The 85,425-nt window shown below is 71.7% G+C and carries 85 protein-coding genes; 45 read left to right on the top strand and 40 right to left on the bottom strand.

The annotated features are described in order from the left end of the window. Positions 1 to 27 precede the first annotated feature (27 nt). The 8 genes from BIU91_RS14165 to BIU91_RS14130 all read right to left on the bottom strand — a co-directional run bounded on the left by BIU91_RS14165 (position 28) and on the right by BIU91_RS14130 (position 8,725). Complete coding sequence (locus tag BIU91_RS14165; RefSeq protein WP_216099673.1) at positions 28 to 732, bottom strand: DUF4396 domain-containing protein; 705 nt, start codon at positions 730 to 732, stop codon at positions 28 to 30. 1 nt (position 733) lies between these two features. Next, positions 734 to 1,474 carry a ZIP family metal transporter gene (locus tag BIU91_RS14160; RefSeq protein WP_071405968.1) on the bottom strand — a complete coding sequence of 247 codons (741 nt, stop codon included), beginning with the start codon at positions 1,472 to 1,474 and terminating at the stop codon, positions 734 to 736. Positions 1,475 to 1,607: 133 nt separating this feature from the next. Further along, complete coding sequence (locus tag BIU91_RS14155) at positions 1,608 to 3,065, bottom strand: sugar porter family MFS transporter (protein WP_071405967.1); 1,458 nt, start codon at positions 3,063 to 3,065, stop codon at positions 1,608 to 1,610. Between the two features lie 155 nt (positions 3,066 to 3,220). After that, the gene (locus BIU91_RS14150) at positions 3,221 to 3,757 is read right to left on the bottom strand and encodes a hypothetical protein (RefSeq protein WP_071405966.1); all 537 of its coding nucleotides are present in this window, start codon (positions 3,755 to 3,757) and stop codon (positions 3,221 to 3,223) included. 237 nt (positions 3,758 to 3,994) lie between these two features. Then, the gene (pgi, locus tag BIU91_RS14145; protein ID WP_071405965.1) at positions 3,995 to 5,716 is read right to left on the bottom strand and encodes a glucose-6-phosphate isomerase; all 1,722 of its coding nucleotides are present in this window, start codon (positions 5,714 to 5,716) and stop codon (positions 3,995 to 3,997) included. A 239-nt stretch (positions 5,717 to 5,955) separates the two neighbouring features. Next, entirely contained in the window at positions 5,956 to 8,187 is a 2,232-nt protein-coding gene (locus BIU91_RS14140; RefSeq protein WP_071405964.1) for a heavy metal translocating P-type ATPase, read from the bottom strand. After that, entirely contained in the window at positions 8,184 to 8,402 is a 219-nt protein-coding gene (locus BIU91_RS14135; RefSeq protein ID WP_171907845.1) for a heavy-metal-associated domain-containing protein, read from the bottom strand. Before BIU91_RS14135 ends, BIU91_RS14140 begins: the two co-directional genes overlap by 4 nt. A gap of 32 nt (positions 8,403 to 8,434) precedes the next feature. Beyond that, positions 8,435 to 8,725: a metal-sensitive transcriptional regulator gene (locus tag BIU91_RS14130; protein ID WP_027466001.1), complete on the bottom strand. Its 291-nt coding sequence runs from the start codon at positions 8,723 to 8,725 to the stop codon at positions 8,435 to 8,437. A gap of 82 nt (positions 8,726 to 8,807) precedes the next feature. On the opposite strand from BIU91_RS14130, the gene BIU91_RS14125 reads away from it, so the two are divergent. From BIU91_RS14125 to BIU91_RS14080, 10 genes are all read left to right on the top strand, one after another. Beyond that, positions 8,808 to 10,025, top strand: a complete 1,218-nt coding sequence (locus BIU91_RS14125) for a helix-turn-helix domain-containing protein (RefSeq protein ID WP_071405962.1) — start codon at positions 8,808 to 8,810, stop codon at positions 10,023 to 10,025. Positions 10,026 to 10,194: 169 nt separating this feature from the next. Next, positions 10,195 to 10,653: an Asp23/Gls24 family envelope stress response protein gene (locus BIU91_RS14120; RefSeq protein WP_071405961.1), complete on the top strand. Its 459-nt coding sequence runs from the start codon at positions 10,195 to 10,197 to the stop codon at positions 10,651 to 10,653. Beyond that, positions 10,650 to 10,841, top strand: a complete 192-nt coding sequence (locus BIU91_RS14115; RefSeq protein WP_017885412.1) for a DUF2273 domain-containing protein — start codon at positions 10,650 to 10,652, stop codon at positions 10,839 to 10,841. Before BIU91_RS14120 ends, BIU91_RS14115 begins: the two co-directional genes overlap by 4 nt. Beyond that, positions 10,838 to 11,152 carry a hypothetical protein gene (locus tag BIU91_RS14110; RefSeq protein WP_017885411.1) on the top strand — a complete coding sequence of 105 codons (315 nt, stop codon included), beginning with the start codon at positions 10,838 to 10,840 and terminating at the stop codon, positions 11,150 to 11,152. Before BIU91_RS14115 ends, BIU91_RS14110 begins: the two co-directional genes overlap by 4 nt. 9 nt (positions 11,153 to 11,161) lie before the next feature. Next, complete coding sequence (locus BIU91_RS14105; protein WP_027465998.1) at positions 11,162 to 11,737, top strand: DUF6286 domain-containing protein; 576 nt, start codon at positions 11,162 to 11,164, stop codon at positions 11,735 to 11,737. Next, positions 11,734 to 12,297 (top strand): hypothetical protein, encoded by a 564-nt coding sequence (locus BIU91_RS14100; protein WP_071405960.1) that lies wholly within the window; start codon positions 11,734 to 11,736, stop codon positions 12,295 to 12,297. Before BIU91_RS14105 ends, BIU91_RS14100 begins: the two co-directional genes overlap by 4 nt. 82 nt (positions 12,298 to 12,379) lie before the next feature. Further along, the gene (locus BIU91_RS14095; RefSeq protein ID WP_071246087.1) at positions 12,380 to 12,553 is read left to right on the top strand and encodes a CsbD family protein; all 174 of its coding nucleotides are present in this window, start codon (positions 12,380 to 12,382) and stop codon (positions 12,551 to 12,553) included. A 78-nt stretch (positions 12,554 to 12,631) separates the two neighbouring features. Next, positions 12,632 to 13,663, top strand: a complete 1,032-nt coding sequence (locus tag BIU91_RS14090; RefSeq protein WP_071405959.1) for an Asp23/Gls24 family envelope stress response protein — start codon at positions 12,632 to 12,634, stop codon at positions 13,661 to 13,663. Next, the gene (locus BIU91_RS14085; protein ID WP_071405958.1) at positions 13,660 to 14,076 is read left to right on the top strand and encodes an MFS transporter permease; all 417 of its coding nucleotides are present in this window, start codon (positions 13,660 to 13,662) and stop codon (positions 14,074 to 14,076) included. The genes BIU91_RS14090 and BIU91_RS14085 overlap by 4 nt, the downstream gene beginning before the upstream one ends. A gap of 100 nt (positions 14,077 to 14,176) precedes the next feature. Then, positions 14,177 to 14,752, top strand: coding sequence for a gamma-glutamylcyclotransferase family protein (locus BIU91_RS14080; protein WP_253183770.1), 576 nt, complete (start codon positions 14,177 to 14,179; stop codon positions 14,750 to 14,752). On the opposite strand, the gene BIU91_RS14075 is transcribed toward BIU91_RS14080, so the two are convergent. The 3 genes from BIU91_RS14075 to BIU91_RS14065 all read right to left on the bottom strand — a co-directional run bounded on the left by BIU91_RS14075 (position 14,728) and on the right by BIU91_RS14065 (position 19,629). Beyond that, positions 14,728 to 15,717 (bottom strand): NAD-dependent epimerase/dehydratase family protein, encoded by a 990-nt coding sequence (locus tag BIU91_RS14075; RefSeq protein WP_071405957.1) that lies wholly within the window; start codon positions 15,715 to 15,717, stop codon positions 14,728 to 14,730. The two genes, BIU91_RS14080 and BIU91_RS14075, sit on opposite strands and share 25 nt — an antisense overlap. 124 nt (positions 15,718 to 15,841) lie before the next feature. Further along, on the bottom strand, positions 15,842 to 18,559 hold the full coding sequence (locus tag BIU91_RS14070; RefSeq protein ID WP_253183769.1) for an alpha/beta fold hydrolase: 2,718 nt from the start codon (positions 18,557 to 18,559) through the stop codon (positions 15,842 to 15,844). Next, the gene (locus tag BIU91_RS14065; protein WP_042537701.1) at positions 18,556 to 19,629 is read right to left on the bottom strand and encodes a 3-oxoacyl-ACP synthase III; all 1,074 of its coding nucleotides are present in this window, start codon (positions 19,627 to 19,629) and stop codon (positions 18,556 to 18,558) included. The genes BIU91_RS14070 and BIU91_RS14065 overlap by 4 nt, the downstream gene beginning before the upstream one ends. Positions 19,630 to 19,770: 141 nt before the next feature. Between BIU91_RS14065 and BIU91_RS14060 the strand changes: the two genes are divergently transcribed. Beyond that, positions 19,771 to 23,823: an Ig-like domain-containing protein gene (locus tag BIU91_RS14060; protein ID WP_071405956.1), complete on the top strand. Its 4,053-nt coding sequence runs from the start codon at positions 19,771 to 19,773 to the stop codon at positions 23,821 to 23,823. Between the two features lie 95 nt (positions 23,824 to 23,918). On the opposite strand, the gene BIU91_RS14055 is transcribed toward BIU91_RS14060, so the two are convergent. Continuing rightward, the gene (locus BIU91_RS14055) at positions 23,919 to 25,112 is read right to left on the bottom strand and encodes a RimK family alpha-L-glutamate ligase (protein WP_027465990.1); all 1,194 of its coding nucleotides are present in this window, start codon (positions 25,110 to 25,112) and stop codon (positions 23,919 to 23,921) included. A gap of 87 nt (positions 25,113 to 25,199) precedes the next feature. Here BIU91_RS14055 and BIU91_RS14050 point away from each other — a divergent pair, with 87 nt between their 5' ends. Continuing rightward, entirely contained in the window at positions 25,200 to 25,682 is a 483-nt protein-coding gene (locus BIU91_RS14050; protein ID WP_027465989.1) for a RimK/LysX family protein, read from the top strand. 140 nt (positions 25,683 to 25,822) lie between these two features. On the opposite strand, the gene BIU91_RS14045 is transcribed toward BIU91_RS14050, so the two are convergent. Beyond that, a complete protein-coding gene (locus BIU91_RS14045; protein ID WP_071405955.1) occupies positions 25,823 to 26,716 on the bottom strand; it encodes an alpha/beta hydrolase-fold protein in 894 nt (297 codons plus the stop codon). Beyond that, complete coding sequence (locus BIU91_RS14040) at positions 26,713 to 27,300, bottom strand: TetR/AcrR family transcriptional regulator (RefSeq protein ID WP_071405954.1); 588 nt, start codon at positions 27,298 to 27,300, stop codon at positions 26,713 to 26,715. The genes BIU91_RS14045 and BIU91_RS14040 overlap by 4 nt, the downstream gene beginning before the upstream one ends. A gap of 62 nt (positions 27,301 to 27,362) precedes the next feature. Between BIU91_RS14040 and BIU91_RS14035 the strand changes: the two genes are divergently transcribed. Beyond that, complete coding sequence (locus BIU91_RS14035; RefSeq protein ID WP_071405953.1) at positions 27,363 to 28,565, top strand: MFS transporter; 1,203 nt, start codon at positions 27,363 to 27,365, stop codon at positions 28,563 to 28,565. Here the strand turns inward: BIU91_RS14035 and BIU91_RS14030 are convergent. Then, the gene (locus tag BIU91_RS14030) at positions 28,471 to 28,836 is read right to left on the bottom strand and encodes a YciI family protein (RefSeq protein WP_071405952.1); all 366 of its coding nucleotides are present in this window, start codon (positions 28,834 to 28,836) and stop codon (positions 28,471 to 28,473) included. The two genes, BIU91_RS14035 and BIU91_RS14030, sit on opposite strands and share 95 nt — an antisense overlap. A gap of 126 nt (positions 28,837 to 28,962) precedes the next feature. On the opposite strand from BIU91_RS14030, the gene BIU91_RS14025 reads away from it, so the two are divergent. The 6 genes from BIU91_RS14025 (at position 28,963) to BIU91_RS14000 (ending at position 34,148) form a co-directional block, all read left to right on the top strand. Continuing rightward, the gene (locus BIU91_RS14025; protein WP_139196622.1) at positions 28,963 to 29,373 is read left to right on the top strand and encodes a hypothetical protein; all 411 of its coding nucleotides are present in this window, start codon (positions 28,963 to 28,965) and stop codon (positions 29,371 to 29,373) included. Continuing rightward, positions 29,370 to 29,678 (top strand): transcriptional regulator, encoded by a 309-nt coding sequence (locus tag BIU91_RS14020; RefSeq protein ID WP_071405950.1) that lies wholly within the window; start codon positions 29,370 to 29,372, stop codon positions 29,676 to 29,678. Before BIU91_RS14025 ends, BIU91_RS14020 begins: the two co-directional genes overlap by 4 nt. Before the next feature lie 81 nt (positions 29,679 to 29,759). Continuing rightward, the gene (locus tag BIU91_RS14015) at positions 29,760 to 31,034 is read left to right on the top strand and encodes a sensor histidine kinase (RefSeq protein ID WP_253183768.1); all 1,275 of its coding nucleotides are present in this window, start codon (positions 29,760 to 29,762) and stop codon (positions 31,032 to 31,034) included. Then, positions 31,016 to 31,714, top strand: coding sequence for a response regulator transcription factor (locus BIU91_RS14010; RefSeq protein ID WP_071405949.1), 699 nt, complete (start codon positions 31,016 to 31,018; stop codon positions 31,712 to 31,714). The genes BIU91_RS14015 and BIU91_RS14010 overlap by 19 nt, the downstream gene beginning before the upstream one ends. Before the next feature lie 479 nt (positions 31,715 to 32,193). After that, positions 32,194 to 33,075 carry an ATP-binding cassette domain-containing protein gene (locus BIU91_RS14005; RefSeq protein WP_027465984.1) on the top strand — a complete coding sequence of 294 codons (882 nt, stop codon included), beginning with the start codon at positions 32,194 to 32,196 and terminating at the stop codon, positions 33,073 to 33,075. Continuing rightward, complete coding sequence (locus BIU91_RS14000) at positions 33,072 to 34,148, top strand: ABC transporter permease (RefSeq protein WP_071405948.1); 1,077 nt, start codon at positions 33,072 to 33,074, stop codon at positions 34,146 to 34,148. Before BIU91_RS14005 ends, BIU91_RS14000 begins: the two co-directional genes overlap by 4 nt. A gap of 109 nt (positions 34,149 to 34,257) precedes the next feature. Here the strand turns inward: BIU91_RS14000 and BIU91_RS13995 are convergent, their stop codons facing one another. Both BIU91_RS13995 and BIU91_RS13990 read right to left on the bottom strand, forming a co-directional pair. After that, the gene (locus BIU91_RS13995; RefSeq protein WP_071405947.1) at positions 34,258 to 34,761 is read right to left on the bottom strand and encodes a flavin reductase family protein; all 504 of its coding nucleotides are present in this window, start codon (positions 34,759 to 34,761) and stop codon (positions 34,258 to 34,260) included. Then, positions 34,758 to 35,273, bottom strand: a complete 516-nt coding sequence (locus BIU91_RS13990; RefSeq protein WP_071405946.1) for an NAD(P)H-dependent oxidoreductase — start codon at positions 35,271 to 35,273, stop codon at positions 34,758 to 34,760. Before BIU91_RS13990 ends, BIU91_RS13995 begins: the two co-directional genes overlap by 4 nt. Before the next feature lie 677 nt (positions 35,274 to 35,950). On the opposite strand from BIU91_RS13990, the gene BIU91_RS13985 reads away from it, so the two are divergent. From BIU91_RS13985 to BIU91_RS13940, 10 genes are read left to right on the top strand one after another with little or no spacing between them, the layout of a single operon-like run. Continuing rightward, the gene (locus BIU91_RS13985) at positions 35,951 to 37,132 is read left to right on the top strand and encodes a sugar ABC transporter substrate-binding protein (protein ID WP_071405945.1); all 1,182 of its coding nucleotides are present in this window, start codon (positions 35,951 to 35,953) and stop codon (positions 37,130 to 37,132) included. Further along, positions 37,129 to 38,853 (top strand): sugar ABC transporter ATP-binding protein, encoded by a 1,725-nt coding sequence (locus BIU91_RS13980; protein ID WP_071405944.1) that lies wholly within the window; start codon positions 37,129 to 37,131, stop codon positions 38,851 to 38,853. Before BIU91_RS13985 ends, BIU91_RS13980 begins: the two co-directional genes overlap by 4 nt. Continuing rightward, positions 38,853 to 39,890: an ABC transporter permease gene (locus tag BIU91_RS13975; RefSeq protein ID WP_071405943.1), complete on the top strand. Its 1,038-nt coding sequence runs from the start codon at positions 38,853 to 38,855 to the stop codon at positions 39,888 to 39,890. The genes BIU91_RS13980 and BIU91_RS13975 overlap by 1 nt, the downstream gene beginning before the upstream one ends. 54 nt (positions 39,891 to 39,944) lie before the next feature. Then, positions 39,945 to 41,045: a pyrimidine utilization protein A gene (rutA, locus tag BIU91_RS13970; protein ID WP_071405942.1), complete on the top strand. Its 1,101-nt coding sequence runs from the start codon at positions 39,945 to 39,947 to the stop codon at positions 41,043 to 41,045. After that, positions 41,042 to 41,953, top strand: coding sequence for a carbon-nitrogen hydrolase family protein (locus tag BIU91_RS13965; protein ID WP_071405941.1), 912 nt, complete (start codon positions 41,042 to 41,044; stop codon positions 41,951 to 41,953). Before rutA ends, BIU91_RS13965 begins: the two co-directional genes overlap by 4 nt. Next, on the top strand, positions 41,950 to 43,590 hold the full coding sequence (locus BIU91_RS13960; RefSeq protein ID WP_071405940.1) for an amidase: 1,641 nt from the start codon (positions 41,950 to 41,952) through the stop codon (positions 43,588 to 43,590). Before BIU91_RS13965 ends, BIU91_RS13960 begins: the two co-directional genes overlap by 4 nt. Before the next feature lie 43 nt (positions 43,591 to 43,633). Beyond that, on the top strand, positions 43,634 to 45,091 hold the full coding sequence (locus BIU91_RS13955; protein ID WP_071405939.1) for an MFS transporter: 1,458 nt from the start codon (positions 43,634 to 43,636) through the stop codon (positions 45,089 to 45,091). Between the two features lie 46 nt (positions 45,092 to 45,137). Next, complete coding sequence (locus tag BIU91_RS13950) at positions 45,138 to 45,761, top strand: isochorismatase family protein (protein ID WP_071405938.1); 624 nt, start codon at positions 45,138 to 45,140, stop codon at positions 45,759 to 45,761. After that, complete coding sequence (locus BIU91_RS13945; protein ID WP_071405937.1) at positions 45,758 to 46,390, top strand: TetR-like C-terminal domain-containing protein; 633 nt, start codon at positions 45,758 to 45,760, stop codon at positions 46,388 to 46,390. The genes BIU91_RS13950 and BIU91_RS13945 overlap by 4 nt, the downstream gene beginning before the upstream one ends. Continuing rightward, positions 46,387 to 47,205, top strand: coding sequence for a GntR family transcriptional regulator (locus tag BIU91_RS13940; RefSeq protein ID WP_071405936.1), 819 nt, complete (start codon positions 46,387 to 46,389; stop codon positions 47,203 to 47,205). Before BIU91_RS13945 ends, BIU91_RS13940 begins: the two co-directional genes overlap by 4 nt. 17 nt (positions 47,206 to 47,222) lie before the next feature. Here the strand turns inward: BIU91_RS13940 and BIU91_RS13935 are convergent, their stop codons facing one another. Both BIU91_RS13935 and BIU91_RS13930 read right to left on the bottom strand, forming a co-directional pair. Further along, a complete protein-coding gene (locus tag BIU91_RS13935) occupies positions 47,223 to 47,453 on the bottom strand; it encodes a helix-turn-helix transcriptional regulator (RefSeq protein WP_071245067.1) in 231 nt (76 codons plus the stop codon). Beyond that, entirely contained in the window at positions 47,453 to 48,064 is a 612-nt protein-coding gene (locus BIU91_RS13930; RefSeq protein ID WP_071405935.1) for a hypothetical protein, read from the bottom strand. The genes BIU91_RS13935 and BIU91_RS13930 overlap by 1 nt, the downstream gene beginning before the upstream one ends. Before the next feature lie 55 nt (positions 48,065 to 48,119). Here BIU91_RS13930 and BIU91_RS13925 point away from each other — a divergent pair, with 55 nt between their 5' ends. Further along, entirely contained in the window at positions 48,120 to 48,752 is a 633-nt protein-coding gene (locus tag BIU91_RS13925) for a hypothetical protein (RefSeq protein WP_071405934.1), read from the top strand. Between the two features lie 41 nt (positions 48,753 to 48,793). Here BIU91_RS13925 and BIU91_RS13920 read toward each other — a convergent pair whose 3' ends face one another. Further along, positions 48,794 to 49,825 carry a putative sulfate exporter family transporter gene (locus BIU91_RS13920; protein WP_071405933.1) on the bottom strand — a complete coding sequence of 344 codons (1,032 nt, stop codon included), beginning with the start codon at positions 49,823 to 49,825 and terminating at the stop codon, positions 48,794 to 48,796. A 9-nt stretch (positions 49,826 to 49,834) separates the two neighbouring features. Here BIU91_RS13920 and BIU91_RS13915 point away from each other — a divergent pair, with 9 nt between their 5' ends. Both BIU91_RS13915 and BIU91_RS13910 read left to right on the top strand, forming a co-directional pair. After that, positions 49,835 to 50,566 carry a hypothetical protein gene (locus BIU91_RS13915; protein ID WP_071405932.1) on the top strand — a complete coding sequence of 244 codons (732 nt, stop codon included), beginning with the start codon at positions 49,835 to 49,837 and terminating at the stop codon, positions 50,564 to 50,566. Then, on the top strand, positions 50,563 to 51,228 hold the full coding sequence (locus BIU91_RS13910; RefSeq protein WP_071405931.1) for a hypothetical protein: 666 nt from the start codon (positions 50,563 to 50,565) through the stop codon (positions 51,226 to 51,228). Before BIU91_RS13915 ends, BIU91_RS13910 begins: the two co-directional genes overlap by 4 nt. On the opposite strand, the gene BIU91_RS13905 is transcribed toward BIU91_RS13910, so the two are convergent. Then, the gene (locus BIU91_RS13905) at positions 51,222 to 51,833 is read right to left on the bottom strand and encodes an LppP/LprE family lipoprotein (protein ID WP_171907844.1); all 612 of its coding nucleotides are present in this window, start codon (positions 51,831 to 51,833) and stop codon (positions 51,222 to 51,224) included. The genes BIU91_RS13910 and BIU91_RS13905 overlap by 7 nt on opposite strands. Before the next feature lie 142 nt (positions 51,834 to 51,975). On the opposite strand from BIU91_RS13905, the gene BIU91_RS13900 reads away from it, so the two are divergent. Together BIU91_RS13900 and BIU91_RS13895 are read left to right on the top strand one after the other, a co-directional pair. Beyond that, positions 51,976 to 52,797, top strand: coding sequence for an alpha/beta hydrolase fold domain-containing protein (locus BIU91_RS13900; RefSeq protein ID WP_071405929.1), 822 nt, complete (start codon positions 51,976 to 51,978; stop codon positions 52,795 to 52,797). Between the two features lie 146 nt (positions 52,798 to 52,943). Next, a complete protein-coding gene (locus tag BIU91_RS13895; RefSeq protein ID WP_071405928.1) occupies positions 52,944 to 53,288 on the top strand; it encodes a hypothetical protein in 345 nt (114 codons plus the stop codon). Positions 53,289 to 53,407: 119 nt separating this feature from the next. On the opposite strand, the gene BIU91_RS13890 is transcribed toward BIU91_RS13895, so the two are convergent. Then, on the bottom strand, positions 53,408 to 54,772 hold the full coding sequence (locus BIU91_RS13890) for an MFS transporter (protein ID WP_071405927.1): 1,365 nt from the start codon (positions 54,770 to 54,772) through the stop codon (positions 53,408 to 53,410). A gap of 217 nt (positions 54,773 to 54,989) precedes the next feature. Further along, positions 54,990 to 55,160: a hypothetical protein gene (locus BIU91_RS18980; RefSeq protein WP_164941189.1), complete on the bottom strand. Its 171-nt coding sequence runs from the start codon at positions 55,158 to 55,160 to the stop codon at positions 54,990 to 54,992. A gap of 168 nt (positions 55,161 to 55,328) precedes the next feature. Here BIU91_RS18980 and BIU91_RS13885 point away from each other — a divergent pair, with 168 nt between their 5' ends. The 4 genes from BIU91_RS13885 (at position 55,329) to BIU91_RS13870 (ending at position 57,966) form a co-directional block, all read left to right on the top strand. After that, the gene (locus tag BIU91_RS13885) at positions 55,329 to 56,090 is read left to right on the top strand and encodes a 5-oxoprolinase subunit PxpA (protein WP_027465977.1); all 762 of its coding nucleotides are present in this window, start codon (positions 55,329 to 55,331) and stop codon (positions 56,088 to 56,090) included. Then, a complete protein-coding gene (locus BIU91_RS13880; RefSeq protein WP_084741282.1) occupies positions 56,087 to 56,719 on the top strand; it encodes an allophanate hydrolase subunit 1 in 633 nt (210 codons plus the stop codon). The genes BIU91_RS13885 and BIU91_RS13880 overlap by 4 nt, the downstream gene beginning before the upstream one ends. Next, on the top strand, positions 56,716 to 57,600 hold the full coding sequence (locus BIU91_RS13875) for a biotin-dependent carboxyltransferase family protein (protein ID WP_071405926.1): 885 nt from the start codon (positions 56,716 to 56,718) through the stop codon (positions 57,598 to 57,600). The genes BIU91_RS13880 and BIU91_RS13875 overlap by 4 nt, the downstream gene beginning before the upstream one ends. A 63-nt stretch (positions 57,601 to 57,663) precedes the next feature. After that, entirely contained in the window at positions 57,664 to 57,966 is a 303-nt protein-coding gene (locus BIU91_RS13870; protein WP_071405925.1) for an antibiotic biosynthesis monooxygenase, read from the top strand. A gap of 38 nt (positions 57,967 to 58,004) precedes the next feature. On the opposite strand, the gene BIU91_RS13865 is transcribed toward BIU91_RS13870, so the two are convergent. From BIU91_RS13865 to BIU91_RS13850, 4 genes are all read right to left on the bottom strand, one after another. Continuing rightward, on the bottom strand, positions 58,005 to 58,187 hold the full coding sequence (locus BIU91_RS13865) for a hypothetical protein (protein WP_071405924.1): 183 nt from the start codon (positions 58,185 to 58,187) through the stop codon (positions 58,005 to 58,007). Between the two features lie 63 nt (positions 58,188 to 58,250). Next, complete coding sequence (locus BIU91_RS13860; RefSeq protein ID WP_253183767.1) at positions 58,251 to 59,312, bottom strand: DUF2891 family protein; 1,062 nt, start codon at positions 59,310 to 59,312, stop codon at positions 58,251 to 58,253. Then, positions 59,299 to 60,381 carry a DUF979 domain-containing protein gene (locus tag BIU91_RS13855; protein WP_071405923.1) on the bottom strand — a complete coding sequence of 361 codons (1,083 nt, stop codon included), beginning with the start codon at positions 60,379 to 60,381 and terminating at the stop codon, positions 59,299 to 59,301. The genes BIU91_RS13860 and BIU91_RS13855 overlap by 14 nt, the downstream gene beginning before the upstream one ends. After that, positions 60,378 to 61,085, bottom strand: a complete 708-nt coding sequence (locus tag BIU91_RS13850; protein WP_027465970.1) for a DUF969 domain-containing protein — start codon at positions 61,083 to 61,085, stop codon at positions 60,378 to 60,380. Before BIU91_RS13850 ends, BIU91_RS13855 begins: the two co-directional genes overlap by 4 nt. 97 nt (positions 61,086 to 61,182) lie before the next feature. On the opposite strand from BIU91_RS13850, the gene BIU91_RS13845 reads away from it, so the two are divergent. After that, positions 61,183 to 61,827, top strand: coding sequence for a GntR family transcriptional regulator (locus BIU91_RS13845; protein WP_071405922.1), 645 nt, complete (start codon positions 61,183 to 61,185; stop codon positions 61,825 to 61,827). An 82-nt stretch (positions 61,828 to 61,909) separates the two neighbouring features. Here the strand turns inward: BIU91_RS13845 and BIU91_RS13840 are convergent, their stop codons facing one another. The 9 genes from BIU91_RS13840 to pstC form a co-directional block, all read right to left on the bottom strand. Continuing rightward, positions 61,910 to 62,488: a TetR family transcriptional regulator gene (locus tag BIU91_RS13840; protein WP_071405921.1), complete on the bottom strand. Its 579-nt coding sequence runs from the start codon at positions 62,486 to 62,488 to the stop codon at positions 61,910 to 61,912. A gap of 55 nt (positions 62,489 to 62,543) precedes the next feature. Then, positions 62,544 to 63,083 (bottom strand): hypothetical protein, encoded by a 540-nt coding sequence (locus BIU91_RS13835; RefSeq protein WP_139196736.1) that lies wholly within the window; start codon positions 63,081 to 63,083, stop codon positions 62,544 to 62,546. Between the two features lie 111 nt (positions 63,084 to 63,194). Beyond that, on the bottom strand, positions 63,195 to 63,971 hold the full coding sequence (locus BIU91_RS13830) for a phosphate ABC transporter ATP-binding protein (RefSeq protein ID WP_228513776.1): 777 nt from the start codon (positions 63,969 to 63,971) through the stop codon (positions 63,195 to 63,197). 98 nt (positions 63,972 to 64,069) lie between these two features. Beyond that, entirely contained in the window at positions 64,070 to 65,116 is a 1,047-nt protein-coding gene (locus tag BIU91_RS13825; RefSeq protein WP_084741281.1) for a sortase, read from the bottom strand. Between the two features lie 130 nt (positions 65,117 to 65,246). Continuing rightward, positions 65,247 to 67,313 (bottom strand): Ig-like domain repeat protein, encoded by a 2,067-nt coding sequence (locus BIU91_RS13820; RefSeq protein WP_071405919.1) that lies wholly within the window; start codon positions 67,311 to 67,313, stop codon positions 65,247 to 65,249. A gap of 64 nt (positions 67,314 to 67,377) precedes the next feature. After that, positions 67,378 to 69,981: a hypothetical protein gene (locus BIU91_RS13815; protein ID WP_071405918.1), complete on the bottom strand. Its 2,604-nt coding sequence runs from the start codon at positions 69,979 to 69,981 to the stop codon at positions 67,378 to 67,380. Further along, positions 69,978 to 71,714: a phosphate ABC transporter substrate-binding protein PstS gene (gene pstS / locus BIU91_RS13810; protein WP_253183766.1), complete on the bottom strand. Its 1,737-nt coding sequence runs from the start codon at positions 71,712 to 71,714 to the stop codon at positions 69,978 to 69,980. Before pstS ends, BIU91_RS13815 begins: the two co-directional genes overlap by 4 nt. Then, a complete protein-coding gene (gene pstA, locus BIU91_RS13805; RefSeq protein WP_071405916.1) occupies positions 71,711 to 73,075 on the bottom strand; it encodes a phosphate ABC transporter permease PstA in 1,365 nt (454 codons plus the stop codon). The genes pstS and pstA overlap by 4 nt, the downstream gene beginning before the upstream one ends. Positions 73,076 to 73,077: 2 nt before the next feature. Next, positions 73,078 to 74,055, bottom strand: coding sequence for a phosphate ABC transporter permease subunit PstC (gene pstC, locus BIU91_RS13800; RefSeq protein WP_253183765.1), 978 nt, complete (start codon positions 74,053 to 74,055; stop codon positions 73,078 to 73,080). Positions 74,056 to 74,640: 585 nt separating this feature from the next. On the opposite strand from pstC, the gene BIU91_RS13795 reads away from it, so the two are divergent. Genes BIU91_RS13795 through BIU91_RS13785 form a run of 3 tightly spaced genes read left to right on the top strand, consistent with a single transcriptional unit; the run spans position 74,641 to position 77,865 of the window. Next, positions 74,641 to 76,107, top strand: a complete 1,467-nt coding sequence (locus BIU91_RS13795) for a DUF6421 family protein (protein ID WP_071405914.1) — start codon at positions 74,641 to 74,643, stop codon at positions 76,105 to 76,107. Continuing rightward, positions 76,104 to 76,787 carry an SDR family NAD(P)-dependent oxidoreductase gene (locus BIU91_RS13790; protein ID WP_071405913.1) on the top strand — a complete coding sequence of 228 codons (684 nt, stop codon included), beginning with the start codon at positions 76,104 to 76,106 and terminating at the stop codon, positions 76,785 to 76,787. Before BIU91_RS13795 ends, BIU91_RS13790 begins: the two co-directional genes overlap by 4 nt. A 4-nt stretch (positions 76,788 to 76,791) precedes the next feature. Further along, on the top strand, positions 76,792 to 77,865 hold the full coding sequence (locus BIU91_RS13785; protein ID WP_071245082.1) for a low specificity L-threonine aldolase: 1,074 nt from the start codon (positions 76,792 to 76,794) through the stop codon (positions 77,863 to 77,865). A 64-nt stretch (positions 77,866 to 77,929) separates the two neighbouring features. On the opposite strand, the gene BIU91_RS13780 is transcribed toward BIU91_RS13785, so the two are convergent. Then, positions 77,930 to 79,426 (bottom strand): CitMHS family transporter, encoded by a 1,497-nt coding sequence (locus BIU91_RS13780; RefSeq protein WP_071405912.1) that lies wholly within the window; start codon positions 79,424 to 79,426, stop codon positions 77,930 to 77,932. A gap of 153 nt (positions 79,427 to 79,579) precedes the next feature. Between BIU91_RS13780 and BIU91_RS13775 the strand changes: the two genes are divergently transcribed. The 3 genes from BIU91_RS13775 to BIU91_RS13765 all read left to right on the top strand — a co-directional run bounded on the left by BIU91_RS13775 (position 79,580) and on the right by BIU91_RS13765 (position 82,370). Then, positions 79,580 to 81,289 (top strand): sensor histidine kinase, encoded by a 1,710-nt coding sequence (locus tag BIU91_RS13775; protein WP_071405911.1) that lies wholly within the window; start codon positions 79,580 to 79,582, stop codon positions 81,287 to 81,289. Further along, positions 81,286 to 81,942, top strand: coding sequence for a response regulator (locus BIU91_RS13770; RefSeq protein ID WP_071405910.1), 657 nt, complete (start codon positions 81,286 to 81,288; stop codon positions 81,940 to 81,942). The genes BIU91_RS13775 and BIU91_RS13770 overlap by 4 nt, the downstream gene beginning before the upstream one ends. Before the next feature lie 113 nt (positions 81,943 to 82,055). Beyond that, positions 82,056 to 82,370, top strand: a complete 315-nt coding sequence (locus BIU91_RS13765; RefSeq protein ID WP_171907843.1) for an SdpI family protein — start codon at positions 82,056 to 82,058, stop codon at positions 82,368 to 82,370. 146 nt (positions 82,371 to 82,516) lie between these two features. Here BIU91_RS13765 and BIU91_RS13760 read toward each other — a convergent pair whose 3' ends face one another. The 3 genes from BIU91_RS13760 to BIU91_RS13750 form a co-directional block, all read right to left on the bottom strand. Continuing rightward, on the bottom strand, positions 82,517 to 82,954 hold the full coding sequence (locus tag BIU91_RS13760) for a hypothetical protein (protein WP_139196732.1): 438 nt from the start codon (positions 82,952 to 82,954) through the stop codon (positions 82,517 to 82,519). 158 nt (positions 82,955 to 83,112) lie between these two features. Next, positions 83,113 to 84,408, bottom strand: coding sequence for an endo-1,4-beta-xylanase (locus tag BIU91_RS13755; protein WP_071405908.1), 1,296 nt, complete (start codon positions 84,406 to 84,408; stop codon positions 83,113 to 83,115). A gap of 78 nt (positions 84,409 to 84,486) precedes the next feature. Continuing rightward, positions 84,487 to 85,425 (bottom strand): carbohydrate kinase (locus BIU91_RS13750; RefSeq protein ID WP_253183764.1); only part of this gene is annotated, 939 nt, incomplete at its 5' end.

Raw genomic sequence — 85,425 nt, 5'->3', positions numbered from 1 at the left:
CGGGCCTCCCGTCCGTCCGCTGGTCCGTCACATGGCCTCCTTGATGCCCCGACGCACCAGCCACACGTTCACGGGGTAGGAGCAGACGAAGCCGGCCACCATCGCCAGCTGCATCGCCACCCAGAACTCCGGCGAGAAGACGCTCGCGCGCCCGCCGACGAGTGCCGGGAACACGACCAGCTGCCACACCGCCATCAGGCCGTACATGCCCACCTGCCACGCGATGATCGACAGTGTGTCGGCCTTGAGCGCGGCGACGAGCCCGGCCCGGACGCCCAGGCCCCGCATCGGCGCGATGGCGAAGTACTGGAACGCGACGCCGAGCACGAACGCGATGACGAAGTCGACGATCCACCCGGCGAACATCCGATCCTGGTAGAGCGTGCCCAGTCCGACGGCCACCCCGAGCGCCGGGAACGCCGCGAGCCCGAACTCGCCGATCAGGTCGCCGAGGGCGCAGCCGGCCCCGCAGTGGCTCGTGTCGATCGCGGTGCCCGCCCACCGTCCGTGTCCGGGCGCCGAGGCCCGCCCCCGACGCAGGTAGAAGACGAGCCACACGACGCTGCCGAACAGCATCGTGAGCGGCCACACGAACGCCATGACGCGCATGTGCGGCGGCCGACGCACCACGTCGACCGCCACGAACGCCGCACACCCGACGGCGACCACGAGCAGCGCGGAGCACACCACGGTGACCGGCGCCGGGAACGCAGCGGCAGGCAGCTCGTCCACGTCAGCCGCCGATCACGTGGATGCCGTAAGCGGCGAAGAACCCGACGACCGCGATGAGGCCCGTCCACGGGCCGGTCTTCCGGAACGCCTCCGGCAGCATGGTGTCGGCGAGCATCGCCAGGATCGCTCCGGCGGCAACCGCGGTCACGGCGCTCTGCACGCCGGCGGGTGCCTGCCCGAGGATGGCGTACCCGCCGAGCGCCGACAGGGCGCAGGCCAGGGCGATGCCACCCCAGACGGAGAACACGTACCGTGCTCCCCGGCCGTTCTCCTTCATGTCCGACGTACTGGAGAGTCCCTCCGGCAGGTTCGAGATGACGACCGCCGCGAGGACCGCGATCGAGAGCGATCCGCCCGCGGCGAGCCCGACTCCCTGCACCGCCGTCTCCGGGATGCCGTCCAGCAACGCGCCGAGGGCGATGCCGAGCCCGGTGCCGGAGCCGGGCGACCCGGCCCCGCTGCGCTTCTTCCGCGCACCACGCCGTTCCAGCAGGACGTCGAGGCCGACGTAGACGACCGCGCCGCCCAGGAACCCGGCCATCGCCGTCCAGAACGTGCCGGACCGGGTGGCCTCGGCGACGAGGTCGAAGGAGAGCGCGGAGATGAGGACGCCGGCGCCGAAGGCGGTGATCGTGGCAACCACGGTCCGTGGCACGCGGACGAACCAGGCGATCGCGGCGCCGACGACGAGGGCGAGACCCGAGGCCAGGCCGGCCCCGGTCGCCAGGAGGAGGGGATGCACGGGTCGAGTGTAGGAACCGGACGGTGCGGACGCGCCAAGGTCGCCCGGACACGATTGCGCGCCCATGGTGCGCAGAAGACGTCGGGTGCCCTGGGGCGACCCGACGTCTTCTGCGCACTCGGTGCGGTGCGGACTAGCGGCGCGACGCCTTCACGGGGACGGTGAAGATGTTGCCGGTGGTGACGCCCTCCTCGACCTCTTCGAGGGTGCGACCGCGGCTCTCCGGCACGAACTTCCAGATGAAGAGCAGCGCCAGCAGCCCGACGACCCCGAAGCCGAAGAAGGTCCCGGTGATGCCGGTCGCGGCGACGATCGTCGGGAAGTACAGCCCGAGGAACGCGTTCGCGATCCAGAGGCAGAACACCGAGATGCCCATGCCGAGCGCACGGATCTGCGTCGGGAAGATCTCGGACAGGACGACCCACACGGCGATGTTGAGGAAGGTCTGCATCGAGCCGACGAACGCGACGACCAGGAACAGGATGACCCACGGGCGGGCCGGGTTGCCCTCGGGCAGCGCCACCGACGCGATGCCGATGAGGAAGTGGCAGATCGTCGTCAGCGTGAACCCGAGGATCAGCGTCGTGCGGCGGTTGATCTTCTCCATGTTGTACAGCGCGATGACGCCACCGACCACGGCGATCACGCCGGGGGCGATGTTCGCGATGAGGGCGGCCGACGCCTGGAACCCGGACTCGATGAGCACGGTCTGGCCGTAGTACATGATCGAGTTGATGCCGGTGAGCTGCTGCGCGACGCCGAGCCCGGCACCGATGAGCACGATGCGGATGAGCCACTTGTTCCCGCGCAGCGTGTGCCAGCCACTGACACGCTCGACCTTCGCTTCGAGGTCGTTGCTCCGCTTGATGTCGTCGAGCTCGGCGCGGGCCCGATCGGTGGTCCGGACCTGCTCGAGGACGGACAGGGCCTCGTCGTAGCGGTCCTTCGACGCGAGCCAGCGCGGCGACTCCGGCACCCGGAGCATGCCGACGAACAGCGCGATCGCGGGGAGCGCGCAGACGGCCAGCATGACGCGCCACACCCCGTTGCCCTCACCCCAGATGTTGCCGATGAAGGCGTTGACCACGAAGGCGGCGAGCTGACCGATCACGATCATGAGCTCGTTGCGGCCGGACAGGGACCCGCGGATCTCGTACGGCGCGAGTTCGGCGAGGAACACCGGCACCACCGTGGATGCGCCGCCCACCGCGAGGCCGAGGAGCACACGACCGATGACGATGACCTCGAACGTCGGCGCGAACACGCAGATCAGCGTGCCGACGAAGAACGTGACGGCCAGCAGGATGATCGTCTTGCGGCGACCCCAGCCGTCGGCGATGCGGCCGCCGAGCATGGCGCCGATCGCGGCACCGAAGAGCAGCGAGCTGGTGACCACGCCCTCGGTGAAGTTCGTGAGGCCGAGCTCCGCCTTCATCGGGTTCAGGGCACCGTTGATGACACCGGTGTCGTACCCGAAGAGCAACCCGCCGAACGTTGCGACGAGGGCCAGCACGCCGAGTCGTCGGCGGTGCGGCCCGGTCCCCAACGGGGGCAGTGCGACAGTCGGGGCTGTCGGTTTGATGTCGACCATTCGGTGACTCCTTCGTCGGTGATCGCGCGTCAGTGCGTGGACCGATCGTAACCCGAATCCATGTCCTGTCAATTGGACATTCTGTCGTCAGGTCGTTTGGATCGGTCCACAGAAGGCCTGATGAGGACGGGAGCGGTCCAATCCGCGGATCGGGCTCAGCGCTCGTCGTCGACGGGGCCGTCGCCCAGGACGTCCCCCAACGAAGCCATGTCGGCACCGTGGTCGGTGTAGCGGCGCACGGTCCGTCGGGCGGCGGCACTCGCGGCGCCGGACAGGGCGGGGTTGCGTCGGGCGGCGTCGGCGACGCGTCCGGCGTGCCCCGCGGTGGAGAGCAGCACGTTGGCCAGGGCTCGGGCGTCGCCGCGCTCGGGGACCCCGGTCACGGTCCACGCCGTGCGGACCTGGGCGTCGGGGGTGACGCCACGACGGGTGCCCATCCGGTGCCAGTCCGACAGCACGCCCTCGGTGCGCGAGGCGGCGCGGTCTGCCTCTCCCGCCCGACGGCGTGCGGCGTCACGGGCATCGGACTCGGTGTCCGAGCCCTCGACCGTGTCGTACCGGTCGGTGAGCCCATCGGCCCGGCGCCGGACGCTGTCGGCACGTTCACGCGCTGCGACGTCGTCACCACCGGCCGCTGCGATGCGGGCGGCGTGCGCGGCGGCAGCCGCGGCGAGGATCTCCGAACGCTCCATGCCCTCGACCGTAGCCGCTCCGACCGACACCGGCGGACCGTCCAGCGCGGTGACGGGGCGCGGGCGGCAGGCGGCGTTTCGCGCTGGGCGACACCTCACGGGCCGCGGCGCGCGTGAGGTGTCGCTGACCGCGAAACCGGCCCGGCGTCCGCCCCGCGGCCAGCGCACGCACACGACGGACGGGAGGCCCATGGCGGATCCGCCACGGGCCTCCCGTCCGTCAGGTGGGGACGTGCGTTACTTCCGCAGCTCCAGGTACTTCGCGATGAGCGCCTTGGTCGACGGGTCCTGCGCGTCGAGCGCGGCCTGGTCGCCCTCGACGGCCGGCGTGACCTGCAGCGCCAGCTGCTTGCCGAGCTCCACACCCCACTGGTCGAACGAGTCGATGCCCCAGATCGTGCCCTCGGTGAACACGATGTGCTCGTACAGGGCGATGAGCTGGCCGAGGACGCTCGGGGTGAGCTCCGGCGCGATGATCGACGTGGTCGGCTTGTTGCCGGGGAACGTGCGCGCCGCGACGATGCCCTCGTCCGTGGTGCCCTCGGCGCGGACCTCGTCGGCGCTCTTGCCGAACGCGAGCGCCTTGGTCTGCGCGAAGAAGTTCGCCAGGAACAGCGTGTGCACGTCGGTGCCGGGCGCGACGCCCTTGCCGTCGCCGGTCTCGTCCTTGAGCGGACGGGCCGGGTTGGCGACCGTGATGAAGTCGGCCGGGATCAGGCGGGTGCCCTGGTGGATGAGCTGGTAGAACGCGTGCTGGCCGTTCGTGCCGGGCTCACCCCAGAAGACCTCGCCGGTCTCGGTGGTGACGGGCGAGCCGTCCCAGCGGACGCGCTTGCCGTTCGACTCCATGGTGAGCTGCTGCAGGTACGCGGCGAAGCGGTGCAGGTACTGCGTGTACGGCAGGACCGCGTGGCTCTGCGCACCGAGGAAGTTCGTGTACCAGACGTTGAGCAGGCCCATCAGGACGGGGACGTTCTGCTCGAGCGGCGTGGTGCGGACGTGCTCGTCGATGGCGTGGAAGCCGGCGAGGAACTGCTCCCAGTTCTCCTTGCCGATCGCGATGACGACGCTCGTGCCGATGGCCGAGTCGACCGAGTAGCGGCCACCCACCCAGTCCCAGAAGCCGAAGGCGTTCTCGGGGTCGATGCCGAAGGCCTCGACCTTGTCGAGCGCGGTGGAGACGGCGACGAAGTGCTTGGCGACGGCGCTCTTCTTCTCGTCGTCGGCGGCGTCGGTCAGTCCGAGCTTCTCCCACAGCCACTGGCGGGCGAGGCGCGCGTTCGTCAGGGTCTCGAGCGTGCCGAAGGTCTTCGACGCGACGATGAAGAGCGTGGTCTCGGGGTCCAGGTCCGCGGTCTTCTCGTAGATGTCCGCCGGGTCGATGTTCGACACGAAGCGGGCCTCGAGGCCGGGCTGGACGTAGGGCTTGAGTGCCTCGTAGACCATGACCGGGCCCAGGTCGGAGCCACCGATGCCGATGTTGACGACGGTCTCGATGCGCTTGCCGGTGACACCGGTCCAGGCGCCGCTGCGGACCTGCTCGGCGAAGCCGTAGACCTTGTCGAGCGTGGCGTGCACGTCGGCGTCGACGTCCTGGCCGTCGACGGTCAGGGGCGCCGCCGGCACGAGGCCCTCGGTCGCCTTCGGGCGGCGGAGCGCGGTGTGCAGCACGGCGCGGTCCTCGGTGACGTTGATGTGCTCACCGGCGAGCATCGCCTGGAAGCGTTCGGCGACGCCGGTGTCCTTCGCGACCTGCAGCAGCGCGGCGAGGATCTCGTCGGTCACCAGGCCCTTGGAGAGGTCGACGGTCAGGTCTGCCGCCTGGAAGGTGTACTGCTCGGCACGACCGGGGTCGCTGTCGAACCACCCTCGCAGGTCCGGGGTGAAGCCGGCAGCGATGCTGTCGAGCTTCTTCCAGCCTTCGGTCGATGTGGGGTCGACGGGAGCGGATTCGGTCACTTCGGTCCTCCTGGGGATCACGTTCAAGACGTACAGCCCGCGGGTCACGCAGCGCTGCGTCGCGGACCGTCTTCGAGCGTAGTGCGCTCCGGCGGGTGGTGCGCACAGTCGGCCGGGAGGCGCGGCTCGCGTTCGCTGCGCGCGTCACGCCTCCCCGCCGGTCGCGTTCCGTGCCGCGGTCGGCTCGCCGGGTTCAGGGCCGCGGGCTTTCCGGGTTCAGGGCCGCGGGCTTTCCGGGTTCACGGCTGCGCGGCGAAGCGACGCAGCCGCAGGCTGTTCGTCACGACGAAGACCGACGAGAACGCCATCGCCGCCCCCGCGAGCACCGGGTTCAGCAGCCCCGCCATCGCGAGCGGGATCGCCGCGACGTTGTACGCGAACGCCCAGAACAGGTTGCCCTTGATGACGCCGAGCGTCGCGCGCGACAGCCGGATGGCGTCGGCCACCACCGTGAGTCGACCGCTCACCACCGTGATGTCGCTCGCCGCGATGGCCGAATCGGTGCCGGCCCCCATGGCGATGCCGAGATCGGCCGCGGCCAGTGCGGCGGCGTCGTTCACGCCGTCGCCGACCATCGCGACGCTCCGTCCCTCGGACTGCAGCCGGCGGACGGTCTCGAGCTTCGACGCCGGGGTCGCGCGGGCATGCACCTCGTCGATGCCGACGCTCGCGGCGACCGCACGTGCGGCACCGTCGTTGTCGCCGGTGAGCAGGACCGGGTGCAGGCCGAGCGCCCGGAAGCGGGCGATCGCGTCGGCAGCCTCGGGCTTCACCGTGTCGCCGACGACGACCACGCCCAGGGCCGTGCCGTTCCGGGCGACGACGACCGCCGTGCCCCCGTCGACCTCGGCACGGTCGACGGCGTCGGACAGCACCGGTGGCAGGGTGATCGACCACGAGTCGGCGAGCCAGCGGGTCGTGCCGACCAGGACGACGTCGCCGTCCACGACGGCCTGCACACCGGCGCCGGCGGTGGCGGTGAACTGCTCGGCCTGGGGCAGGTCAGCGCCCCGGGCACGGGCCGCGGTGGTCACGGCGCGGGCGACGGGGTGTTCGGAGCCGTCCTCGACCGCTGCGGCGAGGCGCAGGACGACGTCCTCGGTCTCGTCGAGGGCGGTGACCGACCGCAGGGTCATCGACCCCGTGGTGACGGTGCCGGTCTTGTCGAGCACGACGGTGTCGACGCCGCGGGTGCGCTCGAGCACCTGCGGACCGCCGATCAGGATGCCGAGCTGGGAGCCGCGACCGGTGCCGACCAGCAGCGCGGTGGGTGTGGCGAGCCCGAGGGCGCACGGGCAGGCGATGATCAGGGTGGCGACGGCAGCGGTGAAGGCCGCGGTGACCGACCCGCCGAACACGAGCCAGCCGACGAAGGCCAGCACGGCGAGCGCGATGACGATCGGCACGAAGACGCCGGAGACGCGGTCGGCCAGGCGCTGCACCTCGGCCTTGCCGGTCTGAGCGTCCTCCACCAGGCGACCCATCCGGGCGAGCTCGGTGTCGGCACCGACGCGCGTGATCGCGACGACGAGCCGCCCGCCGACGTTGATCGTGGCACCGGTGACCCGGTCGCCCGGGCTGACCTCGACCGGCACGGACTCGCCGGTGAGCATGCTGAGGTCGACGGCCGAGGAGCCGTCCTGCACCAGGCCGTCACTCGGGATCCGCTCGCCGGGTCGCACCACGACGACGTCGCCCACGACCAGGGAGGAGGCGGGCACGAGGTGTTCGGCACCGTCGCGCAGGACGGTGGCGTCCTTCGCACCGAGTTCGAGCAGTGCCCGGAGTGCGGCACCAGACTGTGTCTTCGCGCGGGCCTCCATGTACCGGCCGGCGAGGATGAACACCGTCACGGCGGTCGCGACCTCGAGGTACAGGTCGGTGGCCTCGGGGTCCGTGGCGAACCACGAGAACGTCATGTGCATGCCGGTCGTGCCGGCGTCGCCGAAGAACAGGGCGTACAGCGACCACGCGAAGGCAGCGAGGACACCGACGCTCACCAGGGTGTCCATGGTGGCGGCACCGTGCCGGGCGTTGACCCACGCGGCACGGTGGAACGGGAGCGCACCCCAGACGGCGACGGGTGCCGCGAGCGTCAGGGCGAGCCACTGCCAGTTTGGGAACTGCAGGGCCGGCACCATCGAGAGCACCACGACGGGCACCGCGAGCACGGCGGACACGATCAAACGCCGGCGCAGCGGGCCGGTCGGGTCCTCGTCCACCGCGGGGTCGGCGTCAGCGGCGGCGGGCGGGGCGGGCACCGTGGCGCCGTAGCCGGCCGACTCCACCGCGGCAATGAGCGCCTCGGGGTCGGCGGTGCCGTCCGCGGCGACCTGCACCTGCGCCTTCTCGGTGGCGTAGTTGACGGTGGCGGTGACCCCGGGCAGCTTGCCGAGCTTCCGCTCGATGCGGTTCGCGCACGAGGCGCAGGTCATCCCGGTGATGTCGAGTTCGACGGTGCGGTCGGTCACGAGCGCACGACCTCGTACCCCGCCTCGGCGACGGCGGTGCGGAGGGCATCCGCGTCGACGGGTGCCGTCGAGCTGACGGTGACCTCGGACGATCCGCCGGGGACGAGTCGGACGTCGACGCCCGACACCCCGTCGACCTCGGTGAGTTCCTCGGTGACGCTCATCACGCAGTGGTCACAGGTCATGCCCTCGACGAGCAGCGTTTCGGTGGTCATGGTGTCTCCTTCTCGGTGGTCGATCGTCAGGGTCATGAGCGGACGAGCCGAGCGATCGCCTGGCTGGCCTCGCGCACCTTCTCGTCGGCGGCGTCCCCGCCCTCGGCGACGGCCTCGGCGACGCAGTGCGCCAGGTGATCCTCGAGCAGCGACAGCGCGACGCGTTCGAGGGCTCGGTTCGCCGCCGAGATCTGGGTCAGGACGTCGATGCAGTACGTCTCGTCCTCGACCATCCGCGCGATGCCGCGCACCTGCCCCTCTGCGCGACGAAGTCGCTTGAGCAGGTCGTCCTTGTCGCCGATGTACCCGACGTGTTCGTGCATGTCCGCCTCCACCGTTCTCAATACGGTACCCCCCTAGGGTATTCCTTTCCTTGTCCGGTGCAACTGATGGCATGATCGGCGCATGGACCCCTCGACGACGAACGGATTCCGCCGGCTGCGGTTCTCCGACGGCGAGGGTTCCGACTACTCCGAGATCTTCGCGGCCGAGTACGGCGGCTCGGACTTCGCCTCCGAGACCTTCGCCACCGACGACACCCGGTACGAGTACACGGTCGTGGGCGACGACGACCTGTCGCTGCGCACCATGCGGGCCGAGGGCGGTCGGCGGGGCGGGGTTATCGGCGTGCGGGACGACCACGTGGTGTTCTGGCTGACCAAGGGCCGGCTCGAGATGCACTTCGCCGACCGCACCCGCGTCGTCGAGCCGGGCAGCCCGTACATCGCGTCGGCGTCCGAGGCCTACCGGTTCGAGTCCGACGGCACCGTCTACAACGGCGTGCACGTGTCCGACCGGTTCCTGCGCAGTGTCGGCCGCGACCTCGGCTACCGCCTGCCCGACGGCCCACTGTTGTTCGACCAGCAGGACGAGGTCGTCGCCCGGCGCGAACCCCTGCGGCACCTGATCCGTGAACTCGGGCCGGCCCTGGTCGACGAGCGCGTGCTCGGGCCGATGCGGACCGCGCTGAACCGCCGGCTGGCCGTCGTCATCCTCGACACGTTCCCGATCCGGAACCGCGGTGACGACGTCCCCGTGGCGAACCGGCTCCGCGACGCGATCCGCTTCATCGAGCTGCACGCCGCCGAACGCCCCTCGGTCCCCACCATCGCCGCGGCCTGCGGACTGAGCCAGCGCGGGCTGCAGGACGTCTTCGCCCGGACGCTCGACACCACCCCGCACCGGTTCCTCCGCGACCACCGCCTGGACCGGGTGCGGGAAGAGCTCCTGCGTGCGGACCGCGGGGGCACGACGGCCGCGGACTGCCCACTCGTGTCGTCGGGGATCGCCGCGATCGCCCGCCGCTGGGGCTTCACCAACCCCGGCCGGTTCGCCGAGACCTACCGCGAACGCTTCGGCGAGGACCCGGCAACCACGAAGCGCGCAGCACTCGCGGCGCAGCCGGAGGCCGGCAAGGCGTCGTGGCGTGTCCGTCGTGCGGTGTCGTACATCGAGCAGCACCTCGACGACCCGCTCACGCTCGACGACATCGCGGCCGCCGCAGGGGTGCTCCCCCGACGGCTGCAACAGCTCTTCCGCGAGGAGCGCGGCGAGTCCCCGATGGCCTGTGTCCGTGCCATGCGGGCCGCTGCAGAGCGCAACGGCGCGGCCGGAAACGGCTGAACGGCCGGACGGAAGACCCCGGGGGTACACGCACATCCCCGGATTTCCGGGGTTCCCTGGAAAGCAGCCGAATCCGAGAAGTCGTGTGTGACGAATCTCTTCCACAGCCCGTCTCATCCGTGAACAGCAACCGCTGGGAACGCCCGGCGGGTCAACGGAAGGAACGAACATGGCTGACACCACCACCCCCACCCCGGCCACCACGGCGACCCGTGCCACCTCGCACGCCGGCACCAGCGGCGTCACCGGCAAGACCGTCATCGACGACACCGTCGTGTCGAAGGTCGCCGGCATCGCCGCCCGCGAGGTCAACGGCGTGCACTCCCTCGGCAACGGCGCAGCCCGTGCCATCGGCGCGATCCGCGACGCCATCGGCCAGCGCGACTTCGGTCAGGGCGTCAAGGTCGAGGTCGGCGAGAAGCAGGTCGCCGCGGACATCGTGATCGTCGCCGAGTACCCGGTGTCGCTCCAGCAGGTCGCCGACGGCGTCCGTGCCGGTGTCGCCCGTGCCCTCGAGCAGATCGTCGGCATGGAGGTCGCCGAGGTCAACGTGACCGTCCAGGACGTCTACATCCCGGGCGACGACGACGACAACGAGGACGAGAAGAAGGAAGCCCGAGTCGCATGAGCAACACGCTGATCGGCGCCCTCATCGGCGCAGTCCTCGCCGTCGTGGCACTGCAGTTCGGGTTCTGGGGCTTCGTGCTCGTCATCGTCTTCGGTGCGATCGGGGCCCTCGTGGCCGCACTCGCCACCGGGCGCATCGACCGCGGTGCCCTGACCGACGTGCTGACCGGACGCCGGAGCTCCCGGTGAACGCCGGCCCGGACGTCCCGGGCCGCGTCGAGATCACCGCACGCGCGCTCACCTCGCTGGCGCGGGCCGTCGCAGCCGAAGGGCTCGGCGCCCCCGCCAAGCGGGTGCGCGTCGGACTCGGCGACGCGTCGGGAGCACTGTCGCTCGACATCACCGGGCCGATCGCCGCGAGCGACGACATCGTCTCCGGGTCGATCCGGATCGCGGACCAGGTCAAGGGCCGCGTGAGCGACCTGACCGGGCGTCGCGTCGGCAGTGCCCACATCGAACTCACCGGGATCGTGCGCGAGCACGAGTCCCGTGCCCGCTAGGAGGCCATCATGAGCAACGGTTCCGTCGAACGACGCATCCGTCGTCGGAGCGTGCACCGCTCCCGCTCCACAGCAGTGGCGGTGGCACTCGTGGTGCTCGCCCTGGTGGCCGCCTGGATCGGCACCGAGGCGGTGCTCAGCGCCATCGGACGCCCGCCGCTGGTCGCCGACCCCCAGACCGTGGTCGACACGGCGCTCCGTCCGGACGCCGCGTTCGTCACCATCGTCGAGGTCATCGCGGGTGTGCTCGTCGTCCTCGGCGTCGTGCTGGTCGTCCTGGCGCTCAAGCCCGGCCGCCAGCACCGATCGGTCGTCGAGCACGAGCGTGGTGCGGTCGTCATCGACGCCCGCATCGTCGCCTCCACCGCGGCGAACGCTGCAGGCATGGCGGCCGGTGTCCCCGAGGGGAACGCCTCCGCCACCGCCCGTGGCCGTTCCACCGAGGTCCGCATCGTCCCCGTCACCGGTGTGCCGGTCGACGAGGCGAGCGTGCGCGCCGCCGTCGTGGAGCGTCTGAGCGGTCTCGACGAGCGCTTCGGCCGACGCGTCCGCGTCCGGGTCGAGGAGAAGGGAACCCTCGCATGACCAAGAGCAACCGGACCCTCAACCGGATCATCCTGTTCGTCCTCGGCCTCGTCGCCGTGGTCGTCGGGATCGCGATGGGCGCGGGTGTGCTGCCCGCCGTCCAGGACGCCGTCAAGCCGTACGTCGACCTCCCCCGCAGCCTCGACGTCCCCGCGTCCGCGCTGTGGATCGTCGCCGGGGTCGCGGCCCTCGTGATCGTCCTGTCGCTCGTGTGGGTGTTCACCCGCGGTGGTGGCGGCACGTCCGTCGCCGTCCGGGAGCACTCGGGCGACGATGCGGTCACCGTCAACGTCGCACTCGTCCGGGACGTCCTCGAGCACGAACTCGCGGGTGTCCGCGACGTGGTCGGGTCCCGTGTCGACACCTACCTCGTCCGCCGGCAGCGCGCCGCCCGGATCCGTGTCGCGGTCCGCCGCGGCGGGGACGCCGTCAGTGTGCTCGACGCCGTCGACCGAGCCGTCGCGGTCCTCGACCGCACCCTCGGCCGTCCGGTCCCGGTGCTCGTGCACCTGACCGGCGGTACCCGCTCCGCGCTCGCGAAGTCGACCCGCGTCCACTGACACCCGTCAGCCGGACGCACCCCGGGCCTCCCGGCCCACCACCACACCACCGGGCGCACGCCCACCCACGAAAGGACCCGTCATGGGACTCGACGACAAGATCAAGAACGCCGCTCAGGACCTCGCCGGCAAGGCGAAGGAAGCCGTCGGCAACCTGACCAACGACGACTCGAAGGTCGCCGAAGGCAAGAAGGACCAGGCCGCTGCGAGCGCGAAGCAGACCGGCGAGGACGTCAAGGACGTCTTCAAGAAGTAGGTCGCACGACCGCATCGGGGCACCCGTCGAACGGGTGCCCCGATGCGTCCCCGCGCAGATCCCGAACGAGGAGGAACCATGCAGCACGACCCCCATGCGAACACGCAGGTCACCGAGGTGGCCCTGCCCGCAGCACTGACGGCGCCGCTGCCCGACGACGCGAGCACCGCGACGATCGTTGCGCGCACCGCGGCGGAGACCGCGCTCGGCGTGCCCGGCGTGCACCACCTCGGCGGGATCGCCGCCCGTGCCGCCGACCAGCTGCGGAAGCAGCTCGGCCGTTCGGCGGGCACCACCGGCGTGCAGGTCGACGAACAGGACGGCGTGCTCACCGTGCAGGTCGCCGTCGTCGTCAGCTACCCGCACCCGGTGCTGGACGTCGCCGCCGAGGTCCGGCAGCAGGTCACCGCAGCGACGCGGCAGCTGTCCGACCTCCGCACCTCGGTCGACGTACGCGTCCTCGACGTGCACGGACCGTTCGACGACGAGCAGTCCCCGCTCGGCCGGGCCGCCGAGCAGGCGACCGGTGCTGTCAAGCAAGCGGCCGAGTCGACCGGCGACGCCGTCAAGCGGGCCGCCGAGACCACCGCGGACGCGACCAAGCGCGCCGCGTCGGCCACGGCCGACGCGACGAAGCAGGCTGCCGACGCCACGGCCGACGTGGCGAAGCAGGCAGCGTCGGCCACCGCGGACGCCACCAAGCAGGCAGCGTCCGCCACCGCGGACGCCACCAAGCAGGCCGCGTCCGCCACAGCCGACGCCACCAAGCAGGCCGCCGACGCGACAGCCGACGCCACCAAGCGCGCTGCCGACGCCACCGCCGACACCACCAAGCGTGCCGTCGACGCCGCCGCCGCGACGGGCGAGCGTCTGCATGACGCCGCCTCGGAGTCGCTCGCCCGGGCATCCGAGCAGGCCGCCGACGCGGCATCGTCCGCGAAGGACGCCGCCGAGCAGGCCCGCGACGTCGTCGTCGACGCGGCCGGCACGACCCGCGACCGGGCCGCCGACGCTGCCGATGCCGCGGCCGACGCTGCCGACGACGCAGCCGTCGCCGCCGATGCGGCAGCGGATGCCGCAGTGGCTCCCCGTCACCGGGACCAGCCGTGACCACCGCCTGGTCCGGAGGGCGCCGGTCCCGCGACCGGCGTCCCCGACCCCGCGGCGTCTGGATCGCCGGCGGCATCGGGGTCTTCCTCGTGCTCGCCGTCGCGGTCGGCGGCTTCCTGCCGCTGGTCGGGTTCCTCGGCGGGGTCACCGCCACCACCGCCGGCCTCGTACCGTTCCCGTTCGTCCGCGTCACCCTGATCGCCCTGCTCGGTGCGGTCGTGGTGCTCGCCCTGCTCCTGCTCGCCCTGACCCGTCGGCACACCGCGACCGCGACGACCGCCGTGGTGCTCGCCGTCCTGGTGAGCGTGGCGGTCACCCTGGTCCCCGTCGTCCTGGTCGCCGTCGGCTCCGCCGACCGCGCGGGCGACGTCTGGCCGATCGTCACCGAGCTCTGGACCCGTTTCACCGGCTGACGTCGTGCACACGGTCCCGGCCTGGAGGCCCGCCCCACCCGACCCGGTCGGCCCACCCGGGTGGTCCCGGAGCCCACTGCCCGTCCGCTAGCCTCGCGACGTGAAGCGTCTCTCCCCCGGCCAGCGCTGGGTCATCGGTCTCGGCGCGTTCGCGCTCGTCTGTCTCGTCGTCGGCGTCATCGGGCTCGCGGTCGGCTTCCGTTGGGGCAGCGCCCTCGGCGTCATCGGGCTGCTGCACCTCGGCCTGACCGGCCTGGCCGGTGCACTCGTCTGGACCTCGACCCCGGCGGTCGCTCCGCGTCCCGTCGAGCGTCCGACGCCGCGCCCCGGCGAGACGCACCGGGTCTTCTCGTACGGCACGCTCCAGCAGCCGCTCGTGCAGGAGTCGCTGTTCGGCGACCACGTCCCGACCACCCCGGACTCCCTGCCCGGCTGGCGGCTCGACTGGGTGACGATCACCGACCCGGACGTCATCCGGACGAGCGGCTCCGACCGGCACCCGATCCTCCGCCGCGGCTCCGCCGGCGACGTCGTCGAGGGTGTGGCCCTGACGCTCGGGTACGAGTGGCAGCTCCGCGCGGTCGACGGCTACGAGGTCGCCGACTACCAGCGCATCCGGGTCACGCTGGCCTCGGGCTCGACGGCCTGGGTCTACGTGGCGGCCGACGAGGCCTGAGCCGCGGCGCGCAGCCGTTCGAGCCCCTGGTCGATCGACACCGACGGGGTCCACCGCAGGTCGCTCCGGGTCCGTCGCTGGTCGAACCAGTGCGCCGTCGAGAGCTGTTCGGCCAGGAACCGGGTCATCGGCGGCTCGTCCTCGCCCGGTCTGACGCGCCAGACGGCCTCGACCACGGAGCCCGCGGCCCGCGCAACCGCGGCCGGCACGTGCCACTGCGGCGGTCGGACGCCCGACGCCGTGCAGATGCCGGCGAGCAGGTCGGCGACCGGGCGGGGCTCACCGTTCGTGACGACGTAGGCGTTGCCGTGCACACCGTCGTCCGTGACGCGTTCGAGTGCCGCGACCATGGCCGTCGCGGCGTTGTCGACGTAGAGCGTGTCGATGAGCGCGGCGCCGGAGTCGAGCAGCGGGAGCCGTCCGGCGCGGGCACGCTCGACGATCCGTCCGACGAGTTGTGTGTCGCCCGGACCCCACACCAGGTGCGGCCGGACCGCCACGACGGCGAAGTCCGGGGTGTCGGCGTCGAGTGCCAGCAGCTCCGCCGCGGCCTTGGTGCGGGCGTAGTCGCCTCGGGCACCGGACGGCTCGGCCGGACCGGCGTCGGCCCCGACGAGCGACGACCCGGTGTGCGCGACCGACGGCGACGACACGAAGACGAAGCGCCCGACGCCGGCTGCACGGGCGGCCGCCAGCAGTGAGCGGGTTCCCTCGATGTTGACCCGGGCGAAGTCGGCCGGGTCCCCGGCGAGCGAGACCTTGGCGGCCAGGTGCACGACGGCCTCGACCCCGTCGACCGCGCGGGCGATCGCGGCGTCGTCGGTCATCGTCCCGGCGACGTCATGCACCCCGGGCACTCCCGAAGGACGGCGCTGGAACGTCCGGACCTCGTGGCCTGCGTCCCGCACGGCGGCGGCGGTGGCCTGCCCGAGGAACCCGCTGGCCCCGGTGACCAGGACCTTCACGGCCGGACCATCCCGCCGCGGTCTCGAACCGCGACGGGCCGGCGATTCGTGCTCACCGACACCTCACGCCCCCGACAGCCCGTGAGGTGTCGGTGAGCGCGTGAGAACGCGCCGAACGCGCCGATCACGGCCGGACCATCCGTCCGCCGGACAGCACCGAACCGGCCCAGCGGGACAGCCGGGTGCGGTCGACCTTGGAGTTGTGGCGGATGTCGGTCGGCAGCACGGGCACGACGAGCACCGCGGCGAGCGGCACTCCGGCGGCGGCACGGACCGCGCTGGAGAGCTGCGGCGACGCCAGCCCGGGGCGCCGCACGGCGGGGACGGTCTCGACGACGGCCACCACCTGCTGGGTGCCGATCGGCCCGATGCCCGCGACCCCGGCACGTCCGACACCGTCGACGCCCTCGATCCGCTGCTCCGGCCCCACCGGCGTGACGACCCCGTCCGGAGTCACCAGCACGTGCTGCAGCCGGCCCTCGACCCAGATCCGTCCCGCGGTGTCCAGATGTCCGACGTCCCCGGTGCGGTGCCCGCGCGGGTCGTCGACGCCGAGGCGCGAGACCCGATCGGTGCGCCAGAGCCGGTCGTAGTGGTCGCGCACATGGGGTGCCGCGACGACGATCTCCCCGGTGATCTCGGGCTCGTCCGTCAGGGCTCCGGTCGAGCGCCCGGAACCGTCGAGCGGTGCGATGCGGACGCGGACGTTCGCTGCCGGCACCCCGACGCAGATCCCCTCGTCGTCGGACCGGCCGGCGGCACGGACCCCGTCCAGGTCGACGTCGGTCATGAGGAGCCCCTCGGTCATGCCGTAGGGGGTGTGGGCGCTGGCGTTCGGCATCAGCTCGGTCGCCGCGGTGAGCAGCGCAGCCGAGACGGGAGCCCCGGCCGACAGGAACAGCCGCACGCCCATCAGCGCCTGCCGGTCGGCGTCGGTGAGCTCCGACGCAGTCGCGACGACGTTCGCCAGGGCCGCGGGCGACAGGAACACCACGGTGGCGTCGGCCGCGGCGACCGAGGCCGCGACCGCCTTCGCCGTCAGGGTGCGCGGCGCGGTGACGTCCATGTCGGGCGCGACCGACCGTGCCCCGAGGGCCGGGCCGAGCAGCGCGAACGGCGCGAACCCGGCGACGAGGCCGGTGCCGACCCCGACGTCGTACTGGGTGGCCAGGGCGTCCCGGACGGCGCTGAGCTGCCCGTGCGTGTACACGACGCCCTTCGCCGGGCCAGTCGATCCCGAGGTGAAGAGCACGGCCGCGGGCGCGTCCGGCGACGGAGCCGTGGGCAGCGCGGTGCCGTGGGCGAGACGGCGGGCGCCCCGTCGGGCGACGTCGACGAGCGTGTGCTCCACCCGCAGTGCCTTCCGGGCCGGCGCGGGTAGCGAGACCGTCGCGATGCGTCGCCCCGGCCAGCCGAGGGCACGCGCGGCACCGAGCCCGGGCAGCGCGCCGATGATCCAGTCCGGTCGGGCTCCGCGGACGGCCCGGGTCAGGCCGCCGAGTCCGAGTCCGGCGTCCGCGACGACGACGACCGCCCCGATCCGCACGCAGGCGTACAGGACGGCGGTCAGGTCGGCACCGGGGGTCACCAGGAGCGAGACACGGTCGCCGCTGCGGACGCCCAGGTCGTCGAGTCCGGCGGCGATCTCGTCGACCCGTCGGGCGAGCAGCCGCCACGTGATCGTGCGGGGGCCACCGGCTGCGGCCATCTCGACCAGCGCGGGTTCGTCACTGGCACGCAGTTCGTCGAGCCGCGCCCAGAGCGGCGGGGTCGCCGGTGCGGGCTCGCCCGGGTCCGCGGCGTCGGCCTGGAGGCCCGTGGCAGCCCGGGCAGGACGGCCACCGTCCGGCAGGCGGTCGCCGAGCCAGTCGAACACCGCGCCCGCCACGTCGGCGTCATCGGGCAGCAGGTGCCCGGCGCCCTCGAACCGGTGGACGTCGGCGTGCGGCACGCGTTCGGTCAGGTCGTCCAGGTAGCGCTCGAGGAACACCGGGTCGCGCGGACCCCAGAGCAGGAGCACCGGCACGTCGAGCGCGGCGACCCCGGCGGCGATGCGGTCGAGTTCGGGGGCGCTCCGGTGCCGGGCGTCGACGGGGATGTCCGCGACGAAGCCGCCGATGCCACCGCGACGGGCGGCACCGCGGTAGGGCGCCCGGTAGCCGTCGGCTGTGGCACGGTCGAGCTTCGGGTGCGCGATGGCCAGGGTGGTCTCGAGGAACGCCGGGGTCACGACCGTCGCGCGGCCGAGCATCCCCGGGCCGAGGGCGAGCCGCAGCGGTGCGGGGATCGGGGCGTCGTCGGGCTGGTGCACGGCGGTGTTGCACGTCATCGCGGCGGCCAGGACGTCCGGGTGGTCGACGGCCCAACCGAGCGACACGACACCGCCCCAGTCGTGGCCGAGGGTGACGACCGGTCCGGTCAGCCCGAGTTCGTCGGTCAGGGCTCCGAGGTCCGCGACGCGCTGCGCCAGTCCCCGCTCGACGCCGGTGCGCTCCGAGAAGCCCATGTCGAGCTGGTCGATGGCGACCACACGCCAGGCCGGGCCGCCGGCGCGGGCGACCTCGAGCGAGGTGCGGAGCACCGACCGCCACAGGTACGACCACGTCGGGTTGCCGTGCACGCAGAGGATCGTGCCGACCGGTTCCACGCCGAGCGCGGCCAGGGACCCGGCCGTGTCGAGGAGGTGCCAGGTGCGCGCGGCGCGATCCGTTCCTCCCGTCCGCTCTCCGGACCACGCGGGAACCGTGACCAGACGCGACCAGGCCGGGTCGAGGCCGGGCAGGGAGGGCGGCTGCGTCGCCGGAGCCGTGCTCGCGGCGACGCGGGGCAGCCGGGACGTCACCAGTGGAGTTCCATCATCGCCGTGTTGATGCCCGAACCGACGCCACCCAGGAACACGCGGTCACCGCGACGGATGCCGCCGGAGGCGACCTCGTCGGCGAGCGTGATCGGGATCGACGCGGGGCCGACGTTGCCGAAGCGCTGGTACGTGGTGGGGACCTTGTCGCGCGGGATGCCGATCGCCTCGACGAAGGCGTTGGTGTGCACGTCGGAGACCTGGTGCAGCACGTAGCGGTCCATGTCGGCCCAGTCGAAGTGGGCGCGGGCCTCGGTCCAGGCGGCGACGACGAGTTCCATGCCGCCCTTGAGCAGCATCTTCGCGTCCGTGAACATGCCGTCGACGCTGCCGACGCAGAGGTCGTACCACTGGGTCGCCGCGCGGGTGACGCCGCCGACGATCCGGTGTCCTTCGGGGTGCAGGTCCGCCGGGCCGAGCACGGCCGCCGCGGCACCGGACCCGAGGGTCAGGCTGGCGAACTCGCTCATGAAGTCCTTGCGGTTCCGGCCGCCCTGGTTCAGGCGGTCGATGGTGTTGAGCTGCACCTGGTCGGCGTCCTCGCCGTCGACGACGAGCGCGTACTTGATCTGCCCGGAGTCGATCATCCCCGCGGCGACGCTCATGGCGTTGACGAACCCCAGGCAGGCGTTCGCGATGTCGAAGTTGATGGCGGACGACGGCAGCCCGAGGCCGTGGTGCAGGCGGACGGCCACCGACGGCTCGAGGTGCGGACGGGTCACCGAGGTGTTGATGAGCAGCCCGATCTCGTCCGGACGGACACCGGCTTCGGCCATGGCACGGCGGCCGGCGTCGATCGCGGCGTCCTGGAAGGTCTGGCCCTCGCCCCAGTTGCGACGCTCGATGACACCGGCGACGCGCTCGAGGAGTCCCATCGGCAGACGGAGTCGACGGAGGACCCCGCGGAGCTTGGCCTCGATGTCGGCCGAGGTCGTCACACGCTCCGCCGTGGTGGTCGCCACGGAGAGCAGTGAGACGTTCCGGTGCTTCGCCGTGGCGTTGCCGGGCTGCTCCGGTTCACTGCTCGATGCCTGGTCGACCGGCCGTTCCGTCATGATCGTCACCGACACATACTTCCGCATCTGGCCTGTGTGCGCGATCCGGATGCGCTGGACGGCCCTGAATCCGTCCAATGCATTGCATGTGAAATACATATTGCATACGATGGCTACCGACCCCTTCGATCGGAGCCCCGAATGCCCCCGCTCAGCAAGTCCACCTCTGCCGCAGCCCTCCTGCTGGCGTTCGCGCCGTTGGCGGTGCCGGACCTGGCCGCCGCGACGACCGTCACGACGGCACCCGCGCGGACCGAGGAGCGAGCCGACGCGTCCGTGGAGCCGGAGGCGCCGGGCGAGGGCGAGACACCTGTCGACAGTGGCTCACCTGTTGAGCCCGAGGCGCCCGTGGACACCGCGGCCCCGGTCGACGCCGACCCCGCCACGGAGCCGGAGCCGGACCCGGCGCCGAGCACCGCGCCCGCCCCGACCCGCACCCCCGAGGCGCAGCCCACGACCGACGAGGTCACGCCGAACGAGACGCCGATCAACGTCTACGTCATCGGCGACCAGGACACGACCGGCCAGCCGGGACAGCTGTTCGAGACGTCCATCTTCAACATCAAGAACGCCAGCGGCTTCACGATCCCCGCGCGCTCGTTCGACTTCCACTGGACCATCACCGGTCCCGCGACCTTCCCGCGGTCGCGGCCTCCGTACTCGGTGGCGAACTCCGGCAGGGCCAACGTCGCGGGCTGCACGTTCACGGCCACGACCCAGACCGACTGTCTCGCCGGGAACCCCCAGCCGCTCTACACCGGCAGCACCAACAACTACAACCACATCCGCGTCCCGATCGTCGTCGACGCCTCGGCCCTGCCGGGTGACGTCATCACGGTGCACGGCTCGTTCGCCCCGAACGCCGCCACCGACTACGTGAACTCGAGCGAGCAGACGACATCGACGTGGAAGGTCACCATCCCGCTGACCGCCGCCGTCATCGACGAGCCGACCGCAGCCGTGGGGCCGAAGCCGACCATCACCGGCCAGGGCGTCCCCGGCGGCACCGTCGACGTGACCGTCGGTGACCGGGCACCGGTGAACGTCCCCGTCGGAGACGACGGCACCTGGTCGCTCCCCGTCACCGAGGCGCTGTCAGACGGGTCGGTCACCGTCACCGCCGTGCAGCACCGCAACGGCTTGACCGCCGAACCCACCACGGCGACCCTCGACGTCGACGCCACCGCCCCCGACGTCCCGATCGTCGACGACCCCGGCACCGTCGCCGACCCGACCGGCCCGATCACCGGCACCGCCGAGCCGGGCTCCATCGTCATCGTCCGCGACGAGGCCGGCAACGAACTCGGCCGCGACCGCGCGAACGAGGACGGTGACTTCTCCGTCCGTCTCGACGCACCGCTGCCCGAGGGCGCGACCGACCTCGTGGTGGTCGCCGCCGACGCGGTCGGCAACGAGTCCGGCCCCGCGACCGCGACCGCGGTCGTCCCGGACACCACCGCGCCCGATGCTCCGGTCGTCGAGCGCCAGGACCTCGCGACCTCGACCGGCCCGGTGGTCGGCACCGCCGAGCCCGGCTCCATCGTGATCATCCGTGACCGGGACGGCGACGAGATCGGGCGCGGCGAAGCCAACGACGACGGCGACTTCTCGGTCGAGCTGGACGAGCCGCTGACCGAGGGCGACCACGGTCTGGAGGTCGTCGCGCAGGACAACGCCGGCAACGAGTCGGCTCCCTCGCCCGTGACCGTCACCGCACCCGACGTCACCGCACCCGACGCACCGATCAGCACGACCCCCGAGTTCCTCGCCGACGGCACCGGCCCCTTCACCGGGTCGGCCGAACCGGGTTCGACAGTGATCGTGCGTGACGCCGACGGCAACGAACTCGGCCGCGCCGAGGCCCGCGACGACGGGCAGTTCACCGTCGTGCTCGACGAGCCGCTCGACGACGGCGCGCACGACCTCGAGATCGTCGCGCAGGACGAGACCGGCAACGTCTCGTCCCCGACGCCGGTCACGGTGGACGTGGACGACGACGCTCCGAGCGCACCGATCGTGACCGGTCCGACCGACCTGGCTGACGGCACGGGTCCGATCACCGGGACCGCGGAGCCGGGCTCCACCGTGATCATCCGCGATGAAGACGGCAACGAGATCGGCCGCGGCGATGCCAACGACGACGGCGACTTCAGCATCGAGCTGGACGAGCCCCTCGACGACGGCGACCACCACCTCGAACTCATCGCCCAGGACGACGCCGGCAACGTCTCGACGCCGAACCCGGTCACCGTCGACGTCGACACCGAAGCACCCGACGCACCGTTCGTGACCAGCCCGTCCGACCTGAGCGACGGCAAGGGCCCCATCACCGGGACCGCCGAGGCCGGCTCCACCGTGATCATCCGCGACGAGGACGGCACTGAACTCGGCCGCGGCGAGGCCAACGATGACGGGGACTTCAGCATCGAGCTGGAAGAGCCGCTCGACGATGGCGACCACCACCTCGAACTCATCGCCCAGGACAAGGCTGGCAACCAGTCAGAGGAAACGAAGACCACGGTCGACGTCGACACCAAGGCGCCGACGGCACCAATCGTCACCAGCCCGTCCGACCTCGCTGACGGGACCGGCCCCATCACCGGAACCGCCGAACCGGGCGCCACCGTGATCATCCGTGACGAAGACGGCAACGAACTCGGCCGCGGCGAAGCCAACGATGACGGGAACTTCAGCATCGAGCTGGACGAACCGCTCAACGATGGCGACCACCACCTCGAACTCATCGCCCAGGACAAGGCTGGCAACGAATCCGACCCGACCGACACCACGGTCGACGTCGACACCGAAGCCCCCGACGCACCAGTCGTCACCAGCCCCAAGGACCTCGACAACGGCAAGGGCCCCATCACCGGGACCGCCGAACCGGGCTCGACGGTGATCATCCGCGACGAGGACGGCAACGAGATCGGCCGCGGCGAAGCCAACGACGACGGCGACTTCTCCATCGAACTCGATGAGCCCCTCGACGACGGCGACCACCACCTCGAGCTGATCGCCCAGGACGACGCCGGCAACGAATCCAACCCGACCGACACCACCGTCGACGTCGACACCGAAGCCCCCGACGCACCCGTCGTCACCAGTCCGTCCGACCTCGCTGACGGGACCGGCCCCATCACCGGAACCGCCGAGCCGGGCGCCACCGTGATCATCCGCGATGAAGACGGCAACGAGCTCGGCCGCGGCGATGCCAACGACGACGGCGACTTCTCCATCGAGCTGGACGAGCCCCTCGACGACGGCGACCACAAGCTCGAACTCGTCGCCCAGGACAAGGCCGGCAACACCTCCGAAGAGACGACGACCACCGTCGACGTCGACACGAAGGCACCGACCGCACCGGTCGTCACCAGCCCCTCCGACCTCGCTGACGGCAAGGGCCCCATCACCGGCACCGCCGAGCCCGGCTCCACCGTGATCATCCGCGACGAGGACGGCAACGAGCTCGGCCGCGACACCGCGGACGAGAACGGCGACTTCGAGATCGCCCTCGACGAGCCGCTCACGGACGGTGGGCACGACCTCGAGCTCATCGCGCAGGACAAGGCCGGCAACGAGTCCGACCCGACGAAGACCACCGTCGACGTCGACACCGAGGCCCCGGCGGCACCCGTCCTCGAGGCGTTCGATGACATCGTCGGCGGCACCGGCATCGTCCGGGGCTCCGCCGAGCCCGGCTCGACGGTCGTGATCCGCGACGCCGACGGCCGCGAGATCGGCCGTGGGACCGCCGACTCCGACGGGCGGTTCGCCTTCCGGACGACGGTTCCCCTGGAGCCGGGAGCGCACCTGCTGTCGGTCGTCGCCGTGGACCGCTTCGGTCACGTCTCACCGGGCTCGAGCATGCTCGTCACCCTCGTCCCCGAGAGCGAAGAGGGCGAGAACGACGAGAACGACAACGGGGCCGGAACGGGAATCGCGTTCCCGGGGATCGTGGCCCCGGGCACCGGCACCGGCACCGGCACGCAGCTCGGCTCGACCGACGATCGCACCGCACCCGCTCCGAAGACCGACGGAGCCAGCACCACCGGCACCGTGACCGCCAACCGTGAGCTCGCGTTCACCGGTGTCGAGCTCGGCGGCTGGCTCGCCGCCGCGCTGACCGCACTCGGGCTCGGCGCCGTCCTGCGCCTGCTCGCGCGCCGACGCCAAGGCGACGTGCGCGGCGACTGAGCCCCGGACTGCGGACTGGAGGCCCGGATCACGTCCCCGACGAGGGGACGCGATCCGGGCCTCCCGGCTGTCACGGCGCTGCAGCGCCCGAGCGCTCAGCCCTCGGTCTGCAACGGCTCCTTCGGCAGCTTCCGCACCTTCGCGCGCCGCTTGCGGCGCTCCGGGATCATCGACCGCATCTCCTCGAGCTTGCCGAAGCAGAGCAGCCGGTCGCCCGGCTCGAGGGCGACGCCACTGCGCGGGTTCGGGATGACGTTCGAGCCGCGGTGCAGCGTGAGGACCGTGATGTCGCGGTCCCAGAGCCCGGACTCCTTGATCGTCTTGCCGACCAGGTCGGCGTTCGTGTGCACGAGGAGCTCGGCGACGCCGTAGCCGGTCGAGACGGACAGCCGCTGCCGGACGTCGATCTCGGGGAACGCGACCTGGTTCGCGATGAAGTCGACGATCGCACCGGCGATGTCGAGGCCGGTGGCGCGCTCGACGCCCTCGAGCCCTGGCGAGGAGTTGACCTCCATCACGAGCGGCCCGTCGTTGCCCTCGAGCATGTCGACGCCGGCGACCTTGAGGCCCATGATCTGCGCCGAGCGGACGGCCACGGCCTCGTACTCGGGCGAGAGCGTGACCTTCTCGACGGTGCCGCCGCGGTGCACGTTGGAGCGGAACTCGTCGCCCGAAGCGGTCCGACGCATCGCCGCCACGACCCGGTCACCGACGACGAGGGCCCGGATGTCACGCCCGCGGCTCTCGGCGATGAACCGTTGGATCAGGACGTTCTGCTTCGTGGAGTGGAGGGTCTCGACGATCGACTCGGCCACCTTCGCCTCGGGTGCCAGGATCACGCCGATGCCCTGCGTGCCCTCGAGGAGCTTGATGACGACGGGCGCGCCGCCGACCCGTTCGATCGCGCCGCGCACGTCGTTGCGGCCGGCCACGAACGTCGTCGCCGGCATGCCGATGTCGTGCCGCGACAGGATCTGGTTCGCCCGGAGCTTGTCGCGCGAGTTCGTGATGCCGTTCGCCGTGTTCGGCGTGTACACGTCCATCTGCTCGAACTGGCGCACCACGGCGGTGCCGTAGTAGGTGATCGAGTTGCCGATGCGCGGCAGCACGGCGTCGTAGTCGCTCAGCAGCTTGCCGCGGTAGAGCAGGTCCGGGTCGTCACCGGACAGGTCGATCGCGAAGCGCAGGGTGTTGAGCACCTTGACCTCGTGACCGCGGTCGAGTGCCGCTGCGCGGAGGCGCTGGGTCGAGTACGCCTGGGGCGCGCGCGACAGGATGGCGAGTTTCATCGAGGGGTTCTCCGCTGGGTCGGATCGACGGCGACGCTCCATCAAAGCATGCGGACGTGGCCACGGAGCATGCGACAGGATGGGCACATGGCCCGAGCTCCGAAGTCCTCCGACAGCGGGCTCGTCGTCGCCGGGTGGCGGGAGTGGGCGGGACTGCCGGACCTCGGCGTGCCGTGGATCAAGGTGAAGCTCGACACCGGCGCCCGGAGCTCCGCGTTGCACGCCTTCGACCTCGAGGAACTGCCCGGCGAGCGGGTCCGGTTCTCGCTGCACCCCTGGCAGGACACCGATGCCGACGCCTCCACCATCGAGTGCGACGTGCACGACCGGCGCATCGTCCGCAGCTCGACCGGGCACACCCAGGAGCGCATCGTCGTCCGCACGCGGATCGCGTTGGCCGGGCAGGTCGTCGAGTCCGAGGTCACCTTGAGCAACCGTGACCAGATGGGCTTCCGGATGCTCGTCGGTCGCGAGGCACTCCGGCAGGGCTTCCTCGTCGATCCTGCACGGTCCTTCATGGCCGGGCGGGCTCCGAAGGAGATCCGGCGCCGCAACCGCGGTCGCGCCTGAGCGCTCCTGGGCGCTCCTGGTCACGCAGCACGGGCCGTTGCGGTGACCGGTCGACGGCCTGGAGGCGCGGTGCGGGGCCGCCACGGGCCTCCCGTCCGCCTCGACGCGCGTCCCGGGCGCTGGTCGGGACGCTGGTCGGCTCAGCGACCCAGGTGGCGGCCGAGGAAGGCGAGCTGCTGCGGCGCCAGGCGGCGCCAGTAGCCGTGCGTGTGGGCGCCGGGTGCGAAGCCCCCGGCCGGAGGCGTGTCGAAGCCGTCGACGTAGGTGTGCACCGCCGGCGCGAACCCGTCACCGTTGCCGCAGTCGACGCGGACGGCGACACCGTCCAGGGCGCGCTGCCGCCCGAGGACCGTGTTCGCGCGGAAGTCGGCGGCGTCGTCGAAGGCGCCGCGGGCGGTGTCGGCGGCCGACTTCCAGAGCGCGGGGCTGATGGCCGAGACGGCCCGGACGCGCGAGGCGCCGAGCACTCCGCCGAGCCGGAGGGCGCCGAAGCCACCCATCGAGTAGCCGGTCAGGGCGAGGCGGTCCGTGTCGAAGCCGCGGCGGGCGATCAGGGGCAGGAACTCCTCGACGACCATCGCGGCGGGGTCGTCGCCGTCGGCACGCCGGTGCCAGTAGCGGTTGCCGCCGTCGATCGAGGCGATCGCGAACGGTGCTCCTCCGTCGGCGACGTGCGCTGCGAGGAACCGGTCGTAGCCCAGGCTCCGCCCGAAGAACGAGGTGTGGTCGTCGCCGTAGCCGTGCAGGGCGACCGCCACCGGCAAGGGGGTGTCGGATGCCGGGGCCGCGATCGTCCATCCGACGGTGCGGCCGTTCCGAGCGGTCGAGACGAAGGTGCCGGAGGTGGTGGGGACCGGCTGGACGTCGGGGACCGTGCCGTCGGTGCCGTCCAGACCGAGGACCCGGTACAGGGTCGAGCGCCCGGGCAGCAGGCCGAGGTTGATCCCCTCGGCCACGGCTCCCGCGGCGACGATGCCCGTGCCACCGATGAGCAGGGAACGCCGCGTGATCGTGGCAGCACGCGATCGGGTCATGTGGTGGGCGCCGTTCCGTCTGGGGTGTGTTCCCGGATGAGGGACGCGGCGACGGATCGTGCCGTCGTCGTGTCGAGCGCGGGGTCGCGCAGTCGCATCGCAAGGTAACCGGAGACGATGAGGAGCAGCTGGTCGGCGAGGGCCCCGGCACGGGGACCGACCACCGGCACCGCCCGTGCCACGAGCCGCCGGCGCAGGGTGGTGGTCTCGAGGTCCAGGACCTGTCGGACCTCGGCGGGGGCGTCGGCGTACTCGGCGGCGGTGCCGAGGAAGGCGCACCAGCGGGAGCCCGTGGGCGTCGAGCGGTAGTCGTCGAGGGCGTCGAACACCGCCAGGAGTCGGCCCAGGTCGTCCCGTTCGGCGGCGACCGCACGGTCCCACGTGGCGATCCAGTCCTCGTGGCGACGGGTGAGGGCCGCGGCGACGAGCGACTCCTTGCTCGCGTAGCCGCGGTACAGGGTGGCCGTCGAGACCCCGGCCCGTTCGAGGACCGCGTCGATCGGGGTGGCGGCGATGCCCTGTGAGAAGAAGAGCTCCTCGGCGGCGTCGAGCAGCCGTTGCTCGGTCCCTGGGCGCATCACCATGAGAGCACCCTAGGCTCTGAAAAGTGAAACGATCGTTTTCGTTACGACATCGTCTGCTCCTGGTGAGCGGACTTGGCCTGATCGCCGCCACCTACGGCCTGGTGCGCCTGGCGTACGGGCTGTTCCTGCCCGACGTGCAGCGCGACCTGGGGCTCCGGTCCGACGCCGCCGGGTGGGTATCGTCGGGTGCCTCGGCGCTGTACTGCGTCGGCGCGGTGGCCGGGTTCGTGCTCGCCGCACGGATGCCCCGGGTGCTCGTCACGGTCGCCACCCTGGTGGCCGGGATCGGTGCGATCGCCATGGCGACGGCCGGCGGCTCGCTGGCGTTCGGCATCAGCGCCGTGGCCGCGTCGGCGGGGGCCGGACTCGCGTCGCCCGCCCTCGTGCGGATCGTCGCGGCGCAGGTGCCCCAGGCGCTGCAGGGCCGCGCGCAGGCGATCGTCAACGCCGGTACCGGCCCCGGGCTCGTGGGCGCCGGAGTGCTCGCCCTCGTGCTGCTGCCCGACTGGCGGACGGCCTGGGCGGTGTCCGGGGTGTTCGCCCTGGTGGTCGGAGTGCTGCTGCTCGTGGTGTCCCGCGGCGGGACTGCTGCCTCCCGGTCACCGCTGCCCGGCACCCCGTGGTTCGCGGCGCACCGAGGGGTCCTCGTGCTGGCGCTGCTGTTCGGGGCGGGCTCCGCCGTGGTCTGGACCTACGGACGTTCGGCGCTGGTGGAGGCTGGCGCGTCGGTCGTCGTCTCGGTGTCGGCCTGGATCGCGCTCGGGATCGGCGGAGCGGCCGTCGTGGTCACCGCGCGGTGGACGAACGGACTGCGCGCCCGGAGGCTCTGGGCGGTCACGGCGGGGTCGGTCGCCGTCGCCGTCGTGGTGCTGGGGGCAGCGCCGCAGTCGACGGTCGCGGCGCTGCTGGCGTGTGCCGTGTTCGGCTGGGGCTACACGGCGGCGACCGGGGCACTGATCGCGTGGACGACCGAGATCGATGCCGAGCGGTCGTCGGCGGGCACATCGATGTTGTTCGTCGCACTCGTGCTCGGGCAGGCAGTCGGCGCTGCGGGTGCCGGAGCGCTCGTCGGTGCGATCGGGTTCGTGGTGACGTTCGTGGTCGGGGCGGGTGTGACCGCGGCGAGCGCCTTCCCCGCGGTGGTCCGCCGGCCGGGTTGGGTCCGTGCCGTCAGAGCAGCGGGCGGAGCTCGATCTTCCGGTTGCACGCCTGCGACGCCTGGTGCGCCACCCGGGCAGCCGTCTCGGCGTCGGGGAGGTCCATGACCCAGAACCCGGCGACGTACTCGTCGGTGCTCGTCGCGGGCCCGGTCGTGGCGGGCCCGGTCGTCGTGTCGGCCGTCGTGTCGGTCGCGCCCTCGCGGGCGTCGACCACGGTGGCGTCAGCGGGTGCGGAGACCCCGGCGGCGAACACGATCGCGTCGCCCATCCGTTCGTTGAAGGCGTCGACCGCGGCGGCTTCGGCGTCGGTCGCGGAGTACGTGTTGCCGACGGCGGCAGCCTGGCCGTCGTCGATGACGTTGACGAGGAACTGCATGGCGTCTCCCCTGCTCGTTGGCGGGAGGCTACTCCTGCCGCGCACCGACCGACGCGTTCGGCGCGAAGCTGCTGTTCCGCTGGGACATCCGCGGACGCGGCAGTTTCACGTTTACCATCTGTGAACATGAACACTTCCACTCGAGGAGCTGCAGCCGGGACTCGTCTCCGGCACGGGCGCGGCTGGCAGACACCGGTGTTCCTCTGCAGTGCCGCCGTGGTCGCGTCCTTCGTGTTCGTGGTCGAGGGGCTGGATGCCCCGCGGCTGCCGATCCTCGCGGTCGCCGCGGTCGTCGTCGTCGCGCTCTGGCTCGTCGCGAGTACCCGGCGGGTCGTCCCCCGCGGCGGCAACCGACTGATGACCGTCGCCTGGGTCGCAACCGGTGTCCTGTACGTCCTCGCCGTCGCTCCCCTCGATGCCGCGCTGCTCCGAGGACTCGACGGGTCGACTTCGGTGCTGGGGTGGGGAGTGACCTCGCTCGTCGTCGCAGCGCCCCTCGTCGTGGCGGCGGTGCAGGCTCGGCCGAGGCGTCGATGACGAGCGGCTCCCACCCTCGGCACGAACTCGACGACCGGATCCACTCGCCGGTGCGGTTCTCACTGCTCGCTCTGCTCAGGACGGTGGACGAAGCGGAGTTCGGCATCGTCCGGGACGCACTCGAGGTCAGCGACTCAACGCTGTCCCAAGCAGCGGCGACCCTGGGAGAGGCGGGGTTCCTCCGCATCCGAAGACTTCGCGTCGGGCGGAGCACGAGGAGCTGGCTCGCCCTCACCGACGCAGGACGAGATGCGTTCGAGCGGCACTTCGCCGTCATCCGGGCGATCGCCGAGCCCGCTGGGTGACAGAGCACCGTGACGCGAGCGGATGCCGAGCAGTCCAGCCTGGTGGCGACATCGCACGGGGATTCCGCTAGCGTTTCGCGAGTGGGGACGACGGCGGAGTGGTCGCGACTGCCGGTGGGGCGGCACGAGTACCGGCAGGACACGGTGCTCGCAGTTGTGCTGGCCGGTGGGCTCGCGGTCACGACGTTCCTGTACGGGTCGGCCGGTACCTACGGCGACGACCAGGCCGCCTGGTGGGTCTCGGCGCTGATGATCGTCGCGAACGCGGCCCCGATCGCGTTCCGCCGACGGTTCCCGATGTCGGTGGCCCTCGTGTCGGCGGTGGCGTTCGCCGCGACGCAGCTGCTCCAGGTGCCCGAGGTCTTCCTCGTCAACTTCACGCTCTTCATCGCGCTGTACACGGTGGGTGCGTGGTGCTCCGACCGGGTGCGGGCCGAAGCAGTGCGCTGGGTCGTCATCGGCGGCATGTTCGCGTGGCTGTTCGTCGCGATCTCGTTCGGGTGGGCGTCGCCGAACGCACTGCCGAACGACACGGACTCCCCGGTGGCTCCCTACGTGGCGATCTCGCTCCTCAACATCGTCATCAACGTGATTTACTTCGGCGCTGCCTGGTACGCCGGCAACCGGGCCTGGGCCTCCGCGGTCGCACGACACGAGCTCGCGGAACGCACCGCCGAACTCGCCGCCGAACGGGAGCGGTCCGCGGCACAGGCCGTCACGATCGAGCGGGTGCGGATCGCCCGCGAGCTGCACGACGTGGTCGCCCACCACGTCTCGCTGATGGGCGTGCAGGCGGGTGCTGCACGGCGCGTGATCGGCCGCGACCCCGCGCAGGCCACCGCCTCGCTCGGGGTGGTCGAGGAGAGCGCCCGCACCGCGGTGGAGGAACTCCGGCGCATGCTCGGCACCCTGCGCTCCGACGACGACGCGTCCGGCCTCGGGGCGGCCGGTGGCGACGGCCCGAGCACCGAGGGCCTCACGCGGATCGCCGAGCTGGCCGAGTCCGCCCGGGTGGCCGGCCACCCCGCCGAGTACGTCGTCGTGGGTGACGAGCGCCCGGTGCCGCCGACGGTGGCCGCGGTGGCGTACCGGATCGTGCAGGAAGCGGTGACGAACATCCTCAAGCACGCCGGCCCGACCGCCCGCGCCGACGTCCGGCTGCGGTACCTGGACGACGGCGTCGAGGTGGAGGTCACGGACGACGGGCTCGGTGCCCGTGCTGCCCGGAGCACCTCCGGCAGCGGCCTCGGACACGTCGGGATGCGGGAACGCGTCGCCGCCGTGGACGGACGGATCGAGATCGGGCCACGAGCCCGGGGAGGCTACCTGGTGCGGGCATGGCTGCCGACGACCTGACCATCGTGCTGGCCGACGACCAGGAACTCGTCCGCGCCGGGTTCCGCGTGATCCTGGAGTCCGAGCCCGGGTTCCGGGTCGTGGGCGAAGCCGCGGACGGCGCCGGGGCGGTCGAGGCCGTGCAGCAGCTCCGTCCGGACGTGGTCTGCCTCGACGTGCAGATGCCGGGCGTCGACGGGCTCGAGGCCGCGCGACGGATCGCGGCACTGCCGGACCCGCCGGCGGTGCTCATCCTCACGACGTTCGACAGCGACGACGCGCTGTTCCAGGCGCTCGAGGCGGGGGCGAGCGGGTTCCTGTTGAAGAACGCCTCCCCCGAGCGGCTGATCGACGCCGTGCGGACCGTCGCCGCCGGGGACGCCCTGCTCGCGCCGGACGTCACGCGCCGGGTGATCAGCCGGGCGACGGCGTCGGCTGCGGTGCAGCCCTCGGCGACCACCACGACCGCGACGCCTTCGACGACGGGCGACGATGCACTCGCCGTGGCCGGGCTCACCGAGCGGGAGACCGAGGTGCTGCGGCTCCTCGCCCGGGGCCTGAGCAACGCGGAGATCGCCGCCGAGCTCTACGTCGGGGACGCCACCGTGAAGACCCACGTGTCGAACGTGCTGCAGAAACTCGCACTGCGCGACCGCATCCAGGCCGTCGTCTGGGCGTTCGAGCACGGCGTCGCCGGCTGACCGAGCCGCGCCGAACTCGCACGAGCCGAACAAGCCCGCACGGTGCCGAGTTCGCAGACATGGCCGCACCGTGCGCCTTCGTTCAACCCGTGCAGCGTTGACCGCACCGTGCCGCGCCACCACAACGCACCGTGCAACCAAACCCGCACCAGCCCAACAAGCCCGCACCGTGCCCACCACCGCACCCCACGCCCGCACCGTGCGCCTTCGTTCAACCCGTGCCGCGTTGACCGCACCGTGCGCCGCCAGAACGACGCACCGTGCAACCAAACCCGCACGAGCCGAACAAGGCCGCACCGTGCCGACCCGCACCCAGCGCGCGCCGCGCCGCCCGGCCCGCCGGACCGACGCGCGGTCCTCCCCCACGCGGTGGAGCCGACCACCCACCCAAGTCCCGCCTGGCGGCGGAGGCGGGGCGTGCCTCCCGGCCAATAGCGTCGGACGCAGCGACGACCAGCGTCGCGACGAAGGGGAACGACATGCTCACCATCGAAGGGGTGACCAAGCACTTCGGCGACCGCCGGGTGCTCGACGACGTGGGGTTCACGGTCGGCAGCGGCCGCCTCACCGGCTTCGTCGGCGGCAACGGTGCCGGCAAGACCACCACCATGCGCATCATGCTCGGCGTGCTCCAGGCCGACGCCGGCTCGGTCTCGATCGACGGCACGGCGGTCCGCCCCGCCGACCGCCGCCGCTTCGGCTACATGCCCGAGGAACGCGGCCTGTACCCGAAGATGCCGGTGGCCGAGCAGATCACCTACCTGGCCCGGCTGCACGGGGTCGACAAGCGCGCCGCGACGACCCGCACCGGCGAGCTGCTCGAACGCCTCGAACTCACCGCACACGCCGGCGACCCCGTCGAGAAGCTTTCCCTCGGCAACCAGCAGCGCGTGCAGATCGCGGCGGCGCTGGCACACGACCCCGAGGTGCTCGTGCTCGACGAGCCGTTCTCGGGCCTCGACCCGATGGCCGTCGACACAGTGCTCGGCGTCCTGCGCGAGACCGCGGCCCGGGGCGTCCCGGTGCTGTTCTCGAGCCACCAGCTCGACGTGGTCGAGCGGCTCTGCGACGACGTCGTCGTCATCGCCGGTGGCACGATCCGCGCCGCCGGTCCGCAGGAGGAACTCCGCAAGCAGGCCGGCCCGGCCGCGTGGGAGCTGCTGGTCGACGGGGACGTCGCCTGGCTCCGCGACGAGCCGGGTGTGGCCGTCCGGGAGTTCGACGGCGGGTACGCGGTCTTCGAGGCCGACGCCGCCACCGCCCAGCGTGTCCTGCAGCGCGCCGTGCAGCACGGCACCGTCGGGTCGTTCTCGCCGCGGGTGCCGCGGCTCAGCGAGGTCTTCCGGGAGGTCGTCCGATGAACAACTCCTTCGTGCAGGCCGTGCGGCTCGTCTCCGCACGTGAGATCCAGGCACGCATCCGCAGCAAGGCCTTCGTGGTCTCGGCGCTCATCCTGATCGGCATGGTCGTCGCATCGATCGTCGTCGGCGGGATCGTGAGCAAGGCCACCGCCGACGACACCACCCCGGTCGCGGTCGTCGACGGCGTCTCGCTGCCGACCACGAGCGGGCTCGACGTCACGAAGTCGGCATCGGTCGACGACGCCGAACGGCTCGTGACGAAGGGCGACGTCGACGCGGCGATCGTGCCGTCGGACGACCCGCTCGGCTACAAGGTCGTCGGGCTCGACGAGGCACCGTCCGAGGTCGTCTCGGCGTTGAGCGTGACACCGCGCATCGAGCTGCTCGACCCGGATGCACTGCCGGGTGGGCTGGTGTACCTCATCGCCATCGCGTTCGGCGTCGTGTACTTCGCGTCGGCGGTGACGTTCGGCCAGTCGATCGCGCAGAGCGTCGTCGAGGAGAAGTCGACACGGGTGGTCGAGATCCTGATGTCCGCGATCCCGGCCCGGGCGCTGCTCGCCGGCAAGGTCCTCGGCAACAGCATCATGGCCTTCGCGCAGATCGTCGCGGTGGCCGTCGCCGCCATCGTCACGTTGGCGGTGACCGGGCAGGACAACATGTTCGCGATGCTCGGCCCGAGCATCCTGTGGTTCATCGGCTTCTTCGCGATCGGGTTCGTGCTCCTGGCATCGCTGTTCGCCGCGGCGGCCGTGCTGGTGTCCCGCCAGGAGGACGTCGGCAGCGTCACCACCCCGGTGATGATGCTCGTGATGATCCCGTACTTCCTGATCATCGTCGCGTACGACAACCCGACGATCCTCGGCATCATGTCGTACGTGCCGTTCAGCGCCCCGATCGGCATGCCCATGCGGATCTTCCTGGGGACCGCCGAGTGGTGGGAGCCGATCCTGTCGCTCGTCATCGTCGCCGCTTCGGTGGTCGCGGTCGTGGTCATCGGTGCCCGCGTCTACGAGAACGCACTGCTCCGCACCGGCAGTCGCGTGAAGCTGTCCGAGGCGCTGCGCGGCTGACGCCGCCAGCCGGACGGGCCCGGCAGAGGCAGTCCCGGACTGGAGGCCCGCCCCACGTGAGCAGATCTGCTCACGCGGGGCGGGCCTCCAGTCCGTTGCCCGGCGCCGGTCAGGCGGTCAGGGTCGCGAAGGCGGACCGGTGCCAGACCAGCGGGTTGTGCGCGAAGTCGGACATGAGCCCGAGCACCCGGAGCACCACGATGTCGTGGTCGCCGGCCGGGTAGGTGTGCTCGACCGAGCACTCCAGCCAGATCGGGGCCCCCTGCAGGAACACCGCACCCGTCTCGGCGACCGTCGTGTCGACACCGACGAAGCGGATCGACTTGTCACGCGAGGCGAGCTGCCGGGTGACCTGCGCGTGCCCCTCACCGAGGATCGAGACACCGATCGTGCCGGCGTCCCGGAGCACCGGCCACGTGGTCGACGTGTGCTGCACCGCGAACATCACGAGCGGCGGGTCCTGCGAGACGCCGACCGTGAACGAGGACGCCACGAGCACGGTCGGTTCGCCGTCCACGACGGCGGAGAGCGCGGCGACGCCGCACGGGAACCCGGAGAACGCCTGCTTGAGCGCGGACAGGTCCGGGGCTTCGGTGGAGTAGGGGCTGATCATGACGCGGTTCCTTCCTGGTGGACGGCGGCCGCGCCGAGGACGACGTCCTGCCAGCGGGCGAGCCACACGTCGGTCGATGCGGGGTCCGAGTACTGCTTGTCGTTGAGGTACAGGGCGGGTGCGACGACGGTCGCGCCGAGTTCGACCAGCACCGGTTTGAGGAAGACCTCGGGGGCGAGGGCATGGGCCGGGCCGGCGCCGAGCATGAGCGGCACCGCGACGACGCCGGCGAGTCCGTCGCCGGTTCCGAACTGGTCGAGGAACAGCTTGAGCACGCCGGTGTACGTCGCCTTGAACGTCGGCGACGCGACGACGACGAGGTCCGAACCGGCGACGGTCCGGACGGCGTCCGACACGGCGGCGTCACCCCAGCCGAGCAGGCCGGCACCCAGGTCGATGACGTCGACGACGTGGTCGGGGGCGCGGCCGGTGAGCCGTTCGAGCACGACCGTCGCGGCGTCGAGCGTCCGTGAGGCCGGCTTGGGGTTGCCGGCGACGACGGTGGTGATCATCGGGGTGCTCCTGTCGGTGGGCGGGTGATGGGTGCGGGGGTGTTCGTGGAGCGTGTGGTTCGTGCAGCGGGTCGTTGGTGCAGTCCACCGCTCGTTCGTTTCGCCGCCGTGCCGCGTCCGTATCGGGTGGGTTACGCCAGCTGCGCCTGCTCCGTGGCACCCGAATGTCCCGGTCAGCGGGGCTGCGCGTCCGGGTCTCCCGGCCATTCCGCCAGGCACGGTCCTCGCTGACCGCACCGAATTGTGAGAGCGCCGTTTCCGGAAGTCGCCTCGGATGGGTCCGGCGTGTTTCGCCCCGCCGTCGCCGGCCCGTCACCGCCCGGATCCGCCCCTGCTCGCGGGTCGGTGGCGCAGTCGTCCGCCCCGGATCGGCGGGGCGGACGCCCCTCGGCGTCGGGCGTCGCAGGTGGCCTAACACCAGCGAAACAAACGCCTAACAGGACCGTTACCGGGCGACCGCCTGCCGATGCCCCGCGGCCGTTACATTCGCATCAGCCCCACTGCAGCGGCCGGCGTCACCGGCGATCCGCCGCCCCGCCGCCGCCCGGTCCGGCTCCCTGCACGTCCTGCCCCGCTCCGCGGGGCCTTCGTCGTACCCGCCGCAGCTCCCCCGTCCCCGCTCCGGTTCCCCGTCCCCGCACCTTCCCTGCTCCACCCGTCCAGGAGGTCCCCGACCGATGTCGTCCCCCGCACCGTCCCGAACGCGTCCGTCGCGTCCCGCGCTCCTCGCCGCCGCACTCGCCGGCGTGCTGTTGCTGTCCGCCTGCTCCGCCACCTCGACCGCGTCGACGAGTTCCGGTGACGACACCGCCGGTGTCGAGCACGCCACGAGCCAGATCAAGGCCGCCAGCGTCGACCCCGAGTTCACCTTCGAGGGCGCTCGCTTCGACATGTCGGGCATCGCCGGCAAGACGATCTTCAACATCCCGAACTCGTCCGCCGTCCCCTTCATCACCGCGGTCGACGAGGCCGGCGAGAAGGTCGCCGAGCAGTACGGCGCGAAGTGGATCGAGTACACCAACCAGGGCACGCCCACCGAGCACTCCGCCGGCATCGACCAGGCGATCAGCCGCGGAGCCGACATCATCGTGCTGGCGCAGGGCGTCAACGGCGAACTGATCGTCCCGGCGCTGAAGCGTGCGAAGGCAGCGGGGATCCCCGTGCTGATCAGTCACACCTACCAGACCGGGCAGGCGCTGCCGGACCAGCTGCAGGACCTCGTCGCCGCGCAGGTGACCGCCCCGTTCCACGAAGCCGCGAAGCTCAACGCCGACTGGGCCATCAAGGAGACCAAGGGCCAGGGCGACGTCCTCATCATCACGTCGTCCGAGGTGCCGCCGTCCGACGGGATCGTCAAGGCGATGCAGGACGAGTTCGAGGCGCAGTGCGACGGCTGCAAGGTGAAGGTGACGAACGTCCCCGTCGCCGACTGGGCGACGAAGATCTCGTCGACCGTGCAGTCGGCGGTGCAGTCCGACCCGAACCTCGACTACGTCCTGCCGGTCTACGACTCGATGACGCTGTACGTCGAGGCCGGCGTGACCGCTGCCGGCAAGACCGGCCAGGTCTTCACCTCCTCGTACAACGGCACCCCCGCGGTGCTGAAGATCCTGCAGGAGGGCAGCGTCCTCACGATGGACATCGGCGAGAACATGGAGTGGCTCGCCTACGCGACGCTCGACCAGGCCGGCCGTGTCCTCACCGGCACGCCGATCATCGAGGACGGTGACGAGAAGACCCCGCTGAAGGTCTTCACGAAGGACAACGTCGACGAGACCGGCACGCCGCCGGCGCCGAGCAAGGGCTACGGCGACGCGTACAAGACCGGGTACGAAGCGATCTGGGGCGCGGCCGAGTGACCGCCACCCGGGAGGCACGGCTCGGCTCCGCATCGTCGGCTGCGGTCGTCGGGTCGGGTGCGGACACCGCGTCCGGCGCGGTCGTCGGGTCCGGTGCGGCCGTCGGGTCCGGTGCGGACACCGGGCCGGTCCTGCGGATCAGCGGGCTCACGAAGCGCTTCGGCGGGCTGACCGCGCTCGACGACGTCGACCTCGAGGTCCTGCCGGGCCAGGTGCACGCACTGCTCGGCGAGAACGGCTCCGGCAAGTCGACCCTCATCAAGATCCTGTCCGGCACGTACGCGCCGGAACCGGGCGCGACGATCGAGGTCCGAGGCGCCCGACTGCCCCTGCCGGTGCCTCCCGGGTACTTCCGCCGCGTCGGGATCAGCTTCGTCCACCAGGACCTCGCACTCGTGCCGTCGCTCGGCGTGACCGAGAACCTCCGGCTCGCGACCGTGGTGGCCGGGCGCGGACCCTTCGTCCGCTGGGGCGCCGAGCACCGTGCCGCGGCCGAGCTGTTCGCGCGGTACGGGGTGGACATCGACCCGCGAGCACGGATCGACGACCTCACCGACACCCAGAAGGCCCTCGTCGCGATCCTGCGGGCCGTTGCCGAGCTGGGCGACGACCGGGCGCTCATCGTGCTCGACGAGCCGACGGTCTTCCTGCCGAAGGAGGACGCCGACCTGCTGTTCCGCGTCGTGAAGGACCTCGTCGCGGACGGCCGCACCTCGGCACTGCTCGTGTCGCACGACATGTCCGAGGTCCTCCAGCACGCCGACCGGGTCACCGTCCTGCGGGCCGGCCGGGTCCAGGCGCACCGGGACACCACCTCTACGACGGCGGACGAGCTCGTCTCCCTCATCGTCGGACGCGGACTGGACGGTCCCGCCGCCAGGACTCCGCGCCCGGCGACCACCGGCGACGCCGTCGTGACGGTGCGGGACCTCCGGGTCGGTGTCGTCGACGGTCTGTCGTTCGACGTCGCGGACGGCGAGGTCGTCGGCATCACCGGACTCGCCGGCTCCGGTGTCGAGGACGTGCTGCCCGGCCTGTACGGCGCACGGCCCGCGACCGGCTCGCTCGCCGTGCGGCACGACGGGGCGACGCCCGCGCCGGTCGACCTGGCACGGGTGACGCCCGGCTCCTCGATCGCCCGCGGCGTCGTGTACGTCCCCGCGGACCGCAAGCGCGAGGGCGGGGCGCTCACCCTGTCCGTCGAGCAGAACGTCACGCTCCCCGTCCTCGGGAAGCTCCGCGGGCTGCTCGGCCTGTCGCCCGCGCGGGAACGCGCCCACGTCGCGGGACTCGTCCGCGACTACGACGTCCGGCCCGCGGACCCGGCCGCCCTGTTCGGAACCCTGTCCGGCGGCAACCAGCAGAAAGCCGTCCTGGCCAAGTGGATGCAGGACGACCCGAGGCTCGTGCTGCTGCAGGAACCGACCCAGGGCATCGACGTCGGGGCCCGCGCCGCGATCTTCTCGATGCTCCGCCGGAGTGCGGAGCAGGGCGTCACGATCGTCTGCGCCTCCACCGACTACGACCAGCTCGCGCAGGTGTGCGACCGCGTCGTCGTGCTCGCCCACGGCCGCGTACACGACGTGCTGACCGACGACCGGATCGACCGCGACGTCATCGCGGCTGCCGTCGTGGCGAGCCTCGTCGACGACGACGCCCCGGCGTCCCCCGCCGTGCCCTCCTCCCCCGATGCCTCCTCCGCAGTCAAGGAGAACGCCTGATGTCCACCACCGCCGACCCCGTCCTCGAGACCTCGATCGTCCGTCCGACCCGCCCGCGCTTCTCGTGGGGGCACACCGAGCGGTACGCGCTGCTCGGCGCCTGGCTCGTCATCGTCATCGCGTTCAGCATCGCGCTGCCCGACACCTACCCGACCCTCGGCAACCTGCAGAACATCCTCGGATCACAGTCGGTGCTGCTCATCCTGGCGCTCGGGTTCCTGTTCCCGCTCACCGCGGGTGAGTTCGACCTCTCCGGCGCTTCGACGATGTCGCTCTCCGCCATGACCATCGCCGTGCTCAACGCGAAGATGGACATCCCGCTCGTGCCCGCGATCGCCGCCGGCCTGGTCATCGGCGTCGTCGTGGGTCTGGTCAACGGCCTGCTCACCGTCGGGTTCCGCATCGACTCGTTCATCGTCACCCTCGGCACGTCGACGTTCATGATCGGGATCATCCAGTGGATGAGCGCGTCGTCGTCGGTGACGGGCATCGACCCGGCGCTCGTGCAGGCCACCGTCGGGTGGCGCGGCCTGGCGGGCCTGCCGCTCGCGTTCGTCTACGGGCTGGTCGCCACCGTCGTCGTCCTGGTCGTGCTGAGCGCCACCCCGGTCGGCCGGCGGCTCCTGTTCGTCGGCACCGGCCGCACCGTCGCCGAACTCTCCGGGCTGAACGTGCGACGGCTGCGGGTCGGCGCGTTCGTCGGCGCGGGGCTCACCGCCGCGGTCGCCGGGGTCGTCTACGCCGGCACCCTCGGCGGCGCCGACCCGTCGAGCGGACAGTCGTTCCTGCTCCCCGCGTTCGCCGCCTGCTACCTCGGCGCGACCGCGATCGTCCCCGGCCGCTTCAACGCGATCGGCACCTTCATCGCCGTGTACTTCCTGTTCTCCGGAGTCGTCGGCCTGCAGATGCTCGGCGCCGACAACTTCGTGCAGCAGCTGTTCTACGGCGGCGCCCTCATCGTCGCCGTCGCCGTGTCGCAGACCATCCGGCGGCACTCCGTCGCGACCGCCGCCAAGGCCGCCGCGAAGCGTTCCTGAACCCGCTCCCCGTTCGTCCCTCCCTCGACACCCACCACAGAAAGCGAGTCCCCCATGGACATCGGAGTCTTCATCCCGATCGGCAGCAACGGCTGGCTCATCTCCACCACCTCGCCCCAGTACAAGCCGTCGTTCGACCTGAACCTCGAGATCGTGCAGAAGGCCGAGGCGTACGGCTTCGACTTCGCCCTCTCGATGATCAAGCTGCGCGGCTTCGGCGGCCCGAGCGGCTTCTGGGACGAGAACCTCGAGTCCTTCACCCTGATGGCCGGTCTCGCTGCCCGCACCGAGCGGATCCGCCTGTTCGCGACGACCGCCGTCCTGACCATCCCGCCGGCGATCGCGGCACGCATGGCGGCGACCGTCGACTCGATCTCGCACGGCCGCTTCGGGCTCAACCTGGTCGCAGGGTGGCAGAAAGCGGAGTACGACCAGATGGGCCTCTGGCCGGGCGACGAGGTGCACTTCAAGCGCCGCTACGCCTACCAGACCGAGTACATGCAGGTGATGAAGGAGCTGTGGGAGACCGGCCGGAGCGACTTCCACGGCGAGTACTTCCAGATGGACGACTGCCGGATGCTCCCGCGGCCGACGTCGCACATCCCGATCGTCTCGGCCGGCCAGTCGTCGCAGGGCATGGCGTTCGCTGCGGAGCACTCCGACTACAACTTCTCGATGGGCGTCGGCGTGAACACCCCGACGGCCTACGCCGAGCAGAACCAGGCCCTGCTCGAGGCCCGCGAGAAGACCGGCCGCGACGTGGGGTCCTACGTGCTCTTCATGGTCATCGCCGACGAGACCGACGAGGCCGCCCAGGCGAAGTGGGAGCGGTACAGCGACGGGGTCGACGTCGAGGCCATCGCCTGGATGACCGGCCAGGCGCTCACCGACGCCGAGGGCGAGGAGGGCAACACGGCGAAGCGGATCTCGCTGCCCGAGGGCGCCGTGAACATGAACATGGGCACGCTCGTCGGCTCCTACGAGCACGTCGCGGCGATGCTCGACGAGGCCGCGGCGGTCGAGGGCACGAAGGGCATCATGCTGGTCTTCGACGACTTCCTGCAGGGGATGGACGACTTCGGCACCCGCATCCAGCCGCTGATGCGCACCCGCGAGGGCGTCGCTTCCGCTGCTCCGAGCGCGGTCACCGCATGAGCGCCGCAGCGAGCCGCCCGGTCATCGAGGTCGCGGTCGTCCAGGCCGGCGAGGTCCCCGCCGACCACGACGTCGCCCTCGACCAGCTCATCGCCCTGTTCGAGGAAGCCGCCGTCGGCGCCGACCTCGTCGTCTTCCCCGAGCTCTGCACCACGCCCTACTTCTGCGGTGTGGTCAACGACAGCCGGAAGTCCTGGGCACAGCCCGTCCCCGGTCCGGCGACCGCCCGCTTCGCGAGTGCGGCGAAGCGTCTGGGCACCGCCGTCGCCTTCGGTCTCTACGAGGACGCGGGCGATGCGCAGTACAACAGCGCGGTGCTCATCGACGCCGACGGGACGCTCGTGCAGGGCACCGACGTGCACGGCGACCGTGTGGCGTCGTACCGCAAGACCTCGATCCCGACGAACGCGATCTCCGACGTCGACGAGAAGCACTACTTCGAAGCCGGGTCCGGACCGGTCGTGTTCGACGCGCTCGGCACCCGATTCGGCATGCTCATCTGCTACGACCGGAGCTTCCCGGAGTACTGGCTCGCGTCACGGGCCGCCGGCGCCGAGGTGATGCTCGTGCTCGTGTCCTCGATGGGCTTCCGCGAGACCCTGTTCACCCAGGAACTCCAGGTCCGCGCGCTCGAGACCCAGACGTGGGTCCTCGCCCCGAACCGCGGCGGCGAAGAGACCGTCGACGGCAAGACCGTCAGCTACTTCGGTCGGTCCTCGGTCGTCTCACCACGGGGTGCCCTGGTCGTCTCGGCCCCCGCCCACCAGGCGGGGCCGATCATCCGGGCCACCATCGACGTCGGCGAGGTCGCGGCAGCCCGCCGGGACTTCCCGCTCGGACGTGACCGGCAGCCCGGGGTGTTCCGGTACCTCGCCGACGCCCACGCAGCGGCGGCGGTCCCCGCGTGACGGACGTCGCCGCCCTGGTCCGCGGCACCATCGCACCGCAGCTCGACCGCGCGCTGGCCGCCAGCCGCGCGAACCCGTTGCCCGCCGCCCCGTCGGCGCTGCCCGCGGAACCGGCGCACAGCGCGCAGCTGTTCGGCCGGCTCCTCGACGCAGCGGTCGACGGGGCCCCGGCGCCGACCGCTGCCGGGCCGGACGACCTGGCGGCGTCCCGGGCTGCCACCGACCCCGCCGCCGCCTCGGTCGTCGAGCTCCTCGCCGCGTACCGGTCCGGCACCACGACCCCGTCCGAGGTCCTCGCCGCACTCGCCCCGCACTGGACGAGCGACGACGTCTGGTCCGACGCCGTCCTGCGCCTGGTGCACGGGGCCGAGGAAGCCGCCGCCGAGTCCACCCGCCGCTGGGCGGACGACGACGCCCGGCCGCTCGAGGGGATCCCGTTCGCCGTGAAGGACATCATCGACGTCGCGGGGACGATCGTCACGAGCGGCTCGCTCCAGACCGGTGACCGTGTGGCCCCGGCCGACGCCACCGTCGTGGCCCGGCTCCGCTCCGCCGGCGCGATCCCGGTGTTCACGGCGGCCACCACCGAGTTCGCCTGCGGCGGGCCGCACAACGCCCGGTACGGCGCCGTGCGGAACCCCTGGGACCCCGAGCGCTGGACCGGTGGCTCCTCGACCGGGTCGGGTTCGGCGCTCGCCGCCCGGATCGTCCCGCTCGCGCTCGGGTCGGACACCGGCGGGTCGATCCGCGTGCCGTCCGCCCTCTGCGGGACCACCGGGATCAAGCCGACGTACGGGCTCGTGCCGCGCACCGGGGTCGCGAGCCTGTCGTGGACCCTCGACCACGTCGGACCGATGGCACGCTCCGCGGAGGACCTCGCGCTCGTCCTGCGGGTCATCGCCGGCTCCGACGGCCAGGACCCGACGACGTTCCCCACCGTCCCGCTCATCGAGGCCGCGCCGGAACGGGTCGAGGGGCTCCGGATCGGGGTCCCGCTCGGCTGGTTCACCGAACGCGTCGACCGTGCGGTGCTCGATGCACACGCCGCGGCGGTCGAGCGGTTCCACGAGCTCGGTGCGACCCTCGTACCGATCGAGTTCGACGACCTGGAGTCGATCGACTCGGAGTGCTGGACGGTGTTCTACGGTGAGCTCGCCGCGAACCAGGAGGCCAACGCCGGCACGGCCGACCTGTTCGACGCCGGGACCCGCGCCCGGTTCGACGTGTCGTTCCTGCCGACCGCTGCCGACTACCTCCGGGCACTCCGCCGTCGCCCGCTCGTGCAGGCCGCGATGGTCACCCGGATGGACGAGGCCGGCGTCGACGTGGTGCTCACTCCCGGGATCGGTGCCACCGCCCCGCGGCTCGACGACCTGACGATGTCGGTCGACGGCGAGCGCTTCAACCTGCACGACGTCATCCCCCGGAACACCCGGCTGTTCGACTACGTGGGGTTCCCCGCGCTGATGATGCCGGCGGGCACCGCGCCGGACGGTCTGCCCGTCGGCGTGCAGCTCGTCGCGCGGCCGTGGGACGACCGCCTCGTGCTGTCCGCAGCGGCCGCCTTCCAGCGGATCACGACGCACCACCGCGCGGTGCCGTCGTCGTCCGCCGTGCGAGGGCCGAGCGATCGGTAGCCGCCCCGTCGACGAGGGCGCCGCCCGGCGACGCGCCTGGCAGGTGCTCTGCGCGTCGAGCCTCAGCGTCGTCCTCGTCTTCATCTCCTCGAGCGCACTCCTCATCGCGCTCCCCGACGTCAGCCGTGACCTCGACGCCAGCGCCGTGCAGTCCAGCTGGGTGCTCCTCAGTTACATGCTCACCACGACCACCCTCATCCTGGTCTTCGGGCGCATCGCCGACCTGGTCGGTCGTCGTCGTCTCTACATCGCCGGGATCCTCGTCTTCCTGCTCGCCTCACTCGCGTGCGGCTTCGCTCCCGACGCGGCGGTGCTGCTCGGCGCCCGACTCGTGCAGGGCGTGGGCGCGGCGGCGATCGTCACCAACACGACCGCGCTGCTCACCGATGTCTTCCCGGAGTCGATCCTGTCGCTCGGCCTCGGTCTGAACGCCACGGTCGCCGCGGTGGGGCAGGTCATCGGTCCGGTCGTGGGTGGGCTCGTCGCCGAGTCGTTCGGGTGGCGCTGGATCTTCCTCGCCGGTGTGCCGATCTCACTGGCCGGACTCATCTGGTCACTCCGGTTGATCCCCCACAGCACGCGCCCCCGTTCCGGCGAGCGCCTCGACGTGCCGGGGTCGGTCCTGTCCGTCGCCGCCGTCGGACTGCTCGTCGGTGCGGTCTCGACCGGCGGCTCGGTCGGCTGGTCGGCCGTGCCCGTCGTCGCGATGACCGCCGGCGCGGTCGTGCTCGGCGGTGTGTTCGTGTGGACCCAACGCCGGGTCGCGCACCCCCTGGTCGACCCGGCGATCTTCCGCGACCGCACCACCATCACCCTGTTCTCCGCCGCCGGGCTGTGCGCCCTGTCCAGCTACGCACTGGTCCTGCTGGCTTCCCTGTCGTTCCAGGCGGTCGACGGCAAGGACGCCGTCGACGCCGCCCTCTGGGTGCTGCCCACGCCGATCGGCACGACGGTCGCGGCGGTGAGCGCCGGGTTCCTCGCCCGCCGGGTCGCCGCACGGACGCTGTCGACCATCGGCATGCTCCTCATCGCGCTCGGCGCCGCGGTGCTCGCGGTGTCCCTCGCCGACGGCGACGCCTACGCCGTCACCGCCACCGGCCTCGGCGCGGTCGGGGTCGGCACCGGCGTGTTCATGACGCCGAGCACGTCGGCACTGATGACCCGCGTCCCGGAGCACCGCCGCGGCATCGCGAACGCCATCCGTTCGGCCCTGCAGAACGCCGGTTTCCTGTTCTCGACGGCGCTCGGCCTCGCGATCGCGACGGGCGGCCTGTCCGCGGCCCAGGCGGCTGCGGCCTACGACGGCAGCCTGCTCAGCCTGCCGTCCGGCGACGTCCAGGTGTTCGTCGACGGCGTCCGCGCCGCGGCGCTGACGTTCGCCGGCTGCGCGGCCCTGGGGGCGCTCATCGTCGCGTTCGGTCCGTTCGGGCCTCCCGACCGGGAGGCGCCACTCCGGCCCGACAGGTCGGGGCCGATCCCCGAGCCGGGGGCGTCCACATGACCGTCCCCACCCTGGCAACGACCACCCACGACGGAAGCAGGACGCCATGACCGACGACCACCAGGACTACGCGGCAGCCGGCTTCACCGGCACGCTCCGCCCAGGACGACGCGCTGCGCTCGTCGTGGTCGATCCGGTCCGCGCCTACGTCGACCCCGGCTGCGGGCTCTACGCCGGCGTCGAGGAACCCGTCGAGCGGATGCGGGAGCTCACCACCGCTGCCCGCGCCGCCGGGGTGCACGTGGCGATCACGACGATGGCGCTCTCCGCCGACGGGTCCAACGCCGGCGTGTTCTTCCGCAAGGTGCCGGCACTCGCCGCGTACCTGCCCGGCGCGTCCACCGGAGCGTTCATCGACGGGCTCGAACCCCTCGACGGCGACACCCTGGTCCCCAAGCAGTACCCGAGCGCGTTCTTCGGCACGTCGCTGGCCGCCGACCTCGTCGCCCGCGGCGTCGACACGCTCTTCATCGCGGGACTGTCGACGAGCGGGTGCATCCGCGCGACGGCCACGGACGCCATGCAGCACGGGTTCGTCCCGATCGTCGTGCGCGAAGCCGTCGGCGACCGGTTGCCGAGCGTGCACGAGGCCAACCTGTTCGACATCGCCGCCAAGATCGGCGAGGTCTGGCCCATGGACCAGGTCCTCGAGCACTGGGACGCGGCATGAGCACCACGGCGCGCATCGAGGCGCCGGTCCGGGGCCGGCCGCGGAGCGCTGCCGTCGGCGAGTCCGTGTACACCGCGTGCGTCGAGATCCTGGCCGAGGGCGACCCCCGCGCGTTCACGATCCGTGCCGTCGCCGACGCGGCCGGCGTGGGTGCGGCGACGATCTACCGGCGGTGGTCGAGCAAGGAGGTCCTGCTCACCGAGACCGTGATCCGGCTGATGGAGGAGCACATCCCGACGGTGCAGGACGCCCCGATCGCCGAGGGTGTCCTCGGGCTCACCCGGGGATGGGTGCACGCCCTCGTCGCGACGCCGGTCGGTCGGGCGCTCCCGCTCATCGTGGAGACCGCGTCGCACGAGCCGCGGGTCGCCGAGGCCGTCGCCGAGTGGCACCTGGACCGGCGGCTGCGGGTCAACGCGATGCTGCAGCGGGCGATGGACGCGGGCGACCTGCGACCGGACGTCGACCTCGGCATCGCCGTGGACCTGCTCGGCGGGCCGACGTTCTACCGACGCGTGTTCGTCTCGCTCGACATCCAGGCGCCGGACTACCCGGTGCGGCTGGCCCGGGAGTTCCTGCGGTGGGCCGGTTGGACCGGCGACCTGTCGACGGTGGGGGTGACCTCGTGACCGGGACCGTGCCGGAGGGGTTCGCCCCGTCCGCTGCCTGGACCGACATGGGGGTCGGAACGACACCGTCGGCACCGGGTCACTGGATCGGGTTCAACCGACGATCCGACGCGGCCCGCCAGGTGTCCGACCTGATCCGGGCCGACATCGTCGCGGGGCGGTTCACCGGGCCGCTGCCGTACGAGTGGGAGCTGCTCGACCTGTACGGCACGACGCGGAACGTCCTGCGGGCTGCCCTCGCGTTGCTCAAGGAACAGCGGCTGCTCACCCGTGCGCCGCGATCGGGCACGTTCGGTGTGCGGCCCGTCGCCTCGGTGAGCCTGGCACGCACGTCCGACGAGGTCACGATCTACGGCGAGACGGCCGGCGGCAGCGTGTTCGAGTCGCCCCGGCTCAGCATCGTGCACCTGTGCGTGCAGCAGGTGACCGCGCCGGAGACCGTCCGGCGCAACCTGCAGATGACCGGCAGCAGCGCGTTCTTCGTCGAGAGCCTCATCTCGTTCGACGGCGAACCGAGCCGGGTCCGGACGAGCTGGGTCCCGCACGAGCGGTTCCCCGACCTGGTCGCCGAACCGCTCACCGAGTACGTGCCGGACGTGCTCGTTAGGAAGGCCGGCGCGCGGCCGGAGGCACGACGGTTGCTCCTGAGCACCGTGAACGCCGACCAGTGGACGGCCGACCTGCTCGACATCGATCCCGGCCAGGCGATCTTCCACATCGAACGGCTGATGTGCCTGGCCGACGGGACACCCGTCGAGTACGGGTTCTCGCGGTACCGCGGCGACCGGGCGGTGATCGACTCCCGGATCACGTGAGGCCCGGGCTGGGATCGTCAGTCCGTGCGCACCGAGAAGACGTCGCCCGGCTGGCAGCCGAGCACCTCGCACAGTCGGGTGAGGGTGGAGAACCGGATCGCGCGAGCCCGGTTGTTCTTGAGCACCGAGAGGTTGACGACGGTCACGCCGACGCGGTCGGCGAGCTCGGTCAGGGTCATCCCCCGCTCGGCCAGCAGGTCGTCGAGGTGGCAGACGACCGCGTGGCCGTCCTCCTGTTCCGGGGGCATCAGACCAGCCCGGCCTGGTCCCGCACCATCCGCTGCGAGGCGGTGAGCGCGAACCGGAAGCAGACGACGACGAGCAGGCCGAGGTACACGGGCAGGAACTGGTGGTCGGCCACCGGCGTGGGCAGGTACCCGTCCCATCCGAGCCCGGACACCACCCAGTTCCACCCCATCCGGCGGACGAACGACGGCAGGAACCCGGCGGCCAGCACCGCGCCGCCGAGCCAGTCGAGGATCCGGGTGGTCGAGCGGTCGAAGAGCCCGCCGCGTGAGATCTTCCAGGCCACCGCCGCGACCAGGGCGATGAGGGCGCTGACGAGCAGGACCTCCAGCGCGTCGCCGACGCGGATGTACCCGATCGCACCACCCGGCACGTCGGCGATCGGTGCCCGGAGCACGAGTTGGTCGGACGTCACCGTCGCGCCCCCCGGAGGCTGCGGGACGGCACTGGTCTCGCGGATCCGGACCGGCACCGCCACCGTGCCCGAGGCGATCGAGTGGACGAGCAGGTCGACGTACCGCCACACCACGATCGCGATGCCGATCGCACACGAGACGACGTAGGCCAGGTAGGAGTTCCGCCCGCGGGGCGGTTCGTAGACGGGCGTGGTCATGGCTGCTTCCCCTGTCGATCATCGATACCATCGAATATCGATGCAACGATAAACGATGGGTTTGCTCCAGGGCAACTCCAGAGAGCCCTCAGACGCGATCAGCGCCTCGCGCACCTCGAACAGGCTCTGCCATGATGAGTTCGTGTCGTTTTCAGTTGCAGGCGAGCTCGATCTCGCAGTGCTCGCACCAGCCCTCTCCGCGTTCGCGGCTGGCGCCTCCGCAATCGTTGCTCTCTTGAGCTTCCGGATGGCGCGGGAGAACAAGAAGCGTGACGAGAAGCTCCTCCAAGGTCAGCACGACCGCGGGCGCCGGACCGCCATGACCGACGCGCACCTCCGGATGACATCAGGCGAGGTCGCCGCCGCACGGCACCTGGCGGGCACACTCGAAGCAAGCTCCCACGATGAGCGGCAGCCGTTCGTGCACGATCGCCGGGACGAGCTGACCAAGGCGTTCTACACGCTCTGCTGGACGATCGAGTACGTGGCGAACGTTCGCGAGATGTGGCTGACGGGCGAGAGGGGCAAGGGCCCGAGCAAGTTCCTCAAGTGGAACGAAGAGGCGATCTACCTCGGCGTGAAGAGCATCCGGACCGCGATCATCGGTATAGACAGCAGCTTCGAACAGAGCACCCAGACCGTATGGCGTTCGGTACACGACATCGCCCGGTCACGCGGCTTCGCCTGAACCGGCGGAATCAGTCTGGACTCGGCTGCTGCTAGCGAGGGTCAGAGGAGACCGAAGGCCGCCTGCATGCCCAGGCTCGTCCCCGCCACCAGGAGCCACAGCGCGATGCCGAGCAGCATCGGCCGGAACCCGGCACGGCGGAGCGCGGCGAAGTCCGTCGAGCAGCCGATCGCGGCGAGCGCCACCGTGATGAGGAACGAGGCGGCCGTCGCGAACCCCGGCGCCACGGACGCGGGCAGGACCCCGACCGTCCGGAGCAGCACCACCACGAGGAACCCGATCAGGAACCACGGCACCAACCGGAACACCCGGAACCCGCGACCCGGCCCCGAGGCGGGGGCGAGCTGCTCGCGGGAGGCGCGGCGGGCCTCCAGTCCGGCCAGCCCGATGACGATCGGGATGATCATCAGGGTGCGCACCAGCTTCACGACAACCGCAGTGTCGGTCGCCTGGCGGCCGTAGACGGTCGCCGTGGCGACGACGGACGACGTGTCGTTCACGGCGGTGCCCGCGAAGACGCCGAAGGCGTGCTGGCTGAGGCCCAGGGCGTGCCCGAGCAGCGGGAAGGCGAAGACGGCCGCGATGTTGCAGAGGAAGATCGTCGACATCGCGTAGGCGACGTCCGCACTGACCGCACCGATGACGGGCGTCACGGCGGCGATCGCCGAGGCACCGCAGATGCCGGTCCCGACGCCGATCAGGGTGCGGAGTGCGCCCGAGACCCGGAGCAGCCGACCGATCCCCCACGCGGCCACCAGGCAGACGACGAGCGTCGCGAGCATCACCGGCAGGGTCTCACCGCCGATGCGCAGGACCTCGCCGATGGACAGCTGCGCGCCGAGCAGGACCACGGCGAACTGCAGGACCCGGCTGGACGAGAACTTCACGCCGGGAGCCAGCGCGGCGAGTGTGCCACCGGTGCGACGCCGGACGAGCCACCCCACGACGGCACCGATCAGGACGGCGGGGACGGGACCGCCGACCACCGGGACGACCCGGCCGACGAGGGTGGCGACGATGCCGATCGCCACGGCGAGGGCGACACCGGGTGCGGCGGCACGGACGGACTGCATGGGAACAGCATGTCGCGCTCGCGGACGATCGGTGGCCGTGACGGGCAGGATGGCACGGTGGAGTACTCGGGGGAACGGTGGGTGCAACGGCTGCGCGACGGGGAGATGCCGAAGCGGTGGCCGTTCTTGCTCGGGTTGGCGATCGTGACCGTGGCCGGTGGCACCGGGGTCGTGTTCTCGATCACGCACCTCGACGCCCTCCTGCACTCGGAGGCACGCCGTCCGTTCGCCGTGCCGCTGTTCTCCGTGATCCTGCTCGTGCTCGGCCCCGTCGCAGCCGTCCTCTCGCGGATGCGCGGCCGAAGTGACCGACGGATCCTCGCGAGCATCCGTCGGCACGGTACGACGCCGCGCTTCCACCTGCCGGTCGTGCGGAGGGGCGAGTACACCCTCGACGACTTCCCCGAGCCGAGACCCGAGATGTGGACGGTCGACGCCGCTGGGCTGCACGCGTGGTCGCCGGAGCGGGAGACTCCGGTGTTCGACCTGGCGTGGAGTGCAGTCCACTCGCTCGAACTCGCCTCGGCAGAGGTCCGCGGGCAGCGGGTGGACACCGGCATCTGGATCATCACCGAGGACGTCGGGCGCTTCACCGTGCAGCCGCGGCCAGCGATCGGACGGCCCTTCGGTGCCAGCGCGACGAAGATCCACATCGTGATGCAGGTGCTCCGGTCGCTGCGCCGGGAACTCGGGTCCCAGCCGGACGCCGGGCGTCCTGGTCGGACACGGACCGAGCGATGACCCCGGCGGACGCGCCGTGGGTGCAGCGGCTGCGCGACGGGGAGATGCCGAAGCGGGGGCCGGTGCTGCTCGCGGCGGTCGTCACCACGGCAGTGGGGGTCGCCGCGCTCGTCGCCGAGTTCGCGTTCCCGGACTTCCTGCGGGGCATCGACAGTGCCCGGACGCAGGGGTCGTTCGTGCTGTGGCCGATCGTGGTCGCGGGGTTCGGGGTGCTGCTGGCCGTGTCGACGCTGTCCGCCGGGCGAGGCGACCGCCGGACGCTCGCGCGCATCGGAGCGGGGCGGGCACCCCGGTTCCACCTGCCCGTGCTGACGTCCGGCCTGCGCACCTCCGACGACTTCCCGAAGCCCCGCCCCGAGGTCTGGACCGTCGACGAGTTCGGTCTGCACGCGTGGGCACCATCACGGGACGCGCCGGTGTTCGACCTGCCGTGGGCGCGCATCCGACGGTTCTCCGTCGCGACGAGGGAGTCCCGCGGCCAGCGTGCCGACTTCGGCGTCTGGATCAGCACGACCGACGGTGACGACGTGGTCGTGCAGCCGCGGTCCGCCCTCGGACGTGGGTTCGAGGCCGGACCGGACAAGCTCGACACCCTCGTGCGGGTCCTCCGCACGCTGCAGCGGGAGCTCCGCGTGGCTTCGGCGTCAGCCGACCGTCACTGAGCGGGCGGGGTGTCTCCCGTCATCTCGACGCGGCCGGTCTCGTCGTTCCAGGTGAAGGTGGCGGTGGTGCGGCCCGAGGGCGCTGCGTTCGGCTCGCCGGCCTTGGCGAACCGGTAGGTCACCGTGACGGCCGAGTCGCTCTGTCGTTCGACGGTCGGCTCGAAGGCGTACTGCTGGGCAGTGGCCGTGCCGAGGTACCGGCCTTCGTGGAACAGCAGGATCGCGTACGGGGATCCTGCCGTGCCGAACTCGGGCGCGACCACGGACCAGGACAGCGGCGCGCAGGCGTCGTAGCCGGAGTAGTCGGCGTTCGCGGCGTCCCACTTCGCATCCTCGAGGCCGGCGGGCAGCGGCAGGGCCGCGATGCCCTCGGCCGCAGCCGCGGCACCGCTCGACGGGCCACACGTCGGGGTGGGGGTGGGCGTCGGCGCCGGCGTCGGGGTCGGGGTCGGCGTGCTCGCGGGGTCGGAGGGCGGGGCAGTGACGGTCTCGGTCACGGTCGGGGTCGCCGCACCACCGTCCGCTCCGTCCGCGCCGGAACACCCCGTCAGCAGCGCGGCCAGGGTCGCAGTGGTCAGGATCAGGGCGGCTCTCGTCAGGCGCATGCCTCCACGCTGCCTGCCCGGCTGGGCGGTCGCCCGCATCGTTACCGGGCCGTGTCCCTCGCGACGCTACAAAAGTATGCCTATTCAAGCGCCGCTAGCCCGGCTCCCGCCCGCGTCCTGCGACACTGCTCCCATGCGGGGGATGCACCAGGACACGATCGAGGTCGCGGACGACCGGATCGACGGACCGCACGGACCGGTCCCCGTCCGGCGGTACCGACCGCTGGACCGGAGCGCCGCCACGGGCTCCCCGACCCTGGTCTGGGTGCACGGCGGCGGGTTCTTCCGGGGCGACCTCGACCTGCCGGAGTCCGACGCCGTCGCACGCGCACTCGCCGAGCGCGGGCTGCCGGTCGTGACCGTCGACTACCGCCTCGGACCGCTGCCCGGGCTGCCGTGGCTCGGCCGGGGTGGACCACGTGGGCGACGACGGGCACCCCACGCGCGGGACGAGATCGTCGCCGTGCTCCGCCACCTGCACCACGAGGCACCGTCCGGCCTGCTGCTCGGCGGGGCGAGCGCCGGTGCCTGCCTGGCGGCATCCGCGGTCGCGACCGCGCCGCCGCTGGTCGGCCTCGTGCTGACCTACGGGTTCTTCCACGCCCGGCTCCCCCGTGACCGGGCGGTGCAGCGACTCGTCCGAGGGCACCGACGACTCACGCACGCGCCGCTGCTGCTCGACCTGAGCAACCGGGCCTACGCGGGCGGCCGCCCCACTGCGGTCTACCCGGCACCCGCCGACCGCGGCAGGTTCCCCCGCACCCTGTTGATCGACGCCGAGCGGGACGTGATGCGCGCCTCGGGCGAGCGCTTCGCGGACGAGGTCGAGGCCGCGGGCATCGAGGTCGAACGACACGTCCTGCCGGACAGCCGTCACGCGTTCCTCAACCGACCCGGCACGCGGGACTTCGACGACGCCATCGGTCACATCGTGGACTGGGTCGACCGGACCCCCATCCACTGAACGCTCATCCGGCTGCGAACGGCGGACATCCGGGGACGGCACGCCCGCGGCGGACGTACTCTGGAAACGGAAGCAACGGCGGTTCCGAATCCCCTTCGCCACGCTCCCTGCCGTGGCGTCTCACCACCGTGACGAAGAGTTCCATCGTGACCGAACACCTCATCGAGTACGTCGCCCGCGACCGCACGGGCATCACCGCCGTCGTGACACCGACCGGTGTCATCGACGTGGACACCGTGATCCAGCACATCCGCGCCGGCCACGCGGGGTACTACGTGGCTGCCGACTCGTGGAAGCGCACGCCGGTCCGGAGCATGTCCTTCATCGGCGGGACCTACCTGTTCGCGAACTGGGACGGGTCGAAGCGGAACATGCTGCACGACCTGGCCTTCCGCTCACCGACCCGTTCGATCGAGACGCCCCACGAGCCGGAGTCGCGGTTCTCGCGGTTCCTCGACGCCTTGTTCGGCAGGCGCTCACCGCAGCTCTGACCCAGGCCACCCCGCCCGTCACGGCGCCTGCGCAGACGGGCCACGTGCGGTGCAGGTGACCGCCTGGAGGCGCGGCGTGCGTCGCGGACGCGGGTCGCGCCTCCAGGCGGTCGCGTCGGTCAGCGGACCGACTTGATGGGCAGGATCACGAGGGCACCGAGGATGACGGCGACGCCGGCACCCCAGAGCATGAGCGTGTAGTTCTGGCCGCCTCCGATGCCGAGCAGGAACAGACCGACGGCGGGGGCGAGTGACTGCGGCAGGGCGTTGGCGATGTTGATGACACCGAGGTCCTTGCCGGGGCGCTCCGGGTCGGGCAGCACGTCGACGACCAGGGCGGTGTCGATGGCGGCGTAGATGCCGAAGGCGAAACCGAGGACGATCTCGGCGAAGTAGAACCCGCCGACGCTGTCGACGTGGGCCAGGATCACCAGGCCGACGGCGGTCATGGCCGTCGAACCCCAGACGAAGACCTTGCGACGCTGGATCCGGTCGGACACCCAGCCGGAGACGGCCGCACTGACGAGCAGGGCGATCGTGTACAGGAGCACGCCGAACGCGACGACCCCGACCGCTTCGCCCTGCGGGAGCCCGATGCGGTCCTGCATGTAGAGGAGTCGGTACGTCGTGAACATGAACGTGCCGAAGGTGATGAGGAACCGGCCCCACCAGGCGAGCCCGAAGTCGCGGTGCTTGATGGGGTTCGTCCAGAACGAGCTGATGAGGTTGACCCAGCTGAAGGGCTTGACGGGCGTCGTCGGCAGGTCGTCACGGGCGACGAACGAGTACACGAGGACCGCGACGATCGCCAGGACGCCCGGTGCGATGAACAGGACCGGCAGGTTGCCGACCAGGTACACGGCCAGGTAGAGCCCGGCCAGGATCGCGATGTTCTGTGCCAGGGCGATGACGCTCGAGGCCTTGCCGCGCTGGAACTCCGGCACGTTGTCGGCGAAGCTCGCCGTCAGCGTGGAGAGGACGGCGTTGGCGGAGACCTGCGCCAGCACCCAGGCCAGGGTGAGCTGCAGTACGTCGGGCGAGAACGCGAGCCAGGCGAGGGAACCGACGAATACGACGACACCGCCGACCATCCAGGGGCGGCGACGGCCCCACCGCGTGCGGGTGCGGTCGGAGAGCGCGCCGAACAGGGGATTGGCGAACAGTGCGCCGAGCGCTCCGAACGGCAGGACCGAGCCGACGACGGTCTCGGGGCTCGTCGGGTTCAGCTCCGTCGCCTTGATCGACATGCTCACGAAGACCGGGGTGAGCAGGGCGACGAACAGGCCGAACTGGGCGAAGCTGAGGCCCCAGAGGTAGCCGCGGCCCACCCGGACGGTGCTGACGGACTGCGTGATGCCCTCGACCGAGAACGCTCGGGACGCCGCGGCGTCCGTGGCGGTGGCTCCGGCGGCTGCGGTGACCGCTGGGGACGCGGTCCCGGCGATGCCCCGCGTGGGTTCTTCCTTCGACGTCGGTGTCGACATGACTCCTCCTTGAGTCACAGGGGGCTTCGGCGCCCGCTGAATCCCTAGTGCTGCTAGGTGATCGGGACTGTAGCACCGGAAACCTCGTGCCGGAAGGTTTTGTGACGCATGTTTCGTCGGGTGCGGACGGATGCGTGCCGACGCAGAACGACACCGCCGTTGTCGGAGGACAACGACGGTGTCGTTCTGCATCGACCCGCAGGCCGGAAAGGAGCCGCTAGTGCTCGCCGTCCTCTTCCGGGTTGAAGTGCGAGTCGTCACCCGTGTGGCCCGCGGCCAGGCCGTCGGGGTTGTTCGGGATGGTGTTGTCGTCGCCGAGGCCGCCCGGCTTCTCGGTGCCCTCGGAGTCGTTCTTCGGGGCGTCGTGCGTGTTGTCACTGTCGGTCATGAGCTGCTCCAGTGCAGAGATCGATCCGGCAGCACTGCCGCCGGTGGTACTGAGGACTCGGACAGTACGTGGCGCACCTCGGAAACCGCCGTCCGACCGGGGAAGCGGATGACAGGGACCGGGGCGATCGGTAGATTGTTCAACAACCCGCGAGGACAGGGAGCACCCGTGACGACGATCGACCTGAACAGCGACCTGGGCGAGGGCTTCGGTGCCTGGGCCATGGGCGACGACGCCGCGATGCTCGACGTCGTCTCGAGCGCCAACGTCGCCTGCGGGTTCCACGCCGGCGACCCGACGATCATGCTCACCACCGCCCGCGCCGCCGCCGAGCGTGGTGTGGCGGTCGGGGCGCACGTGGCCTACCGCGACCTGATCGGCTTCGGCCGCCGGCCCGTGCACGTCACCCCCGATGAGCTGTACGCCGACGTCGTCCACCAGCTCGGTGCGATGGCCGCCACCGCGCACGTCGCCGGCACGGCCGTCACCTACGTCAAGCCGCACGGTGCCCTGTACAACACCGCCTGCGCCGACCCGGTGCAGGCCGAGGCCGTCGTCCGTGCCGTGGCCGACGTCGACCCGTCGCTCGCCGTGCTCGCGCTGCCCGGGTCGGAACTGCTGCTGGCAGCCGAGCGGCACGGGCTCCGCGCGGTGAGCGAGTCCTTCGCCGACCGTGCCTACGAACCCGACGGCTCGCTGGTGTCACGGAAGCAGCCGGGGTCGGTGCTGCACGACCCGGACGAGGTCGCAGCCCGGGTGCTCCGCATGGTCACCGACGGGGTCGCGACCGCTGTCGACGGGTCCGAGATCGCCGTGCGTGCCGACTCGGTCTGCGTCCACGGTGACTCCCCCGACGCCGTCGCGATGGCCCGTGCCATCCGAGCGCTCCTGACCGAGCACGGCGTGACGATCGCGCCCTTCGCACCGTGACTGGTCCGGAGGTCCGCTCCGCGGGCGGCACCGCACTCCTGGCCACGTTCGGGTCTCTCGCCGACGTCGTCGCCTTCCGCGCCGGGCTCGCACAGGCCACCCTGCCGGGGCTGACCGAGGTCGTCTCCGGCGCCCGGACGCTGCTGCTCCGGTTCGACCCGTCCACGACGGACGCCGGGCGGCTCCGCTCCGAGCTCGCGCAGGTCGCCCCGGTCAGCGCAGCGCTCGAAGCGCAGGACACCGAGCCGCTCGTCATCCCCGTCACCTACGACGGTGAGGACCTCGACACCGTCACCGGACTGACCGGCATGCGGCGCGACGAGCTCGTGGCGTGGCACACCGGGCAGCTCTGGACGAGCGCGTTCTGCGGCTTCGCCCCCGGCTTCAGCTACCTCACCGGCAGCGATCGACCGCTCGACCTGCCCCGCCGCAGCACCGCCCGCACGGCCGTCCCCAGCGGAGCCGTCGCGTTGGCCGGCGAGTTCAGCGCCGTCTACCCGCGGACATCGCCCGGCGGCTGGCAGCTCATCGGCCGCACCGACGTGCCGATGTGGTCGCTCGAGCGCACGCCTCCGGCACTCGCGCCCGCCGGCACGCTCGTCCGGTTCGTCGTGGCGGGTGCGGCATGACCGCGCTGACCGTCGTGCAGGTCGGCTACGGCACGACCACGCAGGACCTCGGGCGCCCGGGCTTCAGCGACATGGGCCTCGGCGCGGCCGGAGCCGCCGACCGTGGCTCCGCGGCACTCGCCAACAGACTGGTCGGCAACCGTCCCGACGCGGCTGTCCTGGAGGCCCTGCTCGGCTCCGTCACGCTCCGCGCCGACGCGTACGTGGTCGCGGCCACCACCGGCGCGGCCTGCCCCGTCGAGGTCGAGCGGGCGGACGGATCGGTCCGCGGTGCCGCCTCGCACGAGGTGCTGCTGCTGGCCCCGGGCGACACGCTCCGGATCGGCACCGCGACCGTGGGCCTGCGCACCTACGTCGCGGTCCTCGGGGGCTTCGCGGTCGACCCGGTGCTCGGCAGCCGCTCGTGGGACTCCCTCGCGCGCCTCGGACCGCCGCCACTGTCGGCCGGTGACGTCCTGCCCGTCGGTGACGCCCGGGTGTCGTGGCCGATCGTCGACGCGGTGCCGCAGCCCGAGCCGCGGTGGCCCGACGAGCCGGTCGTGCTCGACGTGGTGCCCGGACCGCGCGACGACTGGTTCACCCCGGAGTGGCGCACGACCCTGACCGGCCAGGACTTCTCCGTCAGTGCGGACAGCGACCGCGTCGGGGTCCGCACCACGGCCGAGACGCCGCTCGCCCGCTCCGTGGCACGCGAACTGCCGAGCGAGGGTGTCGAGACCGGGTCACTGCAGGTGCCGCCCGAGGGCTTCCCCGTGCTGTTCCTCGCCGACCACCCGGTGACCGGCGGCTACCCGGTCGTCGCGGTCCTGACACCGTCGTCGATCGACCTCGCCGCGCAGCTCCGTCCGGGCGATCCGCTCCGGTTCCGCATCGTCGGCTGACCGACCCGGAACAAGCGCAGGGGGTCAGGAGTTGGCTTGGACACCGCTGACGAAAGGTTCCCCATGTCGATGACCGTCCTGCTCGAGGTCCAGTTCCAGAGCGACGCCCCCGAAGACGCACTCCAGGGTGCTATCCGCGAGACGCTCGAACAGACCGCGTCGTTCCACGGCCTGGAGTCGCTCGAGGTCCTGGTCGACGACGAGGACCCGGCACGCATGGTCGTCGTCGAGTCGTGGACGACCCCCGAGGACCACGACACCTACGTGGCCTGGCGTGCGACGCCGGAGGGCGCTCCGGCGATGGCACCGTTCCTCGCCGCGACTCCGGTCACCCGCACCTTCGCGCGGACTCTCCCCCTCGACTGAGCGCACGCCGACGCCGAAGCTGACGGCGGCGCGATCGCTCAGATCGTGTCGTCGTCGGTGTCGAGCGGCACCGGTCGGTCGTCGTCGGGGAGCAGTTCGTCGTCCGCGTCGTCGACCACTGGCAGGTCGTCGGGGTCGAGCACGGTCGGCTCCGGTTCGTAGTCGGTCTCCTGCGCCTCGCGGAAGTCGTCGAGGTTCTCGTCGTCCTTCGGATCGCTCATGGCCCCGAAGCTACCTCCGGATCCTCGACGTGTCCGCAGACGATCAGCGCTCCCGTCGAACGATCAGCGGGCGGCGTGCTCCCGGGCCTCCATGGCGTCCCAGGCGAAGCTCGCCAGCCAGTGAGTGGAGTAGTACTCCTCGCCCACGCTCGCCGCGAGACCCGAGGCGAGCAGCCGGTCGGCCGCATCGTCGAGCAGGTCGGCGATGCCGGTGCCGGAGTCGTCCGGGCCGCCGGCGCGGAGTGCGTCCGCGATGCGCCGGGCCGAGCCTGCCCGCGACAGGTCGAGCCCGAACAGGTGCACCTGCTGCGGGTCGTTCTCGTCCCGGACCACCGTCGACCGCAGGATCGCGTCACCCGGCTGCACCGCGGCGAAGAAGCCGCGCGCCCACGTGGCGAACTCCGGGGCGGGCAGCACCGCCCGCATCAGGTCGGCTTCGGCCAGGCCCGCGGACAGGAAGTCGTGCCCGCTCCGCTCCCAGGCGAACGGCCACCCGGCGTCCGCGCCGAACCAGTCCTTCGCAGCCCCCTCGACCGCTGCCGCCAGGGCCGGACTGTCGAGCGACCGGGCGGCCTCGAGCACGAGCAGCAGTCCGAACGCCGAGTTCGAGTGCACGCCGTGCCGGACCGGGTGCGCGGCGCCGTCGATCCACCGGACGACCAGGTCTTCTAGGACGTCGACGACGGGTGCGAACCCCGGTGCCAGTGCACGGACAGCGGGTGCCTCGGATGCCGACACCTCGGCGGCGAGCCGGGCGAGCCAGGCCCAGCCGTAGGGGCGCTCGTAGTGCGGCGTCTCGCGCAGGTAAGCCGCCTCGGTCGCCAGGTGATCCGTCGTGAGGTGCGCCTGCAGGATCGAGGTGAGCCGGGCCTCCAGGTCGGTGGGCAGGCCGTGCGCGACCAGGCGCGCCGCGAGCCAGTGCATGTGCACCGACGAGTGCCAGTCGTACGACGTGGCGAAGGCGGGGTGGAGCTCGACGGGCAGGGCCCGGTCGTCCGGTCCGGACGTCGCGTGGTGCGCTGCGTACGGGTACTCGCGGGTCGTGTTGTCCGCGGCGACGGCCGCGAAGCGGTCGGCCCAGGCGGCCCGGGTCAGGTCGATCGGGGCGGCATCAGAATGCGACAAGGTACATGACTCCCATGTTGACGACGAGCAGGATGGCGGCGGTGGGGATCTGCGCCTTGATCGGGCCGTACTTGTCCCGCATCTCGAGCAGGGCAGCCGGCACCAGGTTGAAGTTCGCGGCCATCGGGGTGACGAGCGTGCCGCAGAAGCCGGCGAGCATGCCGATCGCGAAGATCGCGGCGGGGTTGCCATCGAAGCCCTGCACCAGGACGGGCCAGCCGATCGCGGCCGTCATGATCGGGAACGCGGCGAACGCGTTGCCCATGATGATCGTGAACAGGGCCATGCCGAGGCAGTAGATGACCACGGCGGCGAGCAGCGAGCCGTCGGGCAGGACCGACTTGATGATGGTGCCGACGGCGTCACCGACCCCCGCCTGGGTGAAGACGATGCCGAGCGTCGAGAGCATCTGCGGCAGCAGCGCCGCCCAGCCGATCGCCTGCAGCAGGCGACCGCCCTCGCGGATCGGGGTGGCGATCCTCGGCGGGCGCAGGACGAACACGGCCACGACGACGGCGAGCACCGAACCGATGCCCAGACCGGTCAGTGTCGCACTGCCCTCGGCGAGGAGCGGTTCGCCGCCGAACGAGACGAGCGGGCCGAGCGTCGCGACCAGCACGGCGACCACCGGCACCACGAGGGCCGGGATGAAGAGCCGGTTGCCGTACTTCGTCGCGAAGGCGGCGCGCTCGTCCGGACTGGTGGTGGCGAGCACACTCGTGCTGCCGCTGCCGGCGTCCGTGATCTTCTGCGTCACGCCGGTGGGTTCGGCGGGGCCGGTCTCGGCACCCGTGCCGGCGCCGGGGATGCTCGCGACCCGGGTACGGCTCGTCGTGCCGGTGAAGCCGAGCCCGGCGAGCGCGACCATCACGAGGACGGCGATCCCGAGTGTCCAGGCCGGCACGGTGCCGGCGGCGACGAAGGTGCCGGTGAAGAACGACAGGCCGAGGATGCCCCAGAACGCCGCGTTGCCCAGGCGCTTCGCGTGCGCGGTGTCGGTGACGATCAGGACGGCGACGGCGATGAAGAACGCGCCGATGAGCCAGTAGAGCCATTCGCTGGTGATCACGCTGCTGCCCCCAGGGTCGGGGCGTCGGCACGGGCGTCCGCCGCCATCTTGTCGAGTCGGCGGTCGAACAGCAGCAGGCGTCCGCCGTGCACGATGAGTGCCGCGATGCCCGTGGGGATCGCCCACAGGGCCAGGTCGATCGGTTCGAGCGACAGCCCGTAGGTCGAGTCGACGAACGTCGTGATGAGCAGGATCGAGCCGACCGCGACGAAGACGTCCTCGCCGAAGAACACGCCGACCGTGTCGGACGACGCCGAGTAACCCTTGATCTTCTCGCGCATGCGGTCGTCGATCCGCCCGTACTTCTTGGTCGCCGCACCCTCGGCCATCGGGTAGACCAGCGGGCGCACGGTCTGCGCCGGGCCACCGATGCTGGTCAGACCGACCGCAGCGGTGACCTGCCGGATCACCAGGTAGCCGGCGAGCAGACGACCCGTCGTCAGCTTGTCGAGCTTCGCGATCAGGCGCTTCGCCTGGTCCTGCAGGCCGTAGCGCTCGATCAGACCGATGACGGGCAGGACGAGCGCGAAGGTCGTGACGGACCGGCTCGAGGCGAACCCGTTGCCGAACGCGTCGAGGATGCCGACGGGACCGATCCCGCCGATGGCCGCGGTCACGATGCCCGCGACCGTGACGACGAGGAGCGCATTGATGCGCAATGCGAAGCCGACGATGACGACGGCGACGCCGATGAGGACGAACATGCGGGACAGTCTGGACCGCATTGTTCAACAATCGCAAGAGCCGGTTCTGCTCTGTAACACGCCCTTCACAAACGCCACCCGTGCCAGGATCGGTGCCATGACCCGAACCGTCGGCGGCGCTGACTCCACGGCCACGCGGTTGCGCACCATGATCGCGTCGGGTGGGTTCGCCCCCGGGGCGCAGCTGTCCGAGGAGCGATTGAGCGACCAGCTCGGGGTCTCGCGGAACACCCTGCGCGAGGCCTTCCGGCTGCTCGCCCGCGACCGTCTGGTCGAGCACGTGTTCAACCGCGGGGTGTTCGTCCGCCGGCTCTCCGCCGCCGACGTCACCGATCTCTACGCGGCTCGGCGGGTGCTCGAAGAGGCAGCCGTCCGTGCCTGCACCCCCGACGCACCGGCACTCGCCGAGGCCGCCGCAGCGGTCAGCGACGCCCGGGCAGCCGCGTCCGCGGGCGACTGGGGTGCGGTCGGCACGGCCGACATCCGGTTCCACGCCGAGCTCGTGCGCGCAGTGCCGAGCGAGCGGATCCACGCCCTGATGGACGGCCTGCTCGCCGAGATGCGGCTCGCCTTCCTGACCACCGCAGACCCGGCCTCGTTCCATGCCGACTTCGTCGAACGCAACGACGCGATCGTGTCCGCGTTGCGCGGTGGTGACCAGGACGCGGCCTCGGCGCTGCTCGCCGACTACCTCGACGACGCGGAGCGGACGCTGCGGGTCGCCGCCGGCGCAGCCGACTGAGGGACGGCCAGGAGGTCCGGTGCGGCTCCGCCCCGCACGCGCAGTCCGAGCGCGCTCACGCTGGCGCCCGCGGATCGCTCGGTCAGGGCTTCCCGCCGAGCAGGGCCGTGACCGCGTCGACCACGACCTGGCGACGCCGCGGCGGCGTCACGGCCTGCACCAGCGGCTCGTACTCCGCAGCGGTCGCGCTCCAGAACGCCGCGGCGTGCAGGACGAGCCCGAGGAGCACCGCCGGACGGAACGCCCGCGGCAGGCCCCCGGCGCGCTGGGCGTGCTCGACCTCGGCCACCGCGTCGGCGTAGGTCGTCGCGACGGACTCGAGCGGGACGTCGGCGCGCTCGAGCCGGTGCCAGGTCGCGAGCCGCTGGGCCCAGGGACGACGGACGTAGGAGTCGTGCACCCGGCCGGCCCAGGCGGCGAGGTCGGCGGTGTCGAGCGGGGCCTCGGCGAACGTCTCGGTCACGGTGCCCGCGACGAGGGCGTCGAACAGCCCCTCCTTGCTGCCGAAGTAGTGGAAGACCTGCGCCTTGTTGCTCGACGCCGCGGCACCGATCCGTTCGACCCTGCCGGCGGCCAGTCCGACCGCGGAGAACTCGTCCCGCGCGGCGAGCAGGAGCCGGGCGCGCATCGCGTCAGCGGCTGGGGGCGTGAATCGGGCCATGGCGACCACCGTACCGATCACGCGGCCCGCAGAGCTGGAGTGCACGGCAGCAGCTTCAGGCCCGCTGTCTCCGCACAGCACTCCAGAGGACCAGCGCAAGCGTCAACAGGACGCCGGCGACCACGGCCCCCTGGACGAGGTCCGCGAAGCCGCGCTGCAGATCGTCACCCGTGACGAGGATCGCGCCGACCAACGCCGCCGTCACCGCGAGCACGATCAACCGGGCTCGCAAGCTTCCGTCGGAGCGACTCACGGCGGCGTGGATCGCCACGAACGGGACCGGGAAGAGCGCGGCGAAGGCAGCCGAGCCGTCGAAGAAGAGGAGTCCGACGAGCAGCCCTGCCCCGAGACCGGTCGACAGCGCCACGCAGTCCGACGTGGAGATCCCGGCCCGCACGGTGCCTCTGCGCCGATGCCGTCCCAGCAAGAGCGGCAGGGCGCAGACGGCGCCACCGACGAGCAGGAACGCCCCCGGATTCCACGACGCCTCGTTCGGAGCGCTCAGCATCGAGGCCCCGAGCGCCATGCTGGCGAACAGGATCGCCCGGACCCCAATCCGCCTCACACGCCCAACCGCCCGCCGCTGATGTTTCACATCCCCGACCGTACTGCCCGGACAGGCGTGACGGGCGCGCGCAGGTGCCGGTGGTCGCGACCACCGCTGGACAGGAGGCGCGGTGCGGGCCCGCACCGCGCCTCCAGTCCGTCATCCGAAGCGACCGTTGACGTAGTCGGCGGTGCGCGGATCCTGCGGTGTCTGGAACATCGCGTCGGTCGGGCCGTGCTCGACGATCGCACCGGGTGTCCCGGCCTCGGCCAGGAAGAACGCGCAGCGGTCGGAGACGCGCTGCGCCTGCTGCATGTTGTGCGTGACGATGACGATCGTCACGTCGGTGGCGAGCTCCGTGATCGTCTGTTCGATGCGCCGGGTCGACGTGGGGTCGAGGGCGGAGCACGGCTCGTCCATCAGGAGCACCCGCGGACGGACGGCGAGCGAACGGGCGATGCAGAGCCGCTGCTGCTGCCCACCGGACAGACCGCCGCCGGGTTGCCGAAGGCGGTCCTTGACCTCGTTCCACAGGCCCGCCTTGGTCAGGGTCTCCTCGACGAGCGCGGCCTTCGCGGCCTTGTCGAGCCGCACGCCCGTCAGGGCGAGTCCTGCGAGCACGTTGTCCTGGATGCTCATCGCGGGGAACGGGTTCGGCTTCTGGAACACCATGCCGATCTGCCGCCGGGCCTCGGTGATGCGTCGGGACGCGTCGTAGATGTCGACGTCGTCGAGGAGCACCTCGCCCGCGAGCGACGCCGTGGGGACGAGCTCGTGCATGCGGTTGAGCGTGCGGAGGAACGTGCTCTTGCCGCAGCCGGACGGTCCGATCAGGGCGGTGACCTGGCCGGCCGGCATGGTCAGCGAGACACGGTCGAGCACCTTGTGGTCGCCGAACCAGGCGGAGACGGATCGGGCGTCGAGCGTCGCGGGCAGGGTCGACGGATCCGGTGCCGGCGGCACGCGGTCGAACCAGCTGTCGAACTCGGCGAGGAGGGTTTCGGTTTCTGTTCCGGGCATCGTGGTCTCTTCGGTCACATCAGGTTGGGCAGGAGGACGGTGAGCTGGGACGCCGCGGAGAGCCCGACGGCGAGCACCACCGGGACGGCGACGACGAGTGTCTGCCGACGGCCCCAGAAGCGCATGCCGACCGCGAACAGCGCGACCATGCCGGCCAGGACGATCAGGCCGAGCACCAGGAACGGCCACACCGAGCCGTCACCGGCCATCGTCAGTTCGGCGGGGGCGAGTGCGGCGTAGCCGAACGAGGGCGTCGGGGTCGGAGCGGCCTTCGAGACGAGTTCGGCGTCGACGCGGACGACGGAGTCGGGCAGGAACGGCAGCCCTGCGGCGGAGACCAGGGTGAGCCGACCGTCGTCGGCCTCGAGCGGTGCGGGGACGTGGTCGCCGGTGCGGCGGACGTCGACGACCCGGTACTTCGCGGTCCCCTGCCCGGTCGTCGCGGTGATGACGGCACCCTTGTCGAGCTGGTCGATGCGACCGAAGGGGCCGCCGTAGGCGGTCTGGCGGCCGTAGACGACGCTCGCGCCGACCTGACCGGGCAGCGGGGTGTCGCGACGGTGGCCGGGGCCGGAACGGGTGGTCTCCGACGTGGTGCCCTGCAGCACGACCGTGTCGAGGCCGAGCGCCGGCACCCGGACGATCGCGACGGGGGTGCCCTCGGGGACCAGGCGGCCGTCCGTGCCGGTCTGGCCGACGGGGGCGGTGGCGTTGGCGAGCTGGTAGCGGAACGCGTCACGGGCGAGCTGCTGGTCGCGCGAGTACGTGACCTGCGACACGGCCGTGAACTGCAGCGCGAAGCCGACGAGCAACAGCCCGACGACGACGATCGCCGACCCGCTGAACCGCCAGCGGTCGGGGGCGCCGAGGACCGGGATCGCCCGGGCGGCGGGGCCGGCGGACTCGTGGGACCAGCCGCTGGCCGGGCGGGTCGGACGCCGGGTGCGGGACGGACGGAGCGCCCGGATCGGCCGCCACGTCCGGACGGCGCGACGGCGGCCGCTCGCGTCCGGTTCGCCGGTGGGTCGCCGGCCCGGCAACCAGGAGGTGAAGCTCGTCATCGATCCGTCCGTCGGGGTGTTCGCGGTGTTCGGGGTGTTCGGGGTGTTCGGGGTGGGGTGTCTTCGGGGGTGGGGTCTTCGGGGTGGGGCACCCGGCCGGTCCTCGCGGACCGGCCGGGCTGGGGGGGGACTAGCGGGTGATCTTCACCGAGGACGAGGTCCGCGCGGTGTTCCAGAGGGAGTCGCCGCCGTAGACGACGGTCAGCTTGTGCGTGCCGGCCTTGAGACGCGGGAGCGAGACGGTGCCGCGCCCGGTCTTCGACAGCGACACCGAGGCGAGCGTCTTGCTGCCCTCCTTGACGGTGACCTTGCCGGTCGGGGTCACGCCGGTGCCGCTCACGGCAACGGTGACCTTGGCGTGGGACTTGGCGGAGACCGACTTGACCTTGCCGGCCTTCACGGTCGGCGCACCCTTGGCGACCTTCACCGTCGACACGGCGCTCGTGGCGACCGTCCCGCCGGCCGTGGCCGGGGTGTAGGTGGCGACGAGGCTGTACGAGGCGCGCTTCGGGACGAACGAGACCGAGGCGGTGGTGGCCCCGGCGGCGACCTTGGCGGTGCCGACGGTCTCCGTGCCGTTCCCGATCGTGACGGTGCCGCCCGTGGCGTTCCCGCCCGTGATCGTCGTGGTGACCTTGGCGGTCTTGCCGACCGTCAGACGCGGAACCGTCATCGTGACGCCGGTCGCGGCCGAGACGGTGACCGCGGACGCCGCCGAGGTGCTCGACGCGACGCCGGCGAGCGCCGGGATGAACAGCGCGTTGACCGAGGCCGTGCCGCTGGGCAGGGTCACCGGGGCGGTGACGCTCTTCGCGCCCTTGGCGATGGTGCCGGTCCCGACGACGGTGGAGCCGTTCAGGAACCGGACCGTGCCGCCGCCGGTGCCGAACGAGTCGACGGAGACGGTGGCGCTGACGGGCTTGCCCGCGACGGCCTTCGCGGGGATCGACAGGGCGGTGGTGCTCAGCGACGCGGGGAAGGCGCGCAGCTGGGCGTAGCCGCAGGTGGTGGCGGCGTTGGTCGCCGGCTCCGGCAGGAACCCGTAGGCGGCGATGGTCGCGGTCTGCTTGCAGACGAGCGAGTCCTTGCCGACGAACGCCTTCGCGATCGCGCTGGACGGGTCGTCCGCCAGGCGCGACGGGACGATGTTGTAGACGTCACGGACGAAGCCGGCGTACGCCGGGTTGGTCGCGTAGGCCTTGCCGCTGCCGGTGGTCGCCGCGGTCTGGCTGCCGGCGGTCTTGCCGAGGTCGGCGAGCGTCACGCCGTGGCGACGGTCGGTGACCCCGCCGACGCCGTTGGCCTGCGCCACCCACTGGCTGACCGAGAACGGGGCGATCGCGAGCGTCGAGCCGGTGTCGGCCGCGACGACTGCGGTGCCGTCGTGCTCCTCGATCGGCTTGCCGGCCGAGGTGTCGGAGACGAAGGAGTTCGTGCTCGTGAAGCCCGAGGCGTCGGTCAGACCGAGCTGGCCGAGGAAGTAGCTGCGGGTGCCCGAACCGAACTTGGGCAGGAGCGGCTGGATCTTGGACGCCTTGGTGCCGTCCGGACCCGTCGCGCTGCCGCCCACGGAGTTGTAGGTGCCGTCCGCGTTGAAGTACACGTAGGACACGTCACCGCGGTAGACGTTCCAGAGCGTCGGGGCCGTCTTGGCCTGCGTCCCGTCCCCGATGGAGAAGGGCACCTTCGCCAGCGGGCTGCCCGGCGCGTAGGCGACGTCGACCGCGTCGCGGGCGAACGGCACGTACGCCAGGACGCCGTCGGCCGACTGGTCCTTGGCGGCGGGGCCGCCCGACGAACGGGCGAAGTCGAGCTGGCCGACGACGGACTCGTCGATCGTCGTGCTCGTGCCGTCGGCCAGGGCGACGCCCGACTTGTTGGCGACCGCACCGACGGAGACGAGCAGCTCGTCACGGCCGGCACCGGAGCCGGAGACGCGCGGGATGGCCGCTCCGCCGGATCGCGTGACGACGGTGGGGCCGGCGTTCGTCGCGTCGTACGAGGCGATCTGGTTCCCCCCGACCGCTGCGGCGACGCCGTTCATGACGTCCTGGGTCGTGTCCGAGCCGAGGCCGACGAGCTTGCCGAACGCGTTCCCCGCGGGGTCGGCCTGGGCCGCCGGCACGGAGAGGGCACCGACGATCAGCGCGGCTGCACCGAACGTGACTGCCGACTTGCAGAAGGTGTTGACCTTCATGGCTGGTGTTTCCTTTCGTGGGTTCGACGCTGCCCAGGTGGCAGCGGTCGTGGGTGGAACTCGGTCACACGTGGGCGGCAGCCAGCATCGCCAGCCTCCGGCCACGGCGGATCAGGAACGGCCCCACGCCGAGCGCCGGCAGGCCGGCTCCGAGCGCCGCGGCGAGACCCAGGCGGGTCGCCGCGAGCGGCTGGTCGTGGGTGCGTTGGGTGGGTCCGGACGCCTCGTCGACGTCGTTGGTCGACACGGGAGGCGCGGCGTCGGCCACCGGGTCGACGGTCGCGTCCGGCAGGGTGTCGGTCGACGTCCCCGGGTCGGTGACGGGATCGGTGACGGTCTCCGTCGTGTCGGTGGGCGGTGGGACGGCCCCGTCGGTGCCGGACGCCGTCGGCTCGGTCGGCGCCGACGCCGCCGGCGGCTTCGGGCACGCCGCGGCGACCGTCCGGGCGTCGGTCAGCCCGGCGGCGACCTGCCCGGCCGCTGCCCGCATGCTGCTCGACAGCGGGACGTAGCCGGCGGGGAGCTCGCCCTGCTTCTCCCCCGGTACCTGACCGGCACCGCTCGCGTACCGGATGAAGGTGGCGTAGTCCGAACGCTCCGCCGGGCTCGAGGCGCAGACGTTCACGGCCGCGTAGCTGAGCATGGCCAGCGGGTAGGCCGCCGCGTCACGGTTCGCGGGGTCGGCCACGACGACGCCCGGCACGGTCGACGGCCGCATGGTCGCGATGCCCTTCGTGATCGCCTCGGTGGTCGGAGCGACGGCCTCGCCGGCGGCGTTCACGAGCTTCGCGGTGGGGAGCGCGTACCGGGCGGCCGAGGCCGTGTCGGTGATCGACAGCAGGAACCGGCTCCCCGGCACCTGGGCGCCGAGCGAGGTGTAGCCCTTCGGCTGCCCGAACGGGTTCCAGGAGTCCTTCTGGTTGGGGTCCGCCTTGAGCGTCCGGTAAGCGCCCTCGTGCATGTCGTTCATGTACGGGCGCATGTCGAGGGTGCCGTAGCCGGTCTCGTCCGGGTCGCCGCCCTTCGCGATGGTCAGGTCGGCCTTCGGGAAGCTGTCGATCGTCGTGTCGGTCGCCAGTGACAGCGGGCGGTAGGCGGGGTTGATCCGCATCCCCCACTCGTCCGGGCGCCCGTCGAGGAACGCCGCCGCGACCGGGTCCGCCCGCAGCCACGCCCAGACCCGGGCGTTCGCGTTCGTGTCCCCGAGCGCGACCATCAGTCCGGCCGGGGCGGTGTCGCTCTTCGAGCCGACGAAGGTCGGGTTGAGCGCGAGGAACTCCGGGTCCGTCACGATGCTCGAGGCGTTCGCCGCCACGGTGGGGTCGCCCTTGCCGCGGCCGGGCACGTCCGCCTGGTACGACTGCGTGAGCAGCTTCGCGACGAGCCGTGCGTCGAGGGTGAGCTCCTGCGCCTGCAGCCCGTTCCGCGCCTTGGCGGGGGCGTCCGGGTACAGCCGGTAGTCGATCGAGAAACCGATCACGATCGCCGACTGCGCCACGGGGGCGTACCGGATGGTCGTGTCCGGGGCGGTCGCGGGGTCGAGCGGCGTGTTCACCAGAGCGAGCCGCGATGCCCCGCCGGTCGTCGAGACGATCTGGTGCTGTGCCTCCTCGTCGCCGATCTGCGAGTAGCCGTAGGTCGTGCCGAGTCCGCACAGTGCGGGCTGCCAGGCGGTGACCGCCTCGGTGGCTGGCTCCGAGCCGACCAGACGCTGCTCCGCGTTGCCGATCGGGCAGGCCTGGGCCACGGACTGGAACCCGAGGGGGAACACGACGCGGTTGCGCCAGGCCGATGCCGACAGGGGCGAGCCGGTGACACGGCCGGCGGCGGTCGACCCCGCGGTGCCGCCGTCGAGGTTGTGGCTGCCACGCGGCACGATCACGAGCCAGCAGTCCCGCGGCGTCGTCCTCCCGGCAGCCACCCGGTCCTGCCCGCAGCCGAGCTGCGGCGCCTCGAGCCCCGACTGGGTCTCGAAGGTGACCTGACCGGTGCCGTCGCTCGCGGTGCGCGCGGCCGTGACCTCGTTCGTGGTCGTCGCGTCGAACTGCTTCGACAGCTCCGTCGTGCTCTTCGACAGGGTCCCGTCGACCGACCGGAAGGGCACGCGGTAGGCGCGGAGGAACGGGTTCTCGACGGGCGGGTCGAGCAGCAGGTCGGGGTTCGCGTCCGGTCCGGTCAGGGTCGGGTCCTGCAGCGGGTCGTCCCCGTTCACCAGGTCGCGCTTGGCGGCGCCGACGCCGGTCAGGGCCGCGATGGTCGACGACGGCGCGCCCCACTGGCACTGTTCGGGGGACGGCCCGGCCGCCTCGTCGCCCCAGCACTGCATGACCTGGACGTAGTCGGTGGCGTACTCACTCGGCGAGGTCGGCTTCGCACCGGTCCAGCTCACCGTGACGCCCTGGTCGGTGAGTTCGCGGGTCTGGCTGACCGTGAACGACATCTTCGAGAAGTCGGCCGCGTCGGGGTCGGGCGTGGTGGTCGATCCCCCCGGACCGAGGGCGGCCTGCGCGTCGACCCACGACTTCGTCACCGCGGACGAGGGTGTGGCCGAGGGCGCGGTGGCCGACGCCGGGATCGTGGCGACGAGCAACGACCCGGCGATGGTCGAGGTGACGGCACCGAAGACGAGGGCCGCGGAACCGAGTCGGACGAGGTGCTGGTTCTTCACTTCTGGGTCCTCCGTCGGGACACGAGCACGCCGATCAGCGGGGGCAGCAGGACCACGCCCAGCAGTGCGGCCACGGCGCAGAGCATCAGGGTGCGGGTCGGCGTCCAACCGTCGGCCGCGTCGACCTCGACCGGCAGGGCGGCCACGTTCTGGCACACACCGCTGTCGGCGTCGCACTGCACGGGCGAGCCGTTGTTCAGTGCGGGCACCGCGCCGGTGCCACCGCTGCCGGTGCTGCCGCCGGAGAGCTCGGTCGAACCGCTCCCGGATCCCGAACCGGATCCGCTCGAGCCGCCGGAACCGGAACCCCCGGACCCGCCGCCCTTCGCACCGGACCCCGAACCGCCGCCGGAGCCCGAACCCCCGGCCGCCCCGGTACCGCCACCGGAACCGCCCGCGCCACCACCGGCCGCGCCACCGCTCTGGGTCGGCGTCGTGGTGCCCTTCGCCCCGCCGGTGCCCGTGTTGCACTGGGTCGCGCCGAGTTTGTCGCACGCGGGCGGCTGCGGCGCCTTGACGGCGAGGGTGTTCTTGCCGTCGGCGGAGAACGTCGGGTTGTTGCACTTCCGGATGTCGATCTTCTTCGCCTCGACACCGGGGATGCGCCGCACCTGGTCGAGTCCGGCCTGCACCAGGTTGATCGGCAGTGGCGAGTAGCCGAGCACCTCGGCCTGCTGCTGCCCCTCGCACAGGAAGTAGTAGTCGAACGCCCCGAGGGTCTTGCCCTTCGCCGGGGTCAGGCTCGCGTCCGTGGTCGTCGGCACCACCATGTAGGAGTACGACGACAGCGGGTAGGTGCGAGCGTCGGGGTTGTCGTAGACGCCGTCGAGGATCTGCGTCAGGTACGACGACGACCGCTTGTCCTGGTTGATCTTCGCGCCGAGCAGGCCCACCGCGACGTTCGAGGCGGTCGGTTCGACGTAGTAACCGGCCTTGTTCAGCACCTTCGCCACCGGGTAGCCGGTCTTCAACGCGTAGGAGTACTCGACGTACGTGATCGTGCCGACGTTGGCCTTCTGGGCGACGTAGCCGGACACGCCCTGCGAGTTCGGCTGGGCGATGAACCCCTTGCCGGCGACCGTCGGGTAGTTCGACGTGATGCCGCACGGCAGCGGCCGGCCCGCCTGCTTGCAGTACGCGTTCCACTCGGACGGGTACTTCTTGCTCATCCAGGTGGTGAACTGCGCGGTCGACCCGGACCCGTCGGACCGGACGACCGGCACGACGCGGCGCTTCGGCAGGTCGAGCCCGGGGTTGTCGGCCTTGACCTTCGGGTCGTCCCAGCTCGTGATCTTGCCGGTGAAGATGCCCGCGAGCACCGGGCCGGACAGCCGCAGGTTGGTGATCTGCTTGCCACCGGCGCTGAGGTTGTACATGAACGACGTGCCACCGGCGACGATCGGCATGTACGCGTAGCCGACCGTCGGCGGGACGTCGGTGACCCCACCGTCCTTGATGCCGTACGGGATCTCGGAGACGGCGAAGTCCACCGTGCCCGCCTTGAACTGGTTGCGGCCGTCGGAGGACCCGGTGCTGGCGTACCGGACCTTCATCCCGTACTGCTGCACGTTCACGGCCCACTGCTGGATCGCGACGGAGCTCCACGACGAGCCGGCGCCCGAGATGGGCACGTAGGACTCGCCCGCGTCGGCCGCGGTGGCGGGGAGGATCGACAGGGCCAGTGCGGCGGCGGCCAGGACCGCGCCCATCAGGCGTGTTCTGCGGGGTCTCACGAGGGGTCCTTCTGGGAGGCGTCGGCGGGGAACGGGTGGACGTAGCGGCGGGCGTGCCTGCGGACGAAACGGCCGACGGGGCGCCAGACCGGTTCGGCGGCGGCGACACCGCGCAGGACCAGGCGACCGAGCGCCCGGAAGCGGTCGTTGCGGCGCTCGCGGGTGGCGACGGTCTGCGACCCGATCACGCGGGCGATCACGAAGAGCACCAGGACGAGGAACATCAGGACCGCGGCCGCGCCGAAGCCGCGGGCGATCATGTTCGGTTCGGGCGACTTGACGAACTCGAAGATCGCCAAGGGGAGCGAGATCATCGGGCCGCTGGTCGGGTCGAGGTTCAGGTCGGGCGCGAAGCCGGCGGTCAGCAGCACCGGGCTCGTCTCACCGATGCCGCGCGCGGTGGCGAGGATGATCGCGGTCACCAGGCCGGAGCGGGACGTCGGCAGCACGACCCGCCACACCGTCTGCCACTGACCGGCACCGAGCCCGATCGACGCCTCCTTCAGCGTCGACGGCACCAGGCGGAGCACGACGTCGGCGGACCGGATCATGATCGGCAGCATCATCACGCTGATCGCCAGGGACGCCGCGAACCCGGACTTGTCGAAGCCGAGCCCGACGATGACGCTCGCGTAGATGAAGAGCCCCGCGACGATCGAGGGCAGCGCGGTCATCGCCTCGACGATGGTGCGGACGAACCGAGCGAAGGGTCCGGGCACCTCGGTCAGGAACAGCGCCGTGGTCACGCCGAGCGGCACCGTGATCACGAGCGCGATCGAGATCTGGATCAGCGACCCCGCGATGGCGTGCAGCACTCCGCCGGAGGTCATCGGGTCGAGCGGCCCGGTGAGCGCCATGTCCTGCGTGTAGAAGTTCCAGTGCGGCAGCGCCTTCGTGGCCCGGATCACGCTGAACGAGACGACGAACACCAGCGTGGCCACCACGACGAACGCCAGCGAGTGCACCGCGGCGGAGACGACCCGGTCACGGACCACGGCCGCGCTCTCGTTGGTGGCGACGAGGAGCGCGTAGAACACCAGGAACATCACGTAGGCGACGGCCGCGAAGGCGATCGGGCCGGAGACCGGGGCGAGTTCGGTGAACACGATCGACGTGACCGAGACCGAGGCGACCGCGGCACCGACGACGCAGAGCACGTCGCTGATCCGGGTGCCGCTGAACCGGCGCTCCTCGGGCCCACGGTCCGGCTCGGACTCCCGCTCGAGCCGCGGCAGGACCGTGCCGGAGCCGGAGCCCGAGGGCGTCGACACCGTCACCGGGCTGGCCGGGACGGGCGTCGACAGGGGGACGGTGGGCAGGGGTGACGTGACGCCCGACGGCGCCTGGGTGGTGTCGGTCATGGCTAGCTGCTCGCTCCCGAACGCGATCGGGCGACCACGGCGGACGCGGCGAAGTTGATGCACAGCGTCATCAGGAACAGCGTCAGACCCGCTGCCATGAGCGCCGACATGCCGAAGGGTGTCGCGTCGCCGTACCGCAGGGCGATCAGCGAGGAGACCGAGCTCGCCCCGGCCTGCAGGACGTGCGGCTGGATGACGAACACCGGCGAGATGATCATGTAGACGGCGATGGTCTCGCCCAGCGCCCGGCCCAGACCGAGCATCGTCCCGCCGATGATGCCGCCCCGGCCGAACGGCAGCACGACCGAGCGGATCATCCCCCACCGCGTCGACCCGAGCGCGAGCGCCCCCTCACGCTCACCGAGCGGGGCCTGCGAGAACACCTCGCGCATGATCGAGGTGACGATCGGCGTGATCATCAGCCCGACGACGATGCCCGCGATGAACGTCGAGGCCGTGTACGCGGTCGGCGACGCGAGCGGGTCGTCGAGGTCGACGCCCGACACCGAGAAGAGCGGGATCCAGCCGAACCACTGCGAGATCCACCGCGACACCGGCGTGATCTGCGACTGCAGGAAGAAGAAGCCCCAGAGCCCGTACACGACGCTCGGGATCGCGGCCATCAGGTCGACGAGCCCGATGAACGCCTTGCGGATCCGCAGGGGTGCGTACTCGGTGATGTACAGCGCGGTGCCGAGCGAGAGCGGCAGGGCGAACGCGATCGCGACGGCGGCGATCAGCACCGTGCCGACCAGCACTGCGGCGATGCCGAACCGGTGCGCGTCGGGGTCCCAGGCCTGCGTGGTGAGGAACCCGAACCCGGCGACGCGCAGGGCCTCGGCGGCCCGGACGGCCAGGAACAGCCCGACGAGCAACATGATCGCGAGGACGGTGACACCGCCGGCACGGGCGATGTTCCGGAACCTGACGTCCGATGGGTCCCGCACGACCGTGAGCAGGCGGGGCGAATCTGTGGACAACGGCATCCTTCGGAATCCGGGCAGCAGGTCGGGTGCGCCGGGGGATGCTGCGCTCCCGTTCCGGCGGGCATCACATTGGCAGTCGCTCGACCAACGAAGGCCCCTCAGCCGGCGTCCAGGAAACGGCTCAGAAGTGAACAGACGGGTTTCCTGAGCGGATCGCAAGCTCCGTGTGGTCGCCACGCCCTCCGTTCGGGGGCGGACGGAGCAGTCCGGGGTACAGCGATCGGGGCACAAGCCCGATGCGCCACAGAACCCCAGATCGGAAGGTGGTTCGTTCCCGGAACCAATATTTCCTCATACTCACACATGCGCCCCTCCCCACCAGGCGAACGTCCAGGCGAACGTCCAGGCGAAGGACCCGGAAGGCCGCTCCGAGCCTCCTGTCACTCCTGCCGGAAGCAGCCGACCGACGAAACCATGCGCGCAGCAGTCGGATCCCCGCGCGAGCGCCACGACGACGCACGATTCCACCGCAGATGGGCAACTTTGCGTCCCCCGAACTTCCCTAGGCTCGAGACGATCCGGTAACGCGCACCACTCGTCCGCAGATCCGCGGCCGACCCCGATGACGGGAGGTTCGACATGTCCCAGTTCACCCAGAAGATCTCGCAGGACGCCATCGTCGGAGAGCCCGAGGTCGTCGAGGACCACCTGTCCGTGCGCGAGATCGCCGCCCACCCCGCCTGGCTCCGGCTCAAGCGTGCAGTCGCCGCCCTGCAGGCCCTGCAGACGCGGGACGGCTCCGTCCCCGAACCGTCCGACCACGCCGCTGCCGCCGATCACGTCGCGGTGATCGTGCCGGCCGTCGCCGAGCTTGCACCGCACTTCCCGCACGACGCCGCCTTCCTGCAGGTGCTGCAGCTCGACTTCGCACGCTGGCAGGAGCAGGGCTTCGGGGTCCCCGACTTCCTCGACTCCCTCACCGCGTTCCAGCCGCAGCAGCACCGCGTCGACGGGCTCGGCCACCTGGTCGTGTTCCCGATGGTCACGCAGAACGGCAGCACCTCGCGGTTCGTCGAGGCGCTCCTGGTCGAGGTCATCTGGCCGGAGTTCATCGCCGAGCTCGAGGCCGGCGACCACGGCAACGCGTTGTTCGTCGCGCTGCGGTTCGTCGACTTCACCCCGGGGTACGACACGAACTCGGCGGTGCTGTTCCCCGAGACCGTCGCGATGCGCTCGATCCCCGCCTTCACGTGGGGCGCGATCTTCCAGGACCGCGAGGCCGCCCGCTACCGCCGGGTCGTCCGTGCCGCCGCCGACGTCACCAAGCTCGAGCTGCCGGCCGAGGCCGCTGCGATGCTCGACGACCAGCAGCTGACCGAGCGGGTCTTCGTGATGTGGGACATCATCCACGACCGCTCGCACATGCGCGGGGACCTGCCCTTCGACCCGTTCATGATCAAGCAGCGGATGCCGTTCTTCCTCTACTCGCTCGAGGAGCTCCGCTGCGACCTGACCGCGTTCCGCGAGTCCGTGCGTCTGGAACGCGAGCTGTCCGCCGGACCCGACACGGGCCTCCAGGACGCGCAGCGCGCCATCCGTGACCACGCGCGCCTGGTGCAGTACGCGGTCGTCTTCGACCGCATCTTCCGCTTCGCGATCACCGGCAGCCGCGTCCGCAACTACGACGGACTGGGCGGCCAGCTGCTGTTCGCCTGGATGCACCAGCACGGCGTCCTGCACTGGACGGACACGCAGCTCACGATCGACTGGCCCGAGGTGCCGGACGTGATCATCGCCCTGAGCGACGAGATCAACGAGCTCTACCGGCGCTCGATCGACCGGCCGAAGTCGGCGCACTGGCTCGCCGCGTACGAGATGCTGACCCGCACGCTCACGCCGCATCCGGCGTCGAAGTGGGCGCGTGGCCTGCCCGACGAGACGCTCGCCGGACCGCCGCGCGGCTACACCGATGCGGTGCTCGACGACGAGTTCCCGCTGTCGATGTTCTACGAGGCCCTCGACAAGAAGATGGCGACCGTCATCGCGTCCACGGCCGGCATCACCGGCACCACGGACGCCGAGCTCGTCGGCGAGGTCGCCGCGTGACCGACGGCTCGGTGGCCGGTCGCCTGGTGCTGATCGCCGGTGCGACCAGTGCCAGCGGCGCAGCCGTCGCGCGCGCACTCACCGCCGCCGGTGCGGCCGTCGTCGCGGTGGGCACCAGACCCGACGCCCTGGAGGCCCTGCGCGCGTCCGTCCCGGGCGTCACGACGCGGACGTGCGACCTGTCGGACCTCAGTGCGGTCACCGCGTTGGCCGACGACGTCCACGCGGACGCCGGCCGCGTCGACGGACTGGTCCACCTGGTCGGCGGGTGGCGCGGCGGTGGCAGCATCGTCGGCCAGTCCGACGCGGACTGGGACTTCTTCGACCGCGCCTTCCGGACCCTGCGGAACACGACGCGGGTCTTCCACGACGACCTGGTGGCGTCCCCTGCCGGACGGCTCGCGTTCGTGTCGTCCACCGCGGTCGACTCCCCCACCGCCGGCGCCGCGAACTACGCGGCGGCGAAGGCCGCGTCCGACGCCTGGGTCCGGGCCGTCGCGCAGGGGTTCCGGAAGGAGGCACCGGAGACCGCCGCGGCCGCCGTGTTCGTCGTCGGTGCACTCTCCGGTCTCGAGGAGCGGCTCGGCGCCGAGGCCGTCCGGCTCTGGGACACCGCACCGGCCGACGTCAACGGCGCCCGCATCCCGCTCACGGCGCCTGATCCCTCGAACCTAGGATGAACGCGTGACCCTCCGACTGCACGACCTGGACCTGCGGGGCTTCGCCTCGGACAACTACGCCGGCGTCCACCCCGAGATCCTCGCCGCCATCGCCGCGGCCAACGACGGCCACCAGATCGCCTACGGCGAGGACGTCTACACCGCACGTCTCAACGAGGTGATCCGCGAGCACTTCGGGTCGCAGGCCGAGGCGTTCCCGGTGTTCAACGGCACCGGCGCGAACGTCGTCGGGCTGCAGTCGATGCTGCCGCGGTGGGGAGCGGTCGTGTGCACCGCGACCGCGCACATCCACACCGACGAAGCCGGTGCGCCCGAGCGCGTCGCGGGCATCAAGCTCCTGCCCGTCGAGGCACCCGACGGCAAGCTGACGCCCGAGCTCATCGACCGCGAGGCCTGGGGCTGGGGCGACGAGCACCGCGCCCAGCCGCTCGTCGTGTCGATCACCCAGACCACCGAGCTCGGCACCGCCTACACGGTGGACGAGGTCCGGACGATCGCCGACCACGTCCACTCGCTCGGCATGAAGCTGCACATGGACGGCGCCCGCATCTCGAACGCCGCGGCGTCCCTCGGGGTGCCCCTGCGCGACTTCACCACCGACGCCGGTGTCGACGTGCTGAGCTTCGGCGGGACGAAGAACGGCATGCTCTACGGCGAGGCGATCGTCGTGCTGAACCCCTCGGCGTCCGAGGGGTTGCACTACCTGCGCAAGATGAACATGCAGCTCTCGTCGAAGATGCGGTTCGTCTCCGCCCAGCTCATCGCCCTGCTCAGCGACGACCTGTACCTGCGCTCCGCCGGGCACGCCAACGCCATGGCCGCCCGACTGCGCGGTGCACTGGAGGCCGGCATCGCCGACGGCAGCATCCGGGGTGTCGGCTTCAGCCAGCAGACCCAGGCGAACGGGGTCTTCGCGACCCTGCCCGCCGGGGTGGCCGACCGGCTGCGGAAGCACTTCCGGTTCTACGACTGGGATGCCAGCCGCAACGAGGTGCGGTGGATGTGCGCGTACGACACCTCGGAGCAGGACATCGACGACTTCGTCGCGGCCCTGACGCGGGAGCTCGACGCCGCCTGAGCCGGCACCGTCCGGTCAGGCGCGCACCGGTCCGGCGCGCGCCGGGCCGGTACCGACGGTCGGTTCATCCGAACGGGATGACCCGCACCACGATCGCCACCACGAGCATCGCCATCGCGACCACGGCCGCCCGCCACAACACCTTCCGGTGGTGGTCGCCGAGGTTCACGTTGGCCAGCGACACCAGCAGCAGGATCGCGGGGACGAGCGGGCTCTGCATGTGCACCGGCTGCCCGACGACCGAGGCCCGCGCCATCTCGGCCGGCGTGATCCCGTACGCCGAAGCGCTCTCGGACAGCACCGGCAGGATCCCGAAGTAGAACGCGTCGTTGCTCATGAAGAACGTCAGCGGCATGCTCAGCACACCGGTGATGCCCGCCAGGTACGGGCCCATCGAGTCCGGGATCACCGCGACGAGCCAGTCGGCCATCGCCGCGACCATCCCCGTACCGTCGAGCACCCCGATCAGCACCCCGGCGGCGAACACCATCGACACGACACCGACGATGCTCGGGGCGTGCGCGACGATCTGCGCGGTCTGCTGCTTGAGCTGCGGGAAGTTCACGAGCAGGGCGATCGCCGTGCCGATCATGAACACGAAGTGCAGCGGCAGCAGGCCCAGCACGAGCGCCACCATCACGGCGACGGTCAGCGCCAGGTTGAACCAGATCCGCTTCGGCCGCAGGGTCGGGCGGTTCGGGTCGAGCATCGTCTCGGCCATGGTGCCGGTCCCCGTGCCGCCCTCGTCCCCCGAACCCGCGCCGTCCACGCCCTCGCCGTCCGCACGCCGACCGTCGGCCTTCCCACCGCGCAGTCCGAGCGCGACCGTGGGGCTCGTGAACATCCCGCCGCCGGTCCCACCCACCGCCGCGAGCACCCGTGAACCGGCCCGAGCGTTCGCCCGTTCCGGCACACGCGCACCCCGCGACGCCTCGGTGAACTCGATCAGCCCGAGGCGCTTGCGCTCCCGCAGGCCCATCGTCCACGCGAACGTGAAGCACAGCAGCAGCCCCACCACGAGCGACGGCACGAGGGGCACGAAGATGTCCGTCGGGTCGATCTTCAGCGCGGCGGCGGCACGGGCGGTGGGACCGCCCCACGGCACGATGTTGAGCGTTCCGTTCGTCAGACCCGCCACACACGTCATCACGACCGGGCTCATGCCGAGCTTCAGGTAGATCGGCAGCATCGCCGCCGTGACCACGATGAACGTCGTCGAGCCGTCCCCGTCGAGCGAGACCGCACCGGCCAGCAGAGCCGTCCCGAGTACGATCTTCGCCGGGTCGTTGCCGGTCACCCGCAGGATGAACCGGACGAGCGGGTCGAACAGGCCGACGTCGATCATCAGCCCGAAGTACATGATCGCGAACATCAGGAGCGCGGCCGTCGGTGCCAGCGTGCCGATCGCCTCGGTCACCATGTCGCCGAGTCCCAGACCCGCCCCCGCGAACAGTCCGAACACGGTCGGCACGATGATCAGCGCGAGCATGGGCGACATGCGCTTGGTCATGATCAGGACCATGAAGGTCAGGACCATCGCGTACCCGAGGATGACGAGCATCAGGACTCCTTCGTCCGTGTCTGGCAGTCCGGGCACGCTACGACCCGGCCTGGAGGCGCGGCGCGCTTCTGCACATTGGCGCACCATCGCGCGTTGACCGCTTTCTGCGCATTGTGCGCAGGCAGGTCGGCTCGCCCTCCGTACGCTGGGGTCGTGACCGACGACCGTTCACGGCGCCCCAGGCTCCGCTTCGCCACCGAGGTGCTCGTACTGCAGCTCGCCGTGGTGGTCGCCGTCGTCGCCCTGACCAGTGCCGTGTTCGTCCGGATCGAGGTCACCCGGCTGGAGCGCGCTGCCGAGGGGACCGCACTCGCGATCGCACAGAGCGTCGCCGCGCAGTCCGACGTCCGGGCCGCGGTCGCCCGGTTGAGCGTCGACGGCACCGACCTCGACCCCGCGGCCCTCGCCGACGGCCCCGTCCAACGGGCGGCACTCGCTGCCCAGCGCCGGACCGGGGCACTCTTCGTCGTGGTCACCGACGACCGGGGCATCCGGCTGGCCCACCCCGACACCGACCGGATCGGCGAGATGGTGAGCACCTCCCCCGACGCCGCACTCGCCGGCCGGGAGACCGTGTCCTGGGCGCGCGGCACGCTCGGTGAGTCGGCGCGGGCGAAGGTGCCCGTCTCCGCGCCCGCAGCCGGCGGGGCGGAGACGAGCCGGGCCTCCCGGCAGTCCGCCGTCGTCGGCGAGGTGAGCGTCGGGTTCAACCGAGCACGCGTCTACGACACCCTGGTCGAGGACAGCATGCCGGTGATCGGTGCCGGGCTGGCGGCGGTCTTGCTCGCGGTGATCGCCTCGGTGCTGATCCGGCGGCGACTGGTGCGGCTGACGCTCGGGCTGCAGCCAGAGGAGCTCGTGACGCTCGTGCAGAACCAGCAGGCCGTGCTCGGCGGCGTCGGTGAGGGAGTCATCGCGATCGGGTCGTCGGGGGTCGTCACCGTCTGCAACCCCGAAGCCGTGCGACTGCTCGGGCTGGCCGATCCGGTCGGCCGTCCGGTGGCATCGCTCGACCTGCCCGCGCCGCTCGGGTCGATGCTGGACGTGACCACCGCGGCTCCGGCGAGCGCCACGATCGTCGCCGGGCACCGGGTGCTGCTCGTCGACGTCCGCACGGTGTTCCGCGACGGCCGCGACCTGGGCCGGGTCGCCGTCCTGCGCGACCGCACCGACGTCGAGGCCCTGACCCGGCGACTCGACGCCGTCGGGGCGATGAGCACGGCGCTCCGCGCGCAGCGCCACGAGTTCGCGAACCGGCTCCACGCGATCTCGGGGCTGCTCGACATCGGCGAGACCGCCCGGGCGCGCGCGTACCTGGCGGACGTGCAGGAGCGCGGGCCGCTGCGGTACCCGGTGCAGCACGCCGACCGGTTGACCGAGCCGTACCTGCAGGCGTTCCTCGGGGCGAAGGGCGTCGAAGCCGCCGAGCGGGGCGTGCTGCTGCGGATCGGGGCGGAGACGCTCGTGCAGGGGACGATCACCGAGCCGGGCGACGTGACGACCGTGCTCGGCAACCTGGTCGACAACGCGGTGTCGGCGGCCCTCATCGGGGACGAGCAGTCGAGGGACGGCGGATCCCCGTGGGTGGAGGTCGAGGTGCTCGACGACGGCGCGACCCTGCACCTGTCGGTGATGGACTCCGGGCCGGGGGTGCCGGACGATGTCGCGGACTCGCTGTTCGTGCGCGGTCCGGCGGCGGCTCCCGCGTCGGAGGACGTCTCACAAGTGCACGGGCTCGGGATCGGGATCCCGTTGTCGCGGGAGATCGCCCGGCGGCACGGTGGCGACGTGTGGCTCGCCTCCCCCGGCGGTGACGACCACGGCGCGGTCTTCTGCGCCCGACTGGAAGGAGTGGTGTCGTGAGTTCCGTGTTCACCGTGCTGGTGGTCGACGACGACTTCCACGTCGCCGACCTGCACCGGCGGCAGGTCGACGAGGTACCGGGGTTCCGTGCGCTCGAGCCCGTCGGGACCCTCGCGGCCGCCCGCTCCACGCTGTCGAGTGGGACCGTGGACCTGGTGCTCGTCGACGTGTACCTGCCCGACGGCAGCGGCCTCGACCTGCTGCGGTCGATCGACACCGATGCCTTCGTGTTGAGCGCCGCCTCGGACTCGGGCACCGTTCGCCGGGCGATGCGGAGCGGGGCACTCGCCTACCTGATCAAGCCCTTCGCAGCCGGGGTGCTGGCCGAGCGGCTGCAGGCGTACGCGCGGTCGCGGAACGTGCTCGACGAGCGGTCGACACTCGATCAAGAGGCCGTCGAGCGGGCGTTCCGGATCCTGCACGCCGGGGACAGCGGTGGGGCGTCGCCGTCCCGGGCGGCCACGGCGGCGCTGGTGCTCGAGCAGCTCGTCGCCGGTGAGGAACGATCTGCCGCCGAGGTGGCTGCGGCGATCGGGGTCTCGCGGGCGACGGCGCAGCGGCACCTGGCGCAGCTCACGGCGGACGGGACCGTGGCGATGCAGTTGCGGTACGGGGCTGCGGGGCGGCCGGAGCACCGGTACGTGCGGCGGTGACGGATACTGCCGCCCCTTGCGTATTTCACCGGATACCGGCAGGTTTGGTCCAACACGCTCCGCGCAGCCTCACTGCGCGCACGAGCGCGATGACCGACCCAGAAGGAGATCACGTGATCGCGATCGAGATGGCAGCCGCCGTCCTGACCATCGTCTTAATCGTCCTGCCGGCGCGGGGCACCATCGGCAGGAACGGGCTCGTCGGCATCCGTACCCGGGCGACCATGCGCAGCGACGAGAGCTGGATCATCGGCCACCGAGCAGCGATCGTCCCGACGAGCATCGCCGGCGGCGCGACCGTGGCAGTGAGCCTGGTCTACATCGCACTCGGACGCGCCGACGACATCCCCGCGTTCGTCGCGTGCGCCGCGATCCTCGTCGGCGGAGCCTTCTGGGGCGTGGTGGCCGCAGGACGCGCGACCAGGTGACGTCGGACGCGGGGGGCCCGGGCGTGGTTCAGCGCCGACGCCGTCGAGCTGCTCAAGATGGTCGGCCCGTACCTCCAGGTCGTCGCGGTGCCGCACGCCCACGCTGAAGATTGGCCCTTCCGGCCGCCTCGGGAGGGTCGCGCGCCCTAGCCCTGCCCCTGGTCCGTGAGGCGCCATCCGGACGCCGTCTTCGTGAAGCAGAAGCTCCACGTGCGCGTCCCGTTCATCGGCTCCGATTCCTCCGACGCTCGACTCGTCACCGTCGTGTCGACGCAGGACTCCGTCGTGTGGCCAGGGTTGAACGGCACCGATTCCGCCTTGTCCGCGACGGTGTACTTCCGCAGCGTCGGGTTCCGGCACCACGCCCACGTGCTGTCGAGCGTCAACGCCTTCGTCACGTCACACCGCTGCGCCTTCGCCGCAGCCAGGTACACCTTCGTCACCTCGACAGAGGTTGCGGACGACGGCGGCAGGCGGGGCGAACTGCACCCGGTCACCAGTGCGAGCCCCGACGCCAGCACGGCGGTCGCGAGGAGTGAGCGCTGCACGAGCAGGAGCCGTCCGTGCGGTCTACTCGTACGCATCAAGTCCACCCCTCACGGTGCCGCGGACGGTCCGCTGGTCTCGCCCAGCAAAGCGCACCACCCCGATCAGAGCCATGAGCACCCCCACAGCCAGGTCCGCCACTGACGGACTGGAGGCGCGGGGCGGGGCCGCACCGGGCCTCCAGTCCGTCAGGTGGTCACGCGACGATCTGCACCTGCGTGGGCACGTCGGTGACGGTGAACGGGGCGGACGTGCCGCGCACGTCGACGCGGTAGTCGCCGCGGAAGCCGCGGACCTGCACCCGACCGCGGTCGTCGGTGCGGAGCACCGTCGGGCCGAGCCACCACTCCTCCTTGACCAGGCGGCGGAGGGCCTCGTACGACGGCTTGGGTGTCCCGTCGGCGCGGACGAGTCCGATCGGGGCGCCGAGCCAGGCGCCGGCGTCGGTGATGCCCCAGTAGGTGATCGCCTCGACGGAAGGGTGGCCGACCAGGCTCCGGTAGTGGCGTTCGATGTCGTCGGCCTGGCGCGCCTCACCCTCGGGCGTCGACGGCCACGAAGCGACCTGGTGGTCGTTGAGGTCGACGATGTGCGCGGGCATGAGGTCACCGGAGACGAGCGAGGTCTCGGTCAGGTGCAGCGGCAGGCCGTAGCGGGCGAACCGGTCGACCATCGCGAGCATCGTGTCCTCGCCCCAGTAGCCCTGGTGCATGTGGGTCTGCAGTCCGATGGCGTCGATCTGCACGCCGGCTTCGAGGACGCCCTCGATCAGGCACTCGTACGCACTCGACAGGTCGAAGTCGTTGAGCAGCAGGGTGGCCTGCGGATTGGCGGCGCGGGCCTCCTCGAAGGCCATCCGGATCATCGGGATGCGGCCCTTGGCCCGGGCGAGCGGGGTGATCGCGTTGTCGCCGTTGTCGAACACCGGCATGATGACGACCTCGTTGATGGCGTCCCAGGTGTCGATCGTGCCCGCGAAAGCGGAAACCTCGCGGCGGATGCGCTCCCGCTGGAGCCGCTCGACCTCGTCCAGCGGGAGCCCCAGCAGCCAGTCGGGCTGCACGGTGTGCCAGACGAGCGGGTGCCCCTTGAGGGCGATGCCGCGGTCGCGGAACCACTGCGCCGTCGTCAGGAGCCTGGCGGTGTCCGGGGCTCCGCGCTCGGGCTCGAAGCGGCCCCAGTAGAACGGGAGCGTCGCGGTGTTGAAGACGTCGGTGTAGAGGTCGGCGAGGTGCTCGGTGCCTGCTTCGTCGTGCGCTTCGGCGTTGGCTTCACCGGTCGGTTCACCGTTCGATCCGCCGGTCGCTTCGCCGTTCGCTCCGCCGGTCGCTTCGCCGTTCGCGAGGCCGACGAAGTCGAAGCCGATGTTGCCGAAGGCGAAGGCGTGACGGGTCTGTTCGACGGTGAGGTCGACATCGGGGATCGGGTTGGCGGTGCCGTCGACGACCGTCAGGGTCGTCTCACCGAAGCGGTGCTCTGTTGCGTGCGTCATCGCGCGTCCTCCGACGTCGTCGTCCGGGATTTGTTGTGCGCGCCAACATAGCACTCGGTTCGACCGACCAGTGGGCGCTCAGCTCAGTTCGGCTCGCGTGGGTGGGTCCGCGCCAGGTCGGCTCACGGTGATCGCAGCGCAATCCAGCGCGAGGCGTGCGAGCCCGTCCAGGTCGTCCCCGTCCAGGTCGCGGGGATGCTTGCCCGAGGCCAGGACGCCGGCGAGCAGCCCGGACATGAACGAGTCACCGGCCCCGACCGTGTCGGCGACCTCGACGACGGGAGCGGGCGAGCGCGTGTGGGCCCCGGCCGTCGCGAGTGCACAGCCGTTCGCGCCGAGCGTCACGGCGGCGAGCCCGACGCCGAGCCTCAGCAGGCCGTTCAGCACGGCGTCGACCCCGCGTTCCGGCCACAACCAGGCCGCGTCCTCGTCGCTGAGCTTCACCACGTCGGCGGATGCGAGCAGTGGCCGCAAGGCCGTGAGCACTGCGTCGCGGTCCGGCGTGACGGACGGCCGGACGTTCGGGTCGACGGACAGCAGAGCCGACGACGGCCGGGACCGCGCGGCCTCGAGGACGACCGAGGCACCCGGCGACAGCACCGCTCCGATCGACCCGACGTGCACGAGTCGCGTCAGCTCGGACAGGGCTACCGGGGCGAGCCGCCAGTCCAGGTCGAACTCGTAGCGGGCCACGCCGTGATCGTCGATCGTCGCGACAGCCGTCGAGGTCCGCTCGATCAGTGTCGCCGCGACCTGCACGCCGCTCGCCTCGACGTGGCGGCGGACGACCGCTCCGCGATCGTCGTCCCCCAGCGCGCAGACGAGGCCGGCGGGCACACCGAGCCGCGCCAGCCCGACCGCGACGTTCATGGGGCTCCCGCCCGGGTGCTCGACGCGGCCCTCCGAGCCCTCGATGACATCGACGAGGGCCTCACCGATCACGACGACCGTGTCCATGCTGCGTGCCTTCCTGCTGGCGGGTTGCTGGATCGACGGTGCGGCGGCCTGGAGGCGCGG

The sequence above is a fragment of the Curtobacterium sp. MMLR14_002 genome, from assembly GCF_001864975.1.
Taxonomy (GTDB): Bacteria; Actinomycetota; Actinomycetes; order Actinomycetales; family Microbacteriaceae; genus Curtobacterium; species Curtobacterium flaccumfaciens.
This window is presented reverse-complemented; position numbering and strand designations above follow the sequence as displayed.

What these genes read in the sequence shown, in the direction of transcription:
- BIU91_RS13845 (WP_071405922.1), top strand. Translation starts at nt 61,183, where the DNA reads ATGACCCGAACCGTCGGCGGCGCTGACTCCACGGCCACGCGGTTGCGC.
- BIU91_RS13945 (WP_071405937.1), top strand. Translation starts at nt 45,758, where the DNA reads ATGAGCACCACGGCGCGCATCGAGGCGCCGGTCCGGGGCCGGCCGCGG.
- BIU91_RS13905 (WP_171907844.1), bottom strand. Translation starts at nt 51,833, where the DNA reads ATGCGCCTGACGAGAGCCGCCCTGATCCTGACCACTGCGACCCTGGCC.
- rutA (WP_071405942.1), top strand. Translation starts at nt 39,945, where the DNA reads ATGGACATCGGAGTCTTCATCCCGATCGGCAGCAACGGCTGGCTCATC.
- BIU91_RS14105 (WP_027465998.1), top strand. Translation starts at nt 11,162, where the DNA reads ATGAGCAACGGTTCCGTCGAACGACGCATCCGTCGTCGGAGCGTGCAC.
- BIU91_RS13930 (WP_071405935.1), bottom strand. Translation starts at nt 48,064, where the DNA reads ATGACCACGCCCGTCTACGAACCGCCCCGCGGGCGGAACTCCTACCTG.
- BIU91_RS14030 (WP_071405952.1), bottom strand. Translation starts at nt 28,836, where the DNA reads ATGCAGTTCCTCGTCAACGTCATCGACGACGGCCAGGCTGCCGCCGTC.
- BIU91_RS14045 (WP_071405955.1), bottom strand. Translation starts at nt 26,716, where the DNA reads ATGACCCGATCGCGTGCTGCCACGATCACGCGGCGTTCCCTGCTCATC.
- BIU91_RS14100 (WP_071405960.1), top strand. Translation starts at nt 11,734, where the DNA reads ATGACCAAGAGCAACCGGACCCTCAACCGGATCATCCTGTTCGTCCTC.
- BIU91_RS14050 (WP_027465989.1), top strand. Translation starts at nt 25,200, where the DNA reads ATGGCCCGAGCTCCGAAGTCCTCCGACAGCGGGCTCGTCGTCGCCGGG.
- BIU91_RS13915 (WP_071405932.1), top strand. Translation starts at nt 49,835, where the DNA reads ATGTCGCGCTCGCGGACGATCGGTGGCCGTGACGGGCAGGATGGCACG.
- BIU91_RS13825 (WP_084741281.1), bottom strand. Translation starts at nt 65,116, where the DNA reads ATGACGAGCTTCACCTCCTGGTTGCCGGGCCGGCGACCCACCGGCGAA.
- BIU91_RS13780 (WP_071405912.1), bottom strand. Translation starts at nt 79,426, where the DNA reads ATGCTCGTCATCCTCGGGTACGCGATGGTCCTGACCTTCATGGTCCTG.
- BIU91_RS13795 (WP_071405914.1), top strand. Translation starts at nt 74,641, where the DNA reads ATGTCCCAGTTCACCCAGAAGATCTCGCAGGACGCCATCGTCGGAGAG.
- BIU91_RS14040 (WP_071405954.1), bottom strand. Translation starts at nt 27,300, where the DNA reads ATGGTGATGCGCCCAGGGACCGAGCAACGGCTGCTCGACGCCGCCGAG.
- BIU91_RS13900 (WP_071405929.1), top strand. Translation starts at nt 51,976, where the DNA reads ATGCACCAGGACACGATCGAGGTCGCGGACGACCGGATCGACGGACCG.
- BIU91_RS13925 (WP_071405934.1), top strand. Translation starts at nt 48,120, where the DNA reads ATGGGTTTGCTCCAGGGCAACTCCAGAGAGCCCTCAGACGCGATCAGC.
- BIU91_RS14115 (WP_017885412.1), top strand. Translation starts at nt 10,650, where the DNA reads ATGAGCAACACGCTGATCGGCGCCCTCATCGGCGCAGTCCTCGCCGTC.
- BIU91_RS18980 (WP_164941189.1), bottom strand. Translation starts at nt 55,160, where the DNA reads ATGACCGACAGTGACAACACGCACGACGCCCCGAAGAACGACTCCGAG.
- BIU91_RS14000 (WP_071405948.1), top strand. Translation starts at nt 33,072, where the DNA reads ATGAACAACTCCTTCGTGCAGGCCGTGCGGCTCGTCTCCGCACGTGAG.
- BIU91_RS13890 (WP_071405927.1), bottom strand. Translation starts at nt 54,772, where the DNA reads ATGTCGACACCGACGTCGAAGGAAGAACCCACGCGGGGCATCGCCGGG.
- BIU91_RS14150 (WP_071405966.1), bottom strand. Translation starts at nt 3,757, where the DNA reads ATGGAGCGTTCGGAGATCCTCGCCGCGGCTGCCGCCGCGCACGCCGCC.
- BIU91_RS13950 (WP_071405938.1), top strand. Translation starts at nt 45,138, where the DNA reads ATGACCGACGACCACCAGGACTACGCGGCAGCCGGCTTCACCGGCACG.
- BIU91_RS13990 (WP_071405946.1), bottom strand. Translation starts at nt 35,273, where the DNA reads ATGATCACCACCGTCGTCGCCGGCAACCCCAAGCCGGCCTCACGGACG.
- BIU91_RS13840 (WP_071405921.1), bottom strand. Translation starts at nt 62,488, where the DNA reads ATGGCCCGATTCACGCCCCCAGCCGCTGACGCGATGCGCGCCCGGCTC.
- BIU91_RS14055 (WP_027465990.1), bottom strand. Translation starts at nt 25,112, where the DNA reads ATGAAACTCGCCATCCTGTCGCGCGCGCCCCAGGCGTACTCGACCCAG.
- BIU91_RS14010 (WP_071405949.1), top strand. Translation starts at nt 31,016, where the DNA reads ATGGCTGCCGACGACCTGACCATCGTGCTGGCCGACGACCAGGAACTC.
- BIU91_RS14135 (WP_171907845.1), bottom strand. Translation starts at nt 8,402, where the DNA reads ATGACCACCGAAACGCTGCTCGTCGAGGGCATGACCTGTGACCACTGC.
- BIU91_RS13865 (WP_071405924.1), bottom strand. Translation starts at nt 58,187, where the DNA reads ATGAGCGATCCGAAGGACGACGAGAACCTCGACGACTTCCGCGAGGCG.
- BIU91_RS14125 (WP_071405962.1), top strand. Translation starts at nt 8,808, where the DNA reads ATGGACCCCTCGACGACGAACGGATTCCGCCGGCTGCGGTTCTCCGAC.
- BIU91_RS13870 (WP_071405925.1), top strand. Translation starts at nt 57,664, where the DNA reads ATGTCGATGACCGTCCTGCTCGAGGTCCAGTTCCAGAGCGACGCCCCC.
- BIU91_RS14025 (WP_139196622.1), top strand. Translation starts at nt 28,963, where the DNA reads ATGAACACTTCCACTCGAGGAGCTGCAGCCGGGACTCGTCTCCGGCAC.
- BIU91_RS14120 (WP_071405961.1), top strand. Translation starts at nt 10,195, where the DNA reads ATGGCTGACACCACCACCCCCACCCCGGCCACCACGGCGACCCGTGCC.
- BIU91_RS14005 (WP_027465984.1), top strand. Translation starts at nt 32,194, where the DNA reads ATGCTCACCATCGAAGGGGTGACCAAGCACTTCGGCGACCGCCGGGTG.
- BIU91_RS13975 (WP_071405943.1), top strand. Translation starts at nt 38,853, where the DNA reads ATGTCCACCACCGCCGACCCCGTCCTCGAGACCTCGATCGTCCGTCCG.
- pstA (WP_071405916.1), bottom strand. Translation starts at nt 73,075, where the DNA reads ATGACCGACACCACCCAGGCGCCGTCGGGCGTCACGTCACCCCTGCCC.
- BIU91_RS13985 (WP_071405945.1), top strand. Translation starts at nt 35,951, where the DNA reads ATGTCGTCCCCCGCACCGTCCCGAACGCGTCCGTCGCGTCCCGCGCTC.
- BIU91_RS13760 (WP_139196732.1), bottom strand. Translation starts at nt 82,954, where the DNA reads ATGCGTACGAGTAGACCGCACGGACGGCTCCTGCTCGTGCAGCGCTCA.
- BIU91_RS14095 (WP_071246087.1), top strand. Translation starts at nt 12,380, where the DNA reads ATGGGACTCGACGACAAGATCAAGAACGCCGCTCAGGACCTCGCCGGC.
- BIU91_RS13935 (WP_071245067.1), bottom strand. Translation starts at nt 47,453, where the DNA reads ATGCCCCCGGAACAGGAGGACGGCCACGCGGTCGTCTGCCACCTCGAC.
- BIU91_RS14130 (WP_027466001.1), bottom strand. Translation starts at nt 8,725, where the DNA reads ATGCACGAACACGTCGGGTACATCGGCGACAAGGACGACCTGCTCAAG.
- BIU91_RS14065 (WP_042537701.1), bottom strand. Translation starts at nt 19,629, where the DNA reads ATGACGGAACGGCCGGTCGACCAGGCATCGAGCAGTGAACCGGAGCAG.
- BIU91_RS13995 (WP_071405947.1), bottom strand. Translation starts at nt 34,761, where the DNA reads ATGATCAGCCCCTACTCCACCGAAGCCCCGGACCTGTCCGCGCTCAAG.
- BIU91_RS14020 (WP_071405950.1), top strand. Translation starts at nt 29,370, where the DNA reads ATGACGAGCGGCTCCCACCCTCGGCACGAACTCGACGACCGGATCCAC.
- BIU91_RS13965 (WP_071405941.1), top strand. Translation starts at nt 41,042, where the DNA reads ATGAGCGCCGCAGCGAGCCGCCCGGTCATCGAGGTCGCGGTCGTCCAG.
- BIU91_RS13820 (WP_071405919.1), bottom strand. Translation starts at nt 67,313, where the DNA reads ATGAAGGTCAACACCTTCTGCAAGTCGGCAGTCACGTTCGGTGCAGCC.
- BIU91_RS13875 (WP_071405926.1), top strand. Translation starts at nt 56,716, where the DNA reads ATGACCGCGCTGACCGTCGTGCAGGTCGGCTACGGCACGACCACGCAG.
- BIU91_RS13910 (WP_071405931.1), top strand. Translation starts at nt 50,563, where the DNA reads ATGACCCCGGCGGACGCGCCGTGGGTGCAGCGGCTGCGCGACGGGGAG.
- BIU91_RS14155 (WP_071405967.1), bottom strand. Translation starts at nt 3,065, where the DNA reads ATGGTCGACATCAAACCGACAGCCCCGACTGTCGCACTGCCCCCGTTG.
- BIU91_RS14060 (WP_071405956.1), top strand. Translation starts at nt 19,771, where the DNA reads ATGCCCCCGCTCAGCAAGTCCACCTCTGCCGCAGCCCTCCTGCTGGCG.
- BIU91_RS13755 (WP_071405908.1), bottom strand. Translation starts at nt 84,408, where the DNA reads ATGACGCACGCAACAGAGCACCGCTTCGGTGAGACGACCCTGACGGTC.
- BIU91_RS13920 (WP_071405933.1), bottom strand. Translation starts at nt 49,825, where the DNA reads ATGCAGTCCGTCCGTGCCGCCGCACCCGGTGTCGCCCTCGCCGTGGCG.
- BIU91_RS13850 (WP_027465970.1), bottom strand. Translation starts at nt 61,085, where the DNA reads ATGTTCGTCCTCATCGGCGTCGCCGTCGTCATCGTCGGCTTCGCATTG.
- BIU91_RS14090 (WP_071405959.1), top strand. Translation starts at nt 12,632, where the DNA reads ATGCAGCACGACCCCCATGCGAACACGCAGGTCACCGAGGTGGCCCTG.